This is a genomic window from Idiomarina sp. ST10R2A5, from assembly GCF_051842325.1.
GTDB classification, from domain to species: domain Bacteria; phylum Pseudomonadota; class Gammaproteobacteria; order Enterobacterales; family Alteromonadaceae; genus Idiomarina; species Idiomarina abyssalis.
In genome coordinates this window covers 288,357-392,646 of sequence record NZ_JBNIEX010000002.1, presented here as the reverse complement: position 1 = coordinate 392,646, position 104,290 = coordinate 288,357, and the positions used below count along the sequence as shown (strand labels likewise).

Here is a 104,290-nt window from a genome sequence, read left to right as displayed (position 1 = left end):
TCGTATCAAAAATCATGGACTAATGCTGTCCTGTTGATTTTAAGAGCCCGGCTTTGGCCGGGCTTTTTTATGCCTGTTAATAATTAAGCGAAGGGTCGCTCAACTATTGACATTTGGGGCCGGAAAATTAACTATGGATGCAGATACTTAACCGATTAGTCAGTCTATTGAGAATACTCAGATACCTTTCTGTAATCGTTTTAGCTGCGATAAGTGGTACTGCCGCAGCAAAGATACCAGTGAAAGTAGCTGCTTACGATTACCCTCCTTATTTTTCAGACGTTCTTGAGACGGATCTCACACGAGAGCTCGTTAAGCTATTGAATGAGCACCAGGATAGTTATGAGTTTCAAATTCAGATTATCCCACCTACGAGTCGCTATGAGGCGCTTAGCGAAGCAGGGTGTTGCGACGTGATATTCTTTGAATCGCCACTGTGGGGTTGGGATAGACGGAACATTAATTATGAAAAGACAATTCCTCTGGTGAGTGGTAAAGAGCGTTTAGTCACTGCAAAAAAAGAGGGACGAACTCAGTCTTTCTTCGATGATTTTGAGGGAAAGATTCTGGGCGGTGTAAAAGGCTACCACTACTTGCTTGGTGGTGAGTTAATTGCCTCAGATGAAGTCAAAGAAAGGTACACCGTTTACTTAGCTGACTCACGAATTATTAACGTACGCATGGTGCTAGGTGGACGGGTTGACCTCACTATAGTGAATGATGAGTTACTATCGGCGCTTGAGGGTTCACAACAAATTAAAGTCGAAAATCTTTTACTCGCTGAAAAAGCCAGCTTTGCCTATAACTTGCATATACTTGTCGGCGAAAATAAGAGTATTACAGCAGGAAGTATCCAAAGACACTTAAGAGAGTTGGGACGAAAGGGCGAGATAGATAGCTTATTTAGACGATTCAATATGGAACGTTTTCAGACTTACCGACCCTCGACAATTCGTTAGTAAACGCTTAGACCCAAACGATTAGCAAGTTCTCTGACCATATACATGCCACGCGCACTGTTACCAAAGCTGTTTAATCTTGGGCTCCATGAACAGATAACGCCAAAGTCAGGTACAACAGCAATCATGCCGCCGCCAACCCCACTTTTTGCAGGAACGCCTACCGTAAAAGCAAACTCACCGCTTTGGTCGTACATGCCGCTGGTTGATAGCAACGCATTAATACGCTGAGAGTCCCGTTTAGACATAATTTCCTTTTTGGAAAAAGGGCAAACTCCGTCATTTGCGAGAAAAGTAAAAGAGCGAGCGAGGTTTTCGCAGGACATGGTTAATGCACATTGCCAAAAGTAATGATCAAGCAGTTCCTCAACGTCTGCATCAATATTACCAAAACTTTTCATTAAGTGAGCCAGTGCCGCATTGCGATGGCCGTGTTCTTTTTCTGACTGGTGTACAATGTTATCGGCATACACATTGTCGTTGCCGCATAAGGTACGGACTAAGCTTAAAACCGCGTTCTTACTGGCTGAATAACGACTCACCAGCACATCACTAACGACAATAGCGCCGGCATTTATCATAGGGTTACGAGGAATGCCTTTTTCCCATTCTAACTGCACTATAGAGTTAAATGCCTGGCCAGAGGGCTCCATTTTGACTCTGTCCCATAAGTCTTCGCCCAAGCGCTCCATTGCCAGCATTAGGCCGAAAATTTTTGAAATGGACTGGATGGAAAACTGCTCGTGAGTATCACCCACGTTAAATACCTCGCCATCAAGGGTGGCAAGGGTAAGTCCGCAGAGCTCCGGGTTGACCTCTGCTAATGCCGGAATGTAGTTGGCAACATGTCCTTCTGTGATCTTCATCGCTTGCTGGTGAATTTCCTCCAGCAAGCTTTTGAGATCATCAGGGGCATGTATCTGTTGCCCACCACTGACGAGATCACGCGTCAAGAGGGTGCTCCGGATGCGTTATAGTCGCCAGACGTTCTTTTAATTCATCGGATAACTTCACAGAACGCTCCTGTTGGTAATCGAAGTAGACCAAGACTGTTTTCCCTTTAGCGCAGAGCTTATCTTTTTGCCAAATTTCGCTGGTAATATCAAATGAGCTACCACCTAAGCGGCTAACATAAGTCTTAACTGTGACATGGCCACCAAAATAAATTGGAAATAAGTAGTCAACCTCAAGCCGGGCAACAATTAAGCTCTGCGTTTCGGGCGACATTTCCCCGAAGAACTCAAAAATAGGCAACCGCCCGGTTTCGATCCAGCCGGGAATAACGGTGTTATTGACGTGCCCAAGGGCATCGGTCTCATAAAATCGTACCTTAAAGTCTTCCGTTAACATACTGCGTCCTTTTTATGACTGCTTTAGCATCGGTTTCAAGAATCGCGCCGTGTGCGAGCGCTCGTTTTCACAGACGTCTTCTGGTGTGCCTTCACACAATATTTCGCCGCCGCCGGAACCGCCTTCCGGGCCTAAGTCAACAATCCAGTCAGCAGTTTTTATCACGTCCAGGTTGTGCTCAATGACAACGACTGTGTTGCCGTGGTCACGCAGACGGTGGATAACTGCCAGTAACTGCTTAATATCATGGAAATGCAGGCCTGTCGTTGGCTCATCCAGAATGTACAAGGTCTTACCGGTATCTCGCTTGGAGAGCTCACGTGACAATTTAACCCGCTGCGCTTCACCACCTGAGAGTGTGGTAGCAGACTGACCCAGACGGACATAAGATAAACCAACATCCATTAAGGTTTGAAGTTTACGTGCAATGGCCGGAACCGGATCGAAGAACTCACGTGCGTCTTCTATGGTCATATCCAATACTTCGTGGATATTCTTGCCCTTGTATTTTACTTCCAGCGTTTCGCGGTTGTAGCGCTGGCCTTTACAAATATCACAAGGGACATAAACATCCGGTAAAAAGTGCATCTCAACCTTAATAACACCGTCGCCCTGGCAGGCTTCGCAACGTCCGCCGCGAACGTTAAAGCTGAAGCGGCCCGGCTTGTAACCGCGAGCCCGTGACTCCGGAACGCCTGCGAACAGTTCACGAATGGGTGTGAAAATTCCGGTGTAAGTTGCCGGGTTAGAACGCGGTGTCCGGCCTATCGGGCTTTGGTCAATATCCACCACTTTATCCAGCAACTGCATCCCTTCAACACTTTTGTAGGGGGCTGGTTCACCGGTTGTTGCACCATTGAGTTCGCGATGCGCAATATGGAATAAAGTATTATTTATCAGCGTCGATTTGCCGGAGCCAGATACACCAGTGACACAGGTCAGTACGCCCAGCGGTAGCTTAAAATCAACGTTCTTCAAGTTATTGCCACTAGCGCCACGAATGGTGAGTCTGCGTTCATCGGGCTTGTGGCGTTGCTGCGGAACTTCTATTTCTTTTCTGCCGGACAGGTAGTCACCGGTTAGTGAGTCTTCACTCCCAACAATGTCGTCGACTTGCCCCTGAGCAATAATCTCACCACCATGGACACCCGCACCAGGACCAATATCAATAACGTGGTCTGCCTGGCGAATCGCGTCTTCATCGTGCTCAACTACAATAACGGTATTACCTAAGTCACGTAAATGCGTCAGAGTGTTTAACAGGCGTTCATTATCGCGCTGATGCAAGCCAATGCTGGGCTCATCCAGTACATACATTACGCCGACTAACCCAGCACCAATTTGGCTGGCCAGGCGAATACGCTGTGCTTCACCACCGGACAAGGTTTCTGCGCTACGCGAAAGGCTTAAATAGTTAAGTCCCACGTTCACCAAAAAACGCAGCCGGTCGTTAATTTCTTTCAGAATTTTTTCTGCTATTTGGGCGCGTTGGCCTTCCATATGCAGTTGTTGGAAAAACTCAAGTGCGTCGCCAATAGACTGTTCTACAATTTCAGGTAAAGTGGTGCCCTGAATAAACACATGACGAGCTTCTGTGCGCAAGCGCGTGCCGCCACAGCTTTTACAAGGTTGCGTTGCCACATACTTTGATAACTCGTCTCTCACTGCTTGTGACTCAGTCTCGCGATAACGGCGCTGCATATTCGGGATAATACCTTCAAAAGCGTGCGCTCTTACGACCTTGTCACCGCGGTCATTCATGTAGGTAAATTTAATTTCTTCTTTACCACTGCCGAACAGAATTTTCTCACGAATGTCGTCGGGCAATTGGTTAAAAGGCTGCGACAGTTTAAAGTCGTAGTGCTTCGCCAGCGACTGCAGCATTTGATAATAGTAGAAATTCCGTTTGTCCCAGCCGCGAATTGCGCCACCCGTTAGTGATAATTCTGCGTTAACTATGACTTTTTCCGGGTCGAAGAACTGCTCAACTCCGAGTCCGTCACAGGTTGTACAGGCACCCGCCGGGTTATTGAATGAGAACAGACGGGGTTCCAGTTCCTGCATGCTGTAGCCACAGTGAGGGCAGGCGAAATTTGCTGAGAATACATCGGCCTCGCCGTCACCTTCCATTGGCACAACCAATGCCGTTCCGCCACTGAGGTCCAACGCGGTTTCGAATGACTCGGCCAGGCGTTGTTCCATACCTTCACGAACTTTAAAGCGGTCAACCACCACCTCAATGGTGTGTTTCTTCTGGAGTTCCAGTGTTGGAGGATCGCTCAGGTCACAAATCTCACCGTCAATACGTGCACGGATAAAGCCCTGAAGAGCCAGGTTTTCCAGAACCTTTAAATGCTCGCCTTTACGGTTCTGAATAATAGGCGCCAACAACATGCGTTTCTCACCTTCCGGCGCGGCCAGCACGTTGTCGACCATTTGCGAGATGGTCTGAGCTGCAAGCGGAACATCATGTGTCGGGCAGCGTGGCTCGCCCACTCGCGCAAACATCAGGCGCAGGTAGTCATAAATTTCTGTAATGGTACCAACGGTTGAGCGTGGGTTATGTGAGGTCGACTTCTGCTCTATTGAAATTGCAGGTGACAAGCCCTCGATGCTGTCTACATCGGGTTTTTCCATCAGCGATAAAAACTGACGAGCATAGGCGGATAAGGACTCAACGTAGCGTCGCTGGCCTTCGGCATACAGCGTATCGAAAGCCAGTGACGACTTACCCGAACCGGACAACCCGGTAATCACAATAAGCTTATTGCGAGGAATCGTCAGGTTGAAATTTTTTAAGTTGTGCGTGCGTGCACCGCGTACTTCAATAGTATCCATAATTCCCGTCTGTTGTTCAGTAAATGACTGACGACAAAACGCTATTATCGCACAGTGTTAGGCATCTGGTACAATAGCAGCATCATTTATCATATTACTGACTATGAAGCAGTGAAATGACACCGCAAAAACTGAATAAAACTGAAAAAAAAGCCGCTTTAGCGCTCGCGTCTGTCTTTGGTATACGGATGCTGGGCCTGTTTTTGATCATGCCCGTGCTGGCAGTTTATGCACAGGAGTATCCAGACTATTCACCATTGTGGGTGGGTATTGCTCTTGGTGCCTACGGACTGACTCAGGCGCTTTTGCAAATTCCTTTGGGTATGTTGTCAGACAGGCTGGGTCGCAAGCCCGTTATTGTTGGCGGGCTGCTGGTTTTTGTTGCCGGAAGCGTGGTCGCGGCGCAGGCTGATACTTTATTCGGCGTGTCTGTTGGTCGAGCTCTGCAAGGCCTTGGCGCCATAGCCGCCGCAATATTAGCGCTGGCGGCTGACCTGTCACGTGACGAGCAACGGCCGAAGGTTATGGCTACCATTGGTATGTGTATTGGCTTAGCGTTTGCGGTGTCATTGGTTGCAGGACCTCTGCTGGGTGACGTTATTGGTCTTTCAGGGTTGTTTTGGTTTACGGCTGCCAGCGGTGTACTGGGCATTTTCGTACTACTGCTCAGTGTGCCGAAAGTGGTTACTACCTCTGCGCGGCGGGAATCCTTGCCGGTTTTGTCCGAGCTGGGAGACTTACTTAAACATAAACAATTGTGGTGTCTGAACAGCGGTATTTTTGTGTTGCACGCTATATTGACCGCCTGGTTTGTGACCTTGCCAACCCAGTTGCAAAATGCAGGCTTTGAAAGTCAGACCCATGCCTGGTTTTATCTACCAACCCTGGCCGCCTCAATTTTGTTTATGGTGCCGATGATCATTCACAGCTCCCGCAATAACAATTCCGTGCAGTGGCTGCGGTTTTCGATTGTGACCTTAATTGTATCTCTGCTAATTATTGGTGTGGCCGGGCAGTCCGGATGGTTGCTAGTCGCGGCCTTGGTGATTTTTTTCACCGGTTTTAATTTTATTGAGGCCAGTTTACCGTCATTACTGACCCGTATCGCGCCCGCCGGGAGTAAGGGCAGTGCCAGCGGTATCTATTCAACCGGACAGTTTTTAGGTGCCTTTGTTGGCGGTGTTGCAGGCGGTTGGGTCTTACAGAATTATCAGATATCTGGCGTTGTTGTTTTCTGTCTGATCTTGCTAGTATGTTGGTTACTCATCAGCTTAGTTATGGTTAATCCTGCAGGCGTTACCAGTGTATCGTTATCATTACCCGGACTATCTGAGGACAAGGCGAAGAAACTAAGTGAGCGGTTACTTACTGTAGCCGGGGTAACGGAAGCAAGGTGGGTTGAAGAAGATCAGGCAACCTATTTAAAAGTTGATAAAAAACATTATGATGAAAAGGCGGTTAATCAGTTGCTTGAAAAGGCATCGGTCGCCCAATAAATTGAAGCAGTTGTAACGCGCATAAGGAACAGGAGAAAATAATGGCCAGTCGCGGTGTAAATAAAGTCATTTTAATTGGTAACCTGGGAGCTGACCCAGAGGTACGTTATACCCAAAACAGCACAGCGATAGCCAACCTGTCGATTGCTACCAGTGAAACCTGGAAAGATAAGCAAACCGGTGAACCGCGCGAACAAACAGAGTGGCATCGCTGCGTGGCGTATCGCCGCCTGGCAGAAATTGCTGGTGAGTACCTGAAGAAGGGCTCAAAAGTGTATGTTGAAGGCCGTTTGCAAACTCGCAAATGGACAGGGCAGGACAATGTAGAGCGTTATACGACAGAAGTTGTGATTAACGAAATGCAGATGCTGGATTCTCGTGGCGGCCCTCAGGGTGGACCGCAAGGCGCAGCGCCGCAAGGTCAAGGCTTTGGTGGTCAGCAGAGCGGCGGTTATGGTGGCGGGCAATCGCAGCCGTCGCAGCAACAACGTCCGGCACCTCAGCCTGCGCAGCCGCAAAATCAACAGCCTCAACAGAAACCGGCAGAACCTGCACCGTTTTCACCGGACAACGACTTTGATGACGACATTCCATTCTAGTTTTCCAGCTTTCTAAGTGTGGCTGTATTATCATTGACCCCCTTATTTAAGGGGGTCTTTGCTTTCTATTTGCTTGTCATTTTCTTGTATAGGCTCTAAATTGAAGCTATGCGACTGAATACAATGCAATTGCTTATTAGTTTGGTTTTCGTTGTTTCCTTTTTAGCTGATGCTCAAGAGGAGAATGAAGTTACCGTAGAAAAACTCGAGCAGCTTCCTCCTTTAGCCGAGGAGTTTGAGTCGCTTTCCTATCTAGAGCGAATTAATTATTTAACGGAGCATCTGGAACAAGCCGAGGGACCCGCTGATGAGTATCGTCTTCAGCGAGAGTTAGCTTATCAACACTACTTCTATTATGAGACTGAGTTAACTGCACAAGCCTGCCAACTCCATCCTCCCAAGGACTTCGATATTTTTTATCGGCATTTATGCGTTTCGGTAAAGGATGCGGAATATGAAGAAAAACTAGCCGAGCTTATCGCCCTGCATGAAGACGCGCTTGAGTTAGGTGGGACTGAATATGCAACTGAGCTGCTATCAGAAATCGGCTGGATACAGTCAAGTAACGGTCATATTGGACTGGCATTTAATAGCTTTGAACGTGCACTCGAGCTTGCTAAAGACCCTGCAGTAAACTGGCCTGTGTTGAACACCGTCATGCAGAATACCGCGACGCTCTATATTATGTATGGTGACAAAGAATATATGGGAAAAGGTGTCGAACTGCATCAGCAAGTGCTTCGGCGTACCAAAGAGTTAATGGAAGAAGGGCAGATTGAAGAGCGTATGGCTCAGAATACTATCAGCCTGACCTATTTTAATTTGGGAGTAGCTAATACCCTGCACTTGAAAGATTATGATGCTGCGCTTGAGTGGTTCGATAAGGTTCAGTCTGATGATGCGGGACTGTTGAAATCCACTCTGGTTTTTTCTGCCTTGTCTGCAGTGTTATTGGATAAAAAGGAACTAGCTGCGAATTTCTTAGATCAATCATTACAAACCACGGCACCGGATGATATTACTGCTCGTTACCTAAAATGTTATCAGCAATTGATACAGCTTAGATTAAAGCAAGCTGGCTCCATAAGTGCTTGTAATAATCTGCATCCCGATACGCAACTCGAAGTGAAACTGGATGTTTACAAGCGGATGTCGGAGCTTGAGCAAGAGGAGTTACAGTATCAGGGGCTTCAGAAATTTTACGCCTTATACCTTGAGACCCTCGAGCCGCAATTAAAGCAAAGCGCCAGTGCCGTTGCGTCCAGCGCGGAGCTTAGTCGCTTAAAACTGGAGTCTCAGTTGCAGGACGAGCTGCTGGAAAAAGAACAGTTATTAAAAGAAACTGAGAGCAAGCGCCGGGAAACTCAAACTCGGTTAACCTATGCATTGGCCAGTATCTTTGTTTTAGTGATTATTTTTGGCCTGCTTCAGCTGCGTCAAAAGTTCCGCCAGGCTAAACGTTTTGAAAAACTGAGCAAGACCGATATGTTAACCGGGCTGAATAACCGTTCTTATCTTGAGCACAACATTCGCAAGTACATTGACTCTGCTGTGCTCTCTAATCGAAGTGAAGATACTAAGAAAGTCGCTATTTATCTTTTTGATATCGACAAATTTAAAATGATTAACGACACCTATGGGCATGAGGTCGGTGATCAGGTACTTGTGGAATTTAGTAGACGAGTTAAATCCGTACGACGAGAAAGTGACATACTTGCCCGTTGGGGTGGAGAAGAGTTTCTGTTGGTTGCAAAACTGGATGATCTTGATAACTACCATGGTTTAGCGGAGCGAATACGGATCGTTGTCGGTGAGGAAGAGTTTGATTTGCCGTCGGGACTCAAAGTTAAGGTTTCCTGCTCTATTGGTGGAGCTATATATCCGTACAGCCCATACGGCGATGCGGGAGTGCATTGGAACAAACTAATACAACTGGCAGATTTGGCGATGTACTACGGCAAGCAGCATGGCCGGAACTGCTGGACTTGCATTGATGAGGTTACCAACCCCGAACAGCTTGAAACTGTTCTGCAGCAAACCCTGGATGATTCACTCAAGCAGAACAGTGTCAAAGTTAGCAGTTCTATCAATAAGGGGACGTGACCTTATAAACTCGGTAGTCGTTGACTACAGACCAAACTTCTCGACTACCTTGTCAAAGTACTTAAGGTTTTGTTTGGCATAGTCGCGCTTATCCACATAGCGGCCCGGGAAGAAGTTTTTCTTAAAGCCGTAAGCAACAATATCTTTCAGGCGTTTCAATGAAATATCGAAGTTATCGACAGCCAATTGGTACTCGTTGCTAACCGTTGTGCGCGAGACCAAACGGTTGTCGGTACAAATAATTGTGGCCAGGCGATGATCCAGCATGTGCTGAAAGTTGTGGTTTTTAATGTCGCCTATTTCGGGGTTGGTCTGCAGGTTACTGGTCAGGCAAACTTCAACCGCAATGCGGCGATCGGCTATATAGGACGCCAGACTGTCGCCATAGGCTTTTGGGTCTTCAATGTTTGGATCCTGAGTCATTTCAGGAGAAAACAGTGAGTAGCCATGGCCTAAGCGGTCGGCATGGCATTTGGTTAAGGCTTCAAAAATGCTTTCAGCACCATAAGCTTCGCCCGCGTGCACGGTTTTGAGTAAAAAGTTTTCGTGAGCGTATTCATACACTTCTTTAAACTCACCTGCCGGGTAGCCAATTTCTTGCCCTGCAATATCCAGCCCCACAATAGGCATCCCTTCTTCGTCGCGCATACGAACGCTGGCGCGGACTAAGTCCATTGCGGCCGTTTTAATCACCTGCATGGATTCAAAGTCACGCATTAGCTGGAACATTTGCGTGTAATAGGGTGAGAATCCTTTTTTACCAAACATGCGCATTGCGCAGTTGATAATGCCGTACTCAAATGGCGGTTTATCGCCATTTTTTACGTCGGCGCTGCTGTTGTATTCATTCTTTGCACGTAAAAGGCCGTCGTTAACGACGTGCATAATGGTATCAAAGGTTACGCCTTTGCTCGGATCCATTAGCAGTTGCGGTGCAAAGCGCACTTCGATGTAATTAACCCCTTCATTCTGGTTGTCGACGGCTAACTCATAAGAGGCTTGCTCCAGGTTTTCTAAGTCACGCAAGGCTGCACAGGTGTACTGAAAACCATTCAGGTACTCACCCAAATTGTTGTAGTGAGACTTAAAAACTAAATCAAATAAACCTTCCTCGGTATAGCTAGGGAGTTCGATATCAGCGCGTTTAGCCATATCAATTAAACTGCTGGCACGGAGGCTGCCGTCCAGGTGCAGGTGTAAGTCAGCTTTAGGAATGGCTTTAATAAATTCGGGGGAATATTGCATAGAGAACTCCTGCCTTAAGGTTGCTTTGTCCCATAATGCCATAAAATCGTGGTAATCTCTGCCAGGATCTAACCACAATAACCTAAAAAAATAGAACAAAATGGCTTCTCTATATTTTACGTATTCGGCAATGAATGCGGGGAAAAGTACCTCGCTGTTGCAAGTGGCTCATAATTACGAAGAGCGCGACCAGCATGTGTTATTGATGACGCCGGCTTTAGATGACCGAGCCGGCAAAGGGCGTATTGCGTCGCGTTTAGGTATTGGCCGTGACGCAGTGTCCTTTACTCACCGAACCGACTTGGCGGCAGTGGTGCGTGCCCGCTATATGCAACAGGCAATTGACTGTGTATTAATTGATGAAGCTCAGTTTCTAAGTGAAGAGCAAGTCTGGCAGTTGTCCAGCCTGGCCGATACCGACAATATTCCTGTGATGTGTTACGGCATTCGGACCGATGCCTTTGGTAATGCCTTTCCGGGAAGTGCGGTGTTGCTGGCTATAGCGGACAAATTGGTGGAAATGAAAACCATATGTCACTGCGGGCGCAAGGCAACCATGTCTTTGCGGGTTGATGAAAAAGGCAACGCCATTCGCATGGGGCAGCAAATTGCGATTGGTGGTAACGATAGGTACGTGTCATGCTGTCGCAAGCACTGGAAAGAAGCCATGGGGTTGCGCTAAAACGCTCAAATAGAATACAGATTAAAGGTTTTTGCGAAGGAACTTAATGGTATACTGGCTTTATCATTTTTTAGCCAGAAGTGACTATGCAAAGCTTAACCATTCCAAGACCAGATGACTGGCACCTGCACTTGCGTGACGGGGCTATGTTGAAAACAACCGTACCTGCTTCGGCAACTGTTTTTCATCGCACCGTTGTTATGCCAAACCTTGTTCCGCCGGTTACCACCGTAAAAGCGGCTTTAGAGTATCGGGCAAGGATTATGGAAGAGGTGCCCGAAGACGCTAGCTTTAACCCGTTAATGGCTTTGTATCTCACGGCTGAAACCACACCTGAGCAAGTTGCCGAAGCCGCTGCTAATGACCACATTATCGGTTTCAAACTCTACCCCTCGGGGGCAACCACAAACTCCGCTGCGGGGGTTAAGTCAGTTGAAGCATTAGGGCCGGTGTTAGCTGCTATGCAGGAACACGGTGTGCCACTGCTTGTGCATGGCGAAGTGACCGACAGCGATATTGATATTTTTGACCGTGAGCGCGTATTTATTGAACGTCATTTAATTCCAATAACTGAGCGTTTCCCTAACTTAAAGCTTGTGCTGGAACACATCACAACCGCGGACGCCGTTGAGTTTGTGACAAACGCCAACAGCAATGTCGCAGCAACTATGACACCGCAGCACTTGCTGATGAACCGGAATGATTTACTCGTTGGAGGAATTCGCCCGCATAATTATTGTCTGCCAATTTTAAAGCGCCGCACACATCAACAGGCACTGCAACAGGCTGCACTGTCCGGAAGCCCGAAGTTTTTTCTGGGAACGGACTCTGCTCCACACGTGCAGGCGAGTAAAGAAACGGCCTGTGGTTGTGCCGGATGTTACTCGGCACCTGCGGCTATAGAGCTCTATGCTGAGTTTTTTAGCCAGCATAATGCATTGGAGAAATTGGCTAACTTTGCCAGTGGCTATGGTGCCGATTTTTATCAATTGCCGCGTAATACAGATACCATTGAACTTGTTCAGCAGGAATGGACTGTGGCTGATACGGTAGATACAGCAACAGGACCCATGGTGCCTTACTGGGCTGGCTCGAGTTTGCAATGGAAGCTCAAGTGCTAGTATTACAGTTAAAGCACGACAAATGGGCTATGATGAAAGATATAAACTGCTTGAACCGTATTCTTTTTGTAATGAGCGGTGCAAAGTTTCTGTTAACATACATGAAAAAATAATAAAGGATGCTGCTGGGTGTTAGGATTTTCGAAGCAGAAACAAAATGGTCACCGTATTTGCTTTCAGATAACGCAAACCAGCGTCCGTCTCCTTATTGCTAAAGGACTCGCCGAGTCACCTGAACTGATTGTTAACGATCATGAGCAAGTAAAGCGTGGCTCACTGGTTAAAGAAGCGGGCGCGTTGCTGAGCAAATATTCGCGTATGTCTCTAAAGCATGCGCAGGTGATTTTAGTCTTGGGTACTGACTTATATGAATCGGTTCAAGTAGATAGACCCATGCTTGACTCCGATGAAATCTCTGAGAGTTTAAAATACAGCTTAAGCGACTTAGTTTCCCTCTCTGGCAATGAGATTATCGCCGATTACTATGAGTTTCCTGAACAACCTTCGGGGCAGGATAAAGTAGTTGCAGTTGCAGCGAATAAGCACGACTTAAAACCTTGGGTCGATTTTTTTAGCGAGCATGATCTGCAGCTAACGGACATTGGTATTGCGGAGTTAGCCTTGCCCCGGTTGGTCGAAATTCAAAACCATGCTGAGTTAACCTTGTACCAGAACCCAAGTGGCAATTATATCGCGCAAATTAACACGCCTAAAGGGTTGATGTTTACGCGTTTGCTACGTGGTGTCACCGATATTTCGAGCTATACCGCTGAAGAGATACAGACGGGAGCTTTGGAGCCGCTGGCAACCGAGCTCCAGCGTTCGGTTGACTATTTTGAAAGTCATTTACGGCAGGCACCCATTAGCCGCATTATTTTAGCGGTTGAGCACAGACAGCTATCGGCAGTGCAGAGTAGTCTGTCAGAGCTTTTAGCTGTTGAGTGCAGCGTTTATTCGTACCCCAAGTGGGCAACTGAATTACGCGAAGACGACTATTCCGATTTGGCAGGCATGGGCGCATTGTTAGAGGTGTCCTCATGAAGCAGTGGGTAAACCTTTATCGTCGTGACTTGCAGCCAATTAAACAGCGCCTGACCTTAGCTCGTTTAAGCGCTGTTTTAGGTGTTTGGCTGGCGCTGCTCATAGCTGTAGTTGTGGTTACTCAATGGCAAAATTCAGCAGTTACCCAGGAAAATGAAAAATTATCGAATGCTTTACAGGCGGTTAACGATGATCTGACTCGTGCCCGGGAACGACTTGAACGGCGAGAGCCTAGCCTGCAGTTACGTGAAGAAAAAGAAGAGCTCATACAACAACTTCAGGATACGCAAAGTTTCAGTCGCAGAATTAGCGAGTTCCAACAAGGTCAGTCGTCTTCGGTTAGCAGCTTTTTAAATGAATTGGCACAAATAACGCCGGAAGCTATTTGGCTTACTGATTTTTCAATTGCGGGCGAGAATATTCGTTTGCATGGGCAGGCGTTAAATAGTGAAGCACTCGTTTTGTGGATGGATAAATTCGGCCAGTCTGACTTGCTGGCAGACAAGCGCTTTGCTGTTGTTGAGCTTAAGCGAAGCGAACAGGGCTACCAACAGTTTCTGTTGCAAAGCGTCAGGACCGACGAGGACAAATAGAGATGATGAACTGGTGGCTAAAATTACAAGAAAACTTTGACGCTATGCCTGCTCGCCAGCGTGCGTTGATGGCCTTGGCAGCTTTTCTTGTTGTGACACTGCCTCTTATCAGTTACTTAATTGTTCCAACTGTTGAAGAGAACAAAAGTACGCAGGCTGATAACCGTCGTATTGAGTCGCAACTGGAACAGCTGAAGCAATTGCAGCAAGAGTTAAGAACTCAGTTAAGTAAAGATGTGAACGCGCCGGTGAAAGCAGAGATTAAGCAACTACAGCGGCGTTTGGTTGTGGCCAAAGAAGATTTCTCAGGAAACACCGTGCTATTACCTGCCGACCAGCGTAAACAGTTTTTGCAAGGGGTATTACGACACGCTTCTGAGTTGGAAATGCAAAGCGTGGAAGCGCAGGAGCCGTCAGTGGTGTTTGAAACCGGTTCAATTAAGCTCTATCAACATGCTATTCAGGCGGAGTTCAGCGGACGTTTTTTTGCTGTATCGAAATTTGTCGATAAACTGCAAACGGAGTATCCAAGTGTGCGGTGGGCGAACTTTGAGTACCAAGTGACGAATTATCCGACAGCAACAGTGACTATTGTCTGGTATTTACTGAGTACTGATAAGGAGTTTATCAGTGCGTAGTTTACTTGTATTGCTGCTGGCAACTTTGCCCTTTTTTGCGTTGTCGCAAGAGCGTGATCCAACCCGGCCTCCGGTCAATGAAACGGAAACAATAGCAAGTTTGGACAGCTGGGCAGAAGAACTGAAATTGACCCAAATTCTGTATTCTGAGCAGAGCCAATCAGCGCGGTTAAATGGCCAATGGGTCAAGCCGGGAGAGCGGGTCGATGGTATAAGAGTAACGTCAATAAAACCAAACAGTGTGATCGTTGAAAAAAGTAATGAAGTGGTCGAGATTACTTTATTTAAGCCGATAAAACAGAATAAGAAAGGCACCCCGGGGGCGGTACAATGATAAAAGTTGCGACAGGCGCATTATTACTGGCGGTAGTAGCAGGTTGTGCTTATCAACCGAGCTATTCACCAGACGAAGCAAATGAGGCAATGAAGCCAGAAACTGCCGAGAAAAAGGCGTCTGCTAAAAAGTCGGCTATGCCGGCTGAAGTCAGTAACTTTTTAAGTCAAAGCGCAAATGGGCAGAAAGAAGACGGCTTAGCATTGTTGGAAGAGCCTCGCTTTGTTCTGCAGGCTGATGGAGTTGATGCAAAAGCTTTCTTTTACGGTCTGGCTGCCGATTCCCCTTATAACATTCTGGTGCATCCGAATGTCAGCGGCGAAATTTCAATGAGCTTGAAAGATGTCACTCTGGATGAAACGCTGGACGCGGTGCAGGACATGTACGGCTTTGAAGTGCGTCGCTCCGGCCGTACAATTCAAATCTTCCCTTCCGGTGTGCGTACTCAAACGTTTTCGCTCGACTATTTATCACTGCGGCGTTTTGGCATGTCACAAACTGAAATCTCCGGCGGTGGCGTCAGTGATGAGCGTAATAACAATAACCAGTCTAATCGCGGAAATACGAATAACACCAATGTTTCTGGAGCGAGTCCCTTCGGCGGTAGTGGTGAGTACAGCCGCGACTCACGTCAAAACTCCATGCAAGGCAATGGTTCCAGTATTACCACGCAATCGGAAACCAACCTGTGGGGCGACTTAAAAGAAGTTATTGAAGGCATCATAGGTAACGGCAATGTAGTCTTGTCGCCGCAGGCCGGGGTGGTTAGTGTGACTGCGTCAGCCGACAAGCTTCGCGCTGTTGGCGACTTCATCGAAACCCTTGAGTCGCGCTTACAACGTCAGGTGATTCTGGAAGCACGCATTATTGAAGTAACACTGAACGACAGTTATCAGCAGGGTATTAACTGGAGCGATATCTATTCCGGCAATGCGGGTTTTGGAGTGGAATTCAATGGCGTGACCCCAACTAACGCGACGTCAGCGGCTATTGGTGGGTTATTCGGTCTTACTTACACCGACGAAGGAAATAATTTCAGTGGCATGATAGAAATGCTGCAAACCCAAGGCACGGTTCAGGTTCTGTCGAACCCTCGTGTCAGTGCGTCGAATAATCAAAAAGCGGTCATTAAAATTGGTGAAGACGAGTATTTTGTTACCGACGTGACCAGCCGCACTTCACTTGATTCCGGCGGTATTTCGTCGTCAGACTCTGATATCGAGTTCACACCGTTTTTCTCCGGTATCTCTCTGGATGTTACACCACAAATTAGCGATGACGGCGAAGTCATTTTGCATGTTCATCCGTCAGTGGTCAAAACCAGCGAACAGGAGAAAGTCATCACCGTGTCAGGAAAAGAGTCGGTACTGCCGCTGGCGCGCAGCAACATTCGCGAGTCCGATACCATAGTAAAAGCCCGCAACGGTGAAATTGTTGTGTTGGGTGGTTTAATGCAAACCACAAATTCTGAAGAAGTGGGTAAGGTTCCGTTACTAGGCGACATTCCGTTGTTCGGTGAGCTTTTCACGAATCGCCGTAACCGTCAGGAAAAGAAAGAGTTGGTTATATTACTGAAGCCCACGGTAGTCGGTGTTGATACCTGGCGAGATGAACTGAAACGATCACGCGAACTGCTGCAGGAATGGTTCCCGGACATTGAGCAATAGGTAGTATGTATTTATACCATTACGGCTTACGCGAACTGCCTTTTACGATAACGCCGAACACGCAGTTCTACTACGACTTGAAAAGCCACCACGAGGCTTTCGAGGTGGTTCTGACTGCGCTGAAAACCGGCGAGGGCTTTATTAAAATTACCGGAGAAGTGGGAACCGGTAAAACTCTGCTATGCCGGCGGTTACTGAACGATATTCCTGACTTTTTTAAAACGGCCTATATTCCTGACTCCTATCTGGATCCGGCTGAGCTGAGGCTGGCCATTGCTCAGGAATTGTCAGTTGAAACCGAGCAGTTAACTAACCAGCAAAAACTGGCGCGAGCTCTTCAGCAACGTTTGCTGGATGTTAATAAAAGCGGGCAGGCGGTCGTTATTTTGATTGATGAGGCGCAGGCGTTACCAGAGGAAAGTCTGGAAGCTTTGCGTTTATTGTCCAATCTGGAAACTGAGCGGCGCAAATTGGTGCATATTATTTTGCTCGGTCAGCCAGAGCTCGATGAGCGCTTATCTCAAAAAGCTTTCCGGCAGTTGCGTCAGCGCATTAGCTTTGCGCATAAACTGACGGCCATGAACGTCGATGAGACAGCGGAATACATCGCCCATAGAATGGATGTGGCCGGTTATAAAGGTGCGCCAATTTTTGACTGGAAACTGATAAAAGGCCTGCACCGGAGCAGCCGCGGGGTACCAAGATTGGTTAATATGCTCTGCCATAAAATGCTGCTATTAGCTTACGGAGAAGGTCGGCGCCAACTGTCTTCAAAAGATTTGAAGCTGGCGGTTAAGGATACCGAAGATACTGAGTCAACCCGCTCTGTTTGGCTACCTGTTACTGTGTCAGTCGGCTTTGTTTTCCTGGCTGCTGCCGCTGTTAGTTATTGGAAAATGGGTGGTTTTCTATGAGCGTAATCAATAAAGTCTTGAAGGATCTTGATCGCCGTGGCCAGCAACCGTTTTCGAAAAATGCTGCCAGTAGCGCGGTGGAGCGCCGAGGAAGTCATCGTTTTGGGTTGTGGCTGTTAGCGTCACTCATTGTTATTACGCTTGCTCTGGTGTTTTTTTGGTGGCAGTCCTCAGATGATGACGTGATGACGGTAACTGAAAGCGAAGCCGCTGACATGCCCTTAGTGCAGGAGCGCGTTGAGCCATTAGTTGATTCATCTGCATTTACGGTACCCACTGAACGTGCCGATGCACAAGAGACTGGCTCGCGCGAACAAACTGCCATTGACCAGAATAACCTCGCATCAGTGGCGGTGTCTGAGCCTATAAGTGAGGCAAAACCCGCGCCTGAAAGTAAAGAGGTTGAGCCTAAAGCAGTTGAAGAAGAGCCTGAATCGACCGCGGATAACAGCAGCGACGAAGCTGAGCCGAGCGGTGAGTTTAGTAAGCAACCCGTACAACTTTCACCGGCTGAAATTGCTGAACAACATATTGAGAAAGCGCAGAAAGCGCAGCAACAGGGGCGGTTAACTTCAGCTGAAGAGCATTGGCGTAAAGCGTTGGCTGTAACTCCGGACAATAAAAATGTTCGAAAGAAACTGGCAGCGCTTCAGTTTGGGCGCAACAAGGTATCTCAAGCTCTGACGACATTAGAGGCAGGTTTTAAACGTGACCCGTCTGACTTTGAGTTTCGGTTATTAAGCGCCCGCATTTTAGAAAAAGAAGCCCGTCCGGCGGCGGCACTAAGCTTGTTAAAGCAGGCGACACCAAGTGCCACAGACTACCCGGACTACGTTCAGAAACAAGCGCTGTTAGCTCAGGAAGTGGGTGACTATCAGACGGCTGCCAATACTTATCAGCGCCTTATTGTGGCGGAACCGGCGCAGGGCCGCTGGTATTTGGGTAAAGCCTTAGCCCAGCAGGAATTTGCACCGCAAACAGCTTTAGCCTCTTATGAAGAGGCATTAACGCGAATTACGCATCGCCCCACGGTCGACTTTATTCATCAGCAAATTGCTTTGTTAGAGGCAAGTGAACCGGCAGGTGAACAATGAAGCGCCCACGTCTTAAAATGCGACTGGGTGATTTGCTTGTTCATGAGCAAATCATCACTGAAGATCAACTGCATAAGGCTTTGGAAGAGCAGCATCTCAGCGGCCGAAAGTTGGGGGCAACGCTAACCGGTCTAGGTTACATTTCTGAGCATCAGTTACTGGAGTTTTTGGCGCAGCAATTGAAACTTCCGCTTATTAGTATTTCTGAGCGGAAAATCCCACCGGAGGCTTTCAAGTTACTGCCTGAGGTTCAGGCTCGCCGGCATCGCGCTTTAGTGATTGAAGCCGATGACAAGAAAGCCCTGGTTGGCATGAGTGACCCGGCCGATTTGTCTTCAATTGACGCGATAAACCAGTTGCTGGCTCCACGTCAGGTTGAATTGGCGGTTGTGCCTGAGGGTGAGTTGATGCAGGCCTTCGACAACCTGTACCGACGCACGAAGGAAATTGAGACCTTTGCCAGCCAGTTACAAGACGAATACGAAGACACCAGTGAATTTGAACTGGGCCAACTCAGCCTTGATGACGATACGGACGAAGCAACTGTCGCCAAGTTACTGCAGTCAATCTTTGAAGATGCAGTGCAAGTTCGCGCGTCTGACATTCATATTGAGCCGGATGATCGTAAGCTCCGTATCCGTCAGCGGGTTGATGGTGTGCTGCAGGAAAATGTTCTGGATGAAACCAATATTGCCAATGCGCTGGTATTGCGCCTTAAGCTGATGGCCGGACTGGATATCTCCGAGCGTCGCCTGCCTCAGGACGGACGTTTTAATATGAAGGTCCGCAAGCACAGTATTGATGTTCGTGTATCGACTATGCCGGTGCAGTATGGTGAGTCGTGCGTACTGCGTCTGCTGGACCAGTCAGCTGGCTTATTGTCTTTAGAGCAAACCGGTATGCCGGACTCAATTCTTAAACGCGTACGTAACCTGATAAAACGACCGCACGGTATGCTATTGGTAACGGGCCCGACGGGTTCCGGTAAAACGACAACCTTGTATGGCGCACTGAGTGAATTAAACACCGAAGGCAAAAAAGTCATTACGGTTGAAGATCCGGTGGAGTATCGCCTGCCGCGTATATCTCAAGTGCAGGTAAACAGTAAAATCGGCCTGGATTTCTCACGCGTGTTGCGTACCACCTTACGTCAGGACCCTGACATTATTATGGTCGGTGAGATGCGTGACCACGAAACCGTAGAAATAGGTTTGCGCGGCTCCATCACTGGTCACCTGGTTTTATCCACATTGCACACCAACGACGCTATCACCAGTGCTATGCGCTTAATTGATATGGGCGCGCCGCCGTATCTGGTTGCTGCGGCGCTACGCGGTATTCTGGCTCAGCGTCTGGTGCGTCGGGTGTGTGATAAGTGCACCGAAGATTATCAGCCCGATGAACCAGAACGCCAGTGGCTGGAGCATTTGAAAGAGGGTAGCTCCAAGTATGCTTTTAAACGCGGAGCTGGCTGTCAGAGCTGTAACCATACTGGATACCGGGGGCGTATCGGTGTATTTGAGCTGCTTGAAATGAACACGCCTATGATGGATGCCTTACGTGACGGCAACACCCGTGAATTTGCTGCGGCTGCCAAAGCGCATCCGGGCTATCAGTCCATGGCAACGGTCGCACTCGACTACGCGCGGCAGGGCGTTACCAGTGTGGATGAAGTGTTATTCCTGGCTGAAAGCGTTGAGGACAGCATCTGATGCAGTTTCGTTATCGCGCCCGGGACAAGTCAGGCCAACTACAACGCGGCTCAGTTGATGCCAGCGATGAGCGTAATGCCGCTGACGTGCTCATGCGGCGCGGGTTGGTTCCTTTGTCCATTAACCCGGCCGGAGGACAGGGCTTTTCGTTACTCAACAGCAGCTTTGGTGAAAGTTTAAAGTCAGCTTTTCAGCAGAAAGTCTCATTAGACGAACTGATTATTTTCTGCCGGCAGATGTACTCGCTGACACATGCCGGTATTCCTATGTTAAGAGCCATTGAAGGCCTTGCCGATACCACGCAAAATAAGCGTCTGCGGACAACTCTGAAAGATGTGCATGATCAACTGGAGCGGGGGCGGAATTTATCAACCGCTATGTCCCAGCACCGAGGCGTTTTTCCCCGGTTGGTTATTGCCATTGTGCATGTGGGAGAAAATACCGGACAGCTGGAAGAGTCTTTTCAGCAGTTATCGGTGTATTTAGAAAAAGAACAAGACACCCGGAAACGAATAAAAGCTGCCACGCGTTATCCGAGTTTCGTTCTGATAGCACTGGTTATCGCTATTTTCGTGCTGAACATTTTTGTTATTCCAACTTTTGCGTCCATGTTCAGTCGGTTTAATGTTGAACTCCCCTGGGCGACACGGGCGCTGCTCGGGTCCTCTCAGTTCTTTGTCGGCTACTGGCATGTGCTGCTGCTAGCCATGGTGGGCGGTTTTTTCGGTATTCGCTACTACGTTGGCACAGATAGCGGCCGGCTAAAGTGGGACGGGTTTAAATTAAAAATTCCGGTTATTGGCTCTATTTTAATGCGTTCCATGTTAGGCCGCTTTGCGCGCAGTTTCTCGGTGATGATTGGTGCCGGAGTCCCGCTGACTCAGGCTTTATCCTTGGTGGCCGAAGCTGTTGATAACGCCTGGATGGAAAAACGCATTATAGAAATGCGCCGGGGTATTGAGCGTGGCGAGAATTTGTCACGAGTTGCCCGCCAGTCGGAACTCTTCACTCCGCTGATTCTGCAAATGATATCCGTTGGTGAAGAAACCGGTCGGGTCGATGTGCTGTTACTGGAAGTGGCTGAATATTATGAGCGTGAAACCGATTACGATCTGAAAACTTTAACCGCGCGTATTGAGCCGATAATGATAGCTGTGGTCGCGGTGATGGTACTGATTCTCGCGCTGGGAATATTTACCCCAATGTGGGACATGATGAGCGCATACCAGGGACGCTAATGACACGGGAAACAAAGGATGAACGTAAGGGCATTCAACGTTTTCAGAACATTCTGGTGGTATTGCTTTTGTTGATACTGGCTGCGGTGGCCGCCAGAATGGTACTTATTAACGAGCCGCAAAAGTGGCGTCAAACCGAGTTAGACATTGCAGTATCGCGTTTTATTGACTCGCTTTGGCTGGCTCGCACCGAATGGATGCGCCGCGGCAAGCCGAAAGAAGTGGCCTTGCTGAATGAAAGCAGAAAGCAGCAAGTGAAAATAGTCATGAATAGTCAGGGCTGGCCTTCGGTTGAACAAGGCTGCCTGCGCTTATGGCAGCAATTGGGCGGTGAAATACCAGCCAGTGCTTTGCAGACCAAAGCGGAGCTAAACAGCTGTTATTACGAAGTTAACCAACGGGCCTGGTTTAGCTATCACGATAAGCAGGGTCAGGTCGTTCGAAAATAAAGAGAAAGCTGGTGTTAAGTGTTAAGGAAATGTCATAAAATGGATTCCACTGGAGTTTTAGTATGAGAACTAAAATGAGAAAGCAGCAAGGCTTCACTATCATAGAGCTGATTATCGTGGTGGTTATTCTGGGGTTATTGGCCGCCGCGGCTATTCCCCGGTTTACCGATGTATCATCAGACGCAGAAGACGCAGCTCTTGAAGGCGTAGCTGGCGGTTTTGCCAGTGCTGTAGGCATTGTTCGGGGTGAGTGGGAGCTTAGCGGACGTCCGAAAGGTGATAGCAGCACGGGTTCCGGGGCTGAAGTATCGCTGGACCAAATTCTGCTTTATGTGGATGGCAATACCGGATACCCGGTTAGTGGTGACAACGACGCAGCGCACGACGAAAACCTGGTAGCTGAGGACTGTGTAAGTGTTATGCAGTCTATTTTGCAGGGCGCACCAACGGTTACAACCGATTTTAGTAACCTTGAGCAGACCCGTTATTTTACTTACGTGACACAGGATAGTGCGGCAGGTAACGATATGTGTGTTTATTATTTAACGAACACCATAAAAAATGAAGCAACAGCGCCATCGGGTGATGATTATCTGACAGTGGGCAATGCTTTCGTTTATAATCCACGCAATGGCGGCGTGAGTATTCACAGCAATAACCAATAATTTCTATATAGAAATATTTTTAAACAACAATTGAGAGTTTTAATTATGCGCAATCAAAAAGGTTTTACTCTGATCGAACTGATCATTGTCATCGTAGTTTTGGGGATTCTGGCTGTAACTGCTGCGCCTCAGTTTATTAACTTTTCTAGTGATGCTCGCACTTCGACTGTTAAAGGGTTGAAAGGAGCAATGCAGGGCGCGACTCAGACAGTATATGCAAGAGCTGCGATTGATGATGACCTGGATGGCACTTCGGCTGCTCCAGTGACAGTTAATGGTGTAGCTACTGTGAACGGTTATCCAGCAGCGACACAGGCAGGCATTGTTACTGCTGCCAATTTAGATGCAACAAATGTTGATCCTGCTACTACAGTAACAACGGACTGGGCGTTTTTTGCAAATAGCGGTACCATTTCAATTGCCCCAGGTGATCAAGTAGTAGATCCTACAACGGCAGCGGTAGGGGATATTACCGACACGAACTGTTACGCGACATATTCAGATGCGGCTGATTCTAATACCCCTCCAGTAATTACTATTGTAACGACTGGCTGTTAAATCCGACTTTAGGAGCCTGCAGCCATTCAGCTGTGGGCTTTTTAAAGGCTAACTATGAAGTCCCGAGGCTTCACTCTTATAGAACTCATCATCATACTGGTCATCATCGGTATCTTAGCCGTATCGGCTAGCCCCTTATTTATTAGTGATTCTGGCACAAAAAGCCAAACAGCCCGCTTACAAGCGATGGGTATTTTGCGAGCCGTTCAGCAGCAAGCAATGCAAGATACTGTGAATGATTATAGTATTTCGGTAACAGAAAGCACTTTGGGTAACCCGCCTTACAGCGAAGACAATAGTCTTCAGCTCAGCAATTTAGATGACATCACGTTTTCACCTTCAGGCCTAACTATTGGCTTCAATGCACTAGGGCAGCCAACACAAGGTTGTACTGGCGGTTGCACAATAACGATTACCGAAAACTTAGGCGTAATCCGAGCCATTAGCATTAATAAAGAAGGCTTTATCGATGCGCAATAAACAGACAGGTTTCACACTCATTGAGCTTATTGCCGGCATTGTGGTTATTGCTATTGTTACTTTGGTGGTGACAACCGGGTTGGGCCAGCTGTTTCGTCAAAGTGTGGACCCCTGGCAGCAGATTAGGGCAACGGAAGTTGGGCAAAGCCTTATGAATGAAATAATGGCCCGGCGGTTTGATGAAAATTCTAATATCGGTAATCAGTATGAACGCTGCTCTGAAGGGTCGGGGAGTTGCACAACGCCGGCTCCGTGTCCTGGTGACGGTAGCACCCCAAATGCCGAAGAAGCTCAGCGAGAACAGTTTGATGATGTGGACGACTATAACGGCTTGAGGCTAAGTGGAGATGAATTGAGTGGCTCCTCACCGAATCGTTACAATGGTTTTGAGGCATTTGTTTGTGTCACAGAAAAAAATGCAAATGAACTTAAAAGAATAACGGTCACAGTTATTACTCCTCAAGACGAGCGCATAGAGTTCAGCTCCATAAAAGGGAACTGGTGATGAGAGCGCAACGGGGCTTTACCTTAATAGAACTCATTATTGTTATTGTGTTGCTGGCCATAGTGGCGGGTTTTAGCTTTCAGTTTATTGGCATTGGCGCGCAAATGTTTTCGACCGGTGCTGAGCGGTTGCAGACCATAGAGAAAAGCCGTTTTGCCATTGAGCGTGTGACCCGGGAAGTGCGGGGTGCGGTTCCAAATAGTGTACGGGTTAGTGGTCAATGCCTTGAGTTTGTGCCGGCAAAAGTCGCCGGAGTTTATTATGATACTCCAATACGACCCAGTTCTGCCGACGAAATGACCTTTGTGACTTTTGCCGGGAGCTCAGATGAAGACAATATAAGCTGGAGCCTAAGCGGTGATGAGCGTATCTTTATTTATGCCACCAGGGCAAACTTTATCTACTCAGATAACCCACAACGTTATTCAGAGCTAGCAAGTGGCTATGTGTCTACCAGTTTTGAGAATATCCTGCCTTTAGAGTCATCAAGTCAGTTCGCGAAGGAGTCGCCACTGCAAAGAGCTTATATTGGCAGCCCTCCGGTCAGCTTCTGTTTAAATGCGGGTAACTTATATAGGGTGAGCGGCTATGGTTGGCAGCAAACGCAACCAATACCCTCAGGTGGCTTTGCACCTGAAAACCTAATTGCGCATGACATTAACATGAGTACCGCTGTTTTTGACGTAGAAGCGAATAACCAGCAAAGTAATAATATCATTACTCTGCAACTTCAATTCGGCGAAGCCGCTGAAGAACAAGTATTTTATTACCGTGAGGTGCACATCCCTAATGCGCCATAACAGACAGCAACGACAACTCGGTAAACAGCGAGGGAATACCTTAGTTATTGCGGTGTTCGTTATTGTTGTGCTCGGAGGTCTGGTAGCTGTGTTATCCAGTCTGCTGAGGACGACCTCAGAAAGTGTGGTTACCGAAGTGCTGGGAGCGCGTAGTTATTTAGCTGCGCAGTCGGGGCTGGAGCAAGCGATGTTGGAAGTCTATCCATTAAATAATGACCCTGTTACCAACTGTAGCTTTGATGGTACCAGTTACAGCTTCGCAGGTAACCAGAGCCTTCAGCAGTGTAACGCAGCCATAAGTTGCGATAGTCAGAATTACATAGATGCTGATAGCGAGACCTTTATTCATCTTGTGGTGACATCAACCGCGGTTTGTGAAGCTGGCTCGCAACGAGCATCAAGGCAGCTGCAAATAGAAACGCGAGTGGGGAATTAAAAATGAAAGCTCGCTATTTATTTTTACTAGCCGTTGCGTGTCTTCTGGTCACGGTAAGTGCCGACGCCAAAAAGTACAACTTGCCGAACCAAAGTCTGCCGGGCTGTACGCAAAATGGAACGACTTACACCTGCGGAACCTTAACACTCAATAGTGGCGATCAAATTGAAATCACCGGCAATGAAGGCGTTGTTATTATCGTTGAGGCCATTGACTTCGCTGACGGAGTTCAAATTAACAGTAAAGGCCCGTCTCTGGATATGCAGTTTTTATCGGGAGGGCAAACTACTATTGGTGAAAATAGTTCGGTGAATGCGTCCTTCGACAGTGACGGTGACATCGTCATAAGCGACGGCACAACGGTGACCGGAGATATTAGTTCAAGTGGGGATATAACGTTAGGGGACAACGTAACGGTTGAAGGTGACCTTAGTAGCTCAGGGACGGTAACAATAGGCTCCGGAAGTACAGTAGCGGGTGATGTGAACGCGCCGGTAATTAATAATAGCGGTACGATTGAAGGCGAAACTTGCAATACCCCCGGTAACGTAGGCGACTGCCAGCAGACCCTACCCGATCCAATAGGTTACTGGCAGTTTGATGAATTACAGTGGGGTGGTACATCCGGAGAAGTTGCCGATAGCTCACCATACTCTTATGACGGTATTGCGTTAAGCAATGCGTTTACGTCAGGTTTTAACCCCGCGAGAACTTTAAACGATGAGAGTACTTGCCGTTATGGTCGCTTCAATGGCGACAACCGGGTGCGCGTTCCGGGCGTCGACCAGACATTGGAGTCAAATACCATTTCCGTTGCTTTTTGGTTTAAAGGTGACTCGGAGTTACAAAGCCCGAGCGACAGCTACCAGACGTTGTTACTGCTCGGGGAAGGCACGACAGAGACAGATGCTGGGCGTTTTGAAGTCTACCGACAGGATGATAGCGACGGCGGCGGATTATACTTTGAAGTACGTAAACGAAATGGTGACCTGCTGACAATTGAAGCGGGAAATGCCTTTAATGGTCAGAGTAATTTATTTGATGACCAGTGGCATCATATAGCGGCGAGCTACAATGCCGACAATAACGTTCTTTATCTGTATATTGACGGTGAACTGTTCGATACCAACTCTTACTCCGGCGACACGAGACTTAACGATAGAGCAACACCGACCCTTTATATCGGTGGTCAGGGCAGTTCACAAAATAGTTTTCGTGGAGAAATTGATGAAGTCTACTTGAGTGACGGAGTTTTCACGCCGACAACTGCTGCAGTTCTGTATTACCAAACACGGCCATGTGCGAACACCCGCCCTCAATGTTCGGCGGTATGGCCTCAAGGGTTCAGCCCGGCCAATAGCGTACCTTTGCCTTTTGACTTGCCAGACAGAGCTTCGAACTCTCAATTGCCGGGAACGCTACAGCCTATAGATTATTTGCGAGTCGGTGATTTTAGTGATGTTGGCGCAAACTACTCAACAAACGGGCAGACGTCGCGGGTTTATATTGATGGTGATTTAACCATACAGTCCGGCCGTCGGATAAATATCGGTGGCAGCGCAGATGAACTGATTCTGGTTGTGACGGGTGATTTATATTTAGAAAAAGACGTAGAAATTAACGGCTATATTTATGTTCAGGGTAATTTGTATTTCGAAGAAAGTATTTTCCCCTGGAACAGAAGTGAGGTTAGCGGCGCACTGAGTTTGGCAGGCCAGGCCAGCTCCTTTGGTTTTCCGGGTTTTTTCTCGCCAACAATAGCGTATGGAGCCCCTGATGAACCTCTGGATGGCGGCAATTTTTGTGAAGCTGGCAATACAGAGCCGCCAGTTGTAGTGCCTGATCATTATCGGTTGTCCTATACAAGCCCGGCATTAACTTGTGAAGCTACTGAAGTGGCTATCGAAGCTTGTGCGGATGAGTCATGTTCAAGTTATTCACCTGTTAGCAGCACGGTCTACCTTTCTCAGAGTGCGGGGCAGTGGAGTCCGAACCCAGTTGTAGTAGCACCTACGGCAAATGTTGAGTTAAGCCAACTAGAAGCGGGTAACTACACGTTAGCTGTTGATGATATTCAGACAACACCGGGGGCGCTGAATCCGACGCAGTGTTACGTAAATGGCAATTTAACTTCAAATTGTGAGATAACCTTTAGTGATACCGGTCTTAAGTTTGGAGCGATTCCAAATCAGGTTTCGGGAGTGCCATTCTCCAGTACGCTTTCCGTTGTTCGACTTAATGAGGAGACTAAGGCCTGTGAAGTGGTTGCAGAGCAGGTGAGTGAAATTGATATGGGAATGTATTGCGTAAACCCTGGCAGCTGTAGCGACTTTACTCAGTTTCCTTATGCACAAATGACAGTTGATAACACTCAAATAAACGAGCTAGAGGATATTGGCAGTGGGGTTATTGATGGTTGGACCGCTGTAGCAACCGACTTTGTTGGTGGAGAGGAGCTGTTTACGGTTCAATACGGCGATGCTGGCAAGGTGAAGTTGCGCGCAAAAGCGCAACTACCAAACGGCAAAGTGATTGAAGGCGTATCAAATGACTTTGTTTATAAACCTGCTGGAATCTCGCTACAAACTGCAAGTAGCTACAGTGGAGATATTTTAGCCAAGGCAGGCGAAGCGTTCTCAATGACCTTGCAAGCGGTTAATGAGAACGGCGAGGTGACACCTAACTTTGGTCGTGAAACTCCGCAGGAAACGTTGAATATAGCGAGTGCCGCCGATGCAATTTTGCCGTCAGAGAACAACGGTGATATCCAAAATGCAACCAACTTTACTGCGCAAGATGTAGGGTCGATTCGCTTTGATAATACGGCAGTAGCTTACACCGAAGTCGGGAATGCTAAAGTTACAGCTCAAATTGCTGATCAAGACTATCTTGGTACCGGACCAGTTACCACTGAGCACAACATTGGTCGTTTTATTCCTTTTGCGTTCGAGCCGCTTACCGCGAAATTTACCGGTACTTGCACGGACTTCTATTACATGGGCCAGCCGCAGTTTATTGAATTGTCAGCAAGAGCTGTTAATGCTGGCGGCGCAGTAACGGCAAATTATGATGGCTCGCTCGCGAAGGCCATACCTCTGTTTTATGCCTATGATGACCAGAGTGCTCTGGCAGAGCCGTTATCTGAACATTCAGTATCTGAAAACCCGGCAAATGACTGGCAATGGGACAATGGCATCGGCCAATTTATAGGCTCCGCTAGTGTGACTGTGTCCCGGTTATTGTCACAGCAGCCCGATGGTCCATATGAAAATTACATACTGGGATGGCAACTCGACGATCAAGAAGATGGTAACTTCTACTCGGTCCTCGAAAATAGTGAGCTACCTGCAATGAACGGGGCCGCCCGGTTGGATAGTTCCTCTCTATATTATGGTCGTGTTAACCTGCAAGATACGTACGCGGCTATGGGCGATGTCATGCCAGTTGCCGGAGCTGTTGAATATTGGCAGGGCGAAAGCTTCGTTACAAATGAAAAGGATGCTTGCTCGACATTTTCTCGCGCAGACATTCAATTGCGCGACGACCTAACAGCCGGACCGTACCCGGAGTTAGAAACAACGCCGGCCGAACTTAGCGTCAGGGATGGGTTACTGAACCCCTCAGATGTTGATATTAACGAGTTATTCCGTTGGGTATCGGAGCAGGAAAGTGAGCCCTACTCGTTTCTTTTTGAGGCTCAAGTGCCTGCATATTTACAGTATGACTGGTCAGGAGATGGCGACTTTGATGAAAACCCGCAAGCCGAGGGCACATTCGGTATTTATCGCGGTCGCGATCGCCAAATTTACTGGCGTGAAGTGGGCTGGTAGAGTCATTTATGATGAATAATCGACAATTCGATGACAATGCCTCTTGCTCTTTTGTTGACAAGCAAATAGCATAAAGCAGAGTTTAAACGAAAAATGCGCGACGTTGACGAACGTTCAATATTATTACAATAACTATAGCGCGATTACAGCTTTGGCTTTTACGCCGCTTTGTTATTTTTTCAAGCTTGGAATGGGAACATGATGCGATTGGCTCGACTGGCCCTAGTAATGGCCTCTACATTGACATTCGCCTCGACGGCTCTTGCTCAGCAGGAGATGACTGTCGAAGAAATTGCTAACCAAATTTCGACTCTAGAGAGCGACTTTGAGAACTTTTCTGGCACCGTTAATACGCTTCAACAAGAAGAGCGTGAGCTGCGTGAAAAGCTACAAAACTTGCGTGAACGCAATAGCGAACTGGAGTCAAAGCGCGAATCGGCTTTAGCGGAAATGAATGATCGCTATCAGCGTTTGGTAGAAGACCCCACAATTGATATTGCTGGCGCTCAGGAAGCATATAAGCAAGCGGTCATGGCTCACCAGCAAAATAAAGCGGACATTAAGCAGCAGGTTAGCCTGGTGAATGAAAAGGCGCGTGAAGTTGAAGAAGCGCGTGTTAGTAAGCACAGCCTAATTAATGAAATTGAAACCTTAAAAGAGCAGCGTAACTTAGCTCGGGTCGACCGGTTAGAGAACGAGTTTAACCGCACGGGTGAACTGGAAGTGAGCCAGTCCATTAGCTGTGATCGTCAGGAAACTTTGGCGCAGTGTGAGAACCGCGGTAAGTTGATGGCGAAGCAAAAAGCCTCAAAGCAGTATCTCAATACAATTTTAGATGGCTTAAGTGAATCGTCGCTGGCACGTGAAAATATTGAAAAAGCGAGCCCGAACGTTCAAATCTTAGGTTCAAAAACCGTTAGCAATGGCTTCAGTGGTGCTGGTAATTATGGCGTCAAACTTGCTGTAGAACTGAGAGGTCAGCTGCCGCAAAGTCAGGCATGTACTCTGCTGAATGTTGATATGCGCTACTGCGCGGCGGAGCAACGGCCGGGGGAGCTGCAAGCGGGTGATGAGGAAACGGTTGATAGCTCCGTCATGCACCCGTTAACCATACGCTCGAACGTGTATGATGATGAAGTTGTTATCGATGGAGTAAGTTATGGCTCAACACCGTTAGAAGTGATGTTGCCAGGTGGTGAACACCAAATTGAAGTTCTTAAGTACGGATACTCTGCTTATGCAGAGAAAATAGTATTAAAAGACGCAACTTCTATTCGAGCTGATTTAGAGAAGTCAGAGTACTCTTTTACTCGTGGCGAGAAAATTCAGGATATTCTCTTCCGTGACGTTCGTGGCCCGGAATTAGTCGTTGTCCCTGCCGGGAAATTTAAAATGGGTGATCTAGTGGGCAATGGTTTGCCTAATGAACGCCCTGCTGAAACACGTGAAATTCCAACGGCTTTAGGTATTTCAGACACTGAAATAACCGTTGAGCAATTTAGTAATTTCGTAAAAGATACTGCGTACGTCACTGATGCCGAAAAGCGAGGCACATGTGCAAGCCTTAGCAATGGCCGCCCTCAGTTTAACGATAATCTAAGCTGGAAAAATCCGGGCTTTAAGCAGTCAGATAGCTCGCCGGTTGTTTGTGTGAGTTATAATGACGCTAAAGCATACGCTGACTGGTTAACTCGAAAGAGCGGTTTTAAATACAGCATTCCAACAGAAGCCGAGTGGGAATACGCTGCGCGCGCCGGCTCTGAAACAGATTTTTGGTGGGGAAATGATGTTGGTTATGGTAAAGCAAACTGCCGTAACTGCGGTACAGATTGGTCAAACACACGTCCGGCTCCGGTCGCTAGCTTCCATCGTAACCCTTGGGGACTGTACGATACAGTCGGTAATGTCTGGGAGTGGACTGAAACCGATAACGGTGTGGTAGTGAAGGGCGGCGCCTGGAACTTTACGCCAAGTTTGGCAAGAGTTTCTACAAAAATGGAACTTCCGTCAGATTTTAACTCCAACTACATTGGATTCCGTGTTGTAAGAGCTCAGTAAGTACTTACTGAGCTCTTTGCTGTCACTCTGTTAGCTTATAAGTAGGGATATACCGCTTCATGTTTAAAAAAATTCGCGGCCTTTTTTCAAACGATCTTTCAATTGACCTTGGAACAGCGAATACGCTTATCTACGTCAAAGACGAAGGTATTGTGCTGAACGAGCCGTCTGTTGTTGCCATTCGTCAGGAACGCTCTGGTGGGCCAAAATCGATTGCCGCCGTTGGTGCAGCAGCAAAGCAAATGCTGGGTCGTACGCCAGGGAACATTCGTGCTATCCGTCCTATGAAAGACGGCGTCATTGCAGACTTTTATGTGTGCGAGAAAATGCTGCAGTTTTTCATTAAGCAGGTGCACGACAGCCATTACTTTCGCCCAAGCCCGCGAGTTTTAGTTTGTGTTCCTTGTGGCTCAACTCAGGTTGAGCGTCGCGCCATTCGTGAATCGGCACTGGGTGCAGGAGCACGCGAGGTTTACCTGATTGACGAGCCTATGGCTGCCGCTATTGGTGCTGGTTTACCGGTATCCGAAGCGACCGGTTCAATGGTCGTTGATATTGGTGGCGGTACAACTGAAGTTGCCATTATTTCATTAAACGGTGTGGTCTACTCGTCATCGGTACGTATTGGTGGTGACAAATTTGATGAAGCAATTATTAATTATGTCCGCCGTAACTTTGGCGCGTTAATTGGTGATGCAACAGCAGAGCGTATTAAACATTCAATTGGCTCAGCCTTCCCGGGTGAAGAGTTGAAGGAAATTGAAGTGCGTGGACGTAACCTGGCTGAAGGGGTTCCGCGCTCATTTACGTTAAACAGCAATGAGATACTGGAAGCTCTGCAAGAGCCGCTAATGGGTATTGTCAGTGCCGTCATGGTTGCACTGGAACAGTCGCCACCGGAGTTGGCATCCGATATTTCAGAGCGCGGTATGGTTCTGACAGGTGGTGGTGCGTTACTGAAAGACCTTGATCGCCTGTTGGTTGAAGAAACCGGTATTCCGGTCATTATTGCTGATGACCCGCTCACCTGTGTTGCACGTGGTGGCGGTAAAGCCTTAGAGATGATTGATATGCATGGTGGTGATTTATTCAGTTATGAGTAATTCATGAAAACTCTGTTTGCCCGAGGTCCATCCTTACTCTCCAGGCTAGTGCTCGCACTAGCCTGTTCGTTTCTACTGATTTTTATTGATCATCGCCTACAAGCGATGAAGCCTGTCCGTCTATTTCTCAATTCGTTAGTGGCTCCAGTGCAGTATCTGGCTATTTTGCCTGAACAGATACTGGACGGCTTGTCGGAGTCGGTAAAAACAACCTCTCAGCTCAGCGAAGAGAACAAACGCCTGAAGCAGGCGATTCTTGAGTTACAGGGTGAGCAACAGCAGCTTCGCTTTCTTCGGAATGAAAATAAACGGCTGCGAGAATTGCTGGGGTCCGATGCACGCGACTCCGCTCGTCGTATGGTAGCGGAGGTTATTGCGGTTGCATCAGAGCCGTTTTCACAACAGCTGGTCATCAATAAGGGTACCCTGAGTGGCGTCTATGAAGGACAGCCGGTGCTCGACAGCAATGGTATTATTGGTCAGGTACAGGATGTTGGCGGAAATACCGCCCGTGTTTTATTGTTGTCTGACCAAAGCCACGCCATATCTTTGCGCTCAGAGCGCAATGACATTCGGGTATTGGCACAGGGAACCGGTGATATTGGTCGCCTTGAGCTCATGTTTATCCCACACAGTAGTGAATTACAAAAAGGTGACTTACTGATGTCTTCAGGCTTGGGGGGCGTATTCCCTGAAGGCTATCCCGTCGCGCGAATCAGCAGTATTGTTAGAGACGAGTCGTTGCCTTTTGCAACGGTATTTGCTGACCCTGTCAGCGCTCTGGACCGCGTTCGCAATGTGCTTTTGCTATGGCCTAGTGAAGGTGAGCAGCAACCGATTTTCGATGAGGACGAGGAATGATTGTGGTTAAACCCGGGTTTATCACCTTGCTGGTTACATACGTCATTGCGCTTACGCTTATGGTGATGCCGATGCCTGCAGCATTCGACACCTTCCGTCCGGACTGGCCGACTCTGGTGATGTTGTATTGGATAATAGCTCTGCCACATCGGGTTAATATGGGCACAGCGTTAGCTCTTGGGGTTTTAAGTGACATTTTATTAGGCTCTATTGTGGGTGTTCACGCGTTAGGCATGGTGGTGGTTACCTATTTTGCGGCGCGCCACTTTCAGCGTATTCGAAATTTTGCCTTAGTTCAGCAGGCGCTGGTCATTGCTTTACTCATATTTATTAAACGCTTTGTGGTCTTTGAGGCGAATGTGTTTTTGCATGACGCAGAATTTACACTGTCCTATTTCTGGCCGGTACTAACATCGGCCGTATTCTGGCTTTGGGTGTTCCCGTTATTACGAAAAGTCCGTCGTCAGTTTGGGGTAGTTTGATGCGTCTTTTGCTTGCCTCGTCGTCGCCAAGGCGCAGAGAACTGCTGACCTTACTGCATCGGGCTTTCGACTGTTATGTTCCTGAAATTGAAGAGCGCCGAGCTCAGAATGAGACTGCTATGGCCTATGTGACCCGGCTGGCTGAAGAAAAAGCTCAGGCTGTAGCGAAAAGGCAAAATGAGGCCTGTTTGGTTATAGGCTCTGATACCTTAATCAGTTTTCAGGGGCAGGTTATGGAAAAACCTGAAAACTACGAGCATTTCAGCCAAATGATGAAGCAGCTGTCAGGGCAGACGCACCAGGTTTTAACCTCCGTCAGTGTCTGCTACTGGAATGGTCGTAGTATTCAGGAGCAGGAAACCGCCGTGGTGACAACTCAGGTTGAGTTTGCGGCGCTTACCAATGAAGAAATAGAAGCCTACTGGGAAACCGGAGAGCCGCACGATAAAGCTGCTGGCTATGGTATTCAGGGCTATGGCGGTAAGTTTGTAAAGCGCATCGACGGTAGCTACTTTGCGGTTGTTGGCTTACCTTTATATGAAACGGAGCAACTATTGCGGATGTTCGAAATGGAAGGTGAAGTCGATGAGCGTTGAAGTCTTAATGAATGTGACCCCCACAGAGACTCGTGTTGTGCTTGTTGAAAACGGCATCTTGCAGGAGGTCCATATTGAACGCCAGGCAAAGCGTGGGCTAGTCGGTAATATCTACATGGGTAAGGTGTCCAGAGTGCTGCCGGGAATGCAGGCAGCCTTTATTGATATTGGTCTGGACAAAGCCGCATTTCTGCACGCTTCCGACATTGTTGTTCAGGTGGACGGCGATGACCTGCCTCAACCGGATGAAAAGCCACAGCAAAAGATTACCGAATTGGTCCATCAGGGGCAGCACATTATGGTACAGGTGGTGAAAGACCCCCTGGGAACCAAGGGCGCGCGTTTAACAACCGATATAACCCTACCCTCAAGGTATTTGGTCTTTATGCCCAAGAGCGACCATGTAGGCGTCTCTCAGCGCATTGAAGAGGGGGATGAACGTGAACGCTTACGTCAATTGGCTGAAGACGTTAGTAAGGTTGACGGAAAATTCATTGTACGTACAGCGGCAGAAGGCGCTTCGGAGCAGTCTTTAAGGGGCGATGCAGATTTTCTTTTCCGGTTGTGGGATAAAATCAAAGCCCGCAAAAAGTCACAACGCAAAGTGGGGATGTTGTACGAAGACCTCAACCTTTCCTGTCGCGTATTGAGAGACTTTGTCGGAGAAGAAATAGAGCGTATTCGAGTGGATTCTAAGGTGACTTTTGACACCTTAAAAACGTTCACTCAGGACTTTATTCCGGAATTGACCAGCGTACTTGAGTATTATACCGGTGACCGGCCCATTTTCGACTTGTTCGACGTGGAAAATGAAATGCAGCGCGCGTTAGACCGCAGAGTCGATTTAAAGTCAGGTGGCTCGTTGATTATCGATCAGACCGAAGCCATGACAACGGTAGACATTAATACCGGCGCTTTTGTTGGTCACCGTAATCTGGAAGAAACCATCTTTAATACCAACATCGAAGCAACACAGTCTATTGCCCGGCAATTACGCTTGCGAAACCTGGGTGGCATTATCATTATCGACTTCATTGATATGCAGGATGAAGAGCATAAGCGTCGGGTTCTCCATAGTCTGGAGCAGGCATTGGCTAAAGACCGTGCAAAGACGACCATTAATGGATTTACTTCTCTGGGCTTGGTTGAGATGACCCGTAAACGCATCAGAGAAAGTCTGGAGCATGTTTTGTGTTCCGAATGCCCGGTTTGTCTTGGACGCGGTAGTATGAAAACCGTGGAAACGGTCTGCTATGAAATTATGCGAGAAATTGTCCGGGTGCACAAAGCCTACGAAGCGGATAAATTCGTTGTTTACGCCTCCGCTCAGGTAAGTGAAGCCTTACTTAATGAAGAATCTCATGCTCTGGCTGAACTTGAGCTCTTTGTTTCGCGTCAAATAAAGATACAAACCGAACCCTTGTATAATCAGGAACAATTCGACGTTGTCATGATGTAAGGCTAATGCGTACTCTGTCGTGGATTTTGAACAAACTCTGGCTAACGCTGGCTATTGTGCTGGTGCTGGTTGCGGTCGGCCTGAGTTTATTGCGCTACAGCCTGCCTTACCTGCCCGATTTAACCGAGCCTCTCGAAGAGCAGCTGGAAGCACGCTTTCAGCAACCCGTGAGTATCAGCGACCTGTCTATGACCTGGACCAGAGAGGGCCCCTCTGTTGTACTTGATAATCTGGTTTTGCTGGAGCGTGAGAAGTCACCTCTGCAAGTGCGCGTCGGTGAAGTTCATGTTGTACTGGATTTTTGGAATACGCTGTTGGACAGACAGTTGATTGCTGAGCAGTTTATTCTGGAAGATGCACGCATAGCTTTGGATCTGAGGAAATTCTCCGGTCTTGATGAAACCGAAGAATTAAACATCGACTACATTAACCGTTTGTTTTTGCAGCAGTTAGAGAAGTTTTCACTGAATAATGGCGAATTATTACTGACCAATCTGCGTGGAGTGACACGTAAAATTGATATTGATCGCCTGTCCTGGACAAATGAAGGCAAAAAACACCAGGGGATAGGTCAGTTCAGAATGGAAGACTTTGCCACCAACAGCCTTAATTTTATTATTGATTTACGAGGTGATCGTTGGTCAGAGTTTAATGGTCAATTTTACGTCGATTCTCAAAATGTCGACATTAGTCCCTGGTTAGAAGAACAATTGGGGGATATTGATGTACAAGCTTCGAATGTTAACTTCACCGGCTGGCTAGATGTTCGTAACGGTCAGCTGTTTGAGGGGTTACTTAAACTAAGAGATAACCGCATCACCTGGCTAGATGCCGGAGCCGATGAGCTTAAATGGCTTCAGCTCCCGGAGGGCGAAATTATTCTGAGGCCGGAAGCTGAAGGGTGGCTTATCAACAGCTTACCTATGACAGTGAACACCTCTGTTGGTCAGTTAGACATCCCCCGTATTGCCTGGCAGCAATTGACTGATGTTCATGATATTAGCATCGACGATATGGATATCGGTGAAGTTATTGGTCTGCTTCCTTTAGTTCCTGTCGACTTTGATACCAACGGATTGATGGCCCTGGGTCTTAATGGCAAAGCAAGTTTTCGGTATCGGATGCACCCGGTTTCTGGCCGGCAGTGGTCGTTAAAAAGTGAAAATTTATCTGCCGATGGTAACGATAATTTGCCAAGTTTTAATGGCCTGGATTTAGCGGTAAATAGCACCGCAAACCAGGGGTATTGGCGTATCGATGGTCGTAATGTTCGACTTGCGGGCAATAGCTTGTCTCCAACGCAGGCATGGGATATTGATACTTTGAGCTTATCCGGTTCGTGGCTAGTGCAACCCAAACACTGGAAAGTCCGGTTAGAACAGATGGAATTAGCCAAAGGTGATTTTCTTCTGGCTGGCAGTGGACAGCTTACTGGCAACGGAGCGGATACCCCTCAAGTTGATGCGCTACTGTCAACCCAACAACCTTTTTCTGTCTCAACAGCGCGGACATTGCTCCCCTCTGTTATGGGGCAGGGCGTTAAAGATTATCTCACTAATGCTTTAGTATCCGGTGAGGCTAAAGGTCTTGAACTACTATGGCGCGGGCCGGTCAATGAGTTTCCGGGGGAAAAACAGAATGGCGTTTTCAACGCGCGTGTTGACTTCGATACTCTGACCTACCGGTTTCAACCGAATTGGTTGCCGTTAGAAAACGCCCCCATAAAATTAGATTTCTATAATAAAGCCTTGCGGATGTCAGCGAATGCCGGTCATATTAATGAAATTCGGGTGAACCAGGTTGATGCCCAAATTACTGATTTAACGGATGCGGAGCAGGGCTTGCAAGTACAGGCGAATGTGAGTGGTAAGGCTGAATCTTTACTTCCTGTTTTTGAACAGTCTCCGCTTGATGGCGTGACTGAAACTCTATTGCAGCTTAACCCTAAAGGTGAGGTTGAGGGGGCGTTTGAATTAGACATTCCGTTTAATGGCTCTCGTGAAGTAGCGGTAGAAGTCAGTGCGCCGCTGAAAGGGGTTTCAATTACCGTTGACGCATTACAGCAGACCTTTGACATAACGAACGGGCAATTAACGGTAGAGAACAGTAGCGTCAGCACCGAGGGTTTACGTTTAAACTGGTATGGAATGCCAATAGATACCCAGGTGTCTGGTGAGTTAAGTGATGAGGACTACCTGCTCGATATCACTACGGCAATAGACTGGCAAAGCGAGCCTTTGTTTGAACAACTCCCTTACCCGCAATGGGAACCGTTTTTCTATGGTGCGGTTAACGGCGAAGCGGACTTATCTTTGCGCCTTAGTAAGGACGATGTTGGTGTTGAACTCGAGTCACAGTTTGATTTGACGGGGCTGGAAACCTCACTGCCCGAACCTTTGCAAAAGGACTTTGGAGAGGGCTGGCAGCTTTCAGTTCGTCTCAATGGAAACGGTGACCAACTGCGACTGCGCGCCAATATCGATGATCGTCTTAGCTGGGACAGCCTTTGGCAGCCTGGTAGTAACGGATGGCAGCAAGCCGTATTGAATCTCGGAGAAGTATCTTCAGCAGATGAGCCGGGCAGTTTTACCGGGTTTGCTGTGAATGCGGAGTTACCTCAAGCGGATATTGGACAGTGGTATTCAGTTATCTACGCTCTGGCAGAGGGAGCAGGTGTTGATAGCGAACAGCAGAGCAGTGGTGATGGGTGGTTGCCGGACTCTATTAGTATTGAAACACCTCAGTTGCGTTGGGGACAGCAGAAATTTAATCAGGCCGATATCCAGGTATGGCCTGGTGAGTCAGGCTGGCAGGCCCGCGTAGACGCGAATAACGCTGTGCTAAGCGCGACAATCCCCGAGAATTTTGTGCAGCAAGGTATCAGCATTAGAGCGGATTATTTAGCCTTAAGCACGGGTTTTGAATTACCGGAGGAATCGGATAAAACGAACTGGAGCTGGCTTGAAAAAGTCCCACCATTGAACTTTCTGTGCCGTAGTTGCCGTATCGATGAGAAAGACCTAGGTGAAGTAGAGTTAATTCTTAGTCCTCTTGATGACGGCTTCAGTATTGAAAAAATGACGCTTAAAAAAGACAGTGACGAGCTGACACTGACAGGGTTTTGGCGGCATTCAGAAGAGCGTGGATTCAGCGCTTTGTCCGGTAGCCTAAATAGCGGAGATTTGGGCGATTTATTACGCGATTATGGTTTGGAAACCGCAATAAGGGACAGCGCGGCGGTCATTGATTTTGATTTGAATTGGCAAGACCATCTACATCAGTTCGAGTGGGAGTCACTCAATGGCGAAATTAAATGGGATTTAGAGAAAGGTTATTTGGCCGAAGTCAGTGATGGTGGTGCCCGTTTGTTTTCTATGCTGAGTCTGGACAGCATTCTTCGTAAGTTGACACTGGATTTTCGTGACATCTTCTCTCAGGGAATGTTCTTTACTGACTTAACGGGGAGCGTTCAGGTTGAAGACGGAGTTGCCAACACCAATGACGCGCAACTATTAGGCTCCGCCGGCGATATGGAAATTCGCGGGTGGACAGACATGAACACCGGCGAGTTAAACTATAATCTGACTTATGCTCCTAAAGTGACTTCCAGCCTTCCTATTATCCTGGCCTGGATGGTTAACCCGCCCAGCGGCCTTGCCGCCTTGTTTATTGACAAGGTACTGCATGACGCTAAAGTCATTTCTCGCTTGCGGTATCAGGTGACAGGAACCATCGATGATCCGGTAGTTAAAGAAATAGAACGTGACAGCCGCCCTGTTGATTTGCCAGAATTGGAAGAGAACTCAACCGATTCCGAGGCAGATGATGACACAAGTGCAACTGACGGCGCTGCAGATGAGCAGTCGCCCGGATCCGCAAGATAATCTGACCACTGTTGCTAAGTTATTAGAGCGACTTCCCGCTGCGCGTCCGCAACTGGTGGTATTGCCGGAAGCGTTTTGTTGCTTCGGTGCCGGTGATCGTGCGCAGTTGGACATGGCTGAAACATATAGGGACGGTGAAATACAACGACAGTTGGCTTCGCTGGCAAAAGCGCATGGTATTTATCTGGTTGCCGGCACCATACCCATAGCGGCAGGCGAACGTTTCTCTGCGGCATCGTTACTCTTCGGGCCTGACGGTTCCATTGTCAATCGCTACGATAAAATTCATTTATTTGATGTTGATGTTGCAGATAACACCAAAAAATACCGGGAGTCAAAATGGACGAAACCCGGCACTGAAGTAGTAACAGCCGCAACCGACTTAGGTGTGGTTGGTATGTCAGTGTGTTATGATCTGCGCTTTCCAGAATTATTTAGAGCATTGCGTCAGGCGGGCTCCGATATCATTGTTTTACCCTCCGGATTCACCCAGGTTACAGGGAAGGCTCACTGGCATGCGTTAGTTCGGGCCAGAGCTATTGAGCAGCAGGTGTTTATTGTAGCTCCTAACCAAGTCGGACAGCATGATAATGGGCGCGAAACCTATGGGCACTCGATTATTGTTAGCCCCTGGGGTGAAATACTGGTCGAGCAGGAGCAGGGCGAAGGCATTATTTCTGCCAGCGTTGAATTAGCGGATGTAGAATCCATTCGAAAGCAAATGCCGGTGGCGCAACAGAATCAATTTGAGGTTGTACAAAAGACATGACACTAACTGACTACGAACTGTCACAAGACGAAATAAGCAACGCGTTATCAGCCCTTTATAGCGGCGATATAGACTTTGCTGATATTTATTTACAACACAGTGTCAATGAGTCCTGGGTGCTGGAGGATGGCATTATTAAGGACGGAGCGTTTCATATAGAAACCGGTATGGGCGTGCGTGCGGTGCAAGGCGAGAAAACCGGTTTTGCGTACGCCGATGAAATTACTTTGAATGCGCTTAAACGTACCAGCGAAGCTGCCCGGGGTATTGCCCGTCAGGGACAAAGTAAAAAAGTCCAGGCGCTGAAATCGGTGCAGGTAAAGTCGCGCTATGAAGCGCTTAACCCGCTGGATACCTTATCTGAAGATGAAAAAATCGAATTACTAAAAAAAGTAGACGCCCACGCACGTGCGCAGGACTCAAGAGTGAGTCAGGTCGTTGTGAGCCTTAGTGGCAGTTACGATGAAGTTCTGGTCGCTGCAACAGACGGTACTCTGGGAACGGATAAACGCCCCCTAATTCGTCTAAATTGCTCTGTCATTACCGAGCAAAACGGTCGCCGCGAGCGCGGAAGCGCCGGTGGTGGTGCTCGCGTAGGTTATGAGTTTTTCCTGGAAGAGAAAAGCGGTAATGCGCGTTGGCAGCGTTTTGCTGAAGAAGCTGTGCGTCAGGGGCTGGTTAATTTAGAAGCAAAGCCGGCACCTGCGGGCAATATGCCGGTGGTTCTGGGATCGGGCTGGCCGGGTGTGCTGTTGCATGAAGCGGTTGGCCATGGTTTAGAAGGTGACTTTAATCGTAAAGGGTCATCCGCTTATTCCGGTAAAATTGGTGAGCAAGTGGCTTCACCACTTTGCACTATCGTCGATGACGGCACACTGAGTGATCGCCGTGGCTCAATGAGTATTGATGACGAAGGCACGCCGAGTGGTTACAACGTTTTGATTGAAAAGGGCGTGCTGCGCGGCTACATGCAGGACAAAATGAATGCGCGTTTAATGGGTCAGGCAACGACCGGAAACGGACGCCGCGAAAGCTTTGCTCATCTGCCGATGCCGCGAATGACTAATACCTATATGCTGGCCGGCGATCACAGCCCGGAAGAGATTATCAGTAGTGTGAAAAAAGGGATTTACGCCCCCCAGTTTGCGGGTGGCCAGGTCGATATTACTTCAGGGCAGTTCGTTTTTTCTGCGTCTGAAGCTTATTTAATTGAAGACGGGGAAATCACCACACCATTAAAAGGTGCAACACTTATTGGTAACGGACCAGAAGCCATGGCACAAGTGTCTATGGTTGGGAATGATTTATCGCTGGACGAAGGTGTGGGTGTTTGCGGTAAAGATGGGCAAAGTTTACCCGTAGGCGTTGGTCAGCCAACCCTGAAACTGAATTCAATGACCGTAGGTGGTACGGAATAACCGAACTGCCTGCGGCTAGGCTAGCAGTTCACGTAAATAGACGAAGAGTTGACGAGCGGCAACAGGCGGTTTTTGTTCCGCTTTTTGCTTCTCTGCAAGGCGGATTAACTGACGCAGTTTTTGGCGGTCAGCATGAGGATGCTCCTCAATAAATGCTTGCAGAGCGTCGTCGCCTTCATGCAGCAGCTTATCGCGAGTGGTTTCAATCTCGTGGAAGATAGAAGTCTGCTGTTGATGCGCATTTTTTAGATTATTTAGAGCTTGCTCAATAGGCGCAATATCACGTAAGCGCATGAGCTTGCCAATAAATTGAAGCTGGCGTCGGTAGCCTTCGTGCTTGTTGCGAATTTTATGGGCAAGTAAAACGGCATCGCGCAGCTCATCATCCAGTGGCATTTTTGCTAACTGGCTGTCGGTTAAATTGACAAGTTGAGTCCCAAGCTCCTGGCGTTCAGCCATTTCGCGTTTTTTTTGGGACTTGCTGACGAAGTCGTCAGATTGTTCAGGATTTTCGGCTGGGCGTTTAGGCATAGGTTCGATTCATTAGCGCTACAAAGCCGTCAGTTTAGCAGTGAGGAGAGTTTTTTGATAGTACAACTGAGTGACTTACAGGTTCAAATGAAGCAGGTAGAGACTGCGGTAAAAGAAGCGCTGCGTCTGGCTGAGGCCAAAGGTGTCAGTTCTGCCGAGTGTTCAATAAGCCACAGTTCAGGTATTTCAGTGGGCACACGCCTGGGAGAAGTTGAAACCGTAGAGTTCAATCAGGACGGTGCGCTGGGTATTAGCGTTTACCGTGGACACCAGAAAGGTTCGGCATCAACCACTGACCTGTCTGAGCAAGCAATTAGTGCGGCAGTTGATAAAGCCTGCGATATTGCTCGGTTCACTTCTCCGGATCCATACAATGGCTTGGCTCCGGCAGAATTAATGGCTACCGATGTACCCGATCTCGACTTGTGCCATCCGGGTGATCAGAGTGCTGAGTACGCTATAAAGCAGGCATTGGCTTGCGAGAAACACGCGTTGAATCTGGACGAGCGTATTGTTAATTCAGACGGCGCGCATTACGGCAGCCATACCGGCTTTCGGGTTTACGGTAATAGTCATGGTTTTATCGGTGGCTATTTACAGTCCCGGCATAACCTCAGTTGCGTTTTAATCGCCAAAGAGGGCGACAAGATGCAGCGCGACATGAGCTATTCTGTTGCGCGTAAGATGCAGGAACTTAAATCTGCCGAAAGCGTTGCCGAAGAGGCCGCTGCAGAAACCTTGTCCCGCTTAGGTGCACGCAAAGTACCAACCGCTAAAGTGCCGGTCATTTTCCGGGCAGACATTGCCGGAAGTTTGTTCGGACACTTGGTGAGCGCAATCAGCGGTGGCAATTTGTATCGTAAATCCAGCTTCCTGCTTGATCAGCTCGGTAAACAGGTACTGCCCGAGTGGCTTAATATTCAGGAAAAACCACACATTATTGGTGGCCTGGCGAGCTCGCCATTCGATGCAGAAGGCCTGGCGACAAAAGAGCAGAATATTATTACCGACGGTGTTTTGCAGACCTACCTGTTAGCCAGTTATGCCGCGCGTAAATTGGGTATGCAGCCAACCGGGCACGCTGGAGGTATTCACAATTGGCGAGTTACACAGCAGGATAATTCTTTAGCACAATTGTGCAAGAAAATGGGTACTGGTTTGCTGGTAACTGAGCTAATGGGCCAGGGCGTGAATATGGTCAACGGTGACTACTCACGTGGCGCCGCCGGCTTCTGGGTTGAAAACGGAGAAATTCAATATCCGGTAGAAGAAGTCACTATTGCCGGTAACTTAAAAGACATGCTGGCGAACATTGTTGCCATAGGTAATGACACCGATGAGCGCCATGCGCTGCACACAGGCTCTGTATTGTTAGAGCAAATGAGTGTTGCCGGTAATTAAACTAAAAAGATTTAAGACAGTAATAAGGTTGCTGAGCCAAGGAAGGCAAAGATACCGACAACGTCAGTCACGGTAGTGAGGATAACCCCGCCCGCCAGAGCCGGGTCAATATTAAAGCGCTTAAGAACAAGTGGTATGGTCGCACCGGCTAACGCGGCAGCTACCAGGTTCATCATCATTGCAAAGGCGATAATCCCACCGACTAACCAGTCTTGCTTCCACAGCGCGACGACAGCCGCAATCAGCACCGACCAGATAATGCCGTTTAAGAAACCAATAGCCAACTCTTTACCGATAAGCCATCGGGAGTTACTGGTTCCTATATGGCCCAGAGCCATACCTCGTATCACCAGCGTCAGTGTCTGACTACCAGCGATACCACCCATACTGGGCACAATGGTGTTCAGAATAGCCAGTACCGCCATTTGCGCTAAAATATCTTCAAATAAGGAACTGACCATAGCGGCGAGTAACGCCGTAACTAAGTTCACCGCCAGCCAGACTGTCCGGCGTCGGGTACTTTTTAATACTGGCGCGAAGGTATCTTCGTCATCTTCCAGACCCGCCATACTCAACATAGAGTGCTGGGCTTCTTCGCGAATAATATCGACCACGTCATCGATGGTAATACGACCGACAAGCTGCTGGTCACTGTCTACAACCGGCGCGGATACCCAGTCATGGCGTTCGAATAGCTTTGCGACCTCGGTTTCTTCCATATCGACGGGTATGGTCGTAATGTCAGACGACATAATCTCATCAATACGGCGGCTCGGGTCAACGGTCAGTAGTTGAGTCAGAGATATTTCACCGGTGACTTTTTCATTGCGGTCGACAACATAGAGTTTGTCTGTCGCTTCGGGCAATTCGCCTTTAAGACGCAAGTAACGCAGGACAACGTCTATGGTGACGTCTGAGCGCAGGGTAATAGTATCGGTGTTCATGATACCACCAGCGCTGTCTTCGGCGTATGAGAGCGCTGTTTCCGCACGTTCACGGTCGCTCTCGTCCATGGACTTCAGAACTTCCTGATAGACTGGCTCAGGTAAGCCACGCAAAACGTAGGCCAGATCATCGGTGTCCATGCCTTCGGTGGCAGCGGCAAGGTTCTCCGGTGCCATTTGGCGAATAATATCTTTCTGAACTTCTTCGTTCAGTTCTTCAAGAATTTCACCGTGTTCTTCAACATCGACCAGTTTCCAGACAATGGAACGGCTTTTCGGTGGCGAAGACTCCAACAACAGTGCCACGTCACATGCCGGCATATTATGCAGCATACGGCGAGCAGCAACGAACATACCATCGGACAGCGCGGAGTTAACCTCCTGGATGCGCTGCATGGCATATTCTTTGTCGGACAGTTCTGCAATCATGTTTATTCGTCTTCCTCGAAGCGATCTTCAAATAACGTACTAACAGCATCCAGCGCCGCTTGTGCATCTTTTCCTTCAGCACACACTTCAACAGATTTGCCCTGTTGACTGGCCAGTAGCATCAGGCACATTACACTGGCGGCATTCACGCATTGTTCGCCTTGTCGCACCGTTATGGTTGAATCAAATTCTTGTGTTAATTGAGCCAACTTGGTTGCGGCGCGAGCATGCAGACCCAGTTTATTGCGAATAATCAGGTCTCTGCAAACTTTATCCATTTCGCTTTAACTCCCGATGTCTGACCTGAACCTTTAGGTCTTTTTGTTCAAAGCGCTCGGCTAGCTGCTGAGAGATATAAACTGAACGGTGCTGACCACCAGTGCAGCCGGTGGCAATAGTCAGATAACTTCGATTGCTGCGCTGAAAATGCGGTAACCAGGTGTCGAGAAAGTTTTCCAGCTGATAGATAAACTTAGTGACTAAAGGCTGTTGGCGGAAGAAGAGTTGGACATCGGTATCCAACCCCGTTAACAACTTTAGCTCAGGTTGCCAGTGTGGGTTCGGTAAAATTCGTGCGTCAAAAACAAAGTCGGCGTCTTTGGGTAAGCCATATTTAAAGCCAAATGACTGAAAGACAATAATGAGTTTTTTATCTGCGCGACCAAGTACACGCTCAGTAACCTGTTCGCTCAGTTGGTGCAGCGATAGATCGCTACTGTCCAGACGCCAGGTGGCACGTTCCATAATAGGCTCAAGCATTTTATGCTCGGTCTGCAGCGCTTCCAGTAAAGGAAGTTCTTTTTGCGAGAGCGGGTGTAGTCGCCGGGTTTCACCGAAACGTTTTAATAAGGTGTTGTCGTCTGCATCAATGAACAGAATTTCGGGCTCTACGCCTTTAGGCAAAAAGTTGAGTGAGTCCAGCAGTTCTTCGGAGTGCTCGGGTAAGTTACGAACATCAATGCTAATGGCAATTTTCTGGTATTGCTCGATAACAGCATGGACTAACGTGGGTAGCAGGCTAATTGGTAAATTATCAACGCAGTAAAAACCTAAATCCTCAAGGACCCGCAACGCGATGGTTTTACCTGAACCGGAACGACCACTAACAATGATCAGTTGCATGGCGACTGCTCACCTTTGCCAATAAATAATTGGTATAAGTCTTTGTCGGAGTCAGCCTGGCGTAATGCACGTGTGCAGTCTTTGTCATTCATACGGCGAGCGACAGAAGCTAAAGTCTGCAGATGGTTTTCGTGTTCGGATTCTGGTACCAGAAGCGCGAATATAATATCGACGGGTTGGTTGTCGATAGAGTCAAACTCAATCGGCTCATCTAGCGTGAGTAATACCGCAACCGGGTGGTTAGCATTGGGTAATCGGCCATGAGGAATTGCGATACCTAAGCCAATTCCCGTACTGCCCAAACGCTCACGGTTCAATAGGCTCTCAAAAATGTCATGGCGGGTAATGCCGGACAACTTAGGAGCTACGATTTGACTAATGGTTTCAAGCAGTCTTTTTTTACTTGCGCCCTCGACTGCACACTTGGTGCAGTCGGGGCTTAACAATTCACTCAGTTGCATGGATTAATGTTGTTTCATTTTTTCTTTGTGTTTAATCACCTGACGGTCTAGCTTATTGATTAAACCGTCGATGGCCGCGTACATATCGTCGTGTTTTGCGTCGGCAAAAATTTCACCGCCATTCACGTGCAGCGTAGCTTCCGCTTTTTGAATCGTTTTTTCAACATTTAGGATGACGTGAACATTAGTAATGTGGTCAAAATGTCGTTCCAGCTTGGCAAATTTTGTGTCTACGTAGTCACGTAAAGCTTCAGTAATATCGATGTGGTGACCGGTCAAATTAATTTGCATAACGTCTTCCTTCTTGCAGTTAACAAAGTTACAAAAGACTTTTGCGTTGGCTCGATGATGGAATGTTTAACGATTCCCGATACTTCGCAATTGTCCTCCTTGCTACTTGGATACCTTGTTCAGCTATCAGTTCAGCAATTTTGCTGTCACTTAACGGTTTACTGCGGTTTTCTGCAGCGACCATCTTCTTAATTAAAGCACGTATTGCAGTGCTTGAACACTCACCACCGCCCTCAGTACTGACATGACTTGAGAAAAAGTATTTTAACTCAAACACGCCCCGCGGACAGTGTAAGTATTTCTGTGTTGTCACCCGCGAAATGGTGCTTTCGTGCATATCCACCGCTTCGGCGACATCGTTTAAAACCATAGGCTTCATGGCTTCTTCGCCATGCTCAAAAAAGCCTTGTTGGCGTTGCACTATGCAGTTGGCAACTTTTAGCAACGTGTCATTGCGACTTTCCAGGCTTTTTATAAACCAACGCGCTTCCTGCGTGTGGTTTTTTATGTACTGGCTGTCTGCTACTGACTTAGCTGCTTTACTCAAGGCCGCGTATTCTTCATTGACCTTTAATTTAGGTACGCTGTCGGGGTTCAATTCGACCATCCAACGCCCATTTTTTTTTGTCACAGCGACATCAGGAATGACATATTCAACGGGTTGTTGTGCAACTTGCTCACCCGGGTGGGGGTGCAACTGCTGAATCAAGCGCATGGTCTGACGCAAGTCGTCTTCCGAGAGCTTTAATTTACGCTGAATGGTGCGAAAATCCCGGCTGCCCAGTAAATCCATATGTTCAGTCACTAAACATAGAGCAATTTCTTTGTACTCAGTGTCGTCGCTTAGTTGCCGCAATTGGATGGCAAGGCATTCGCTGACACTGCGTGCTCCCACACCTATTGGGTCGAAGTGCTGAATGCGTTTAAGCACCATACAAACTTCTTCTGTTTCCACTTCCGGAAGGCGCACCGCTTCAATAATCTCATCAACATCGGCCATTAGATAGCCGTTGTCGTCTATGGCTTCGATAATGGCTTCAGCTATGGCGGTGTCTTCCTCAGAAAAGTGGGAAAGCTGCATTTGCCAAAGTAAGTGATCTTGCAACGACTCACTGGTCGAGCCCTGGTAAACTTCAAAGTCACCGTCAAAAGACTTACCAGAGGACGCGGCCCCATTAACCGGTGTCTGGCTGGAGTAGGTGTCATCCCAACTGCTGTCTACCGGTAACTCGTCCGGCATTTCCTGAGTTTTTATAACGTCTGAGGTTTCTCGCTGACTGTCATCCCGCTCTTCGATATTTCGGGTTTCGGAATTGTCAGCTTCGTTGCTGGCATCGCCTTCAACTTCTAATAGAGGATTACTGTCCAGTGCATCCTGAATTTCAGCCTGAAGATCGAGCGAGGAAAGCTGCAGCAGGCGAATGGCCTGTTGAAGTTGTGGCGTCATGGTCAGATGCTGACCAATTTTTAGCTGCAGACTTTGCTTCATAATGACTGTCCCGGTTTCACGTTATAAGGTGAACTGCTCACCGAGGTAAACGTCTTTAACCTGTTGATTCGATAATATACTTTCTGCATCCCCACTGGCAATAAGTTCGCCATGACTAACGATATAGGCGTGTTCACAAACCGATAGGGTTTCACGAACATTATGGTCGGTAATCAATACGCCAATACCGCGTTGCTTTAAATGCTCAATGATTTTTTTGATATCAATGACGGATATGGGGTCGACACCAGCGAAAGGCTCATCTAAAAGAATAAAAGTGGGCTCTGCTGCCAGGGCCCTGGCTATTTCAACCCGTCGGCGCTCACCGCCTGACAGACTCATTCCCTGGCTGTTGGCAATGTGCCCAATATTAAACTCTTCGAGTAAGGCATCGAGCTGTTCTTCTCTGTCGTTGTCTGATAACGCTTTGCGGGTTTCTAAAATGGCCATCAGGTTGTCACGTACGGTGAGCTTTCTGAAAATAGAAGCTTCCTGTGGCAGGTAACCAATACCTCTGCGCGCCCGCTCATGCATTGGCAGTAAAGTGAGGTCGTTATCATCCAGTAAAATCTGGCCTTTATCGCTGTTAACCAGTCCGACAATCATATAAAAGGTGGTTGTTTTACCGGCTCCATTCGGCCCTAATAATCCAATAACCTGTCCCTGGCTCACCTCCAGGCTAACGTCTTTAACAACCTGGCGACTTTTATAGCTTTTGGCTAAGTGTTTAACTCGTAAGGTTGCCATATTAAGGGTTCTCGTTATTTTTCTCGTTGGAGTCAGTTTTTGCCTTTGGCGTAAAAATGGTGATGACGCGACTGTCTTCTTCACCGGAACTGGTCGCGGTTATGGTTTGTTTGTCTAAATCATAGGTGATGAGATCACCACTGGAACTGCTGCTACCCTGAGAAATACGGGCTTTTCCGCTAAGCTCCAGGCGCTGCTCCGATTGAAAATAGGTAATTTTGTTGGCCTCTGCGTTTATCTTATTGCCATCATCCAGAGTCTGGCTGTAAGTAGCAGGAGTGCCTTCTGCAACAAAAGTATCGGCTTGTTCTGCATTCTCGCTGGCCGAGGCTTCAAGTCTGTCTGCTCGGATTAATAACGACCCCTGACGAATAATGACATTGTCAGTTAAAACTAGCCGGTTGTTTTTAATGTCCAGCTCTTCCTGGCTCGACTCTACCTCCATAGGCTGACTAAAATCGGACTTACCCTGAGCCATAACTGCACAAGGCACCAAGGCAATAAGAGTAAGACTACTCAGCAGGCTGGAAAATCGTTTTAACATGTCTTTTTAGCTCCATTCGTTCAGCTTTCAGGTCAGCACTCATTCCGTTACCACGAATTAATAGCCGGGGTCCGTGAATGCTCACCGGGTGTTCGGTGCTCATTGATTGATTTTTCAAATCAACAATCAGGTACTCGGTTAACACTTGTTTAATTCGAGTATCAGGCTCTAACGCAAGGATTTCAACATCGCGCTCTAAAATAAGAGTTTGATCATCGTAGAAAGTCCCCTGTGCAGAGCTAACCTCCCAAATTTCGTCACCTTGTTCTGAGAAGACAGTGTACGTAGGCTGCTCGAGTTCGGTTAAGCCTATTTGATTATAATGCGACATCTTCTCTGACTTGATTTTATGTGCGAGTAAGCCGTCACTCTCAAAAATGCGGGTTTCCAGACCAAAAGCAGTGAAATCTGGTCGCATCATGCGGGTTGCGGTGGCATTATTGTCGTCTGCATCATCACCAAAAGGGCGCCAGACAAGCAAAAGCCCGGCACCGAATAGCAGAATAAGAATGACAGTAACTCGTCGGCTCACACACTGGCTCCTGTTGCTAGGTGCAGTTGGCCCTGACTGAGCATGATGAGATCGCAGACTTCGCGTACCGCTCCGTATCCACCGTGACAACGGGTAATATAATCGGCTTGCTGCTGCACCGACGCGTGAGCATCCTGTACTGCAATACCCAGGCCGGCTACCTTAATCAGAGCTAAGTCGGGGGTATCATCTCCCACATAGGCGACTTGTTCGGTGCTCAAATCCAACTTCTTCAGCAGCTCATTAAAAGCTGCTGTTTTGTCGTTCTGGCCCTGATAAATGTGACCAACATCTAAATGTTCCATGCGGTGCTCGACAATGCGTGAGGTTCTGCCGGTTATGACCGCGGTCTCAACACCGGACTTCTTTAACGCTTTCATGCCAAATCCATCACGGGTATGAAATGCCTTGAGTTCCTCACCGTCGTTGCCTAAATAGATTCGACCGTCAGAAAAAACGCCGTCCACATCCAGTACCAGTAACTTAATTTCGGAAAAACGGCTAAACAGGCTTTTATCAATATCACCGTACCAAGTATTAATACACTCCATTAGAGTACTCCCGCCTGTAGTAAGTCATGCATATTCATCGCTCCACACGGCTGACCATCATCATTAGTGATGATAAGCCCGTTAATTTTGCGGTCCTGCATCAGTTTTAATGCTTCTGCGGCCAGCATATCTGCATTAGCGGTCGTACAGGAGCGGGTCATAACATCGGCTATTGGTGTTTTGTGGACATCCACCCGATTATCCAGAATGCGGCGCAAGTCACCGTCTGTAAAGATGCCTGCCAGGCGATTATTTTCATCCACTACAGCGGTCATGCCCAGGCCTTTGCGCGACATTTCTAATAAGGCATCACTGATAATAGCGTCAGCCGGAATCATCGGAACTCTGTCGCCTGTGTGCATGACATCGTGCAGACGAAGCAACAACCGTTTGCCTAAAGAGCCACCAGGGTGAGACAAGGCAAAATCATCGGCGGTAAAGCCGCGGGCGTTCAGCAGAGCGACGGCAAATGCATCACCCATAACCAAAGTTGCTGTGGTAGAGGCTGTTGGCGCCAAGCCCAGTGGGCACGCCTCTTGCTCAACAGCAATACAAACATGGGTGTCGGCAAGTCTTGCCAGAGTGGAGTCCGGTTTGCCGGTCATTGATATTAAGGGAACACCAAGGCGTTTTATGACCGGAATAATGTTCAGTACTTCGGCTGTTTCGCCGCTGTTTGATATGGCAATAACCACGTCCTGGGCTGCCACCATGCCGAGGTCACCGTGACTGGCTTCGCCCGGATGAACAAAAAAAGCCGGTGTGCCGGTAGAGGCAAGTGTTGCGGCTATTTTCCCGCCAATATGGCCGGACTTTCCCATGCCGGTAACGATAACCCGACCTTTGCAGTTAAACAGCGTTTGGCAGGCAGCGTCAAAGTTATCGTCTAAATACTGGTATAAACCTTCTATCGCTTTCTTTTCGATATCCAGTACCTGTTCGCCCAGCAGCCGAAAATTCTGGGTTACTTGCTTCATTGTCATGCCTCTGGCGTTGTGCTTTTGCCTTGTATAATACGTCATTCAATACAACTCTGCCTACCGTACTCAGGTAAATCTTGTATTTTATTGTAAAAATAATTACTATACCAACCAGACGGTTAATAAAGTGACTTTAGGTAAAGTGAAGACGTTATGGTAGAGAAAAAAGGAGCAGGACGACCCAGTAACAGGGAAGTCATTCTGGATGCGGCAGACCAGCTGGTCGCGGCAGAAGGGGCTGCACACCTGACGTTTGATGCTTTAAGCCAGGTGACAGGAATAAGTAAAGGTGGGTTGCTTTACCATTTCAACAGTAAAGACTGTTTATTACAGGCTATGCTCAAACGACGAGTTGAAAGGTATGAAGCTTTACGTGAGTCCTATCATCAACAATTTAGCGATGACCCAAAAGGGGAGTTAAAAAGTATCTTACTAGCAGCCCTTGATACTGACGCCGAATGTTCACGCCTGGGTAGTGGCATGCTGGCGGCCGCTGCAACCAACCCTGAGCTGCTGGGGCCGTTAAAAGAGCATGTTGCTGTTACTTTGCAGCGACTTGAACGTATCGCCGGCGAAAAAGTCGGTAAGACCTTGTTCTATGCTGTTCATGGTGCTCGTTTGTTTGAACAGCTAAACTTATGCGATGCCTGCGTACATGAACGTGAGGACTTTGCACAATATTTACTGAAACTTGTCGATGAATTGACAGAAATTGAATCGATTCGCTGATAAGATTTGCAACACTTTATCGGTATCAGGTTATGCCGAATGCCGCTAAAATAATGGCATGAAAACTCCTAACAGGAAATTGTCGTGACAAATTTGGTAGAACTTAAGGATCTAACGTTTGCGCATGGAAGCCACCGGGTTTATGACGGCTTGTCGCTTACTGTTCCCAAAGGCAAAATGGTTGCTGTAATGGGCCCCAGCGGAATCGGCAAGACGACGTTGCTGCGTCTGATTGGCGGGCAGCTTAAGCCTGACAGTGGCAGCATTAAAGTCGCCGGTAAAGAAGTTCCTAAGTTAAAACGCGATGCACTGTACCAATTGCGAAAACGTATGAGCATGTTGTTTCAAAGTGGCGCTCTTTTTACCGACATGTCGGTTTACGAAAATGTGGCGTTTCCGCTGCGCGAACATACGGACTTACCGGAAGAGCTCATTCGTAGCGTTGTATTAATGAAACTTGAGGCCGTAGGCCTGCGCGGTGCCCGTCATTTAATGCCTTCGGAGTTATCGGGGGGTATGGCTCGCCGAGCGGCTTTAGCAAGAGCTATAGCTTTAGACCCCGACCTTATTTTGTACGATGAGCCGTTTGCGGGCCAGGATCCTATTTCTATGGCCGTGATTGTAAAACTCATTAAATCTCTGAATGAATCACTGGGGCTTACATCTATTGTTGTGTCCCATGACGTAAAAGAAGTGTTGTCTATCGCTGATTATGCCTACGTCATTGCTGATAAAAAGGTGGTCGGTCAGGGCACGCCAGACGAGTTGCGGGAGAACGACACCGCAATTATCCAGCAGTTCTTAAAAGGTGCGCCAGACGGCCCGGTAGCATTTCATTATTCGGACGATGACTTTACGACAGACTTGTTAAGGGGCGAGGCATGATCCAGTTTTTACAGTCTATCGGGCGACAAGTCTTAGACAGTCTGGCGGGCATTGGATACGCTTTGGCCATGTTAATGAGCGCGATTATTGGCAAGCCTCAACCGAGCAAGTCCTGGCCGTTGTTTGTGAAGCAAATGTACGTTGTCGGCGTACTATCAATGCTCATTGTTATTGTCAGCGGCTTGTTTATAGGAATGGTTCTAGGCCTTCAGGGCTATACTATTTTGGTTGATTATGGCGCTGAACAGAGTCTGGGGCCCATGGTGGCTTTGTCGTTATTGCGTGAGTTGGGGCCTGTTGTCACCGGGCTGCTTTTTGCCGGCCGTGCCGGTTCTGCTTTAACAGCAGAAATCGGCTTGATGAAAGCAACTGAGCAATTGTCTAGTCTGGAGATGATGGCGGTTGATCCGCTGCGTCGTGTTGTTGCTCCGCGCTTTTGGGCCGGCTTAGTCAGTATGCCATTGCTGGCGCTGATGTTTTCAGCTGTTGGTATTTATGGTGGCTACCTGGTTGGTTCTGGCTGGCTGGGCGTTGATGAAGGAGCTTTTTGGTCAGTAATGCAGTCAGCGGTTGATTGGCAGGACGACTTACTCAACGGCATTATTAAGTCAATCGTATTTGCTTTTGTTGTTACCTGGATAGCCTTGTATAAGGGCTATCGTGCAGTGCCAACCTCGGCGGGAATCAGTGCCGCGACAACGTCAACTGTAGTGACGGCATCGCTGGCAATCTTAGGACTCGATTTTATTCTTACAGCTATCATGTTTGGTGGATAACCATGGAATCAAGAAAAACACAGTTATGGGTAGGCGTTTTTGTTGTCGTCGGTATTTTGGCTTTGTTCTTTATCGCATTAAGGGCAGCCAGCGGCACTATGACAACATCGGGAGATAGCTACACCCTGTACGCTAAGTTCGATAATGTTGGTAGTCTGAAAGTCCGCTCGCCGGTCAAGGTTGGGGGCGTTGTTGTTGGTCGTGTTACCGATATTTCTCTATCGGGCGACTACTATGAGCCGCGCGTTGAAATGACTATCAGTAAAGAGTATGACCAGTTTTCTGAAACCAGCACCCTGTCGGTACTAACCTCTGGTCTATTAGGTGAGCAATATCTCGGACTGGAACCCGGCTTTATTGATGACAGCGTTGATATGCTGGAAGACGGGGACATGATTACAGACACGAAATCTGCACTTGTACTGGAGAATTTAATAGGCCAGTTCTTGTTTAGCCAGGGTAACGATTAGGTTGTAAGGAGAGCAACATGGCAGTAAATAAATGGTTAACAGCAACGTTGGCGATGCTCCTGTTTGTAGCATCGGCATCGGCTGATTTAATACGAAACGAGAATCCACATGAATTACTAAAAGAAGTTGCTGAAACAACTTTTGACCGTATCGCATCCGATAGGGACAAAATTGATGAGGATCCTAACTATCTGAAGGAAATCGTCGAAGATGAGATGATGCCTTACGTCGACAGTCTGTATGCCTCTAAGAAAGTGTTGGGGCGTTATCTGCGTGATACCACGAAGGAGCAACGAGAACGTTTCTACCGTGCATTTTACGACTATTTAGTAGCGACTTATGCGCGCGCATTCACACAATACGATGAGAGTAAGCACCGTGTCAGCTTTGAGCCCAGCAATGATTTAGCCGACGATGCGCGCACTGCAATTGTGCGCACCCGGGTAAAAGAAGAAGGGCGTCCTGAAATTCGCATGGACTTTCGTATTCGCTATGACTCGGATGAAGAAATTTGGAAAGCTTATGACTTGGTTGTGGAAGGTGTGAGTCTGCTTAACAGTAAGCAAAGCGAAATTTCATCGGTTATTCGGGCTAATGGCATAGATAAGACAATAGAGCTGATTGAGAAGAAAGCTGCTGAACCTATTAAGGCCGATGACGAAGTTAAAAATCCGACAGAGGGAATTTAATGAGCGCTCAGCAGACAGGCCTGACATCAGTTAAAGTGAGTAGTGATAAAACGCTGGTTTTTAGCGGCTCATTGACTCGCCATAGTGTTGCCAAACTCTGGTCTCAGCGAAAAGTTTGGTCCATTGGCCCGGAAACGAAAGTTGATTTAACGGATGTGGATGTCATCGATACAGCCGGGGTTGCCTTCTTACTTGAGATTCTTAAGTTAGTAGGTGATGGTAAAGGGCCTCTGACGTGTATTGGGGCTTCTGAACAGTTGAAACAAATTGCCCGGGTTAGTGGCGTCGAGTCGTTGCTTTCGTTAAGCTAGGCGACATTACTCACTTTTAAGCTAACGGCAGATAAAAATGAATACTGAAGAATTAAAAACTTTGCTTAACGAGGCACTTTCACTGGAAGAGTTACTGGTCAAAGCCGAAGGTGCTAATGTTGAAATTATCGCTGTCAGTGAAGACTTTAAAGACATGAGCCGGGTTAAGCGTCAGCAAGCTGTTTATGGACCACTAAACCCCTTGATTGCGGATGGCTCTATTCACGCAGTTTCAATTAAAGCTTACACGCCTGAAGACTGGGCGCGTGATAAAAAATTAATGATGCCATAAGGTTGTTGGTTAGTTGATGGATAAATTTAAAATACGGGGTGGGCAGCCTCTGTCCGGTTCGGTCAAAATCTCCGGTGCAAAAAACGCGGCTTTGCCTATCCTAATGGCGTCGCTTTTGCCTTCTGATAAAGTCATGTTATCCAATGTTCCCGATTTACATGACGTTGATACAACTTTGGAGTTGTTAGACTGCCTTGGCATTTGTCACAGCAGCCTGAACGATAACAGTGTGACTATCGACCCAACCACACTTAATCATTTTAAAGCGCCTTATGACTTAGTAAAAACGATGCGGGCGTCTATTCTGGTTTTGGGGCCCCTATTGGCGAAAACCGGAAAAGCCGAAGTATCGCTTCCGGGAGGCTGCGCGATAGGAGCCCGTCCGGTTAATCTTCATATTGAAGGTTTACGCAAAATGGGGGCACACATTGATGTTGAAAATGGCTACATTAAGGCATCTGTCGAAGGCCGTTTGAAGGGCGCGGAAATTTTATTAGATACCGTCAGTGTTACTGGTACTGAAAATCTGATGATGGCGGCTGTATTGGCAGAAGGTGAAACGGTAATTGAGAACGCTGCTCGCGAGCCTGAGGTTATTGACTTAGCAAACTTTCTGAACAGCCTGGGAGCGAATGTGCGCGACGCTGGTTGCGATACCATTCATATTACTGGCGTGGAAAAACTGCATGGCGGAGAATACAGCGTCATGCCCGACCGTATCGAAACCGGTACCTTTTTGGTTGCTGCATTGGCAACGGGCGGTTCTCTGCGGTGCGAAAAAACTGACCCTGCCAGTCTGGATGCTGTACTGAAAAAACTGGAAGAAGCTGGCGCTGAGGTCGAAAAAGGTGAAGACTGGATCACGCTTAAAAGCCAGGGACGCCCCAAAGCGGTGAATATTATTACCGCGCCTCATCCTGCTTTTCCGACTGATATGCAAGCCCAGTTTTGTGCATTAAATGCAATTGCAGAGGGCACCGCAGGTATTCGTGAAACGATTTTTGAAAATCGGTTTATGCACATTCCTGAGCTAAGGCGTATGGGTGCAAATGTAGAGTCGGAAGGCAATACCGCCTTATGCCATGGTGTAGAAGAACTAACCGGCGCTGAAGTTATGTGTACTGATTTACGCGCTTCGGCATCGTTAGTTATCGCAGGCCTGGTAGCTACGGGGGAAACGGTCGTCGAGCGTATTTATCATATCGACCGTGGTTATGAGGGCATTGAAAAGAAACTACAAGGTTTAGGTGCTGATATTGAGCGAGTGACGGCTTAGTCGCCGTCTGCTTTTAACGAGGTAACTCGGCAACGGTTACTGTGGTTGTCATGCGTTTGTTGCCACGGTAAAACTCTACCTCTAACTTCGTACCCGGCTCGCTATTGGCTACTCTATCCAGCCCTTCGGGAGCTGAACGAACCGGCTCTCCGTCAATAGCGACCAAAAAATCATTACGTTGCAGACCGGCAGCCGCTGCCGGGCCGCCCGCTTCAACGTCTGTAATTAAGATCCCTGATAAAGACTGCTCTTCGCTGAAGTTCGGATTAACGCTAATGCCAATGAAGCCACGAACCACCTTGCCTTCACGAATGAGTGTTTTCATCACTTTGCGTGCATTTTCATAGGGCACTGCAAAATAAATCCCTTCGCCGCCATCACCGAAAGCTGAGTTGTATCTGGCGTTATTAATTCCTATTAGCTCGCCGGCGGTATTTACCAATGCCCCCCCAGATGCGCCTTGGTTGATAACAGCATCCATTTGAATTAAATCAGAGTAGGAATTGCTGACGCCTACGCGTCCTCCGCTGGCACTGATGATTCCTTGAGTTATTGTCTGACCGATGTTGTAGGGGTTACCTATCGCAAGAACAATATCACCAACCTGAATGCGGCGTGTTGACTGAACCGGAATAACGGGAAGGTTGTCGGCATCAATTTTAAGTACGGCCAGGTCAGTGTATCGATCGCTGCCAATTAACTGAGCGGCGTAACGACGCCCGTCCTGTAAAGCGACCTCAATTTGATCGACATTATCAACGACATGGTGAGCGGTCAAAATGTAACCCTGAGAGTCCATAATGACGCCGGAGCCCAGGCGCCAGACGCGAGATGACTGTGGTTGGTAGTATGAACCTTGTATCTCGCCCATACTGTATATATTAACCACTGCAGGGGCGGCTTTACGAACGGCCTGGTTAAAAGAAATAACTTCGGAATTGGTTTGTCTTAAAGACTCAGACTGCCCCCAGAACGGCTGACTGATAATGACAATGGCCGCAACAACCAAGCCTAAACCGACTGACTGAAACAAGAATCGTAGGGTTGAAGAGAGTCGCTGCATACCTGTTTCCGATTAAATTAAGTGGTATCAGCATAGCACTGATACCACCTGTCTGTCACAATCTCAGTTAGCGTTGCGCAACACAATAAAGAGTGAGCTGTTGTCGCGTTTTATATTTAACGCAATGACGCCGGCCTTATCTTCAATGGCGGCTCTGAGTTCAGCGATGGAACTGACTGCCTGCCGATTCACACCTTGAATAATATCGCCCTTTTCAAGGCCAATTCGGGCTGCAGGTGAGCGCTCTTCAAGCTCAGATACTTCTATACCTTTGCCTGAATCAGCTGCGGCGAGAGTCGCTCCTTCCAGAGCTGGGTGGATAGAGGCGGCGGTTACTGAGGTGTCTTGCGCTCCTAAAATGACGCTGATTGACTGCTCCTCGCCGTCGCGAATAATACCAAGTTCGATTGACTTACCGGAGCCTATTGAGCCAACCATAGCTCCAAGCTCGGAGAATGAGCGAATGGTCTGGTTATTTACCGATATGATGACATCGCCAGACTCAATACCTGCCTCAGCTGCCGAGCTACCGGGGACTACCTGAGAAACAAAGGCCCCGCGATTAACGGGAATGTTCAGTGCCTGAGCCACATCATGGGTCAGGTCGTTACCACGCACACCCAGAACGCCTCTGCGAACTTCACCGAATTCAATAAGCTGTTGAACCAGGTTATTCATCATGTCTGACGGAATGGCAAAACCGATACCAATGTTACCGCCATTGGGGCCAAGTATTGCGGTGTTTATGCCAATTAATTTGCCGTCTAAGGTGACCAGTGCGCCACCCGAGTTACCACTGTTGATCGCCGCATCGGTTTGTATAAAGTTTTCTAATTCTTCGATACCTAACCCGCCACGGCCTAATGCACTCACAATACCCGAGGTGACCGTTTGTCCAAGACCAAAGGGGTTGCCAATAGCAACCACGAAGTCGCCGACACGCAGGTCTGAAGACTGGCCGAGTTCGATAGCGGTAAGGTTGTCACCATTTTCAATTTTCAGCAGTGCAACGTCACTGCGTTTATCGGTGCCGATAACCTTGGCGTCAAACTCGCGGCCATCTTTTAGGGTAACCAGAATTTCAGTTGCATCGTCAATGACATGGTTATTTGTGACGACATAACCGTTCTTGGCATCAATAATCACGCCAGAACCCAGCCCCTGAAATGGATGCTCGCGAACTTGTTCGCGCGGTGCATTAGGTCCGAAGAAAAAACGAAGCGCATCCGGTAGTCGTTGTCTGACCTCGCGCTTTCCTTTTACGGAAATGTTGACAACAGCAGGTGTAACCTCTTCCAGCATAGGTGCCAGAGTAGGTTGTTCGTCGTCATTGCCAAAAAATGGGATCCCGGCCTGAGCCGAAGTAATAGGGGTAAAACTAAAAACAAAGAGTAAACTGAATAAAGCTAATACTCGTTTCATGGTTTGAGTGACTCCTTAATAAAGCACTAACAAGCGGTCTGCGAGTTAAGACCGCTTGTTAGTTATATGAGTTCACTCTAAAAGTGTTTCAAGATGTTTTTGAGGACTCTTTTTCCGATTTTTCTTCGTAACTATTTGAGAATAAGCCGCTGGAACCTTCAGTGTAGTCGCGAGGCATGTCGTTAGCACTATAATTGTCACGACCAGAGCGGTGGTCTTTGTTCAGAGAGTTGGCTACGCGCAACTGCTTAAGGGTATCTTCAGCGAAAAAAGGTAAGTCGCTTTGAACATCGCCTTTTTCAAGCAATTCGGCACTTTGGCTCAGATAGCTTTGCAGACGCTGTTGTGTGTCGGCCAGCTGTTCTACCATGGCATTGGCCGTTGCAAAGTGTTCGGCAACTTCTCGCTGGTAGTCGGTTAAACGCTGTTGGCTTTGCTGAACTTGCTCTTCAAGGTCGCCTGACTGACCTTTTGACTGACTGTAACGAGCTGCGAAAAAGCCAATGATTGCACCGGCAATGACCAACAGAACTCCAATAATCCAACTCATAATTAACTCCTGAACAAGCTGCTACAGCTTCGAATGATTGCTGCGCTTCACCTTCATGATAACATATTACCTATTAGGATAATCCCAACTGAGGTGAAGTGGTAGTGTCCAAACAGCAAATGTCTCCATTAGAACGTTATCAGTATGATATCGAACACAATAGCTTCTCGGAAGATGAAGCCCAGCTTAATGCCGTTAAACATTTGCAAAGACTGCATGATGAGCTTATCGACTGGCACCATTACCATACCTTATCGGCTTGGCGAAAACTTCTAAGCAAAGAGCCTGAACGGCCTCAGGGAATTTATTTTTGGGGTGGTGTGGGCCGTGGTAAAACCTATTTGGTTGATACGTTTTTTGAGAGTCTTCCGGTTGAACGTAAATGGCGTATTCACTTCCATCGTTTTATGCATCGCGTCCATAATGAATTAAAATTGCTGGATAAGCAGAGCGACCCTTTGAGTATTGTGGCGGACAAGATCGCCGATGAAGCACTAATTGTCTGTTTTGACGAGTTTTTCGTACAGGACATTACCGATGCTATGTTGCTGGGTAAGCTGTTTGAGTATTTATTTGAGCGGGGTGTGGTGTTGGTTGCCACGTCGAATATTATTCCGGACGATCTTTATAAAAATGGCCTGCAACGAGCGCGTTTTATTCCGGCGATTAAACTTATCAAGCGGCACTGTGAAGTGGTGAATGTCGACAGTGGTATCGACTACCGCTTAAGAACACTGACACGAGCTGAGATTTTTCACTCACCGCTGGATGACCAGGCTGATAAAAACTTATGGCAGTATTTCAAAGAGCTGGCACCGGAGTGCAAAGACCGGTACGAATCAGACTGTATTGATATCGAAGGTCGGGATATTGACGTAAGAGCCGAGTGTGACGACGTTGTGTTCTTTGATTTTACTTCTATTTGTAAAACCGCCCGCAGCCAAAACGACTACATGGAGATAGCGCGAATTTATCACGCTGTCCTGATCAGTAATGTCGAACAAATGGGCGCGGGAAAAGACGATACCGCCAGACGTTTTATTGCATTGGTGGACGAGTTTTATGAGCGTCGGGTGAAGCTGATTTTATCTGCAGAAGTGGATATCGAATCGCTTTATACCGAAGGCCAGTTAACTTTTGAGTTCCGTCGCTGCGTCAGCCGCTTGCAGGAAATGCAGAGTCAGGAATATCTCGCTATGGCACATAAAGCATAAATTTCAGAAAATGCGTGATCTTTAACCGCATTTTTCCTATAATCCGCGCAGCCCACGTTACAGTCCGTTGTGTTACCTAACGTAATGCAGCGGTCGCAGCAGATAACTAAATGATTTTTATCATTTTTTTATTGTTGTGATTCGCGGGGAAGCCCGGAATTACTGTCCGTGAACTTTTAAAATGTAGGTTTTATACAATGAAAACATTTGTAGCCAAGCCAGAAACGGTAAAACGCGACTGGTACGTAGTAGACGCTGAAGGCAAAACTTTAGGTCGTTTAGCTACTGAAATCGCTCGTCGTTTACGCGGCAAGCATAAGCCTGAGTACACGCCTCACGTTGATACCGGCGACTACATCGTCGTCATTAACGCTGAGAAAGTTGCCGTTACCGGTAACAAAGCTCAGGACAAGATGTACTACTCGCACACTGGATTTCCGGGTGGTATCAAATCAATCAGCTTTGAAAAACTGATTGCTAAGAAACCAGAGATGGTCATTCAGAAAGCGGTGAAAGGTATGTTACCCCGTGGTCCATTGGGTCGTGCCATGTTCCGTAAACTGAAAGTGTACGCAGGTACTGAGCATAACCATATTGCTCAACAACCTAAACAACTGGATATATAATACGGAGCAAGAACACTATGGCAGATAATCAATACTACGGTACTGGTCGTCGCAAAAACTCCACGGCTCGCGTATTTTTGCGTCCTGGTAGCGGCAACATCAAAATTAACAACCGTGAACTGAACGAATACTTCGGTCGTGAAACGGCTCAAATGGTTGTTCGTCAGCCGTTAGAGTTAGTTGAAATGACTGAAAAGTTTGACTTGTACATCACTGTAAATGGTGGTGGTACTACGGGTCAGGCTGGTGCAATTCGTCACGGTATTACCCGTGCATTAATGCAGTACGACGAAGCTCTACGTAGTCCGCTACGTAAAGAAGGTTACGTTACTCGTGACGCTCGTCAGGTTGAACGTAAGAAAATCGGCTTGCATAAAGCACGTAAACGTCCACAGTTCTCGAAGCGTTAATTTGTCTTCATTTATTGTGGCAAAACCCAGCTTCGGCTGGGTTTTTTTATGTCTGATCGAAATAGAAATACCGCGATAATAGCGGCTATTAAGCTTGTAAAAAGTGTGTCTTTTCATTATCATCTCAAAGCATTTTCTGTAATCCGCATAAGCGGACAAAGCAGCAGCTAATTCCCGACTTCGCGACAAAGTATCGTGGAGCGTCCAAAACTGGAGAGTAGATGGATGAGCAATGCGCCTGTAGATAAAGGCCGCCGTCGTTTTTTGACTGTCGCAACCTCTGTGGTAGGTGGTGCCGGAGCGGTAGCAGTAGCCGTTCCCTTCATAAGATCATGGAACCCAAGCGCGAAAGCGAAAAACGCGGGTGCGCCCGTAGAAGTGAATATACGCAAGGCTGAACCTGGCCAGCTAGTCCGTGTGAAATGGCGCGGAAAGCCAGTCTGGGTAGTGCGTCGTACCCCCGATATGCTGGAAGGGTTGTCTAAAGTTGAAGATCGGCTTCGCGACCCTAATTCGGAAGAACCACAGCAGCCTGAGTACGCACAGAACCAACACCGTTCAATCAAGGAAGAATTCTTTGTCGCCGTTGGTATCTGTACTCATTTAGGTTGTTCCCCGTCCTATCTCGAAAAGGGAATGGGAGACCATGTTGATGGCGTTGAATCTGGTTTCTTCTGCCCGTGTCACGGTTCGAAGTTTGATATTGCAGGTCGTGTTTTTGAAAGCGTTCCAGCACCTCTGAACTTAGTCGTGCCGCCGCATTATTTTATCGACGAGAACACCATTTTGGTGGGTGAAGATAAGGGGCAAGCATAATGTTTAAGCGATTTGTAGAGTGGATGGATGCCCGCATCCCCATGACAAAAACCTGGAACATCCACCTGGCACAGTATCCAGCTCCGAAAAACTTCAACATGTGGTATGTTTTCGGTTTCTTGGCAACTATTGTATTAATTAACCAAATTCTGACCGGTATTTGGCTTACCATGAACTACGTACCAAGTGCCGAAGGCGCATTTGCTTCGGTCGAGTACATCATGCGTGACGTTGAATACGGTTGGCTGTTGCGTTACATGCACTCCACTGGGGCATCAGCGTTTTTCGTGGTGGTCTATCTGCATATGTTCCGCGGCATGATGTACGGTTCTTACCAAAAACCACGGGAATTAATCTGGTTGTTTGGTATGTTCATCTTCCTGGTATTAATGGCGGAAGCCTTCATGGGCTACTTGTTGCCATGGGGACAAATGTCATACTGGGGTGCTCAGGTTATTATCTCCTTGTTCGGTGCAATTCCGGTCATTGGTGATGATTTAACTTTGTGGATCCGCGGTGACTACGTTATTTCGGGCGCTACGTTAAACCGTTTCTTTGCATTGCATGTCATTGCTTTACCGTTAGTGCTGGTTATTTTGGTCTTCTTGCACATCGTCGCTTTGCACGAGGTCGGTTCTAACAACCCCGATGGTGTTGATACGAAGAAGCCTAAAGGCTCGGTTCCTGACGAAGAGAAGCCGAAATTTAAGTTCCATGAGCGCTTCACGAACAAGAAAGACATTGTTGATTCCATCCCGTTTTATCCTTATTACATCCTTAAGGACATGTTCGGTTTTGGTATCTTCTTGTTCTTCTTCTGTTACGTTATTTTCTTCAATCCGGAAATGGGCGGCTTTTTCCTTGAGCCACCGAACTTCGAGCCAGCGAACCCGCTGAAGACACCAGAGCACATAGCTCCGGTATGGTATTTCACACCGTTCTACGCTATTTTGCGCGCGGTTCCGGATAAGCTATTTGGCGTCATTCTCATGTTTGCTGCCATTGCCTTCCTGGCCTTATTGCCTTGGTTAGACCGTGGTCGAGTACGCTCAATTCGTTATCGTAGCCTATTGCATAAGCTGAACTTAACCGTATTCGCGATCAGCTTCGTTGTACTGGGTTATCTGGGAACTCAACCTGCAACTCCTGTTGCAACCGTGTTCGCACAGATATTTACGTTCCTGTACTTTGCATTCTTCGGGCTGCTCTGGTTCTACAGTAAGCGCGAGAAGACTAAACCGGTACCAGAAAGGGTGACGTCGAAATGAAAAAACTGTTAATCGCTCTTATAACTTTGATTCCGTCGCTGGTTTTTGCGGCGGGTCCTGAAGTTCCATTAGATAAGGCCGAAGTCGATTTACACGACAAGGCCTCGTTGCAACGCGGTGCGCAGTTATATATGAACTACTGTCTGGGTTGTCATCAGCTGGAGTATCATCGCTATAACCGCACCTTTGAAGATCTTGGTATCCCACAAGAGCTGGGTGAGAAGCACTTACAGTTTACTGGCAATAAAGCCGGTGATCTTATTACCAATAATATGAATTCAGATTCCGCTGCGAATTGGTTTGGTACAGCTGTACCGGACTTAACCAATGTTGCTCGTGTACGTGGTGCGGACTGGATTTATACTTATTTACGCTCATTTTATAAAGACGAAAGTCGCCCATTTGGGGTTAACAACGCAGTATTCCCTAACGTGGGTATGCCGCATGTGCTGGAAGAACTTCAGGGGCTTCCTGAAAAAACCTACGAAGAGCGTATGATAGACGGCGAAATGAAAGATGTTTACGTTGGTATTAAAACCGATGGAAACGGTCGCCTGTCTGAAAGCGAGTACGACCAAGCGATGCTAGATTTAACAGCGTTCCTGGTATACACCGGTGAGCCTATGTTGTTAGAGCAGCGTCGAATGGGTTGGTTTGTCTTTGGTTTCCTGCTGGTATTCACTATTTTGGCATGGTTACTTAAGAAAGAGTTTTGGAAAGACCTCAAATAATCGAGGCTTATCAGTCTGTTAGACAACGACTTAGTAAAGGGTGGCTTGCCACCCTTTTGCCGTTGATATTATCTGGAGAAAGGAATGGCTGTTGCAGCAAATAAACGCTCAGTAATGACGTTATATTCAGGAAAGGATGACTTAAAGAGTCATCAGGTACGTCTGGTGTTAGCTGAGAAAGGTGTTGGTGTCGAAATTACGTATGTGACCGACGAAAGTACGCCGGAGGATCTGTTACAGCTTAACCCGTACCCAGAGGCTACGCCGACTCTTGTTGACCGTGAACTGGTGTTATATAACGCACAAATTATCATGGAGTATCTTGATGAGCGTTTCCCGCACCCGCCACTGATGCCAGTGTACCCGGTTGCCCGTGGTACAAGTCGTCTTATGATGTACCGTATTGAGCGTGACTGGTACAGTCTGGCTGAAAAAATTCAGCAAGGCGATGCACAGGCAAGGCAGGAACTGAAAGAAGGCATACTTTCTTTGGCTCCTATATTTGCCGACACGCCTTATTTCATGAGTGAAGAGTTCAGCTTAGTCGATTGTTATTTGGCACCTCTGCTATGGCGTTTGCCAGCTTACGGCATTGACCTGGAAGGGCAAGGTGCAAAAGAGATCAAGCAATATATGGTACGTTTATTTGAACGCAAAACGTTCCAGGACTCTTTAACGGAAGAAGAGAAAGAGCTCGCCCGTCATTAATTTCATCGACGTCGAGGAGTAGTGCTATGACGCCGAAAAGACCTTATCTACTTCGTGGACTGTACGAATGGATTGTTGATAACGATCTGACTCCGCACTTGGTTGTTGACGCAACCATTGTCGGCACGGTTGTGCCACAAAACTTTGTGAGTGAAGGCCAGATAGTTCTTAATATTTCACCAACAGCAGTTCAGAACTTACAGTTGGCGGACCATGAGGTGCGTTTTAACGCACGTTTTGGTGGGCAGCCCATGCAGGTTGTTGTTCCTATGACGGCGGCATTAGCCATATACGCCCGTGAAAATGGAGCTGGTGCTATGTTTGAGGCCGAGCCCGAGTTGGATAAAATGCCCGAGCTTGACGAAGAAGAGCAGAGCAACACTGAAACTGAGCAAAAATCAGCGAAGAAAAAGCCCAACTTAAAAGTTGTTAAGTAAGAATTTAAAGCACTAACGCTTAATGGTTAGTGCTTTAATAACTCGTCCTACACCATCAACATTTCTTGCAACTTCAACAGCAGCCTCTGCTTCCGCCTGACTAACATGGCCTAGCAGAAATACCTCGCCGTTTTCTGTTACCACTTTTATGTTGGTGGCATCTATGGATTTATTATTCGCAAACTTAAGTTTCACTTTACTGGTTATCCAGCTGTCGCCTGCGCGAACCGTTGCAGAAGCTTTTGAGCCAATACGCAGTTGATTGAAAATTTTATTAATGCCATTAGTATCTCTAATGACATCTTCTGCTCTTCTTTTCAAACTCTCGCTGGGCACCTGGCCAATCAACAGCACGTTGGTATCGTAGCTCACCGCAATGACGCGAGAATCCTCAAGCTGCTCATCGTTTCCCAGTTTGGCATTCGTTTTCATTTCAATAGTTTGATCGTCTACCTGCGTGCCTATGGTACGTGGGTCTGTTGCAGATGAGAGACCAACTGCGGCAGCGCCAACTGCAACAGCAGCGCATCCTTGTAAGGCTAACAAGCTGATAAAAATGACGGGTAAAGCGAGTTTAGATAAAGTCATACGCGTCAGTGCTCCTGAGGGAAGATAGTATTTTCTATTTGTTCACATAGACCATGGACAATAAATAACTGGGTTTCCAGTATACGAGCGGGATTTAAACTTGGCACACGCAGTTCTATGTCATTAGCACCTAGTAAACCGGAAACAGAGTCATTACCTTCTCCGGTTAAAGCGATGATTAACATGTCGCGGCTAATTGCTGTTTCCATAACGGAGGTCAGTTCTTCATTTTCCTGATTATCGGCTATAACTATCAAAATGTCGCTAGCCTGACCTAATGCTGCCAGTTGCTTTTGCTTGCCCGCACTCAGAGCCAGCACTGGAAAAGGAGGCCGTTCGAGCTTCATCCCCTCTGTCATGAGATTGGCAAAATGCTGTGCAACCACTCCTGTGGTTCGGTCTCCGCAGCAAAAAACGCGTTGACCATTGAGCAGGTTAGCCACTAACAACTCCACTGTGGTTGCCATGTCATCGGTCAGGCTCTCAACTGCGGAGATCTGTGTCTGTATGCTCTCTGTGAAAAGCGCTTTAATTAGCTCGTCATTCATAATTAGAATGCGTCCTTAAACCATTCAATTTTTGTTGGGTGACCGACTACTGCAATAACGTCAAAACGTATTGCTGCGGTATGTTCGTCTATATTATTACTGAGTAAATAGTAACGGGCAGTATGCCTTACACGCCTACATTGTTGCGGCTTAATTTGCTCAAGTACTGAAGCGAAGTGCTCATGTTGCCGATACTTAACCTCGCAAAAGACCCAGTAATCTCCGTCTCGGGCTATAATATCAATTTCACCGCCGTCAATGCGGTAATTTTTGCAAATAATTGTAAGGCTATTCTTTTCCAAAAATTCTGCCGACAGTAACTCCGCGTGCTTACCTGTTGCTACTTCCTGCATTATTTGACTCCTTAGCTAAGGCTATTTTCCCCTTAGTAAAGGTAGCCCAGGTTAGTTCACGTTGAACCACTGAGTCATTGATGTGGAGGTTGCCACTAAGTCCGCTCCAGGTGAGCCCCGGCATACGGTTCATAATTTCTAATCGTTGTATTAATGACACACTGTCATATCCCATTGCGGCTAACCTTGCTAGTGAAAGTCCCCAACCATTGCGTAGCTCAAGCCACTGAGTTAAAAGCAAATTATTACCGGCATCTGAAGCTAACCAGGGAATGTCAGAAAAGATAATACCGTTAAGATCAGAATCCCCTAAGCGGTTTTTAAGTTCGTGAGTCGCAGAACTGGCGTACACCTGAATGGGTGCGGCAAAAGGTGAAACACTGACATCAATAAAAGGTTTTAACAGACGAGTTTGTTGTAAGTTTCCCGGCAGATAAATAGCGCTGATATCTCTCCGGCTTCGTTCCTGCTCATCAACAATGATCTTTCCAGCGGCTATTTTCACTGCCCGAATGCGCTGCTGACTGTCAGTTAGCCCCAGAGAGTTTTCCACCGTTGCTTTCATGTCCGCGCGTTCCGAAAAGTAAGAAACTTTGGGGTGTCCCGCCTGCTCATTATCCCAACTCGATTTAAAGGCATCGACCATTCTACGTCCGTTGGACGTATCGGCGGCGATGATCATGGTACTTTTAGCTCCTGGAAGTTTCTGATTGATGCGCTGCGCAGCTTGCCGGGCTTCTGTATCAGGAGTTAAGGCGAAAAACGCGCTATTAGCAGAGGAGTCCGCTGATTCTCTTTCAACCTGGTTTAGAAAAATCTGAGGCACATCACTGGGTGGCTGCTCAGCCCAAAGCGCAACATTCTCTTTTAAAAGGGGACCGACAATACCAACCGGGTTCAGTGACTTTATCTGCTCTTGATGTGCCGCAATGTCACCTTGTTCGCTATCAATAAAAACCACCTGTACTTCTTTTAATTCTCCTGTGCGGGCAATAATGCCATCGCGGACGGCCTGACCTTGTTGTTGGTATTTTCCAGACAAGGGTATTAGGACCGCAATGACGGGTTTGGATGTCTTCTCGTTATCATTCCTGATTTCTGTTTCCTGCCATCTTTCTACCATATCGACAGCAGCGTGCTCGCTATATCCTTGCAACCATTGGCTTAGGTAAACAGACAGTTGTTCCGGGTTGGTCATGGCCTGATGATGGTAGTCAACTAAACGCCACCAACCCGCTAGAGCTAAATCAGCCGGACGTTGCTGTGGAAGCTCAGATTGGGTGACCCGGCTGGCAACAGACCATATGGTTTCTGCGCTGGATTGTTCAGCAAAACGCTGAGCGTCGACCTGCCACACCAAAGCTTGCCAGTAGCTTTTTTGCTGGTAAGCGGCTTGAGACAGCAATTGTAAGCTCAAAGCGCGAAATTCGCGTTGGTTAAACTGTGTATAAACGCTCTCAAGTTCATCAATAACCTGGGACCATTGTTCTTGTTCTGCTGCCCAACGAGCTTTAGCCAGGTGATAGTACTTTTGACTATGCCGGGTAATTTTTTGAGGGCTTAATTGAGACAACACGGCTACAGCCTGCTGCCATTTTTGTTCATTCTGAAACGCATTAGCTGCGCGTATTAAAGCGGAGTGCTGTTCAATATCGTTGGCGGCAGCGCGGGCTTCATCTAACCAGTCCTGAGCTGATTTTTCTTCAGTTAAACTCAAGTCCTGGTCGGCGACATCTGCGGTTTTATCGGGCGTTTCAGTTTTCCGGTCAGGGGCAGAGGTACACTGAGTGAGTACCATGAGTGCCAGTAGAGCTAAAAATACAAATGACTGAGTTCTAAACACTGTAAGGTTCCGCTTTGGTGCCTGTTCGGTGATACTATAAACGGCATTGACGTTGGAAACAAACTGAGACTCATTATGACAAACCCGGGGACCCTTTATATTGTACCCACGCCTATCGGGAATTTAGGCGATATGACCGAGCGGGCAATAAAAACATTAGCCGATGTAGCAGCCATAGCTGCAGAAGATACGCGACATACGCGGAAGTTAATGCAGCATTATGGCATACAAAACGACGTGTTTGCGCTGCATGAGCATAACGAGACTCAGCGCGCGGATGCGGTTATTGAGCGCCTGCAGCAAGGCGATTCCCTGGCATTAGTCAGTGACGCGGGTACGCCACTTATTAATGACCCGGGTTATGTGCTGGTACAACGGTGTCGTCAGCACGGCCTCAAAGTAGTTGCACTGCCGGGTGCCTGTGCCGTAACCGTAGCACTGTCTGCGGCTGGCTTGCCTACCGACCGCTTTGCCTTTGAAGGTTTTTTGCCTTCTAAGCCGCAGCAACGCCGGGCAAAATTAGAAGCGTTAAAAACAGAACCAAGAACCGTTGTTGTTTATGAAAGCCCACACAGAATTCTGCATACCCTGGCCGATATGAATGCCGTGTTGGGGACAGAAAGGCAGCTGGTACTGGCGCGTGAACTGACGAAGCAGTTTGAAACCTATTTAAATGGCAGTGCTGCAGAGTTATTGCAGGTTTTAACAGACGACAGCAACCAGCAGCGGGGAGAAATGGTGTTACTGATATCACCCTTGCAGCCAGAAACGGAAGCCAGTGAAGGCCCTGGAGAGGCGGCTAAGCGCACCTTGCTGTTGCTACTGGAGGAGTTGCCATTAAAGAAAGCGGCTGCTGTCACTGCGAAAATTCATGATGAACGTAAAAACGTGTTGTATCAGTGGGGGCTGGAGAATAAAAACAAAGATTGAGTTAAAGCCTGGCGCAGCGTAGAATCCTCCGCGGAGAGCTGGCCAGACAATCGCCGCCTGTTTACAGGGGGAGGAAAGTCCGGGCTCCATAGGGCAGGGTGCCAGGTAACGCCTGGGCGGCGTAAGCCGACGACTAGTGCAGCAGAGAGTAAACCGCCGATGGCTGCTTGCAGCACAGGTAAGGGTGAAAGGGTGCGGTAAGAGCGCACCGCGCAACTGGTAACAGTTTGCGGCACGGTAAACTCCACCCGGAGCAAGGTCAAATAGGGGTTCTTTGGCGCGGCCCGCGTTGAACCCGGGTAGACTGCTTGAGGGTCAGGGCAACCTGATCACTAGATGAATGATTGTCCACGACAGAACCCGGCTTATCGGCCGGCTCTCCACCTTATTCCTCTTTTCGACTTCAGAACTGCCATTTTCGCAAAAAGTCTAATAACTTATCTAAAGTCAGGGGTTCACTAATAAAGTAGCCTTGAGCAAAGTCACATTGTTGTTGCTGCAATAACTCCCATTGTCGCTTAGTTTCCACGCCTTCAGCAATAACGTCGATATCAAGGGCTCTGGCCACCCGAAGTAAAGCGTCTAATAAAGCAACCTGCACGCGGTCATCAGGTGCCTGGTTCAAAAAGCTTCTGTCTATTTTTATATAGTCGACAGGGTAACGCTGCAGGTAATTAATGCTTGAGTAACCGGTACCAAAATCATCAATGGCCAGTTGTACTCCTTGCGAGCGCAGGTAATGCAAAATTTGCAATTGCCGCTGCTTATTACTCATTAACAATGATTCAGTAATTTCGAAAGTGATGCTTTCAGTTGGTATACCGTGTTGCTTGATGCAAGACAGCCACTGTTTAGCGACCTCCATATCGTTCAGCTCTCGCTCTGAGCGGTTAACTGAAACTTCAATAGGGTACCCGGACTTATGAACGGTAACCCAGTCAATACAGGCTTGCTCCAGAACAAATTGTCCCAGCTCGTGAATTAACCCCGTGCGTTCAGCAACCGGAATGAATTCAGCGGGAGAAATGACATTGCCATCTTCATCTTTCCAACGAAGTAAGGCTTCACATTTGGTGACTTTGCCGGAACTAAAATCAACAATAGGCTGATAAACTAGCGAGAATTCATGTCGCTTTAGGCCGTCCCGCATTCGGTTGTGAATTGTATTCTGGCGTTCGGTCTGAGCTCTTAGTTCGTCATTAAAGAAGTAGTGGGTGCGGCGCCCTGCGGTTTTTGCGGCGTACATGGCCAAGTCTGCATTTTTGAGAAGCTCGGCAGCTTTCATGCCATCGTCAGGGTACAATGCAATACCAATGCTGCAGGTGGTTTGTATTTGGTTCTGACGTAATGTAAAAGGTTCGCTTAAATGACGATTAATTTGGGTTGCCAAATCATTAATGACTTCATGTGACTTGAAGCGATTAATCACCACAACAAATTCGTCGCCGCCAATACGGGCGATAAAGTCAGAGCCCCGCAGTTGACTCCTTAAACGTTCAGCAACTGACACCAGTAACTCGTCGCCGGCGTCGTGTCCCAGGCTGTCATTAACTTCTTTAAAATGGTCAAGGTCGATAAACAAAATAGCAAAATGCTGATCATTGCCGCTCTGAGTTAATTGATTGAGATAGTCAACAAAGGCTCGACGATTAGGCAAATCGGTGATTGAATCGAAGTTGGCCTGCCGGTCAATTGTTGTCAGAGCTGTCCGTAAACGACTCTGGGTTGCGACCAAATTATACATAAAGGCAATCATTAAGAATGAGAGTGTCCAGCCGGCAATTATGATGATCCAATAAATATTATCGCGTTTGGCCCAGCCATTGTCTTTCGGCGCAAGAGCCAGTATCCATTGGCCGGAGGATACATCGATTTCAATGGCGACATAGTCTTTTTGCCATACGGACGGATCGCCACGTTGAAATAACTCTTCGCTATCTCTACTGCCCTTTTGCAGTGCGAAGAGATAATCATCAACTGAGGTCAGGCCGCTACTGATCATTAACTGGTCAATATCAATGACAACCGCAATCATGCCCCACAGCGAGTTATCGATAAAAACCGGAGCCCGTGCTATTAGTGCCCAGCCGCCTTGCACTAATTTGACAGGGCCGTCAATAATGATGCTTTTGCGTTGAATGGCTTCCTGAACACTCTTGAACTGTTCGGGTGAAGCTCGGTAATCAAAACCCAGCGCGTCCTGGTTTGGCACTAAAGGATAGAGAAACTCAATAATAAGATCAGGGGCCAGAGCCACATGACGAACAGGGAGGTCATTGTCTATTAGCTCTTGCACCAGTAAACGATAGCGTTCTGCGGAAATGTCAGGGGAAAGTTTTATTTCAGCCTGCAGCGCTCGAGCGGTGGTCAGCGAGGAATTAATCTGGCCTTCGAGTGCGGCGCGTAACCTGCCTAAGCGTTCGGTAGCCACACGCTTACGTGACTCTATCACTTGCGAGTGTTGATTTTCCGCAAACCAGATAACGCCGGTCACCAGCACGCAAAAGCTTACCAATATGACAAATAAGTAGCGCTTCATTGAGTATCACAGCTAGCTAAAACTCAGTCGAGTATCGCATAAAAATCGCACAACCCATAGCAGAAAAACTATTTTGCACGTTGCATCAAGCGCTTAATGTAAATTTCTGTGAAGCCCTGACAAATAAAGAGGTTTTTTCTTGACAGTGGGAAACAGTGACACCTAGACTGTAACATTGTGGGGATTTGTGGATAATAGTGGATCACAATGATCAGGTGGGATCATGTTCCGAGGTGCAACAACATTAAGTCTGGATAGCAAAGGACGTTTGGCCATACCGGCCAAGTACCGTCATGCGTTGTCATTAGACTGTGAAGGCAAAATGGTCTGCACGATTGATATTAAGCAACCGTGCCTTTTGCTGTACCCGCTTCCCGAGTGGCAAATCATAGAACAAAAACTCACTCGATTATCCAGTATGAACCCCGCAGAACGTCGCTTACAGCGGCTTCTGTTAGGCCATGCCGACGACTGTGAAATGGATAAAAACGGTCGTCTGTTATTGTCAGCGCCATTGAGACAACACGCCGGTTTAGAAAAAAAACTGATGCTTGTCGGGCAGCTGAATAAATTTGAAGTTTGGGATGAAGACGCCTGGCATGAACAAGTGGCGCAAGATATGGATGTTGAACGCGAAGGTGACTTTACTCTCAACGAACGACTAGAAGACTTTTCATTATAATGATAACAACGTCACCGCAACACGTTTCGGTGCTACTGGAAGAGTCGATACAAGCATTAGCGACTGATCCGCAAGGCACATATATTGACGCCACATTTGGTCGTGGCGGACATACACGTGCGCTTCTTAATCAGTTAGGTGACAATGCCCGGGTGATTGCTCTTGATCAAGACCCTGAGGCCATTGCAGAGGCAAAATCCTTCGATGACGATCCCCGTTTTCAAATTATCCACACTCCTTTCTCAAACCTGCAACAGGTGCTTGATGACTTGCAACTGAACCAGCAAGTGACGGGTATTTTGTTTGACCTTGGTGTCTCCTCCCCACAATTGGACGATGCTGAGCGAGGCTTTAGCTTTATGCGTGACGGTCCGCTGGATATGCGGATGAACACCACTAGCGGCGAAACAGCGGCCGAATGGCTTAATCGTGCAGAAAAAGACGACATTAGTTGGGTTCTTAAAGAGTATGGTGAGGAACGTTTTGCTCGCCGTATTGCCAGTGCCATAGTTATGGACCGTGAGAAAAAGCCTTTCACCCGCACGAAGCAGCTTGCGGAAATGATTGCCCGTGTGAGCCCGGTAAAAGAAAAGCATAAACACCCGGCAACGCGCACATTTCAGGCCATACGAATTCATATCAACCGCGAGTTAGAGCAAATAGAACAAGCTCTCGAAGCGTCGCTTTCTGGTTTGAAAGAAGACGGGCGGTTGGTGGTTATTAGCTTCCATAGCCTGGAAGATCGCTTAGTTAAACGCTTTATCCGTAAACACAGCGAAGGCAAGCAACTGCCTCCGGGGTTACCGGTAACTGAAGCCGAACGAAATAAAGACAAAACATTGGAAAAAGTGGGTAAAGCGATTAAGCCGGGCAAGGCAGAAGTCCAGGAAAATCCGCGTTCACGTAGCTCTGTGCTGCGTATTGCCAGGAGGGTTCGCAATGACTAAACAGCGTTACCCAAGCCTGACCAAAATGTTACTTCAAGATCTGCTGCAACATAAGTGGATAGTGTTGCTGAGCGTGGTGGTTATTGTTAATGCACTAAGCATTGTTTATATCGCGCATTTGAATCGGCAATTAACTGCTGAGCGCGACGACTTACTCTCGTATCGCGACACTCTGGACAGAGAGTGGCGGCACCTTGTGATTGAGCAGAACTCGCTGACTGAACACAGTCGAGTGGAGCGTATCGCGCAGGAACAGCTTGGTATGCGTGACGTTGCGCCAGAGCAGGAGGTACTTGTCTCATGGCAGTGACTCGTCGCAAAAAACGTTCAGAGCCAGCAGGCACTCGCTGGCGTTTTTATACCGCAGTGTTTTTACTGTTCGGTGTTTTTTCCGTACTCATTGCACGTGCTGCCTATATCCAGGTCATTAGTCCCGATGCGTTTTCGCTGCAGGGCGATATGCGCAGCTTAAGGTCAGCCAGTGTTGCGGTTGAACGAGGAACCATTGTTGACCGCAATGGCAGAGAACTGGCGGTCAGCGTTCCGGTAGAAACCGTGTGGGCAGATCCCAAGCGAATTGCAGAAAAAGATGCATTGGCAGACGAGCGTCGCTGGCAGGCTCTGGCGGAAACCTTCCGCATGAATCGCAATGAGCTGGTGAGCAAAGTGGACGATGAGTCAAAACGCTTTGTTTATCTACAGCGGAAAGTGACGCCGTCAGAAGCGGATTACGTGAAACAATTGAAAATACCGGGTGTGTATTTAAAAACTGAGTCTCGGCGCTATTATCCAACAGGTGAAATCAGTGCTCATTTAATTGGGCTGACCGATATCGACGGTGCAGGCCAAGAAGGCCTCGAACTATTGTACGACGAACACTTAACCGGCACACCGGGCAAACGAGTTTATCGCAAGGACGCGCAAGGACGGGTTGTTGAAGAAATTAGTCAGACAGATGCACAACAACCAAAACAGCTGACACTGAGTATCGACCAACGTGTTCAGGCAACTGCTTACACCGAACTGAAAAAAGCCGTGCGCTACAATCAGGCAACTTCAGGCTCGGCAGTAGTGCTTAATGTCGAAACCGGTGAAGTTCTGGCTATGGTCAATAGCCCGTCCTTTAACCCTAATAACCGTGCGGAATTGCAGTCTTTCAGAATGCGTAACCGTGCGGTAACTGACAGCTACGAACCAGGGTCAACGATGAAACCGCTGGTGATTCTCAGTGCGCTAGAGAATGGCCGCCACAAAGCGGGCGATAGCATTGATACCAGCCCGGGCTGGTTGAGAATTGGCGGACGTCGCGTAAGTGACCCTCGCAACTATGGTGAACTGTCGTTGACCGAGGTGCTGAAACATTCCTCCAATGTCGGGGTGACCAAAATAGCTCTGGATTTGGGCATTGAACCACTATTGCAAACCTATGCCGACGCAGGCTTTGGTAACGACACCGGCATTGCTCTATTGGGTGAAAGTATCGGTATTTTAGGCGATCGCAGACGTTGGTCTGAATTTGAAATTGCGACGCTCTCATACGGCTATGGGCTGTCAGCAACGACTCTGCAACTGGCGAATGCCTATAACATTATTGCAAACGGTGGTTTGAAACGGCCGCTTACAATATTCCGTCAGGAGTCACCGTTACCCGCTGAGCAGGTGTTTAATCCGGACAACACACGAGCTGTTATGCATATGATGGAAGAGGTGGTGCGAGACGGCACGGCCAAAGCCGCTCAGGTTCCGGGGTATCGCGTAGCGGGCAAAACCGGAACAACAAGAAAAACGAAGACCGGTGGTGGTTACGGCGACGAGTATGTTGCTTTATTTGCTGGTATTGCACCGGTCAGCGACCCGAAAATTGTTGTTGTGGTCACCATAAATGAGCCGGGTACTGATGACTATTATGGCGGTACAGCGGCGGCACCCGTATTCTCAAAAATTGTGTCTCAGACCATGCGTCTGCTGAATGTCGCGCCAGATAACATTGAAGACACTCGAGTTCGTGCTGCGGGTTTCGGGGGTGATGAATGATGAAACTGGCTGAGTTATTAACCATGCTGCCTGCTTCATTCGCTATTCCGGATGTTACTGTCAGTGGAATAAAATTAGATAGTAGGCAGGTTGCAAACGGCGACGTATTTGTTGCGATCCCTGGTTATGAAACCGATGGACGGGCTTATATTGATGCCGCTATAGATGCAGGTGCGGTAGCGGTTATTGCTGAGGCCCCCGGACTAGCGCTGGAACATCGCCGAGGTGCTGTGGTGGTCGGCTTTAGCGGTGTGCGCGAGCACTTGTCACACATTGCAGGCACCTTCTTTGGTCACCCGTCAGAGAAAATGCAGCTGGTTGGTGTTACCGGAACTAACGGGAAAACATCGGTCACTCATATTATGGCTCAGTTGGCAAAAGCTCTGGGCATGGAAGCGGCGGTTATTGGTACCACTGGTAGTGGGCTCATCGGACGTTTGTTGCCTGAACGGCATACGACTCCAGATGCAGTTACCGTGCAACACCGACTGGCCACATTACTTGCAGAAGGCGCAGAGCTTGTGGCTATGGAAGTGTCTTCGCACGCTTTGATTCAGCGCCGTGTAGAAGCACTGCATTTTTCCGCGGCCGCTATTACCAACATCAGCCGTGACCATCTGGATTATCATGGCACCATGGAAAATTACGTTGCAGCGAAACAACGACTATTTGCCGACTTTGGTGTGCAAAACCGAATAGTTAATGCCGATGACGACACCCTCAGTCAGTGGCATAAAGACAACTTAGCGGATCTATGGATAAGCCTTAACGATAGCTCGGTAGAACCGTGCTTGCGTGCAACGGGGCTTCAGTTCCATGAGCAAGGCTCAGTATTTCAGATCAATTGGCAGGGCGAATCCTGCACCGTTGAGACACCTCTACTGGGGCGCTTTAATGTTTATAACCTGCTGTGTGCCGTAGCGGTTTTATTGAAGTTCAATAAGCCTCTGGCGGAAATTGGCCAGGCTTGCCGCAATTTGCTACCGGTTCCCGGGCGCATGGAAGCTTTTCATAACAAGCAGTCGCCATTAGTGGTGGTTGACTATGCCCACACACCAGACGCTTTACACCAGGTATTAAGTGCTTTGCGGCTGCACTGCAAAGGTCGTTTATGGTGCGTGTTTGGCTGCGGTGGCGACCGTGACCGGGGTAAACGCCCACAAATGGGCAAAGTCGCTGCGGACTACGCTGACGTCGTGGTTGTTACAGACGACAATCCAAGAACTGAGCCAGCGCAACAGATTATCGAAGACATTCTGACAGGTATTGCGGACAAAGAGCGGGTTAAAGTCTGGCCCGGCCGCCGCGAAGCCGTGATAAAAGCCATGCAGGAAGCAGCACAAGATGATGTAGTTCTGCTGGCAGGCAAGGGACATGAAGACTATCAGGTTATCGGCACCCAACGTGTGGATTACAACGAAAGAGCAGTCGTGAGTGAATGGCTGCAAGGAGACTGCGCATGATTTCAGTATCACTGGAGTGGATCGCGGAACAGGTGGAAGGCCGCCTGGTTGGCTCTGATTGTAAAATAGATAAAGTATCAACGGATACGCGGGCGGATTTGCTGGGCGCACTTTTCATTGCCTTAAAAGGAAAGAACTTTGATGCGCACGACTTCGTTGAGCAAGCTATAGCCAAAGGTGCTGCTGCCGTTATTTGTGAAAAGCAGCAGGACATTGACTGTCGGCAAATTATTGTCGAGAACAGCCGCCATGCACTAGGACGCCTGGGCGCAGCGGTGAAAGCCAGGGTTGCTCCGAGAACCGTCGCGGTTACCGGCAGTAATGGTAAAACCACAGTAAAAGAAATGCTGGCGGCCATTTTATCAATTCGTCATCCGGTATTGGCGACTCAGGGCAACTTTAATAACGACATTGGTGTTCCTTTGACTCTGCTGCGACTGGAAGAACAACATAAATACGCGGTGGTTGAGCTGGGAGCGAATCACCCCGGAGAAATAGGCTACACCACTAATCTGGTCAAGCCCGACGTCGCTATTCTAAATAACGTAAGTGCTGCACACGTTGAAGGTTTTGGCAGTTTACACGGCGTAGCTCGTGCGAAAACTGAAATTTTCCGTGGAGTGGGGAGCCAGGGAACGGCTGTTACCCCCCGCGATTCCGAGTTTTACCCATGCTGGGAGCGCGCTTGCACTAATATGAACTGGAAAACCTTTGGTTTAACCGATAGTTCAGACGTGTTTGCCACAGATATCACTCTTAATGGAGAAGGACACCCATCATTTACGCTTCATTTAAATGGGGAAGCCCGACAACTGACTTTAAAATTGAGCGGTCAGCACAACGTTTTAAATGCGCTTTCTGCGTCGGCTGCGGCCAGCGAATTGGGTATATCTCTGGATGATATTGTTACCGGTTTAGAGAAGGTTCAACCGGCAAAAGGGCGTTTAACCACCATAAAAGTGAGTGATCACTTACGTATCATTGACGACACTTACAACGCCAGCGTTGCTTCCACCAAAGCTGCTCTTGATTTACTCGGAAGCTACGAGGGATATCGAATTTTTGTCCTTGGAGACATGGGCGAACTAGGAGCTGATGCAAGAGCCTACCACGAAGAAATTGGTGAACATGCTATTGGTTCCGGTATCGACAACTTATATAGCCTGGGTGTACTCAGTCAAAGTGCCAGCGAGGTCTTTAACGGCCACGGAGGCAAGCACTTCGGTAGCTTGCAGTCGCTGGTTGACTCTGTTTTACAAAGACTTACAGAACAGACAGGTAAACAGCCTGTCACAGTGCTGGTTAAAGGCTCACGCTCTGCACATATGGAGCGCGTTGTTGCAGCAATACAGCAGGCTGTCACAGTTGATGACAGCACAGAGGAAAAGCACGCATGTTAGTTTGGTTGGCGGAGTACCTAACCCAGTTTGAAAGCGCGTTTAACGTGTTTTCCTACTTGACCTTACGGGCAATACTGAGCGTTTTAACCGCTTTAGTTTTGTCATTGTGGTTAGGACCAACATTGATTCGACGTTTGCAACGTCTGCAGATAGGACAAACGGTACGGGACGATGGCCCCGAAAGTCATCTAAGTAAAACCGGTACACCGACCATGGGCGGTGTTTTGATACTAGCCGCGGTGCTGGGCTCATCACTACTCTGGGCCGACCTGGAGAATCGCTATGTATGGGTTGTGTTATTAGTAATCACCGGCTTTGGCATTGTGGGTTTTGTCGATGACTACCGCAAAGTAGTGCGCAAAGATCCGAAAGGTTTAATCGCCAAATGGAAATACTTCTGGCAGTCGGTTATTGCAAGCATTGCAGCGGTCTACCTTTACTGGAGCAGCACACAAGGCGCCGAGACGGCACTGATTGTTCCTTTCTTTAAAGACGTTATGCCGCAACTGGGCATGCTTTATTTGTTGATGGCCTATTTTGTCATTGTCGGTACCAGCAACGCGGTGAACCTCACTGATGGCTTAGATGGGCTGGCGATTATGCCGACCATTATGGTTGCCGCAGCATTGGGCATTTTTGCTTATGTTTCCGGCAACGTGAACTTTGCTGAATATCTGCAAATTCCTTATTTACCCTTAACCGCCGAGTTGTTGGTGGTCTGCACCGCTATTGTTGGTGCTGGGCTGGGGTTTCTATGGTTCAACACTTATCCGGCACTGGTATTTATGGGCGATGTAGGCTCTCTGGCCTTAGGCGCTGCACTTGGCATTATCGCGATACTGGTCCGCCAGGAGTTGGTGCTGTTTATTATGGGCGGTGTTTTTGTCATGGAAACGGTTTCCGTAATGCTGCAGGTGGGTTCCTACAAACTGCGGGGCAAACGTGTTTTCCGCATGGCGCCAATTCACCATCACTACGAATTAAAAGGTTGGCCTGAGCCACGAGTCATTGTGCGTTTCTGGATATTGTCGTTAATTTTTGTACTGATAGGACTCGCAACCTTGAAGTTGCGTTAAAAAATAATGAAAAAGATAGCCTGGCAGAATATGAAACACATTGTTGTCCTCGGTCTTGGAAAGACCGGGGTTTCTGTGCTGCGCTATTTACAAAATAAGAAACAACAGGACAAAAAGCTGGCAAATGTTCAGATTCGGGTATTCGATTCGCGCAGTAACCCTCCTGGTCTCGACGAAGCCAAACAAATATTGGGCGATACTGAATTCCTGAATCGTCGTTGGGAGTTAGAAGACACGCTGGCGGCTGACTTAGTTATTACAAGTCCGGGCATTGATCTGCGCGAAGAGTCGATAGTTTTAGCCCGGGATGCAAATATTCCGGTGGTTGGCGACGTCGAACTTTTTGCTCAAGAGTCGAATTTACCCGTCATTGCAGTAACCGGTTCTAACGGTAAATCCACTGTTACCCGAATGGTTGAGTTTATTGCTCAGAAATGCGGTAAGAATGTGGTTGCAGCCGGCAATATTGGTCTGCCGGTGTTGGAGTTACTGCAACAAAAAGAGCAGCCTGAAGCTGTCATGCTGGAACTGTCAAGCTTCCAACTGGAGTCTGTAAGCAGTTTAAATCTAAAAGCTGCGGCACTTCTGAATATTAGCGCCGATCACATGGATCGCTACAGCTCCATAGAAGAATACGTTAAAGCCAAACAGCGCATTTTTACTAACGCGAAGACTTGGGTACTAAATAGACAGCAGCAGGACACCTGGCCACATCCAATCACCGGTAAGTTAATGAGCTTTGGCGATGACGCTCATCCCCAGCATTTTGGACTATTGTCCGGCAATGTTGATCGCTCCAGTGGTCCGGTGGCAGTTACCTACCGCGGTAATGTTGTGCTCAGGGCCGATCAGTTAAAACTGCAGGGCATTCATAATTTAATTAATGTGCAGGCCGCTCTGGCGTTGTGTGATGCTATTGGGGTTGATGTTGAGCAGGCGGCCAATGCAGTGAAAGAATTTAACGGTTTGCCACACCGTTGTGAACTCGTCAGCAGTGACGGTGGTGTATTTTGGGTTAATGACTCAAAAGCAACCAACATTGGCGCAACGGCAGCGGCTGTCGAAGGCCTTCGGCCAACGGTTAATGGACGTCTGCTGCTTATTGCCGGAGGCCATGGCAAAGGTGCCGACTTCCGGGAGCTGCAGTCAACTCTGGAGCGCGTCGATATCTTGCTGACTATAGGCGAAGACGGCCCGCGTTTAGGGCAGCTTTTCAACGGTTCGCGTCAGGTTAAGAGTCTGCAGCAGGCTGTTGAGCTGGCATCGTCTCTCGTTCAGGCAGGGGATATGGTTCTGCTTTCTCCGGCCTGTGCCAGTTTCGATCAGTTTGATAACTTCGAGCACCGTGGCGAGAGCTTTCGTCAGGCAGTGGAGGCGCTTTATGTCGACAGTGCGTGAAGAACAACTGAATCTTGAAATACCGGAGAGCCAGGCCAATACTCGGTTACAGCAGCTATTCGACTGGTTCCGCGGAACAACCAGTGAGCCTCTTTACGACCGAGTGCTGTTTGTTCTTGCCATGTCGTTATTGGCTTTTGGCTTTATCATGGTGACATCCGCCTCACTGCCAACCGCCGAGCGGCTAACCGGTAACCCCTTTCATTTTGCAATACGCCACGGCGTTTATATTGTCATCAGCTTAGTGGTTATGTTGGCGACGTTGAGGGTTCCTACGCAAAGCTGGAATTTGCACAGCGGTAAGCTACTACTTATTGGTTTGCTGATGTTATTGCTGGTGCTGGTTATTGGCCACGAAGTGAATGGTTCACAGCGCTGGATAAAAGTGGGACCCATCACCATTCAGTCCGCAGAAATGGCTAAATTATTTTTCTGTATTTACATGGCCAGTTATTTGTCCCGTCGTGAAGACGAAGTGCGCGAAGCTGCCAAAGGCTTTATTAAGCCATTATTCCTGCTGTTTATTGCGGCAGTATTGCTGTTGATGCAGCCAGACTTCGGTACTGTCGTGGTTCTGTCGGCGACCACTGTCGCTATGCTGTTCCTTGCCGGTGCCCGGTTATGGCAGTTCTTCGCGGTATTTCTTACCTGCGTGTTGGCGCTCATTCTTTTGATTATTGTTGAGCCCTACCGAATGCAGCGACTATTAACGTTCTTAGAACCGGAAAAAGACCCTTTTGGTGCCGGTTATCAGTTAATGCAGTCGCTTATTGCCTTCGGACAAGGGCAGTTTAGTGGTGCAGGCCTGGGTAACAGTATTCAGAAACTTCAGTATCTGCCTGAAGCCCATACCGATTTTATTATGGCAGTTATTGCCGAGGAACTTGGCTTCTTAGGTGTTCTGGCTGTCATTGCTACTGTACTTATGCTGGTTTGGCGGGCATTAGTTATTGGTCGTCGCTGTTTAATGCTGGAACAGCGCTATGGTGGATACCTCGCATACGGTATCAGCGTTTGGTTCAGTATTCAGGCCTTCGTGAATATTGGTGTCGCTTCTGGTGCTCTGCCAACGAAAGGGTTAACTCTGCCTATGGTCAGTTATGGCGGTAACAGCCTGATTGTGTCGGCGTTAGCCGTTGGTTTGCTATTACGGATTGACCACGAGCGCCGCATGACTGGTCGCAAAGTAGCGCCGCGCGGAGGTGCTGAATGAACCGCGTTCTAATCGCAGCCGCAGGTACCGGCGGACATATCTTCCCGGCTTTAGCCGTGGCTGAAGAAATGCGGAATAACGGCTGGCAAGTTGACTGGCTTGGTACTCACGAAGGTCGTTTGGAAAGCCGTGTTATTCCGGCGGCGGGCTTTGCTTTGCACAGTATTAGTATGACCGGGGTGCGCGGTCATGGCCTGAAAAGAAAGCTGTTAATGCCATTTACTTTAGCTAAAGCAGTTTTGCAGTGTCGACGTTTGCTTAAAACGCTTCAGCCGCAGGTGGTCGCCACCTTTGGTGGTTACGTTTGTGCCCCAATGGGCTTAGCGGCAAAACTCTGCGGCGTGCCATTAGTGGTGCATGAACAAAATGCCATACCGGGTATGACCACGCGGTTGCTGGCGCCAAAAGCCGACAAAGTCCTGCTTGGCCTGCCTGTTGCTTTGCCGCAGTGGAAAAGCTATCCGGTGGTGGGTAACCCTTTGCGCGGCGGTTTATTGAAGCAAGCAGCTGAACAGCCCGACAACTCAAAAATGACCGGTGAATTAAATTTACTGGTGGTTGGCGGCAGTTTAGGGGCGCAGGTATTGAACGAAGCGGTACCGGAAGCCGTCAAAGCATTAGATGGTGTAGAGCTAAATGTGGTGCATCAGTGCGGTGTGGGCCGTGAAGCCGCCACAGAAAAAGCGTACGGGAATGCACCGGCTCTAAAAGCGCTTACCATAGCTGAATTTATTGATGATATGAGCGAAGCCTTTAGCCGGGCCGATCTGGTAATATGCCGGGCGGGTGCTTTAACCATTTCTGAACTGGCTGTTATGGGCGTCGCGTCCATTCTGGTACCTCTGCCTCACGCGGTAGATGACCACCAAACAGCAAATGCGAAAGTCCTGGAAAGCCGCGGTGCGGCAGTTTTAGTACCGCAAACCGAAGTAAGCAAAGGTGCATTGCAGCAACAGTTAAAACGTTTATTGCATGACAGGCAACAACTGTGGACAATGGCGCGTTTCGCTCGTCAGTGCGCTATGCCAGAGGCAACGCAACGACTAGCAAATGAATGTATGGAATATAAAAAGAGCGATGACTAGCATGACCGCAACCAACGCACAGCCATTTACAATTGTGAACGTACCGGAAATGCGCCGGGTACAGCGAATACACTTCGTTGGCATCGGCGGCGCCGGTATGGCGGGTATTGCGGAAGTTCTGTTGAACCAGGGGTACCAGATATCAGGCTCTGACATCGCTGAAAATACAAATACCGAGCGTCTGCGCAGCCTGGGTGCGACGGTCGTGTTAGGCCATATGGCCGAAAATATTGAAGGTGCCAGTGTGGTTGTGGTGTCCAGCGCCATTAAAACGGATAACGCGGAGCTCAGCGCAGCTCACCAGTTACGTGTACCGGTTGTCCGCCGTGCAGAGATGCTGGCCGAGCTCATGCGCTTTCGTCACGGTATTGCGGTAGCCGGAACACACGGTAAAACTACAACCACCTCGTTGGTTGCCAGTATTTTTGCCGAAGCGGATCGCGATCCAACTTTTGTCATCGGAGGCTTGCTGAACAGTGCTGGCTCTAATGCCCGGTTAGGTAACAGTAAGTACCTGATTGCTGAAGCCGACGAGAGCGACGCGTCGTTCCTGCATTTACAGCCGATGGTCGCCATAGTGACCAACATTGAAGCGGACCATATGGACACCTACGAAGGTGACTTTAATAAGTTACTGGACACCTACGTTGAGTTTCTGCATAACCTGCCATTTTATGGCTTAGCGGTTATGTGTGTTGATGATCCTGTGGTAGCCGACTTAATTCCGCGGCTGGGTCGTCAGACCATGACCTACGGCTTTAGTGAAGCCGCAGATATTCGGGCTATTAACTATAAGCAAACCGCCAGTGAAAGTTGTTTTACCATTTTACGCAAAGGCCTGCAGCCATTAGATGTCTGCCTTAATCTGCCGGGCAAACATAATGTACTGAATGCACTGGCAGCGGTAGCAGTAGCCACAGACGAAGGCATTAATGACCATGCAATTCAGTCGGCGTTAAATAAATTTGAAGGCATTGGACGGCGTTTTCAGCATTACGGAAACTTTCCTGTGCCGGGTAAAGAGCAAGGTGAAGTGATGTTGGTGGATGACTACGGTCATCACCCGTCTGAGGTTGCGGCGACCATACAGGCCGCCCGCGAAGGCTGGCCTGAGCGTCGCCTGGTAATGGCATTTCAGCCGCACCGGTATTCAAGGACGCGTGACTTATATGAGGATTTCGTCAACGTACTTTCGCAAGTTGATGTCCTGCTGATGCTGGAAGTTTATAGCGCAGGAGAAACTCCGGTTAGCGGAGCTGACAGTCGCTCTTTATGTCGCTCGATACGACAACGCGGGCAAATAGACCCTATCTATGTCGCAACCGTAGATGACATGCCGGAAGTGCTGGAATCGGTGTTGGCCGCTGGTGACCTGCTGCTAACTCAGGGAGCAGGAAACATTGGTGCACTGGCGAAGAACATAGCGACGGAGGTGCTGAGCAATGAACGCTAAGACCTTTGGTAAAGTCGCTGTCATGCTGGGTGGTAGCTCGGCCGAGCGAGATGTCTCGTTAAAATCGGGAATGGCTGTATTAAAAGGCTTAGTGGCTAAAGGTATTGATGCGCATGCATTTGACCCGGCAGCACATAGCCTGCAAGAACTGGTTGATGATGGTTACGAACGAGTATTTATCGCGCTGCATGGGCGTGGTGGCGAAGACGGCGCTATGCAGGGTGCATTACAAGTACTGGGCATTCCCTATACCGGCAGTGATGTTCTTGGCTGTGCTCTGGGTATGGATAAGGTGCGTTGCAAACAAATTTGGCACGCTTTGGGGCTACCGACAGCCAGCTGGCGGGTCATTACTCAAGAAGAAATAGAGCAAGTGAACGCCGAAGCGCTGCTGTTAGAGCTTGGCGGACGCGTCATCGTTAAGCCGGCACGTGAAGGCTCATCCATTGGTATGAGCAGTGCCGATAGCGCACCGCGACTGGCGGCAGCGTTAAAACATGCCGCACAGTTTGATGACGACATTTTGGTTGAGCAGTGGATTGAAGGCCCTGAGTACACCATCGGCTTGCTAGACGGAAATGCTTTACCTGTTATTCGTCTGCAGACACCGCATGAGTTTTACGACTTTGAGGCGAAGTACCAGGCGAATGACACACAGTATCACTGTCCTGCCGGGTTAAGTGATGAAGACGAAGCGAAACTTCGTAGCTTGGCTGAGCGGGCATTTTCAGCTATTGGAGCGAGTGGTTGGGGGCGTATCGATGTTATGCGCAGCGGCAATGGCGACTGGTTCTTACTCGAAGCCAATACCGTTCCGGGCATGACCGAAAAGAGCCTGGTACCTATGGCTGCAAAAGCCGCCGGATTAAGCTTTAACGATTTAGTGGAGCGCATTTTAGCGCAAACACTGGAGCGCTGATGATGGCAGCTGAACAGCGCCTGCGTTCTGTGAACTTTTGGTCGGGTGTGACAGTGCTATGCCTGACTATAGCAGGTGCCTTGGTTGGTATTTATCAGTTAAACCAGGTGCTGACTGACGAGCAACAAGTGCCGTTAGCTGAATTAAATGTACAAGGCGAGTTGCAGTATACCGCCAACGAAGAGGTCAGAAAGGCCTTAACGGCAGAACCGTTGGGAAGTTTTTTTACGGCAGATGTGAACGAATTAAGGCGCCGGGTAGAGCAGTTGCCCTGGATACAAAAAGTCTCGATTCGCAAAGTCTGGCCTGACAAATTGTCGGTTTATGTGACGGAACACAAACCAGTAGCCATGTGGAACGGTGATCGCCTGATAAATGAGCAAAGTGACGTTTTCCGGGCAAATATAGAACAAGTGGATACGGCTTTGCCGCAGTTATTTGGGCCGGAAAACGCCGTAGAGGAAACCTGGAAAGAATTTAACCGGGTGCAGCAAATGTTGGCAGTGAATGGCTTTCAGGTAAGGGCACTAAGGTTAACAGAGCGATTTGCCGTGAGCGTAGTTTTAGCTCAGGGAATTGAAGTGAAACTGGGGCGCGAAGCAACGTTAGAGAGAATCAAACGGTTTATCGATGTGTTTCCCAGCATCGTTGAACATGAAAAGAGTAAAAACAACGAAATCGATACTGTGGATTTACGATATGACACCGGGGCTGCAGTGGCCTGGCGTGAAGCAAAAAGTGAGAGTTAGACGGTTATGTCGAAAACATCGGAACACAATATGGTTGTAGGTCTGGATATAGGTACCAGCAAAGTGACGGCGCTTATTGGCGAATTGCTGCCAGATAATGAGATCAGCGTTGTTGGCGTTGGTACAGCGACCTCGCGTGGTATGGACAAAGGCGGCGTTAACGACCTTAACCTGGTTGTTCAGTCGGTCCAGCGTGCTGTTGATGAAGCCGAACTGATGGCTGACTGTCGCGTGGCATCGGTGTACCTGAACATTTCCGGCCGTCATATTTCCTGCCAGAACGAAAGTGGCATGGTACCGATTAACGAAGCCGAAGTGACACAGGACGATGTCGACAGCGTGATTCACGCCGCACAGTCAGTACCTATTGCAAAAGAGCGTCGTATTTTGCATGTGTTACCGCAGGAGTATGTGATTGACTCCCAGGAAAGCATTCGCAGCCCAATTGGCATGTCGGGTGTTCGCATGGAGTCTAAAGTGCACATTATTACCTGTGCGAATGACATGGCGAAAAACATCATAAAAGCGGTTGAGCGCTGCGGGTTGTCGGTGGACAAACTGATTTTCTCAGCGCTGGCATCCAGCATCTCGGTACTGACCGATGACGAAAAAGATTTAGGTGTAGCGCTGGTCGATTTAGGCGGCGGCACCATTGATATTTGTATATATGCGGGCGGTGTATTGCGTCATACCGCAGTTATTCCTGCGGCGGGCAATCAGGTCACCAGCGATATTGCCAAAATTTTCCGTACACCGACCAACCACGCGGAAGAAATTAAGACCAAGCACGCTTGTGCGCTGCGGCAAATGGTCAGTATGGAAGACACCATTGAAGTACCGTCGGTGGGTGGGCGTCCGTCACGGGTGATGTCACGTCATACCTTGTCGGAAGTGGTAGAGCCGCGTTATCAGGAATTGTTTGAGCTGGTCAGGGACGAGATCCAGCAAAGTGGTTTAGACGAGCAAATTGCAGCCGGAGTAGTTATTACCGGCGGTAGCGCCAAAATGGAAGGTTGCGTTGATTTTGCCGAAGAAATTTTTCAAATGCCGGTTCGTATCGGCGTTCCTCTGGGCATGAAAGGCCTGCGGGATTACGTCGAAGATCCGGTTTATGCCACAGCGGTGGGACTGTTACGGTATGGGCAGGAAGATGCCGCTGTGTCACAAAAAGAAAGCTCTAAAACTGACGTGATCGGACTCTGGCAAAAAGTGCAGAGTTGGTTCAAAGGTGAGTTTTAACTTGGGGTAGCACGTTAAAAGCAGGTAGGGAGAATTATTATGTTCGAACTGATGGACAATTATGAAAGCGAAGCCGTCATTAAGGTGATTGGCGTCGGTGGTGGTGGCGGAAACGCTGTCCAGCACATGGTGAAAGAATCAATTGAAGGTGTGCAGTTTATTGCAGCCAATACCGATGCGCAGGCTCTGCGTAATCATACGGCAGATGTCACCATTCAATTAGGGCAGGACATTACTAAAGGTCTTGGCGCTGGCGCCAACCCTGAAGTGGGTCGCCAATCGGCAGAAGAGGACCGCGAGAACATCAAAGTCCACTTAGAGGGCGCTGATATGGTCTTTATTGCAGCTGGCATGGGCGGCGGTACCGGAACCGGTGCAGCACCTGTGGTTGCAGAAGTTGCCAAAGAACTGGGCATTTTGACCGTTGCCGTTGTGACCAAGCCTTTCCCGTTTGAAGGGAAAAAGCGCATGGCCGTAGCCGACGAAGGTATTAACGCACTGGCACAGAGTGTCGACTCGTTAATTACCATTCCAAATGAGAAGTTGCTTAAGGTTATGGGTCGTGGAACCAGCTTGCTGGATGCCTTCAGCGCAGCAAACAACGTATTGTTGGGTGCGGTTCAGGGTATTGCCGAGCTGATTACTCGTCCGGGTCTTATCAACGTTGACTTTGCCGACGTTCGCGCGGTTATGAAGGAAATGGGTACCGCCATGATGGGTACCGGTGTTGCCAGCGGTGAAGACCGTGCGCAGGAAGCGGCAGAAATGGCTATTAACAGCCCGTTACTGGAAGACATCGACTTGTCTGGTGCTCGTGGCGTATTAATTAACGTTACTGCTGGTATGGATATGAGCATTGAAGAGCTCGACACCGTCGGTAATACGGTTAAAGCCTTTGCATCGGATAACGCCACAGTGATTGTTGGTACTGTTATCGACACCGAGATGTCAGACGAACTGCGCGTTACTGTTGTTGCAACCGGCATCGGCGCTGAGCGTAAACCGGATATTTCTCTGGTGAACAATACCAGCCAGGCCGCGCCTAAGCGCGAACCTCAGCAAGCATACCGTAGTAGCGACATAGACCGCGGTGCTGCAGCTCCTCGTTACGAAGAGCAGGAAGAGGTTCAAACGGAAGCAAAAGCTGAACCAAAACGTCAGCCAGCTGCCAAAGCTAAACAGGATAAAGAACTCGATTACCTGGATATTCCGGCATTTTTACGAAAACAGGTCGATTAATTTGGCGTAACTCTGTGTAAGTATGCATAAAATTTGATCGAACCATGACAAATGTCGTATAATATGCGGCCGCTTTGGCGTTAGCCATGGCGAACCGAATAGAAAAGGTAGGTGAACAAGTACCATGATTAAGCAACGTACATTACAGCAAGCAATATCAACCACGGGTGTTGGGCTGCACAAAGGCAATAAAGTAAATCTTACTTTACGTCCTGCGCCGGCTAATACCGGTTTGATATTCCGTCGTGTGGACCTTGATCCTGTGGTGGATATTCCAGCACGGGCCGACTGGGTGCGTGATACGCAGCTGTGTACCTGTCTTATCAATGAGGAAAACGTTCGTATCTCTACCGTCGAGCATTTGCTCGCTGCGCTGGCCGGCGTTGGAATTGATAACGCGATAATCGAAGTCGACTCGCATGAAATTCCAATTATGGACGGCAGCTCGCACCCGTTTGTTTACCTGCTACAAAGCGCGGGCATTGAAGAGCAGTCAGCAGCGAAAAAATTCATCCGGATCAAACAGCCGGTACGTGTCGAAGACGGTGATAAGTGGGCGGAACTGCTACCCCACGATGGTTTCCGTATCGACTTTGCTATCGACTTTGAACACCCGGCTATTGCAGACACAGGGCAAACAGTCAGTATCGACTTTAGTGCTAATGCCTTTATTAAGGAAATTAGTCGTGCTCGTACCTTTGGCTTCATGAAAGACATTGAGTTTTTACGGGAAAACAATCTGGCATTAGGCGGCAGTTTTGATAACGCCGTTGTGCTGGATGAATTCCGCATTCTCAACAGTGACGGTTTACGTTACGACGATGAGTTCGTAAAACATAAAATGTTGGATGCTATTGGTGACTTGTACATGGGGGGGCACAGTATTTTGGGTCACCTGCGTGCTTATAAGTCAGGGCATGCACTGAATAACCAGTTACTTCAGGCTTTATTAGCGCAAGAATCTGCGTGGGAATTTGTGACCTTTGACGGTGAGCAGGAAAAAGCGCCTATCGCCTTTTGGTCACCAGCAACAACCACAGCTTAGTCTTTATCGTTGGCGGTAAACTTTGCCGCCAACGCTTTTAACTCCGATTTCAACGGCTCGTCGCAGCCTTCCGCCATTGCCAGCAAACGCTCCGCACTGCTTGAATCTTTCTGATTTTTAATCGTTTTCTGAAAACTGTTCATTGACGGAGACACCTTAATAGAAAGGCTCTGTACCGGGACCGTCGCATTGTCACGAAAATGCGTTATAATGGCCGCTTGCTGAAGTTTTAGCCGGGTTGCCCAACTACCGTTATCCACCTGAATGATCATTTGACCATCACGGATATTCAGCAATTGGCAGTGTTGGTTGGTGTTTTTATCAACGCATTGTTGAAACAATTGTTGCCAATGCGAAAGTTGGGCGGCAAACTGTGCATAGTGTCGTAATGTTGTCGACAAAGTCCGTTGTCCGGAACGGAGCCATTCTGATGGGGTTTTCGGATGTCGTGACATAATTGCGTAGTAGGCAAATAATAAGAGAGTTCAGATGAGTTTATCAGTCTTTTATCGAGGCTCCAAAGTACGTTTTCGTATTCGGTTAAGTCGACGTCGGTTTTTGTCCTATGTTGGCATTGCTGCCTTTATCGGACTAGCCAGCTGGCAGCCATGGCAGTATCAGGGAATCGATCCTGAACTGGCGCAATCAAAAATTTCTGCAGAGCAGAAAAAGCTTGTCCTACAAGAGCAAGCATTAAAAGACCTGAAAGAGGATACCCAAAAGCGTTTGGGTGCAATGACGGTATACCTGGGTGAATTAAGAGCTCAAATGCGTCGTCTGGATGCTCTGGGGGAACGTTTAGCTGGCGTTGCCAATTTGGATAACGGCGAGTTTAACTTTAATCAGGAACTGCCCATAGGTGGTCCGGAAATTGAAGTTGCCGAGTTGCCGCAAAGCTCAGGTACAGACGTTATTCGCGAAATTGAAGATATGTTGTCGCAAATCTCTGACAAACAAAAACAGCTATCACTACTTGAATCTGTGATGATGAATCACCAACTTAATAATGATGCTTATATTGCGGGACGCCCAATCTCAGATGGTTGGTTGTCGTCGCAGTATGGTGTGCGTAAGGACCCTTTTAATGGCACACCAGCCATGCACAAAGGGTTAGACTTTGCCAGTTATAATGAAGACGTCAAAATTATTGCTACCGGCGCAGGTGTAGTCACCTGGGCAGGTGACCGATACGGTTATGGTATGTTGGTTGAAATTGACCATGGCGGTGGCTTAAAAACGCGCTACGGACATAATGATAAGCTATCGGTATCAGTAGGGGATGTCGTTACCCGTGGCCAGCAAATTGCTGAAATGGGTAGTAGCGGTCGTTCTACCGGCCCGCACGTTCATTACGAAGTTTTGCGTAATGGCCGTCAAATTGACCCGAACCAATTTGTGTATCGCAAAGCTGACTCAAAATAACTCGGTAAATTAATTTAGAACGTAGGCGGTACTTCGGTACCGCTTTTGTTGTTCAGGAAAGTAACACAGGATAAATCAATCTCATGCTAGGCAGTCTGTTTCGAAAAGTATTTGGTAGTCGCAACGATCGCATTCTAAAAACCATGAAGAAAGACGTTGAGCGAATCAACTCGCTGGAACCCGAGTTTGAAGCGTTAAGTGATGCCGAGCTAAAAGAGAAAACAACAGAGTTTCGAAAGCGCCTGAATGACGGTGAGCGTTTAGATCAAATTTTACCAGAAGCTTTTGCAACGGTTCGTGAAGCCAGCAAGCGCGTCTTCGGTATGCGTCATTTTGACGTGCAGCTCATTGGCGGCATGGTACTGAATGATAATCGCATTGCTGAGATGAAAACCGGTGAAGGTAAAACCTTAACTGCAACCCTGCCAGCTTATTTAAATGCGTTGCCTGGTAAAGGTGTTCATATCATTACGGTGAACGACTATCTGGCAAAGCGTGACGCTGAGTTCAACCAGCCATTATTCGACTTTCTGGGGCTGACAGTTGCCTTTAATATTCCGGGCATGGCACCGGAAGATAAAAAAGCGGCTTATCAGGCAGACATTACCTACGGTACCAACAACGAGTTTGGCTTCGACTATCTTCGTGACAACATGGCTTTTGCTCCACAGGACAGAGTCCAGCGCGAATTAAACTACGCTCTGGTCGATGAAGTTGACTCAATTCTAATTGATGAAGCTCGTACACCGCTTATTATTTCCGGGCCAGCCGAAGACAGCTCGGAAATGTACCGTAAAATGAATGAACTGGTTCCCCATTTGGTGCGCCAGGAAAAAGAAGATACGGAAGAAGAAAAAGGCGACGGTGACTTCACTATCGATGAAAAAGCTAAGCAGTTGCACCTGACCGAACACGGACAAGAGCACATTGAAGAGCTGTTGAAAGAGAAAGGCATGTTGGAAGCGGACGATTCGCTGTATTCGGCGGCCAACATCAGCTTACTGCACCATATTAACGCGGCATTACGTGCGCATCACCTGTTTCAGAAAGACGTTGATTACATCATTAAAGACGACAAAATCGTTATTGTTGATGAACATACAGGTCGTACTATGGAAGGCCGCCGCTGGTCCGAAGGTCTGCATCAGGCCGTCGAGGCCAAAGAAGGCGTTCCAATTCAAAATGAAAACCAGACCTTAGCTTCTATTACTTTCCAGAATTACTTCCGTTTGTATAACAAACTGGCGGGTATGACAGGTACAGCTGATACTGAAGCTTTTGAGTTCCAGTCTATTTACGGCTTGGAAACTATCGTACTGCCAACCAACCAACCTATGATCCGCGATGACAGAGCAGACCTTATCTATCTGACTACGTTGGAGAAATACGAAGCGATAGCTGAAGATATCGAGGAGTGCCGTAAGCAGAAGCGACCGGTATTGGTGGGTACGGTATCTATCGAAAACTCTGAACTGTTGTCGAACCTGCTGAAGAAGAAGAAAATTCCTCACGCGGTATTGAACGCTAAGTTCCACGAAAAAGAAGCAGATATCATCGCTCAGGCAGGTCGTCCGGGTACGGTGACTATCGCAACCAACATGGCCGGTCGCGGTACCGATATCGTGTTAGGTGGTAGCTGGATGGCTGAAGTTGAAAAGCTGGATGAGCCTACCAACGAGAAAATTGAAAAGATAAAACAAGAATGGCAAAAACTGCATGATGCTGTTATTGAAGCCGGTGGTTTGCATATTATCGGTACTGAGCGTCACGAATCACGTCGTATCGATAACCAGCTGCGCGGTCGTGCCGGTCGCCAGGGTGACCCGGGTTCGTCGCGTTTCTATCTGTCGTTAGAAGATTCGCTCATGCGCATTTTCGCTTCAGAGCGAATGGCTACCATGATGAAGCGTTTAGGCATGAAAGAAGGCGAAGCAATTGAACACCCTTGGGTAACTCGTGCCATTGAAAATGCTCAACGTAAAGTGGAAGGCCGTAACTTCGACGTGCGTAAGCAGTTGTTGGAGTACGATGACGTTGCCAATGATCAGCGCAGCGTTGTCTATGAACAGCGCAATGAATTACTGGATGAAGGCGATATTTCTGAGACCATCGTTGCTATTCGCGAAGATGTTATCAACAGCGTTATTAGCGAGTACGTTCCGCCTCAGTCTTTAGCCGAGTTATGGGACTTAAAAGGTCTGGAAGAACGCCTGCGCGGTGACTTCCACATAGACGTACCATTACAGAAATGGCTGGAAGAGGAAGAGCATTTCCACGAAGAAGTTCTGCGCGAACGTGTTCTGGAAAAACTGATTGCGTCCTATCAGGAAAAAGAAGAAATGGTTGGGCCGGAAGTTTTACGCCGTTTCGAAAAGTCTATTATGCTGCAAAGCCTCGACCAACACTGGAAAGAGCATCTGGCAGCAATGGATCACCTGCGTCAGGGGATTCACCTGCGAGGCTATGCACAGAAAAACCCTCAGCAAGAATACAAGAAAGAAGCCTTTGCGCTCTTTACCGATATGCTGGAGGCATTGAAGCTCGACGTGGTAACCATTTTAAGTAAGGTTAAGGTTCGGGCTCCGGAAGACGTCGATGCGGTTGATGAACAACGTAAGGCAGCGGATAGTGCTCCTCGTGAGTTCCGGCATGAGCAAAGCGGTCCTGCTGGAGAAGAGCCAACTCAGCAAAACAATGCTGACGCACAGGGACAACCTGTTCGTAAAGGCGCGAAAGTGGGTCGTAATGAACCTTGCCCTTGTGGTTCTGGTAAAAAGTATAAACACTGTCACGGTAAACTGTAGGTTACTATGAAAACCGAAGCATCGCCTGCTGTACATGTTGCAGTGGGCGTGATTGAGAATGAACAGGGTGAAATTTTTATCGCCCAACGTCATCCTGAACAACATCAGGGTGGAAAATGGGAACTCCCGGGCGGTAAAGTCGAGGCCGACGAGAATGTCCAGCAAGCCCTGCAACGCGAACTAAAAGAAGAGTGCGGTATTGATGTGACCGATATGGCGCCACTAACGGTTATCGAACATCAGTATAAAGATAAACGGGTCTTACTCGATGTCTGGTGGGTACTTGCTTACGACGGTGAGGTGCGTCAGTTAGAAGGTCAGGACTGGTGTTGGGTTGATAAAAACCAACTTGACGCATTTCAGTTTCCTGAAGCTAACCAGCCCATTGTTGAATGCATTATGCAGTCTTTAAACGCCTATTAATAATCCTGTTCGTCGTTGTTGTAATCATCATTAGCAATGACAACAGGCTCACCAGGAATACTTTTCTCTTCGTTAGCCCATTCACCCAAATCAATCAGTTTACAACGCTCACTGCAAAAGGGGCGGGCGGGTGATTTTTCTGACCATTCAACTTGTTTTTGGCAGGTTGGGCAGTTAACGCTAACACTCATGGACTACACCTTGCGATTTCGAATTCAATGTCTTGAAGGGACGTTTCATTAGTCTCCCCCGGTAAGGGCATGAATCGTACCGTAAAACGTTGTCTGTGCCCACTAATGACAGGGTAAATATTGGCTGAGCGAGGAACTTTAATGCGCAACATTGCCAGTAGCTGATCCGAACTTTCCTGTAAGAAACCATTTTGTAGCTGCATGGGAACAAAAACAGATTGCTCGCGTAACAGTGTCAGCTTCAGTGTGATAGCTAACTCCACAAAAGCTAAGGTCTTGCGCCACTCTTCGCATTGTTTGGCTTTGTCTTCAGCGGACTGGCTTAACCAAAGCTGTAGTTGTGGTAATTCAAACAAACCGCTCATGCCGGGTTGGCTAAAACGTTGCCTGATACTGGCTAGCAGGGCATCGTCTTTAAGTTGCCGTAGGTATTTGGGAATATCCTGTAACTGGTTAAGACATTGCTCAATTTCCTGAATGGTATTGCGCAACGCTTCGCGGTCAACGTCAGGATGCGCTTCCCATTTTTGCAAACGTTGTTTATCGAGATCTAAATCTTTACTGAGTTCGGTCCGAATATCAAAGCGTTCCAGTAGCTCGGTAACGGCGAATAACGCGTTAAAGAAGGGTTCCGCTTGTTCTTCAAAACAAAGTTGACTGGCTTTTAGCTGCTCAAAGCCGTGCTCCAATCGCAAATAGGTTCGCATGCGCTCCTGAAGAGGGTATTCGTAGAGAATGTTGTCTTTATCAGTCGATGCCATGCGATTGCCGATTGGTGAACTCTGTTCCTATAATAGCGTATTACTTTTCCTGTGCAACGGTTGCCGCCAGGTAGCGCTGATGTAACTGAAGTACCTGCTGTTTCAGCTGTTCCAGACTGCCATCATTGTTTAGCACATCATTTGCTTTTTCTAGCCGCTCGCTGCGACTTAGCTGTGCCTTCATAATAGCTTCCACTTCTTTTTTAGGACTGTCATCGCGCTGAATAGTTCGCGATATTTGCAAAGATTCAGGAACATCAACCACCAGCACTCGCTGGCAGTATTTTTCCAGACCGTTTTCCAACAACAAGGGAGCTGACAAAATCACGTAGGGAGAGTCAGCTTGTTCAAGCTGACTGATGATCTCTTGTCTTATCGCGGGGTGGAGCAACTTATTCAGCCATTCCTTTTCCTGAGGGTTAGAAAAGACTCTTTGGCGTAACGCCTTGCGGTTAAGCTCACCACCTTCAGTCAATAACTGGTTTCCAAAATGCTTTGCAATTGCCTGCAGGCAAGGAGTTCCTGGCATAACAACCTGACGGGCAACGACATCGGCATCGACGACGGTAATATCCAGCTTTTCGAATTCAGCGGTAGCTGCAGATTTGCCGCTACCAATACCTCCGGTTACACCGACAACATAGGTCATTTTAAACGCCCCCTAACCAGTGCCAATAGCTAAAGAGTAACTCCGTTCCAAAGAAGTAGCTGAGTATGCCGCCGCCAATTAAAAACGGGCCAAAGGGTATTGGCTGTGATCGGCCTTTGCCGCGTATTATGACTAAGCCCACTATGGCACCGCAAACTGAACTGGCAAGAATGGTAACCGGCAGCAAAGTTGCACCGGTAAAAGCGGTAATGCCGGCCAGCAGCTTAAAATCGCCGTAACCCATTCCTTCCTTCCCGGTAACAAGTTTGAACGCCCAGTAGATGCTCCATAGACTCAGGTATCCTGCTACGGCGCCTATAATGGCAGAGTCAGGTGAGAGTTCACTGGCAGGTGACAATGACCAGAGCAAGGCAATCCAAAGCAGCGGATAAGTTAGCTGATCGGGCAATAATTGATGGTTCCAGTCAATAACAAACAGGCAGATGAGCAGCGAAAACACTGTGACATAAACCAAGGCCGGAAGACTAAAACCAAAGTGCCAGGCGACCAGTCCAAAGGCCACACAACTGATAAGCTCAACCAGCCAGTAGGTTAGCGGAATATGGGTCTGGCAGTGGCGACACCGGGCACGTAATGCCAAATAGCTCAGCAGCGGTATATTGTCGTACCAGGCTATAGAGGTTTTACACTCAGGGCAGTGTGAGCCGGGAACCGCAATAGAAAAGTGATCCAGCTCTTTTAATGGAGTGCCGTTCATTTCAGCACATTCACGCTGCCATTGTCGCTGTAACTGAATGGGTAACCGGCTAATAACAACATTCAAAAAGCTGCCGATAACAGCGCCAAGTATCAGCGCCAACACCAGGGTTGGTATCGACTCAGCAGCGAGCAAGTGTTCCATACTTGTGTTCCTTCGTGGTTAAAATTGCTGCCCCATAGAAAACAGCGGCAAATACATTGCGACCAGCAGAGTGCCTATAATGCCGCCTAAAACCACCATCAGCAAGGGCTCTGCCATACCAATCAAGCGCTCACAGTTTTGTTCAAAGCGTTGCTGGCGAATATCGGCAAGCGTGGCAAAGGCCTGATCGACGTTGCCGTTTTGTTCGGCAACTTTAAGAAAGCTCAATGTACGAGGCTCACTTAAAGGACTTGACCTGAAACTGTCTACCCAGCCGTTTCCCTGCTCGACACTTTGTTGAACAGAGCGTAATGCATGGCGGTGAGGTAGCCAGGTCAGGGAATGCGCGGTGCTGTTAAGAGCCTGACGCGTTTCAATGCCAGCCTTCAGGGCAACAGCCAGACGGTGAAAAAGCTGTTGGAGTTTAATGTCCTCCAACAATTTCCCGATAAAAGGCAGTTGGGACAGGGCTCGTTGCCAGAATAAAGGCGCCTTTTTCCTGACCATATACAACGATGCTGAGAAGAACAAAATAAGGCCAAGAAGCGACACGGTTTGCTCTCGTAGGAAATCCGAAGTATTAAGTAAAGTCCGGGTCAGCCACGGGAGTTCCCCTTCACTAAATAACGGTGCGAAACTTGGCAGTACCCAACCCATCATCATGAAGCAAACGGCGCCCGCAACTAAAAGTACTATAACCGGATAGCGAAGCGCCTTGCTCATTTGCTTTTTGAGCAGCATTTGGCGTTTGGCAACCTGATGCAACTGGTGCAGGGTGTGAGCAAGCTGGCCGGTTTGCTCCGCCCAGGCTATGGCGATGATGTCTTCTTCCGGCAACCAGTTTTTATAGAGCTGCAACGCCCGGCTAAAAGCAAGACCGCGCTCAATACAACGGATGCAGTCTTCAACCATCCAGCGCAATCCTCTGGATGGGCTCTCGCAGACACTGTGTCGTAATGCTTCAGCAAGCGGTAACCCGCTGCTGAGTAGGTCAGATACTTGCTGCAGCAACTCATACCACAGCGATAAGCGGGGTTTATAGCCTTTTAGTTTGTGGGCCGACAAAGGTTTTAGTGCCGCACTGTTTATTTTGTGCTGCGCTAACAGTTGTTTTGCCTGAAGTGCCGAGTCGGCATGAATAAACCCGCACTGCTTACCCACTTGCCAGTACCAGCAATGATTAATCGGCATCATAGGTGAACCGTTCTTTTTCTTTGCGGTTGATCTGACCTGCGTCTATGTAGTTTTGCAAAGCTTGAGAGAAATCAGGAAGCTGCAATGACTCCAGATAACGACGCAGATCCGCTGTATTTGTCTTAAGGTCGATGAATTTCTCCGCCTGCTCCTGCCAGGGGACGACCTCAAACACTGCTTGACGCTTATTTTCAGCAGTTGCGGGTACCGGAAATAGCCGTTGACTGACAATAAGACTGAGTGAACTGCGAATGTCCAGTGGGTTGATGCCAAGAGACTGTAAGCGTTTTAAGCTGTCGAGACAGCTGTTCGTATGCATCGAGGTCAGAACCAGGTGCCCGGTCTGCGCTGCCTGCACTGCAATTTTTGCTGTTTCAGAGTCCCGAATCTCTCCAATCAGTATGACATCCGGGTCTTGCCTTAGCAGAGCGCGGAGCACAGACGCAAAGGTGAGCCCTTGTTTATGATTCACCATCACCTGGCTGCAACCGGGCAGGGGGACTTCAACCGGGTCCTCAACACTGCAGATATTGCATCGCTCTGCGTCTAACTGGCTTATGGCGCTGTATAAGGTCGAGGTTTTGCCACTACCGGTCGGGCCGGTAACCAAAATTAACCCTTGTGGCTGACTCAGGCAATGGGCAAACCATCGGTATTGCGCGTCCAGTAACCCTGTTTGCTGCAGGGGCGTAATACTCTGCGTGGGGTGTAGGCATCTCAGCACCAGTTTTTCACCGCCAATGACGGGGCAGCAACTTAAGCGAAACTCATGTTGGCGGCTATTCTCAGCACGCACCGACAAACGACCGTCTTGCGGCTGACGTAGTTCAGTGAGATCGAGATTAGCCAGTACCTTAATTCGGGAGTAAACCTGCTGCCCAAAGTCTGCGGGCAGCACATCTAAGCGAGAGAGCTCGCCGGCTATGCGGCCTCGCACAGTAATGCCATTTTCCTGAGGTTGTATATGAATATCTGACAGGCCTTCCGCCGCGCAGTACTGCAACAGTTGGTCAACATAATCGACGACGGAGTCATGGCTTATCTGAACTCCCGGAAGTTGACCTTCCCCGCGAAGCACCATCACTTTTTTATTGCTGTAAAAGCTCAAAAGCACGGCATCTACCGGTGGAAAACCGGGTTGTTGTATTAATAACTCCCAGTGTTGAGTACTGGCAAAAGGCTGCAACCCGTGTTGCTTAAGAAACGGATCGTCTGTACTACCTGATACCTGCTTCAGATGAGCCAGTGAACAGCGACCGATAACAGACATTAGTAACTTACCTGACGTTCACAGTTTTGCACGACACTGCGAGACTCACCATAGTCTGAGCAGGCGATACTCCAGTCTAAGTGCGTATTAGCCGCATTGGGTGTCAGTTCAATTTGCAGAGGTTGGTTATTAATACTGACAGAGTTCAGGGTCAGTCGCACGGCAGCCGCCTGTGTCAGGCTCAAATCACTGAGTTCATCAGGTAGTGGTGCCGGGACTGCAGGAATGCCCTGGCTTCCGGCCTGATTGCACTGGTTTAACTGTCCCTCAATTTGCCAGCATAGGGCAATACCCAGTTGCAATGGTTGAGCATGAGCCAGCGCCTTACTGACTTTAGCCTGCTGCGTATAGTAGGTATATGACGGAACCGCAATAGCGGAGAGAATGGCAATGAGGGCCACCACGACCATCATTTCAATCAAGCTAAATCCGGCTCCGGATAAACGGTAAGAATGTGCATCCTGCATGAGACAGCTCCCTGTTAAAAACAGTGAAACTGTGGCTTACCCTGGCCAATTAGTAAATTCTATTTCTCTGTAAGTTATTCACTATCTTGGGAAATTCTCATTGATAAATCAATGGCTTGAATATTTTTAGTCAAAGCGCCGGAAGAAATGAAATCCACACCGGTAGTCGCTAATTCTTGCAAACGCTCATCGGTGACATTACCGGAAACTTCTAATTTAGCCTGGTGTGACGAGTTGTTTTTGTTCTGCTGCACGGCCTGCTCGATATCAGCGATACTGAAATTATCCAGCATAATGATGTCGGCTTCTGCGGCTAACGCCTGCGAGAATTCATCCAGGTTTTCAACTTCAACTTCCACCGTTTTACCCGGATTCAGTTGTTTTGCTGCTTTAACGGCCTGAGCTATGCCACCACAGGCAAAAATGTGATTCTCTTTAATCAGGTAGGCGTCAAACAAACCGATACGATGGTTCACGCCGCCGCCGCAACGCACCGCGTATTTCTGTGCTAACCGCATACCCGGCAAGGTCTTACGTGTATCCAGCAGCTGCGTTTTGTAGTCATTCAGAAGTTGACTGTACTTATAAGTGGTGGTGGCGGTTGCGGACAAGGTTTGCAGAAAATTAAGTGCAGTACGCTCTCCGGTCAGCAAAATGCGACTTGGTCCTTTCAGGCGACACAGTTCCGTATTCGCTGCCACCTTATCACCGTCTTTCACCAGCCATTCAATTTTCACTTTTTGCCCAAGCTGGCGGAATACTTGATCGACCCAGCCACAGCCACAAACCACCGCTTCTTCCCGGGTAATAATGCTGGCACGGGACTGACTCTGTTCCAGAATCAATTGCGCAGTAATATCATAACTGGCGTCTTCGCCGGATAAATCTTCCTTTAGGGCGGCGCTTACGCCGTCCTGAATGGCAAGTTGCAGCTCGGGCTGACTCATAGATGGCTTTACCTTTTAGCAGACAATACGGATACTAGGGGGCAAACTTTACCGTTTTGTTGAGCCTGTGAAAAGCGACCCGATAAAAAATCATAAAATAACAACGGCAGTTCAATACCCGTCGCCGCACTACGATGAACGTCCACAAACTGACGAGATCAGTCTGTTGGTTATTCATTGCATCAGCCTGCCCGAGGGGGAATACGGTACGCCATACGTGCGTCAATTGTTTATGGGTGAGCTGGAAACCGACGCACACCCGGACTTTTCTATACTGCAGGGACTTCGAGTGTCCGCGCATTGTGTTATCCGCCGCGACGGCACGCTGGAACAATACGTTCCTTTTGATAAGCGTGCGTGGCATGCTGGCCAGTCAAGGTATTGCGGGCGTCGGCGGTGCAACGATTTCAGTATAGGTATTGAACTCGAAGGAACCGATCACACCGCCTATACTGAAGAACAGTATCAACAATTAATCCAGGTAACCGAGGCGCTTATCGCCACATACCCAAAATTAAACCGTCGTCGTATTGTCGGCCATCAGGATATCGCTCCAGGCCGCAAGACCGACCCGGGCAGTAAATTTGACTGGCAAACCTATTTAAATGCCTTATAAGGAGTCATGAATGGTCCTCATTGCGTTGCTGATAGCACTAAGCGTTGAGCGTTTGTACCACAGCCCTGCATTCTTGCACTGGGCTTTCTATATGGAACGTTGGCAACGTTGGAGCTCAGCCCGTCTGCAGGATGAAAAATGGGAAAGCGAGCCCTTACAGCTTGTGCGTTTGTTGATACCGGCACTGGGTGTTGGTCTGTTGGTGGTGCTACTGGACAACCTGATGGTGACTTTTATTGTCAGTATTCTTGCGCTGCTGCTGGCTTTTAACTGTGAACCGGCCCGGAAAAACTACAAAGAATATTTAAAAGCAGCTAACAGAGGAGACGAGCCAAGTATTATTGAACATCAACAGGCTCTGACTGAATTTGCCGGGCGTCATCAGCCTCACCAAATTAGCGACTCTTTAATCTGGATCAATTACCGACAATATATTGCCGTGATGTTTTACTTCGTGTTGTTTGGCAGCTTTGGTGCCTTGGTTTATGCCACTCTGCGCTACGCTGAAACCCAGCAGCGCGAGGGAGAATCGGTTAGCCTCTGGCAGCAACTGTTGTGGTTTGCTGACTGGGTTCCGGTAAGGCTGGCAGCTTTTGGTTTATTGATAGTTGGTCACTTCTCACGGGCGCTTCCCGAGTGGTTGCAACAAAGCCTGAATCCACAGGCCGATCCGGATAAGCTTCTGTTTAATGTTGCCAGTAAAGCAGAAGACAACCCGCAACACCCGGATGACCGAACCGAACATGCTGCCTGCCAGTTGCGCCTGATGCGCCGACAACAGATATTCTGGGTTTGTGCTATTGCCGTGCTGACATTGACAGGCTGGGTCAGCTAGAGGTAGTACCAGCTGAGAAAAATTTGGGCTCAGCAGTTAAATGATTTAGAATAACCGCATCTTTTGGTCTGACCAATTTACCGTTATGCCAGATTTACCCATAAAACAGACGAAGCTTTCCGACACTATCGTGGCGCATCTGGAACAGATGATCGTCGATGGTCGGCTTAGTGCCGGGCAAAAACTGCCGGCAGAGCGGCAACTGGCTCAGCAATTTAATGTTTCACGCCCATCGCTGCGCGAAGCCATTCAAAAATTGGAAGCCAAAGGTGTGGTAGAACGTCGCCAGGGCGGCGGAACTTACGTTGTGAATAGCATCAATGAGCAACTAACAGAACCACTGTTTGAGCTCTTGGCCAAGCACCCTGAGTCGCAGTTTGATTTGCTTGAGTTTCGTCATGCGCTGGAGGGCATATCCTCCTTTTATGCTGCGT

At 48.2% G+C, this 104,290-nt stretch carries 105 protein-coding genes and 1 other RNA gene (1 of these 106 running past the window's edge); 73 read left to right on the top strand and 33 right to left on the bottom strand.

The genetic code is table 11. The features are described from left to right. Positions 1 to 239: 239 nt before the first annotated feature. Positions 240 to 959 (top strand): substrate-binding periplasmic protein, encoded by a 720-nt coding sequence (locus ACP7FG_RS04445; protein WP_439225640.1) that lies wholly within the window; start codon positions 240 to 242, stop codon positions 957 to 959. Here ACP7FG_RS04445 and glsA read toward each other — a convergent pair. The 3 genes from glsA to uvrA are packed head-to-tail and all read right to left on the bottom strand — an operon-like array spanning position 956 to position 5,147. After that, positions 956 to 1,912: a glutaminase A gene (glsA, locus tag ACP7FG_RS04440; RefSeq protein ID WP_222236382.1), complete on the bottom strand. Its 957-nt coding sequence runs from the start codon at positions 1,910 to 1,912 to the stop codon at positions 956 to 958. The two genes, ACP7FG_RS04445 and glsA, sit on opposite strands and share 4 nt — an antisense overlap. Beyond that, entirely contained in the window at positions 1,902 to 2,309 is a 408-nt protein-coding gene (locus tag ACP7FG_RS04435; RefSeq protein ID WP_199494793.1) for an acyl-CoA thioesterase, read from the bottom strand. The genes glsA and ACP7FG_RS04435 overlap by 11 nt, the downstream gene beginning before the upstream one ends. Positions 2,310 to 2,321: 12 nt before the next feature. Then, positions 2,322 to 5,147, bottom strand: coding sequence for an excinuclease ABC subunit UvrA (uvrA, locus tag ACP7FG_RS04430; RefSeq protein ID WP_439225639.1), 2,826 nt, complete (start codon positions 5,145 to 5,147; stop codon positions 2,322 to 2,324). 116 nt (positions 5,148 to 5,263) lie between these two features. Here uvrA and ACP7FG_RS04425 point away from each other — a divergent pair, with 116 nt between their 5' ends. The 3 genes from ACP7FG_RS04425 to ACP7FG_RS04415 all read left to right on the top strand — a co-directional run bounded on the left by ACP7FG_RS04425 (position 5,264) and on the right by ACP7FG_RS04415 (position 9,345). Beyond that, positions 5,264 to 6,643: an MFS transporter gene (locus tag ACP7FG_RS04425; protein WP_222236383.1), complete on the top strand. Its 1,380-nt coding sequence runs from the start codon at positions 5,264 to 5,266 to the stop codon at positions 6,641 to 6,643. 41 nt (positions 6,644 to 6,684) lie between these two features. Further along, positions 6,685 to 7,242: a single-stranded DNA-binding protein gene (gene ssb / locus ACP7FG_RS04420; protein ID WP_439225638.1), complete on the top strand. Its 558-nt coding sequence runs from the start codon at positions 6,685 to 6,687 to the stop codon at positions 7,240 to 7,242. A 108-nt stretch (positions 7,243 to 7,350) separates the two neighbouring features. Beyond that, complete coding sequence (locus ACP7FG_RS04415; RefSeq protein WP_439225637.1) at positions 7,351 to 9,345, top strand: diguanylate cyclase; 1,995 nt, start codon at positions 7,351 to 7,353, stop codon at positions 9,343 to 9,345. 24 nt (positions 9,346 to 9,369) lie between these two features. On the opposite strand, the gene ACP7FG_RS04410 is transcribed toward ACP7FG_RS04415, so the two are convergent. Then, entirely contained in the window at positions 9,370 to 10,590 is a 1,221-nt protein-coding gene (locus ACP7FG_RS04410; RefSeq protein ID WP_439225636.1) for an adenosine deaminase family protein, read from the bottom strand. 100 nt (positions 10,591 to 10,690) lie between these two features. Here ACP7FG_RS04410 and ACP7FG_RS04405 point away from each other — a divergent pair, with 100 nt between their 5' ends. From ACP7FG_RS04405 to tldD, 28 genes are all read left to right on the top strand, one after another. Beyond that, positions 10,691 to 11,272, top strand: coding sequence for a thymidine kinase (locus tag ACP7FG_RS04405; RefSeq protein ID WP_199494788.1), 582 nt, complete (start codon positions 10,691 to 10,693; stop codon positions 11,270 to 11,272). A gap of 86 nt (positions 11,273 to 11,358) precedes the next feature. Next, entirely contained in the window at positions 11,359 to 12,393 is a 1,035-nt protein-coding gene (gene pyrC, locus ACP7FG_RS04400; RefSeq protein ID WP_439225635.1) for a dihydroorotase, read from the top strand. Positions 12,394 to 12,522: 129 nt separating this feature from the next. Further along, entirely contained in the window at positions 12,523 to 13,434 is a 912-nt protein-coding gene (locus tag ACP7FG_RS04395) for a Type II secretory pathway component (RefSeq protein ID WP_439225634.1), read from the top strand. Beyond that, positions 13,431 to 14,027, top strand: coding sequence for a PilN domain-containing protein (locus ACP7FG_RS04390; protein WP_278358283.1), 597 nt, complete (start codon positions 13,431 to 13,433; stop codon positions 14,025 to 14,027). Before ACP7FG_RS04395 ends, ACP7FG_RS04390 begins: the two co-directional genes overlap by 4 nt. Positions 14,028 to 14,029: 2 nt before the next feature. Further along, on the top strand, positions 14,030 to 14,665 hold the full coding sequence (locus ACP7FG_RS04385; protein WP_439225633.1) for a Type II secretory pathway component: 636 nt from the start codon (positions 14,030 to 14,032) through the stop codon (positions 14,663 to 14,665). Further along, positions 14,658 to 14,999 (top strand): Type II secretory pathway component, encoded by a 342-nt coding sequence (locus tag ACP7FG_RS04380; protein ID WP_439225632.1) that lies wholly within the window; start codon positions 14,658 to 14,660, stop codon positions 14,997 to 14,999. Before ACP7FG_RS04385 ends, ACP7FG_RS04380 begins: the two co-directional genes overlap by 8 nt. Beyond that, entirely contained in the window at positions 14,996 to 16,666 is a 1,671-nt protein-coding gene (gene mshL / locus ACP7FG_RS04375; RefSeq protein ID WP_439225631.1) for a pilus (MSHA type) biogenesis protein MshL, read from the top strand. The genes ACP7FG_RS04380 and mshL overlap by 4 nt, the downstream gene beginning before the upstream one ends. A 5-nt stretch (positions 16,667 to 16,671) precedes the next feature. Then, entirely contained in the window at positions 16,672 to 17,580 is a 909-nt protein-coding gene (locus tag ACP7FG_RS04370; RefSeq protein ID WP_439225630.1) for an ExeA family protein, read from the top strand. Next, on the top strand, positions 17,577 to 18,674 hold the full coding sequence (locus tag ACP7FG_RS04365) for a tetratricopeptide repeat protein (RefSeq protein WP_439225629.1): 1,098 nt from the start codon (positions 17,577 to 17,579) through the stop codon (positions 18,672 to 18,674). The genes ACP7FG_RS04370 and ACP7FG_RS04365 overlap by 4 nt, the downstream gene beginning before the upstream one ends. After that, positions 18,671 to 20,386 (top strand): GspE/PulE family protein, encoded by a 1,716-nt coding sequence (locus tag ACP7FG_RS04360; RefSeq protein ID WP_439225628.1) that lies wholly within the window; start codon positions 18,671 to 18,673, stop codon positions 20,384 to 20,386. The genes ACP7FG_RS04365 and ACP7FG_RS04360 overlap by 4 nt, the downstream gene beginning before the upstream one ends. Beyond that, positions 20,386 to 21,624, top strand: a complete 1,239-nt coding sequence (locus ACP7FG_RS04355; protein ID WP_439225627.1) for a type II secretion system F family protein — start codon at positions 20,386 to 20,388, stop codon at positions 21,622 to 21,624. Before ACP7FG_RS04360 ends, ACP7FG_RS04355 begins: the two co-directional genes overlap by 1 nt. After that, entirely contained in the window at positions 21,624 to 22,073 is a 450-nt protein-coding gene (locus ACP7FG_RS04350) for a Type II secretory pathway component (protein WP_439225626.1), read from the top strand. Before ACP7FG_RS04355 ends, ACP7FG_RS04350 begins: the two co-directional genes overlap by 1 nt. Before the next feature lie 62 nt (positions 22,074 to 22,135). After that, on the top strand, positions 22,136 to 22,738 hold the full coding sequence (locus ACP7FG_RS04345; protein ID WP_054489747.1) for a prepilin-type N-terminal cleavage/methylation domain-containing protein: 603 nt from the start codon (positions 22,136 to 22,138) through the stop codon (positions 22,736 to 22,738). A 45-nt stretch (positions 22,739 to 22,783) separates the two neighbouring features. Then, the gene (locus tag ACP7FG_RS04340; protein ID WP_439225625.1) at positions 22,784 to 23,296 is read left to right on the top strand and encodes a type II secretion system protein; all 513 of its coding nucleotides are present in this window, start codon (positions 22,784 to 22,786) and stop codon (positions 23,294 to 23,296) included. 54 nt (positions 23,297 to 23,350) lie between these two features. Further along, positions 23,351 to 23,776 carry a prepilin-type N-terminal cleavage/methylation domain-containing protein gene (locus ACP7FG_RS04335; protein WP_439225624.1) on the top strand — a complete coding sequence of 142 codons (426 nt, stop codon included), beginning with the start codon at positions 23,351 to 23,353 and terminating at the stop codon, positions 23,774 to 23,776. Then, entirely contained in the window at positions 23,766 to 24,281 is a 516-nt protein-coding gene (locus tag ACP7FG_RS04330; protein WP_054489754.1) for a type IV pilus modification PilV family protein, read from the top strand. Before ACP7FG_RS04335 ends, ACP7FG_RS04330 begins: the two co-directional genes overlap by 11 nt. After that, positions 24,281 to 25,081, top strand: coding sequence for a PilW family protein (locus tag ACP7FG_RS04325; RefSeq protein WP_439225623.1), 801 nt, complete (start codon positions 24,281 to 24,283; stop codon positions 25,079 to 25,081). The genes ACP7FG_RS04330 and ACP7FG_RS04325 overlap by 1 nt, the downstream gene beginning before the upstream one ends. Continuing rightward, positions 25,071 to 25,517 (top strand): Type II secretory pathway component, encoded by a 447-nt coding sequence (locus tag ACP7FG_RS04320; protein ID WP_439225622.1) that lies wholly within the window; start codon positions 25,071 to 25,073, stop codon positions 25,515 to 25,517. Before ACP7FG_RS04325 ends, ACP7FG_RS04320 begins: the two co-directional genes overlap by 11 nt. Positions 25,518 to 25,519: 2 nt before the next feature. Continuing rightward, the gene (locus tag ACP7FG_RS04315; RefSeq protein WP_439225621.1) at positions 25,520 to 29,347 is read left to right on the top strand and encodes a DUF6701 domain-containing protein; all 3,828 of its coding nucleotides are present in this window, start codon (positions 25,520 to 25,522) and stop codon (positions 29,345 to 29,347) included. Positions 29,348 to 29,545: 198 nt separating this feature from the next. Further along, positions 29,546 to 31,405: an SUMF1/EgtB/PvdO family nonheme iron enzyme gene (locus tag ACP7FG_RS04310; RefSeq protein ID WP_439225620.1), complete on the top strand. Its 1,860-nt coding sequence runs from the start codon at positions 29,546 to 29,548 to the stop codon at positions 31,403 to 31,405. A 59-nt stretch (positions 31,406 to 31,464) separates the two neighbouring features. Beyond that, positions 31,465 to 32,508 carry a rod shape-determining protein gene (locus ACP7FG_RS04305; protein WP_126780974.1) on the top strand — a complete coding sequence of 348 codons (1,044 nt, stop codon included), beginning with the start codon at positions 31,465 to 31,467 and terminating at the stop codon, positions 32,506 to 32,508. Between the two features lie 3 nt (positions 32,509 to 32,511). Continuing rightward, positions 32,512 to 33,369 (top strand): rod shape-determining protein MreC, encoded by an 858-nt coding sequence (gene mreC, locus ACP7FG_RS04300; protein WP_439225619.1) that lies wholly within the window; start codon positions 32,512 to 32,514, stop codon positions 33,367 to 33,369. Beyond that, a complete protein-coding gene (mreD, locus tag ACP7FG_RS04295; protein ID WP_224797814.1) occupies positions 33,366 to 33,851 on the top strand; it encodes a rod shape-determining protein MreD in 486 nt (161 codons plus the stop codon). Before mreC ends, mreD begins: the two co-directional genes overlap by 4 nt. Further along, a complete protein-coding gene (locus ACP7FG_RS04290; protein ID WP_439225618.1) occupies positions 33,851 to 34,447 on the top strand; it encodes a Maf family protein in 597 nt (198 codons plus the stop codon). Before mreD ends, ACP7FG_RS04290 begins: the two co-directional genes overlap by 1 nt. After that, entirely contained in the window at positions 34,437 to 35,906 is a 1,470-nt protein-coding gene (gene rng / locus ACP7FG_RS04285; RefSeq protein ID WP_054489775.1) for a ribonuclease G, read from the top strand. Before ACP7FG_RS04290 ends, rng begins: the two co-directional genes overlap by 11 nt. A 5-nt stretch (positions 35,907 to 35,911) precedes the next feature. Beyond that, positions 35,912 to 39,790 (top strand): YhdP family protein, encoded by a 3,879-nt coding sequence (locus tag ACP7FG_RS04280; RefSeq protein ID WP_439225617.1) that lies wholly within the window; start codon positions 35,912 to 35,914, stop codon positions 39,788 to 39,790. Next, entirely contained in the window at positions 39,762 to 40,559 is a 798-nt protein-coding gene (locus ACP7FG_RS04275; RefSeq protein ID WP_224797817.1) for a carbon-nitrogen hydrolase family protein, read from the top strand. The genes ACP7FG_RS04280 and ACP7FG_RS04275 overlap by 29 nt, the downstream gene beginning before the upstream one ends. Beyond that, positions 40,556 to 41,977 carry a metalloprotease TldD gene (tldD, locus tag ACP7FG_RS04270; RefSeq protein WP_439225616.1) on the top strand — a complete coding sequence of 474 codons (1,422 nt, stop codon included), beginning with the start codon at positions 40,556 to 40,558 and terminating at the stop codon, positions 41,975 to 41,977. The genes ACP7FG_RS04275 and tldD overlap by 4 nt, the downstream gene beginning before the upstream one ends. A gap of 15 nt (positions 41,978 to 41,992) precedes the next feature. Here the strand turns inward: tldD and yjgA are convergent, their stop codons facing one another. After that, on the bottom strand, positions 41,993 to 42,508 hold the full coding sequence (gene yjgA, locus ACP7FG_RS04265; RefSeq protein WP_054489784.1) for a ribosome biogenesis factor YjgA: 516 nt from the start codon (positions 42,506 to 42,508) through the stop codon (positions 41,993 to 41,995). A 54-nt stretch (positions 42,509 to 42,562) separates the two neighbouring features. Between yjgA and pmbA the strand changes: the two genes are divergently transcribed. Next, entirely contained in the window at positions 42,563 to 43,909 is a 1,347-nt protein-coding gene (gene pmbA / locus ACP7FG_RS04260) for a metalloprotease PmbA (RefSeq protein ID WP_082332155.1), read from the top strand. An 11-nt stretch (positions 43,910 to 43,920) separates the two neighbouring features. Here the strand turns inward: pmbA and mgtE are convergent, their stop codons facing one another. From mgtE to ACP7FG_RS04205, 11 genes are read right to left on the bottom strand one after another with little or no spacing between them, the layout of a single operon-like run. After that, positions 43,921 to 45,282, bottom strand: coding sequence for a magnesium transporter (mgtE, locus tag ACP7FG_RS04255; protein WP_054489786.1), 1,362 nt, complete (start codon positions 45,280 to 45,282; stop codon positions 43,921 to 43,923). 2 nt (positions 45,283 to 45,284) lie between these two features. Then, on the bottom strand, positions 45,285 to 45,560 hold the full coding sequence (locus ACP7FG_RS04250) for an HPr family phosphocarrier protein (protein ID WP_199494764.1): 276 nt from the start codon (positions 45,558 to 45,560) through the stop codon (positions 45,285 to 45,287). After that, a complete protein-coding gene (gene rapZ, locus ACP7FG_RS04245; protein WP_054489790.1) occupies positions 45,553 to 46,404 on the bottom strand; it encodes an RNase adapter RapZ in 852 nt (283 codons plus the stop codon). The genes ACP7FG_RS04250 and rapZ overlap by 8 nt, the downstream gene beginning before the upstream one ends. Then, on the bottom strand, positions 46,395 to 46,865 hold the full coding sequence (ptsN, locus tag ACP7FG_RS04240) for a PTS IIA-like nitrogen regulatory protein PtsN (RefSeq protein ID WP_439225615.1): 471 nt from the start codon (positions 46,863 to 46,865) through the stop codon (positions 46,395 to 46,397). Before ptsN ends, rapZ begins: the two co-directional genes overlap by 10 nt. A gap of 3 nt (positions 46,866 to 46,868) precedes the next feature. Continuing rightward, the gene (hpf, locus tag ACP7FG_RS04235; protein WP_054489797.1) at positions 46,869 to 47,156 is read right to left on the bottom strand and encodes a ribosome hibernation promoting factor; all 288 of its coding nucleotides are present in this window, start codon (positions 47,154 to 47,156) and stop codon (positions 46,869 to 46,871) included. A 28-nt stretch (positions 47,157 to 47,184) separates the two neighbouring features. Further along, positions 47,185 to 48,645 (bottom strand): RNA polymerase factor sigma-54, encoded by a 1,461-nt coding sequence (locus ACP7FG_RS04230; protein ID WP_439225614.1) that lies wholly within the window; start codon positions 48,643 to 48,645, stop codon positions 47,185 to 47,187. Between the two features lie 21 nt (positions 48,646 to 48,666). Next, entirely contained in the window at positions 48,667 to 49,392 is a 726-nt protein-coding gene (gene lptB, locus ACP7FG_RS04225; RefSeq protein WP_054489801.1) for an LPS export ABC transporter ATP-binding protein, read from the bottom strand. Between the two features lies 1 nt (position 49,393). After that, positions 49,394 to 49,936, bottom strand: a complete 543-nt coding sequence (gene lptA, locus ACP7FG_RS04220) for a lipopolysaccharide transport periplasmic protein LptA (RefSeq protein ID WP_439225613.1) — start codon at positions 49,934 to 49,936, stop codon at positions 49,394 to 49,396. Beyond that, positions 49,905 to 50,468: an LPS export ABC transporter periplasmic protein LptC gene (gene lptC / locus ACP7FG_RS04215; RefSeq protein ID WP_199494262.1), complete on the bottom strand. Its 564-nt coding sequence runs from the start codon at positions 50,466 to 50,468 to the stop codon at positions 49,905 to 49,907. The genes lptA and lptC overlap by 32 nt, the downstream gene beginning before the upstream one ends. Then, the gene (gene kdsC, locus ACP7FG_RS04210; protein ID WP_439225612.1) at positions 50,465 to 51,019 is read right to left on the bottom strand and encodes a 3-deoxy-manno-octulosonate-8-phosphatase KdsC; all 555 of its coding nucleotides are present in this window, start codon (positions 51,017 to 51,019) and stop codon (positions 50,465 to 50,467) included. The genes lptC and kdsC overlap by 4 nt, the downstream gene beginning before the upstream one ends. Continuing rightward, positions 51,019 to 51,996 carry a KpsF/GutQ family sugar-phosphate isomerase gene (locus ACP7FG_RS04205; RefSeq protein WP_199494260.1) on the bottom strand — a complete coding sequence of 326 codons (978 nt, stop codon included), beginning with the start codon at positions 51,994 to 51,996 and terminating at the stop codon, positions 51,019 to 51,021. Before ACP7FG_RS04205 ends, kdsC begins: the two co-directional genes overlap by 1 nt. 156 nt (positions 51,997 to 52,152) lie before the next feature. Between ACP7FG_RS04205 and ACP7FG_RS04200 the strand changes: the two genes are divergently transcribed. The 8 genes from ACP7FG_RS04200 (at position 52,153) to murA (ending at position 57,427) form a co-directional block, all read left to right on the top strand. Next, positions 52,153 to 52,728: a TetR/AcrR family transcriptional regulator gene (locus ACP7FG_RS04200; protein ID WP_224797821.1), complete on the top strand. Its 576-nt coding sequence runs from the start codon at positions 52,153 to 52,155 to the stop codon at positions 52,726 to 52,728. Between the two features lie 84 nt (positions 52,729 to 52,812). After that, positions 52,813 to 53,613 carry an ATP-binding cassette domain-containing protein gene (locus tag ACP7FG_RS04195; RefSeq protein ID WP_224797822.1) on the top strand — a complete coding sequence of 267 codons (801 nt, stop codon included), beginning with the start codon at positions 52,813 to 52,815 and terminating at the stop codon, positions 53,611 to 53,613. After that, positions 53,613 to 54,389: a lipid asymmetry maintenance ABC transporter permease subunit MlaE gene (mlaE, locus tag ACP7FG_RS04190; protein ID WP_054489966.1), complete on the top strand. Its 777-nt coding sequence runs from the start codon at positions 53,613 to 53,615 to the stop codon at positions 54,387 to 54,389. The genes ACP7FG_RS04195 and mlaE overlap by 1 nt, the downstream gene beginning before the upstream one ends. Positions 54,390 to 54,391: 2 nt before the next feature. After that, positions 54,392 to 54,859 (top strand): outer membrane lipid asymmetry maintenance protein MlaD, encoded by a 468-nt coding sequence (gene mlaD, locus ACP7FG_RS04185; protein ID WP_439225611.1) that lies wholly within the window; start codon positions 54,392 to 54,394, stop codon positions 54,857 to 54,859. Positions 54,860 to 54,876: 17 nt separating this feature from the next. Beyond that, complete coding sequence (locus tag ACP7FG_RS04180; protein WP_439225610.1) at positions 54,877 to 55,548, top strand: MlaC/ttg2D family ABC transporter substrate-binding protein; 672 nt, start codon at positions 54,877 to 54,879, stop codon at positions 55,546 to 55,548. Beyond that, the gene (locus ACP7FG_RS04175) at positions 55,548 to 55,859 is read left to right on the top strand and encodes an STAS domain-containing protein (protein WP_439225609.1); all 312 of its coding nucleotides are present in this window, start codon (positions 55,548 to 55,550) and stop codon (positions 55,857 to 55,859) included. The genes ACP7FG_RS04180 and ACP7FG_RS04175 overlap by 1 nt, the downstream gene beginning before the upstream one ends. A gap of 37 nt (positions 55,860 to 55,896) precedes the next feature. Continuing rightward, positions 55,897 to 56,151: a BolA family protein gene (locus ACP7FG_RS04170; RefSeq protein WP_199494255.1), complete on the top strand. Its 255-nt coding sequence runs from the start codon at positions 55,897 to 55,899 to the stop codon at positions 56,149 to 56,151. 16 nt (positions 56,152 to 56,167) lie between these two features. Continuing rightward, a complete protein-coding gene (gene murA / locus ACP7FG_RS04165) occupies positions 56,168 to 57,427 on the top strand; it encodes a UDP-N-acetylglucosamine 1-carboxyvinyltransferase (protein WP_439225608.1) in 1,260 nt (419 codons plus the stop codon). A gap of 13 nt (positions 57,428 to 57,440) precedes the next feature. Here the strand turns inward: murA and ACP7FG_RS04160 are convergent, their stop codons facing one another. The 3 genes from ACP7FG_RS04160 to ACP7FG_RS04150 all read right to left on the bottom strand — a co-directional run bounded on the left by ACP7FG_RS04160 (position 57,441) and on the right by ACP7FG_RS04150 (position 60,462). Further along, a complete protein-coding gene (locus ACP7FG_RS04160; RefSeq protein WP_439225607.1) occupies positions 57,441 to 58,490 on the bottom strand; it encodes a trypsin-like peptidase domain-containing protein in 1,050 nt (349 codons plus the stop codon). Positions 58,491 to 58,553: 63 nt separating this feature from the next. Continuing rightward, positions 58,554 to 59,912: a DegQ family serine endoprotease gene (locus ACP7FG_RS04155; protein ID WP_439225606.1), complete on the bottom strand. Its 1,359-nt coding sequence runs from the start codon at positions 59,910 to 59,912 to the stop codon at positions 58,554 to 58,556. Between the two features lie 88 nt (positions 59,913 to 60,000). Next, positions 60,001 to 60,462 (bottom strand): YhcB family protein, encoded by a 462-nt coding sequence (locus ACP7FG_RS04150; protein WP_224797827.1) that lies wholly within the window; start codon positions 60,460 to 60,462, stop codon positions 60,001 to 60,003. A gap of 119 nt (positions 60,463 to 60,581) precedes the next feature. Between ACP7FG_RS04150 and zapE the strand changes: the two genes are divergently transcribed. From zapE to ACP7FG_RS04110, 8 genes are all read left to right on the top strand, one after another. Beyond that, complete coding sequence (zapE, locus tag ACP7FG_RS04145; protein ID WP_224797899.1) at positions 60,582 to 61,676, top strand: cell division protein ZapE; 1,095 nt, start codon at positions 60,582 to 60,584, stop codon at positions 61,674 to 61,676. Between the two features lie 197 nt (positions 61,677 to 61,873). Continuing rightward, entirely contained in the window at positions 61,874 to 62,302 is a 429-nt protein-coding gene (rplM, locus tag ACP7FG_RS04140; protein WP_054489830.1) for a 50S ribosomal protein L13, read from the top strand. Between the two features lie 17 nt (positions 62,303 to 62,319). Continuing rightward, the gene (rpsI, locus tag ACP7FG_RS04135; protein WP_199494250.1) at positions 62,320 to 62,712 is read left to right on the top strand and encodes a 30S ribosomal protein S9; all 393 of its coding nucleotides are present in this window, start codon (positions 62,320 to 62,322) and stop codon (positions 62,710 to 62,712) included. A 225-nt stretch (positions 62,713 to 62,937) separates the two neighbouring features. Beyond that, complete coding sequence (gene petA / locus ACP7FG_RS04130; RefSeq protein WP_054489835.1) at positions 62,938 to 63,528, top strand: ubiquinol-cytochrome c reductase iron-sulfur subunit; 591 nt, start codon at positions 62,938 to 62,940, stop codon at positions 63,526 to 63,528. Further along, entirely contained in the window at positions 63,528 to 64,796 is a 1,269-nt protein-coding gene (locus tag ACP7FG_RS04125) for a cytochrome b (RefSeq protein WP_199494249.1), read from the top strand. Before petA ends, ACP7FG_RS04125 begins: the two co-directional genes overlap by 1 nt. Then, complete coding sequence (locus tag ACP7FG_RS04120; RefSeq protein WP_054489839.1) at positions 64,793 to 65,527, top strand: cytochrome c1; 735 nt, start codon at positions 64,793 to 64,795, stop codon at positions 65,525 to 65,527. Before ACP7FG_RS04125 ends, ACP7FG_RS04120 begins: the two co-directional genes overlap by 4 nt. Before the next feature lie 84 nt (positions 65,528 to 65,611). Then, on the top strand, positions 65,612 to 66,235 hold the full coding sequence (gene sspA / locus ACP7FG_RS04115) for a stringent starvation protein SspA (protein WP_054489841.1): 624 nt from the start codon (positions 65,612 to 65,614) through the stop codon (positions 66,233 to 66,235). 26 nt (positions 66,236 to 66,261) lie between these two features. Next, positions 66,262 to 66,672 (top strand): ClpXP protease specificity-enhancing factor, encoded by a 411-nt coding sequence (locus ACP7FG_RS04110; protein WP_222236424.1) that lies wholly within the window; start codon positions 66,262 to 66,264, stop codon positions 66,670 to 66,672. Between the two features lie 12 nt (positions 66,673 to 66,684). On the opposite strand, the gene dolP is transcribed toward ACP7FG_RS04110, so the two are convergent. Genes dolP through ACP7FG_RS04090 form a run of 4 tightly spaced genes read right to left on the bottom strand, consistent with a single transcriptional unit; the run spans position 66,685 to position 70,004 of the window. Further along, entirely contained in the window at positions 66,685 to 67,260 is a 576-nt protein-coding gene (gene dolP, locus ACP7FG_RS04105) for a division/outer membrane stress-associated lipid-binding lipoprotein (RefSeq protein ID WP_439225605.1), read from the bottom strand. Positions 67,261 to 67,265: 5 nt separating this feature from the next. Next, positions 67,266 to 67,808: an SIS domain-containing protein gene (locus ACP7FG_RS04100; RefSeq protein WP_224797829.1), complete on the bottom strand. Its 543-nt coding sequence runs from the start codon at positions 67,806 to 67,808 to the stop codon at positions 67,266 to 67,268. A 2-nt stretch (positions 67,809 to 67,810) separates the two neighbouring features. Beyond that, positions 67,811 to 68,161 carry a YraN family protein gene (locus tag ACP7FG_RS04095; protein ID WP_199494245.1) on the bottom strand — a complete coding sequence of 117 codons (351 nt, stop codon included), beginning with the start codon at positions 68,159 to 68,161 and terminating at the stop codon, positions 67,811 to 67,813. Beyond that, a complete protein-coding gene (locus tag ACP7FG_RS04090) occupies positions 68,139 to 70,004 on the bottom strand; it encodes a penicillin-binding protein activator (protein ID WP_439225604.1) in 1,866 nt (621 codons plus the stop codon). Before ACP7FG_RS04090 ends, ACP7FG_RS04095 begins: the two co-directional genes overlap by 23 nt. Before the next feature lie 75 nt (positions 70,005 to 70,079). Here ACP7FG_RS04090 and rsmI point away from each other — a divergent pair, with 75 nt between their 5' ends. Both rsmI and rnpB read left to right on the top strand, forming a co-directional pair. After that, positions 70,080 to 70,934 carry a 16S rRNA (cytidine(1402)-2'-O)-methyltransferase gene (gene rsmI, locus ACP7FG_RS04085; protein ID WP_439225603.1) on the top strand — a complete coding sequence of 285 codons (855 nt, stop codon included), beginning with the start codon at positions 70,080 to 70,082 and terminating at the stop codon, positions 70,932 to 70,934. Between the two features lie 34 nt (positions 70,935 to 70,968). Further along, positions 70,969 to 71,318, top strand: an RNA gene (gene rnpB / locus ACP7FG_RS04080) — RNase P RNA component class A. A 19-nt stretch (positions 71,319 to 71,337) separates the two neighbouring features. Here rnpB and ACP7FG_RS04075 read toward each other — a convergent pair. After that, positions 71,338 to 73,473, bottom strand: a complete 2,136-nt coding sequence (locus ACP7FG_RS04075) for a putative bifunctional diguanylate cyclase/phosphodiesterase (protein ID WP_439225602.1) — start codon at positions 73,471 to 73,473, stop codon at positions 71,338 to 71,340. Between the two features lie 223 nt (positions 73,474 to 73,696). Between ACP7FG_RS04075 and mraZ the strand changes: the two genes are divergently transcribed. From mraZ to lpxC, 16 genes are all read left to right on the top strand, one after another. Continuing rightward, entirely contained in the window at positions 73,697 to 74,155 is a 459-nt protein-coding gene (gene mraZ, locus ACP7FG_RS04070) for a division/cell wall cluster transcriptional repressor MraZ (protein ID WP_199494241.1), read from the top strand. After that, the gene (gene rsmH / locus ACP7FG_RS04065; RefSeq protein ID WP_439225601.1) at positions 74,155 to 75,102 is read left to right on the top strand and encodes a 16S rRNA (cytosine(1402)-N(4))-methyltransferase RsmH; all 948 of its coding nucleotides are present in this window, start codon (positions 74,155 to 74,157) and stop codon (positions 75,100 to 75,102) included. The genes mraZ and rsmH overlap by 1 nt, the downstream gene beginning before the upstream one ends. Then, a complete protein-coding gene (gene ftsL, locus ACP7FG_RS04060) occupies positions 75,095 to 75,412 on the top strand; it encodes a cell division protein FtsL (protein WP_199494239.1) in 318 nt (105 codons plus the stop codon). The genes rsmH and ftsL overlap by 8 nt, the downstream gene beginning before the upstream one ends. Next, positions 75,403 to 77,136, top strand: coding sequence for a peptidoglycan D,D-transpeptidase FtsI family protein (locus tag ACP7FG_RS04055; protein ID WP_199494238.1), 1,734 nt, complete (start codon positions 75,403 to 75,405; stop codon positions 77,134 to 77,136). The genes ftsL and ACP7FG_RS04055 overlap by 10 nt, the downstream gene beginning before the upstream one ends. Further along, positions 77,133 to 78,599, top strand: coding sequence for a UDP-N-acetylmuramoyl-L-alanyl-D-glutamate--2,6-diaminopimelate ligase (gene murE, locus ACP7FG_RS04050; RefSeq protein ID WP_224797834.1), 1,467 nt, complete (start codon positions 77,133 to 77,135; stop codon positions 78,597 to 78,599). The genes ACP7FG_RS04055 and murE overlap by 4 nt, the downstream gene beginning before the upstream one ends. Beyond that, positions 78,596 to 79,999 carry a UDP-N-acetylmuramoyl-tripeptide--D-alanyl-D-alanine ligase gene (locus tag ACP7FG_RS04045; RefSeq protein WP_439225600.1) on the top strand — a complete coding sequence of 468 codons (1,404 nt, stop codon included), beginning with the start codon at positions 78,596 to 78,598 and terminating at the stop codon, positions 79,997 to 79,999. The genes murE and ACP7FG_RS04045 overlap by 4 nt, the downstream gene beginning before the upstream one ends. Then, entirely contained in the window at positions 79,993 to 81,075 is a 1,083-nt protein-coding gene (mraY, locus tag ACP7FG_RS04040; protein ID WP_224797836.1) for a phospho-N-acetylmuramoyl-pentapeptide-transferase, read from the top strand. Before ACP7FG_RS04045 ends, mraY begins: the two co-directional genes overlap by 7 nt. 6 nt (positions 81,076 to 81,081) lie before the next feature. Next, positions 81,082 to 82,473 carry a UDP-N-acetylmuramoyl-L-alanine--D-glutamate ligase gene (gene murD / locus ACP7FG_RS04035; RefSeq protein WP_224797837.1) on the top strand — a complete coding sequence of 464 codons (1,392 nt, stop codon included), beginning with the start codon at positions 81,082 to 81,084 and terminating at the stop codon, positions 82,471 to 82,473. Next, a complete protein-coding gene (gene ftsW / locus ACP7FG_RS04030; protein WP_224797838.1) occupies positions 82,457 to 83,686 on the top strand; it encodes a putative lipid II flippase FtsW in 1,230 nt (409 codons plus the stop codon). The genes murD and ftsW overlap by 17 nt, the downstream gene beginning before the upstream one ends. Next, a complete protein-coding gene (murG, locus tag ACP7FG_RS04025) occupies positions 83,683 to 84,771 on the top strand; it encodes an undecaprenyldiphospho-muramoylpentapeptide beta-N-acetylglucosaminyltransferase (RefSeq protein WP_439225599.1) in 1,089 nt (362 codons plus the stop codon). The genes ftsW and murG overlap by 4 nt, the downstream gene beginning before the upstream one ends. Next, entirely contained in the window at positions 84,764 to 86,224 is a 1,461-nt protein-coding gene (gene murC, locus ACP7FG_RS04020; RefSeq protein WP_439225598.1) for a UDP-N-acetylmuramate--L-alanine ligase, read from the top strand. Before murG ends, murC begins: the two co-directional genes overlap by 8 nt. Next, entirely contained in the window at positions 86,214 to 87,143 is a 930-nt protein-coding gene (locus ACP7FG_RS04015) for a D-alanine--D-alanine ligase (protein WP_439225597.1), read from the top strand. Before murC ends, ACP7FG_RS04015 begins: the two co-directional genes overlap by 11 nt. Beyond that, positions 87,143 to 87,892 (top strand): FtsQ-type POTRA domain-containing protein, encoded by a 750-nt coding sequence (locus tag ACP7FG_RS04010; RefSeq protein ID WP_224797842.1) that lies wholly within the window; start codon positions 87,143 to 87,145, stop codon positions 87,890 to 87,892. Before ACP7FG_RS04015 ends, ACP7FG_RS04010 begins: the two co-directional genes overlap by 1 nt. A gap of 6 nt (positions 87,893 to 87,898) precedes the next feature. Continuing rightward, complete coding sequence (ftsA, locus tag ACP7FG_RS04005) at positions 87,899 to 89,131, top strand: cell division protein FtsA (protein WP_054489880.1); 1,233 nt, start codon at positions 87,899 to 87,901, stop codon at positions 89,129 to 89,131. Between the two features lie 39 nt (positions 89,132 to 89,170). Beyond that, positions 89,171 to 90,370, top strand: coding sequence for a cell division protein FtsZ (ftsZ, locus tag ACP7FG_RS04000; RefSeq protein WP_439225596.1), 1,200 nt, complete (start codon positions 89,171 to 89,173; stop codon positions 90,368 to 90,370). Between the two features lie 124 nt (positions 90,371 to 90,494). Continuing rightward, positions 90,495 to 91,415, top strand: coding sequence for a UDP-3-O-acyl-N-acetylglucosamine deacetylase (gene lpxC, locus ACP7FG_RS03995; RefSeq protein WP_054489884.1), 921 nt, complete (start codon positions 90,495 to 90,497; stop codon positions 91,413 to 91,415). On the opposite strand, the gene ACP7FG_RS03990 is transcribed toward lpxC, so the two are convergent. Next, a complete protein-coding gene (locus tag ACP7FG_RS03990) occupies positions 91,412 to 91,816 on the bottom strand; it encodes a DUF721 domain-containing protein (RefSeq protein WP_224797845.1) in 405 nt (134 codons plus the stop codon). The genes lpxC and ACP7FG_RS03990 overlap by 4 nt on opposite strands. Positions 91,817 to 91,904: 88 nt before the next feature. Here ACP7FG_RS03990 and ACP7FG_RS03985 point away from each other — a divergent pair, with 88 nt between their 5' ends. The 3 genes from ACP7FG_RS03985 to mutT all read left to right on the top strand — a co-directional run bounded on the left by ACP7FG_RS03985 (position 91,905) and on the right by mutT (position 96,064). Then, on the top strand, positions 91,905 to 92,837 hold the full coding sequence (locus ACP7FG_RS03985) for a M23 family metallopeptidase (protein ID WP_054489888.1): 933 nt from the start codon (positions 91,905 to 91,907) through the stop codon (positions 92,835 to 92,837). An 83-nt stretch (positions 92,838 to 92,920) separates the two neighbouring features. Then, positions 92,921 to 95,641, top strand: a complete 2,721-nt coding sequence (secA, locus tag ACP7FG_RS03980) for a preprotein translocase subunit SecA (RefSeq protein WP_439225595.1) — start codon at positions 92,921 to 92,923, stop codon at positions 95,639 to 95,641. Positions 95,642 to 95,647: 6 nt separating this feature from the next. Then, positions 95,648 to 96,064: an 8-oxo-dGTP diphosphatase MutT gene (gene mutT, locus ACP7FG_RS03975; protein WP_439225594.1), complete on the top strand. Its 417-nt coding sequence runs from the start codon at positions 95,648 to 95,650 to the stop codon at positions 96,062 to 96,064. Here mutT and yacG read toward each other — a convergent pair. The 8 genes from yacG to nadC all read right to left on the bottom strand — a co-directional run bounded on the left by yacG (position 96,061) and on the right by nadC (position 102,405). After that, positions 96,061 to 96,255 (bottom strand): DNA gyrase inhibitor YacG, encoded by a 195-nt coding sequence (gene yacG / locus ACP7FG_RS03970; protein WP_199494227.1) that lies wholly within the window; start codon positions 96,253 to 96,255, stop codon positions 96,061 to 96,063. The genes mutT and yacG overlap by 4 nt on opposite strands. Next, positions 96,252 to 97,016, bottom strand: a complete 765-nt coding sequence (gene zapD, locus ACP7FG_RS03965; RefSeq protein WP_439225593.1) for a cell division protein ZapD — start codon at positions 97,014 to 97,016, stop codon at positions 96,252 to 96,254. The genes yacG and zapD overlap by 4 nt, the downstream gene beginning before the upstream one ends. Positions 97,017 to 97,056: 40 nt before the next feature. Further along, positions 97,057 to 97,665: a dephospho-CoA kinase gene (coaE, locus tag ACP7FG_RS03960; RefSeq protein ID WP_439225592.1), complete on the bottom strand. Its 609-nt coding sequence runs from the start codon at positions 97,663 to 97,665 to the stop codon at positions 97,057 to 97,059. Between the two features lies 1 nt (position 97,666). Further along, the gene (locus ACP7FG_RS03955; RefSeq protein WP_439225591.1) at positions 97,667 to 98,527 is read right to left on the bottom strand and encodes a prepilin peptidase; all 861 of its coding nucleotides are present in this window, start codon (positions 98,525 to 98,527) and stop codon (positions 97,667 to 97,669) included. Positions 98,528 to 98,545: 18 nt separating this feature from the next. Further along, positions 98,546 to 99,721 carry a type II secretion system F family protein gene (locus ACP7FG_RS03950; protein ID WP_439225590.1) on the bottom strand — a complete coding sequence of 392 codons (1,176 nt, stop codon included), beginning with the start codon at positions 99,719 to 99,721 and terminating at the stop codon, positions 98,546 to 98,548. Then, positions 99,708 to 100,991 carry a GspE/PulE family protein gene (locus tag ACP7FG_RS03945; RefSeq protein ID WP_439225589.1) on the bottom strand — a complete coding sequence of 428 codons (1,284 nt, stop codon included), beginning with the start codon at positions 100,989 to 100,991 and terminating at the stop codon, positions 99,708 to 99,710. Before ACP7FG_RS03945 ends, ACP7FG_RS03950 begins: the two co-directional genes overlap by 14 nt. Continuing rightward, complete coding sequence (locus ACP7FG_RS03940) at positions 100,991 to 101,458, bottom strand: pilin (protein WP_439225588.1); 468 nt, start codon at positions 101,456 to 101,458, stop codon at positions 100,991 to 100,993. Before ACP7FG_RS03940 ends, ACP7FG_RS03945 begins: the two co-directional genes overlap by 1 nt. A gap of 74 nt (positions 101,459 to 101,532) precedes the next feature. Next, a complete protein-coding gene (nadC, locus tag ACP7FG_RS03935) occupies positions 101,533 to 102,405 on the bottom strand; it encodes a carboxylating nicotinate-nucleotide diphosphorylase (protein ID WP_439225587.1) in 873 nt (290 codons plus the stop codon). Between the two features lie 67 nt (positions 102,406 to 102,472). Between nadC and ampD the strand changes: the two genes are divergently transcribed. The 3 genes from ampD to pdhR form a co-directional block, all read left to right on the top strand. Then, a complete protein-coding gene (ampD, locus tag ACP7FG_RS03930) occupies positions 102,473 to 103,021 on the top strand; it encodes a 1,6-anhydro-N-acetylmuramyl-L-alanine amidase AmpD (RefSeq protein ID WP_439225586.1) in 549 nt (182 codons plus the stop codon). Positions 103,022 to 103,031: 10 nt separating this feature from the next. Further along, the gene (gene ampE, locus ACP7FG_RS03925) at positions 103,032 to 103,856 is read left to right on the top strand and encodes a beta-lactamase regulator AmpE (RefSeq protein ID WP_439225585.1); all 825 of its coding nucleotides are present in this window, start codon (positions 103,032 to 103,034) and stop codon (positions 103,854 to 103,856) included. An 85-nt stretch (positions 103,857 to 103,941) separates the two neighbouring features. Then, positions 103,942 to 104,290, top strand: partial view of a pyruvate dehydrogenase complex transcriptional repressor PdhR gene (gene pdhR / locus ACP7FG_RS03920; RefSeq protein WP_222236454.1) — the start only. The gene runs 398 nt beyond the window's last position; only the first 349 of its 747 coding nucleotides appear in the window; its start codon is at positions 103,942 to 103,944; its stop codon lies beyond the right edge, outside the window.

Bases quoted from the DNA above. Each gene is read 5' to 3' on its own strand.
- ACP7FG_RS04170 (WP_199494255.1), top strand. From the start codon at position 55,897: ATGAATACTGAAGAATTAAAAACTTTGCTTAACGAGGCACTTTCACTG.
- ACP7FG_RS03945 (WP_439225589.1), bottom strand. From the start codon at position 100,991: ATGTCTGTTATCGGTCGCTGTTCACTGGCTCATCTGAAGCAGGTATCA.
- lptA (WP_439225613.1), bottom strand. From the start codon at position 49,936: ATGTTAAAACGATTTTCCAGCCTGCTGAGTAGTCTTACTCTTATTGCC.
- mshL (WP_439225631.1), top strand. From the start codon at position 14,996: ATGATAAAAGTTGCGACAGGCGCATTATTACTGGCGGTAGTAGCAGGT.
- ACP7FG_RS04095 (WP_199494245.1), bottom strand. From the start codon at position 68,161: ATGCAGGAAGTAGCAACAGGTAAGCACGCGGAGTTACTGTCGGCAGAA.
- ACP7FG_RS04360 (WP_439225628.1), top strand. From the start codon at position 18,671: ATGAAGCGCCCACGTCTTAAAATGCGACTGGGTGATTTGCTTGTTCAT.
- ACP7FG_RS04355 (WP_439225627.1), top strand. From the start codon at position 20,386: ATGCAGTTTCGTTATCGCGCCCGGGACAAGTCAGGCCAACTACAACGC.
- ACP7FG_RS03950 (WP_439225590.1), bottom strand. From the start codon at position 99,721: ATGATGCCGATTAATCATTGCTGGTACTGGCAAGTGGGTAAGCAGTGC.
- ACP7FG_RS04150 (WP_224797827.1), bottom strand. From the start codon at position 60,462: ATGAGTTGGATTATTGGAGTTCTGTTGGTCATTGCCGGTGCAATCATT.
- uvrA (WP_439225639.1), bottom strand. From the start codon at position 5,147: ATGGATACTATTGAAGTACGCGGTGCACGCACGCACAACTTAAAAAAT.
- ACP7FG_RS04320 (WP_439225622.1), top strand. From the start codon at position 25,071: ATGCGCCATAACAGACAGCAACGACAACTCGGTAAACAGCGAGGGAAT.
- yacG (WP_199494227.1), bottom strand. From the start codon at position 96,255: ATGAGTGTTAGCGTTAACTGCCCAACCTGCCAAAAACAAGTTGAATGG.
- ACP7FG_RS04100 (WP_224797829.1), bottom strand. From the start codon at position 67,808: ATGAATGACGAGCTAATTAAAGCGCTTTTCACAGAGAGCATACAGACA.
- zapD (WP_439225593.1), bottom strand. From the start codon at position 97,016: ATGGCATCGACTGATAAAGACAACATTCTCTACGAATACCCTCTTCAG.
- ACP7FG_RS04055 (WP_199494238.1), top strand. From the start codon at position 75,403: ATGGCAGTGACTCGTCGCAAAAAACGTTCAGAGCCAGCAGGCACTCGC.
- hpf (WP_054489797.1), bottom strand. From the start codon at position 47,156: ATGCAAATTAATTTGACCGGTCACCACATCGATATTACTGAAGCTTTA.
- ACP7FG_RS04125 (WP_199494249.1), top strand. From the start codon at position 63,528: ATGTTTAAGCGATTTGTAGAGTGGATGGATGCCCGCATCCCCATGACA.
- ACP7FG_RS03985 (WP_054489888.1), top strand. From the start codon at position 91,905: ATGAGTTTATCAGTCTTTTATCGAGGCTCCAAAGTACGTTTTCGTATT.
- ACP7FG_RS04175 (WP_439225609.1), top strand. From the start codon at position 55,548: ATGAGCGCTCAGCAGACAGGCCTGACATCAGTTAAAGTGAGTAGTGAT.
- ftsL (WP_199494239.1), top strand. From the start codon at position 75,095: ATGACTAAACAGCGTTACCCAAGCCTGACCAAAATGTTACTTCAAGAT.
- ACP7FG_RS04365 (WP_439225629.1), top strand. From the start codon at position 17,577: ATGAGCGTAATCAATAAAGTCTTGAAGGATCTTGATCGCCGTGGCCAG.
- ACP7FG_RS04110 (WP_222236424.1), top strand. From the start codon at position 66,262: ATGACGCCGAAAAGACCTTATCTACTTCGTGGACTGTACGAATGGATT.
- ampE (WP_439225585.1), top strand. From the start codon at position 103,032: ATGGTCCTCATTGCGTTGCTGATAGCACTAAGCGTTGAGCGTTTGTAC.
- murC (WP_439225598.1), top strand. From the start codon at position 84,764: ATGACTAGCATGACCGCAACCAACGCACAGCCATTTACAATTGTGAAC.
- ACP7FG_RS04230 (WP_439225614.1), bottom strand. From the start codon at position 48,645: ATGAAGCAAAGTCTGCAGCTAAAAATTGGTCAGCATCTGACCATGACG.
- ACP7FG_RS04405 (WP_199494788.1), top strand. From the start codon at position 10,691: ATGGCTTCTCTATATTTTACGTATTCGGCAATGAATGCGGGGAAAAGT.
- ACP7FG_RS04010 (WP_224797842.1), top strand. From the start codon at position 87,143: ATGATGGCAGCTGAACAGCGCCTGCGTTCTGTGAACTTTTGGTCGGGT.
- ACP7FG_RS04200 (WP_224797821.1), top strand. From the start codon at position 52,153: ATGGTAGAGAAAAAAGGAGCAGGACGACCCAGTAACAGGGAAGTCATT.
- mraY (WP_224797836.1), top strand. From the start codon at position 79,993: ATGTTAGTTTGGTTGGCGGAGTACCTAACCCAGTTTGAAAGCGCGTTT.
- tldD (WP_439225616.1), top strand. From the start codon at position 40,556: ATGACACTAACTGACTACGAACTGTCACAAGACGAAATAAGCAACGCG.
- ACP7FG_RS04250 (WP_199494764.1), bottom strand. From the start codon at position 45,560: ATGGATAAAGTTTGCAGAGACCTGATTATTCGCAATAAACTGGGTCTG.
- mreD (WP_224797814.1), top strand. From the start codon at position 33,366: ATGATTGTGGTTAAACCCGGGTTTATCACCTTGCTGGTTACATACGTC.
- ACP7FG_RS04415 (WP_439225637.1), top strand. From the start codon at position 7,351: ATGCGACTGAATACAATGCAATTGCTTATTAGTTTGGTTTTCGTTGTT.
- ACP7FG_RS04290 (WP_439225618.1), top strand. From the start codon at position 33,851: ATGCGTCTTTTGCTTGCCTCGTCGTCGCCAAGGCGCAGAGAACTGCTG.
- ftsA (WP_054489880.1), top strand. From the start codon at position 87,899: ATGTCGAAAACATCGGAACACAATATGGTTGTAGGTCTGGATATAGGT.
- mraZ (WP_199494241.1), top strand. From the start codon at position 73,697: ATGTTCCGAGGTGCAACAACATTAAGTCTGGATAGCAAAGGACGTTTG.
- sspA (WP_054489841.1), top strand. From the start codon at position 65,612: ATGGCTGTTGCAGCAAATAAACGCTCAGTAATGACGTTATATTCAGGA.
- yjgA (WP_054489784.1), bottom strand. From the start codon at position 42,508: ATGCCTAAACGCCCAGCCGAAAATCCTGAACAATCTGACGACTTCGTC.
- mreC (WP_439225619.1), top strand. From the start codon at position 32,512: ATGAAAACTCTGTTTGCCCGAGGTCCATCCTTACTCTCCAGGCTAGTG.
- ACP7FG_RS04330 (WP_054489754.1), top strand. From the start codon at position 23,766: ATGCGCAATAAACAGACAGGTTTCACACTCATTGAGCTTATTGCCGGC.
- rsmH (WP_439225601.1), top strand. From the start codon at position 74,155: ATGATAACAACGTCACCGCAACACGTTTCGGTGCTACTGGAAGAGTCG.
- ACP7FG_RS04280 (WP_439225617.1), top strand. From the start codon at position 35,912: ATGCGTACTCTGTCGTGGATTTTGAACAAACTCTGGCTAACGCTGGCT.
- murE (WP_224797834.1), top strand. From the start codon at position 77,133: ATGATGAAACTGGCTGAGTTATTAACCATGCTGCCTGCTTCATTCGCT.
- rapZ (WP_054489790.1), bottom strand. From the start codon at position 46,404: ATGCAACTGATCATTGTTAGTGGTCGTTCCGGTTCAGGTAAAACCATC.
- murA (WP_439225608.1), top strand. From the start codon at position 56,168: ATGGATAAATTTAAAATACGGGGTGGGCAGCCTCTGTCCGGTTCGGTC.
- ACP7FG_RS04345 (WP_054489747.1), top strand. From the start codon at position 22,136: ATGAGAACTAAAATGAGAAAGCAGCAAGGCTTCACTATCATAGAGCTG.
- ACP7FG_RS04045 (WP_439225600.1), top strand. From the start codon at position 78,596: ATGATTTCAGTATCACTGGAGTGGATCGCGGAACAGGTGGAAGGCCGC.
- ACP7FG_RS04335 (WP_439225624.1), top strand. From the start codon at position 23,351: ATGAAGTCCCGAGGCTTCACTCTTATAGAACTCATCATCATACTGGTC.
- ptsN (WP_439225615.1), bottom strand. From the start codon at position 46,865: ATGCAACTGAGTGAATTGTTAAGCCCCGACTGCACCAAGTGTGCAGTC.
- ACP7FG_RS04370 (WP_439225630.1), top strand. From the start codon at position 16,672: ATGTATTTATACCATTACGGCTTACGCGAACTGCCTTTTACGATAACG.
- lpxC (WP_054489884.1), top strand. From the start codon at position 90,495: ATGATTAAGCAACGTACATTACAGCAAGCAATATCAACCACGGGTGTT.
- ACP7FG_RS04435 (WP_199494793.1), bottom strand. From the start codon at position 2,309: ATGTTAACGGAAGACTTTAAGGTACGATTTTATGAGACCGATGCCCTT.
- mlaD (WP_439225611.1), top strand. From the start codon at position 54,392: ATGGAATCAAGAAAAACACAGTTATGGGTAGGCGTTTTTGTTGTCGTC.
- ACP7FG_RS04205 (WP_199494260.1), bottom strand. From the start codon at position 51,996: ATGAAGCAAGTAACCCAGAATTTTCGGCTGCTGGGCGAACAGGTACTG.
- rpsI (WP_199494250.1), top strand. From the start codon at position 62,320: ATGGCAGATAATCAATACTACGGTACTGGTCGTCGCAAAAACTCCACG.
- zapE (WP_224797899.1), top strand. From the start codon at position 60,582: ATGTCTCCATTAGAACGTTATCAGTATGATATCGAACACAATAGCTTC.
- ACP7FG_RS04310 (WP_439225620.1), top strand. From the start codon at position 29,546: ATGATGCGATTGGCTCGACTGGCCCTAGTAATGGCCTCTACATTGACA.
- ACP7FG_RS04180 (WP_439225610.1), top strand. From the start codon at position 54,877: ATGGCAGTAAATAAATGGTTAACAGCAACGTTGGCGATGCTCCTGTTT.
- ACP7FG_RS04315 (WP_439225621.1), top strand. From the start codon at position 25,520: ATGAAAGCTCGCTATTTATTTTTACTAGCCGTTGCGTGTCTTCTGGTC.
- ssb (WP_439225638.1), top strand. From the start codon at position 6,685: ATGGCCAGTCGCGGTGTAAATAAAGTCATTTTAATTGGTAACCTGGGA.
- secA (WP_439225595.1), top strand. From the start codon at position 92,921: ATGCTAGGCAGTCTGTTTCGAAAAGTATTTGGTAGTCGCAACGATCGC.
- ACP7FG_RS04390 (WP_278358283.1), top strand. From the start codon at position 13,431: ATGAAGCAGTGGGTAAACCTTTATCGTCGTGACTTGCAGCCAATTAAA.
- petA (WP_054489835.1), top strand. From the start codon at position 62,938: ATGAGCAATGCGCCTGTAGATAAAGGCCGCCGTCGTTTTTTGACTGTC.
- ACP7FG_RS03940 (WP_439225588.1), bottom strand. From the start codon at position 101,458: ATGCAGGATGCACATTCTTACCGTTTATCCGGAGCCGGATTTAGCTTG.
- ACP7FG_RS04425 (WP_222236383.1), top strand. From the start codon at position 5,264: ATGACACCGCAAAAACTGAATAAAACTGAAAAAAAAGCCGCTTTAGCG.
- kdsC (WP_439225612.1), bottom strand. From the start codon at position 51,019: ATGGAGTGTATTAATACTTGGTACGGTGATATTGATAAAAGCCTGTTT.
- mgtE (WP_054489786.1), bottom strand. From the start codon at position 45,282: ATGATTGCAGAACTGTCCGACAAAGAATATGCCATGCAGCGCATCCAG.
- ACP7FG_RS04385 (WP_439225633.1), top strand. From the start codon at position 14,030: ATGATGAACTGGTGGCTAAAATTACAAGAAAACTTTGACGCTATGCCT.
- murD (WP_224797837.1), top strand. From the start codon at position 81,082: ATGAAAAAGATAGCCTGGCAGAATATGAAACACATTGTTGTCCTCGGT.
- ACP7FG_RS04410 (WP_439225636.1), bottom strand. From the start codon at position 10,590: ATGCAATATTCCCCCGAATTTATTAAAGCCATTCCTAAAGCTGACTTA.
- ACP7FG_RS04350 (WP_439225626.1), top strand. From the start codon at position 21,624: ATGACACGGGAAACAAAGGATGAACGTAAGGGCATTCAACGTTTTCAG.
- ACP7FG_RS03955 (WP_439225591.1), bottom strand. From the start codon at position 98,527: ATGGAACACTTGCTCGCTGCTGAGTCGATACCAACCCTGGTGTTGGCG.
- ACP7FG_RS04340 (WP_439225625.1), top strand. From the start codon at position 22,784: ATGCGCAATCAAAAAGGTTTTACTCTGATCGAACTGATCATTGTCATC.
- murG (WP_439225599.1), top strand. From the start codon at position 83,683: ATGAACCGCGTTCTAATCGCAGCCGCAGGTACCGGCGGACATATCTTC.
- ftsZ (WP_439225596.1), top strand. From the start codon at position 89,171: ATGTTCGAACTGATGGACAATTATGAAAGCGAAGCCGTCATTAAGGTG.
- ACP7FG_RS04275 (WP_224797817.1), top strand. From the start codon at position 39,762: ATGAGCAGTCGCCCGGATCCGCAAGATAATCTGACCACTGTTGCTAAG.
- mutT (WP_439225594.1), top strand. From the start codon at position 95,648: ATGAAAACCGAAGCATCGCCTGCTGTACATGTTGCAGTGGGCGTGATT.
- ACP7FG_RS04160 (WP_439225607.1), bottom strand. From the start codon at position 58,490: ATGCAGCGACTCTCTTCAACCCTACGATTCTTGTTTCAGTCAGTCGGT.
- ACP7FG_RS04325 (WP_439225623.1), top strand. From the start codon at position 24,281: ATGAGAGCGCAACGGGGCTTTACCTTAATAGAACTCATTATTGTTATT.
- coaE (WP_439225592.1), bottom strand. From the start codon at position 97,665: ATGACCTATGTTGTCGGTGTAACCGGAGGTATTGGTAGCGGCAAATCT.
- ACP7FG_RS04015 (WP_439225597.1), top strand. From the start codon at position 86,214: ATGAACGCTAAGACCTTTGGTAAAGTCGCTGTCATGCTGGGTGGTAGC.
- ftsW (WP_224797838.1), top strand. From the start codon at position 82,457: ATGTCGACAGTGCGTGAAGAACAACTGAATCTTGAAATACCGGAGAGC.
- nadC (WP_439225587.1), bottom strand. From the start codon at position 102,405: ATGAGTCAGCCCGAGCTGCAACTTGCCATTCAGGACGGCGTAAGCGCC.
- ACP7FG_RS04305 (WP_126780974.1), top strand. From the start codon at position 31,465: ATGTTTAAAAAAATTCGCGGCCTTTTTTCAAACGATCTTTCAATTGAC.
- rsmI (WP_439225603.1), top strand. From the start codon at position 70,080: ATGACAAACCCGGGGACCCTTTATATTGTACCCACGCCTATCGGGAAT.
- ACP7FG_RS04075 (WP_439225602.1), bottom strand. From the start codon at position 73,473: ATGAAGCGCTACTTATTTGTCATATTGGTAAGCTTTTGCGTGCTGGTG.
- ACP7FG_RS04155 (WP_439225606.1), bottom strand. From the start codon at position 59,912: ATGAAACGAGTATTAGCTTTATTCAGTTTACTCTTTGTTTTTAGTTTT.
- dolP (WP_439225605.1), bottom strand. From the start codon at position 67,260: ATGACTTTATCTAAACTCGCTTTACCCGTCATTTTTATCAGCTTGTTA.
- lptB (WP_054489801.1), bottom strand. From the start codon at position 49,392: ATGGCAACCTTACGAGTTAAACACTTAGCCAAAAGCTATAAAAGTCGC.
- rng (WP_054489775.1), top strand. From the start codon at position 34,437: ATGAGCGTTGAAGTCTTAATGAATGTGACCCCCACAGAGACTCGTGTT.
- ACP7FG_RS04120 (WP_054489839.1), top strand. From the start codon at position 64,793: ATGAAAAAACTGTTAATCGCTCTTATAACTTTGATTCCGTCGCTGGTT.
- pyrC (WP_439225635.1), top strand. From the start codon at position 11,359: ATGCAAAGCTTAACCATTCCAAGACCAGATGACTGGCACCTGCACTTG.
- rplM (WP_054489830.1), top strand. From the start codon at position 61,874: ATGAAAACATTTGTAGCCAAGCCAGAAACGGTAAAACGCGACTGGTAC.